Here is a 114612-nt window from a genome sequence, read left to right as displayed (position 1 = left end):
GACCAGTTCCATCGCGCGCGCACGAACTCGAAGGCCATGATCGAAGTGACGACCATCGCGCCCGTAACCGAGATGCCGTAGGCAATGGCCAGCGCGTCCGACGTCTTGAAGCTGATGACGAGGAAGATGACGCCGACGAACAGCAACGCATTAACGGAGGGCAAGAAGATCTGCCCGGTATTCGTCTCCGAGGTGAAGAGGATTTCCATGCGTGGCAGGAAGCCGAGGTTGATGCCCTGGCGGACGAGCGAGAAGGCACCGGTGATGACCGCCTGGCTGGCAATGATGGTGGCCGCGGTCGCGAGAATGACGGCCGGCAGCAGCGCCCATTGCGGAAAGGCCAGGAAGAACGGATCGGACACGGCCGCGGGATTGCCGAGCACTAGAGCGCCCTGCCCCAGATAGTTCAGTGTCAATGCCGGGAAAACCAGTACAAACCATGCCCACTGGATCGGCCGGCGACCAAAGTGCCCGAGATCGGCATAAAGCGCTTCGGCACCGGTCACGCTTAGGAAGACCGCGCCAAGCACGACCACGCCGTAGAACCCCTCATGCAGCAGGAAGCTAACGGCATAGTAAGGGTTGAAAGCGGCAAGGATGCCAAAATCATCCGAGATGTGAGAAATGCCGGCGGCCGCCATCACGATGAACCAGAGCGCCATGATCGGCCCGAAAAAGCGGGCGACGGCCCCGGTCCCTCGAGACTGGACGACAAATAGCAGAGCCAGGATGAAGACCGAGATCGGTACGATGTAACTCGTCAGAGTTGGAGCCACGAGCTTCAGACCTTCGACAGCCGATAGCACTGAGAGAGCCGGCGTGATCATCGCGTCGCCGAGGAACAGCGCCGCGCCGACCAGGCCAAGCAACATCAGTAGCGCGGTATGTCCATTTGCCGTCTTCATCAGCAACGCCAGCAGGGAAAGCGTGCCGCCTTCGCCTTCGTTGTCCGCGCGCAGCAGGAAGAGCACGTACTTGATGGTGACGATAATGGTCAGGGTCCAGATCATCAGCGAGATGAGGCTGATCACCTCGAAGCGGGTGAGGCCGTCGACCATGACGGGCTTAAGGGCTTCGCGGAACGCGTACAGCGGGCTGGTACCGATATCGCCGTAGACGACGCCAATGGAGCCGAGCGCAAGGTAGGCCAGCTTGCGCGGCTTCATGTGTCGTTCGTGTGTATGGCTACCTTCGTGCATGAAATGAAAACAGGCTCTTCAGAGCCAGCCTTTCCATCGGAAAAAGAAGAAGGGAATAACGGCGGACAGCACCATTAGCCCAATCGAAAACGGATATCCGTGGGCATAGTGCAGTTCCGGCATAAACTCGAAATTCATACCGTAGATGGAGGCGACTAGCGTCGGCGGCAAGAACACCACGGACGCGATCGAAAATATCTTGATGATCGAGTTCTGCTCGATGTTGATCAGGCCGAGCGAGGCGTCGAGCAGGAACGTGATGTTGCCGGCGATGAAGGAGGCATGCTCGTTGAGCGACTGGATGTCGCGCGAGACCGTTTTGCACAGTTCCTTGGTGTCGCGATCCTGCTGAACTGCCGGGATGGTGAAGAAAAAGGTCATGAGGCGGGACAACGAGGCGAGGCTGTCCCTGACCTTGCTCACGATGCGATGATGGCCCGCAATGTCCCGGAGCTTCTCTTCCAGATAGTTCGACGGCTTGCGCACCTTCCTGGCGCGATCGCCGAAGACATGCGTCGACAGGATGTCGATGCGGGCAACGGACTGCTCCAGTATCTCGGCAGTGCGATCGATGATCGTTTCGAAAAGCTTTGCCAGCAATGCGGCACCGCTGCGCCATTGCTGCGGCACGCGGTGGAGCGCGGCAATGAAGAGAGCAAAGGATTTGGGCTGCGCGTAGCGGATCGTGACCAACCGCTTGCCGGCGAGGATGAATGCCACGTCGGTCAGCGTCGGTGCATCTGTCTCGGCTTTCCAGACGAGGGAAGCGGTCATGAAGACGGCATCGTTTTCGACGTAGAGACGGGCTGACGGCTCGATGTCCTTGAGATCGTCTCGCGTCGGAACCTCGATGCCGAGAGCTTTCTCAACGAAAAGCTCCTCTTCGCGCGAAGGCTCGATCAGGTCGATCCACATCACATCGTCGCGTAACGTACCTCGCGACAGGTCGCCAACGTCAACCGACTCGCAATTGGAACAGTAGGCCGTGATCACCGGTTGGGCCTCCGGCAATCCGGGCTTGTTGCGCGCATCGCTGTTTTCATCGAAAGCCCTTCCACGGCGCGCCGCCTGCGAGAGCGCGCGGGATGCAAGTTCCCGATCTTAATGAAAGCGATTGAAGAAAGTTCATACGACTCCTGGCACATCCGGCAACCGCCAGGATATGCAACGTGCTCAACCGCATCGCAGTCACCAATCCTTCGACCAAGATAACTCCGACCATGCAGCTAACCGCCCCGGCGGGGTGGCCATCATCGAGCATTCGCAAAAAAACCGCCTCATGGCGACGGCGCGCCATATGACGGAAAGCTGCGAAAGAATCAAGACATCTTACGCTTACTGCGCCGTTTCACCACATTTCCTCCGCAATTGGGAGTCTAGCGGCAGCGAAGCACTTCACTCGAAAACAATCTCCGGTGCGGCCCGCTGCGGCTGCCCGCCGAGCTGCTGCCAGACCTTGGTCGCGATGTCGCGATAGATGCCGGCAACAATGCCGTTCGGCTCCGTCGCGACAAGCGGCGTGCCGGCGTCGGACGTCTCACGAATGTTCATCGTCAGCGGTACTTCACCGAGGAAAGGAACGCCGATGCGCTCGGCTTCCTTGCGAGCCCCGCCATGACCAAAGATATCGTAGCGGGTACCGGTATCGGGCGCGATGAAATAGCTCATGTTCTCGACGATGCCGAGCACGGGGACCTCGACCTTCTTGAACATGTTCAAGCCCTTGCGGGCATCGACGAGGGCGAGATCCTGCGGCGTCGAAACGATGACGGCGCCCGCCAGCGGCACCTGCTGCGCCATCGTCAACTGCGCATCGCCGGTGCCGGGCGGCATATCAACGACAAGCACGTCCAGTTCGCCCCAGGCCACCTCACGCAGCATTTGCATCAATGCCGATTGCACCATGGGGCCACGCCAGATCATGGCGGTCTCCTCATCGACGAGGAAGCCCATCGACATGACCTTGAGCCCGTAATTCTCCATCGGGTTGATGATGCGCCCATCGATTTGGGTGGGGCGGCCGGAAATCTTCAGCAGCCGCGGCATCGAGGGGCCGTAGATATCGGCGTCGAGAATGCCGACACGCAAGCCATTTGCCTGGAGGCCGAGCGCAAGATTGACGGCCGTCGTGGACTTTCCAACGCCCCCCTTGCCGGAGGCGACGGCGATGATCGCGCCGATACCGGGAACGCCGAGCTTGCCGGCGCGCGGCTGCTGTTGCGGGGCGTGCGCAGGGCCATGATGGTCATGCCCGGCCTGCGGCTGCGGGCGCGAGACCGGCGCCGAGCCGGAACCGGCCTTCTTGTCTGCCGTCAGCGCAACCAGCGCTCCCTTGACGCCCGGCATTTCCTTGATGACCCGTTCGGCAGCCAGACGAAGCGGCTCGAGCTCCTTAGCCTGATCGGCCGGAACGGTGATGGAAAAATAGACTTTGCCGTCGGAAATGAAGACATCAGACACCATACCGAGCTCGACGATATCATGCTCGAGATCGGGGCCGCGTACGGTCTTCAGCGTTTCGAGAACCTGTTCCTTGGTGACGCCCGTCATTCCATCCTCACTGCCTGTGTTTGGCATTCTAGATAGAGGAGCGCCGCCTCTTCGCCAAACAAAATCGGCGATCGGGACCGCATTTGAGGAGGCGAGGCTCACCGGAAGGCCACTATGTCCACCAAGTCCGCCGGGCTTTCGCCCTGATGGTCACAACAGCCTTCCAGGATAGCGAGCTAAGCCTTGCGAACTAGAGCAAGCGTCATAAAAGGCCAGCGCAAAATGCCCATGGGAAGAGCAAGCGTGAGGGATGCCGTCGGCGGCGTGTTCAAAAGGCAACAACCGCCGCCGACGCCCTACGCCCGAGGTCGGGCCTGTGGCATCGGCTGGCGGTATGCAGGCCGCGCCGTTGATCCGGCGTCGTGCCAGGTCCCCTCTGGACCGCTGAATGTAAGCAAGCAGAAAACATGCCAATTGGCAAACCGCCAGCAATGCCGGCGCGGCATGGCGCCGGGGTCGTCGGAATTGGCGAGAAATTGGGCGCGAATGATTGGCAAGCCCACAATTTGCGCAACGCTTACTTTATGAGACCGATCCGCAGCGCCTTGGCGACTGCCTGCGTCCGGTTTGCCGTATCCAGCTTTTTTGTCGCGCGGTTCAGGTAGTGGTTCACCGTATGCTCGGACAGGGTGAGGATTTCGGCAATCTCCACACTGGTCTTGCCAGCCGCGGTCCAGTTCAGACAATCGATCTCCCGATCGGTCAAGGTATCGGTGACGCAGTTGTCATGGTTGCGGATCTCCGCCAACCGGTCGAAGACGTGGATGGAGATATAGTGGAGTTCGCGCATTTCTTCTGCGGTGAATGCCTCGCGATCGCCTGAGAATGAAATGGCGCCACGACCGCCTGAGGGCTCGTGGGTTGGAAAATAGGCGCAACGCATCATGCGAAAGCGTTCGAAAAGTGCCTTGACGATGCCCGCCTTCCCGTCGGGGCGATCCAGTTTCGCTTGCGACACGTCATTGAAGAAGGGCGTTGTCGAAGTCCGAAGCCTCTTCATGACCGGGCTATTGGCCACAAGCCCCTCGTGGTCGTAGGCAGCCAGAAGTTCCACCGGCCAGCTCGAGATGACCGTGCTGCTCTGCAGGTCCCGTGCTGTCACGGAAGGAAGATTGAAAACCATAAAGGCCCGCGCCCGATAGGCTTCCGTTACCTTCTTCATGAAGCGGAAAATATCGAACTGCGTTTTCAGTCCGGCGATCTCGCTAACGTGTACGTCCACGGAAGATCCTGGCTGCGATGAAGTCATTTACTTGTTCAACTCAAAAAAAGATGGAAGCCTGATGGGCGGCGACGCCTCCGCGCCGTCCCTAGTTTGTATCGCCGGTGACGATCTACCAGCACATACACCCCAAGACGGGGGATTGACGAGCATCAATTGTGACGATTCGTCAGAAAATCTCAATATTGTGCTTTAGGCCAAGCCGGCCGTCAGCAGTTCAGCGACGCGGACCAAGCCCGATGCGCATCGCCTCCATGATCCGTTCAGCCGACTGCTGGATCGGAGCCGCCCATTCCGAAAGCCTTTCCATAGTGAGCCTGTAAGCCGGACCAGTCACGGAAACGCCGCCAACAAGCGACTGAGTTTCTGACCAGATCGGCGCAGCAATACAGCGAATCCCGACCTCGTGCTCCTCACGGTCGAAGGCATGGCCCTGCTCCCGTATCTGCTCGATCTCAGCAAGAAGCGACTCGGCCGTATGGGTGTTTGCCGTGAACCGATGGAAGGAGAGGTCCGCCACCAAGGCCCTGACCCGCTCTCTGGGCAGGATGGAAAGGGCCGCCTTGCCGACGCCGGTGCAATAGACCGGTGAGGCGTTACCAATCTGCGAATACATTCTGACGGGCTGCTGCCCTTCGAACTTGTCGAGGTAGATGATCGAGGTGCCGCGCAGCACGCCGAGATGGACCGTTTCACCAGTCAAATTCTGGAGAGCCTTAAGATGTGGCTCCGCAACCAGACGAAACTCGTTGCGCGCCCAACTGCGAGACGCGAAGTCCAAAAGCCGTAAGCCCGGCGAGTATCTGCCCTCCGCATCGATCTCGAGCAGGCCCTCCTCCACGAGATGGCTGAGTTGGCGGTGGACCGTACCACGCGGCTGATCGGCAACTGCCAGTATATCCGTGAAGCGCATGGGACCGTCGGCGTGGGTCACCAGGTCGAGAAGGACCATCAGCTTGCCGAGGGTGCCCGTGTCGCGCCTCTCGGGCGCACTCCCTTTTGCCGCACTCATTGTTGCCCCAAACGCCTTGACAGAAATGCCAGGGTAGTCGGATAATTCCACATAGTCAAATTAAGTTCCAAATAATAGAACAACCGAAAGCCGGGAGGAAATAGTGACGGGTATTGTTGCGCAGTTTCCGGAATTCAGGGACCGCACGGTCCTGATCACGGGAGGCGGATCAGGCATCGGGGCAGCGATTGTCGAAGGCTTCGCCCGACAAGGCGCCAAGGTTTCCTTCATCGACATCGCGGAAACGGAAAGCCATGACCTCGTCGCGAGGCTGTCGCGCGACACCTTGCATCCCGTTCGCTTTCATAAGGCCGACCTTCGCGATGTCGCCGCCATCCGCAGAACAGTCGACGAGGTTGTGGCTCACTCCGGTCCGATCAGCGTGCTCGTCAACAATGCCGCCCGCGACGACCGGCACGATTTCGAAACGGTGACCGAGGAATATTGGGACAACAACCAGGCGACCAACCTGCGGCACGTCTTCTTCACCACGCAAGCCGTCGCGCCCTCGATGCGTGCCGCTGGCGGCGGCGCGGTGATCAACATGTCGTCGATCGCCTTTCTCCTCAACATGCCCGAATTCCCGGCCTACACGACCGCGAAGGCCGGCGTGATCGGGCTGACGAAAAGCCTGGCCGGCAAGCTCGGACCGGATAACATCCGCGTCAATTGCATTCTGCCCGGCATGATCGTCACGGATCGCCAGATGAAGCTTTGGCTGACCGAGGACGGCATTGCGCAAACGGTGCAGCGCCAATGCATCAAGAAGGTTCTGCACGCCGATGCGATCGTCGGTCCGTGCCTGTTTCTGGCGTCTAGCTGCGCGGCAGCGATGAGCGCACAATCTCTTATTGTCGATGGAGGCATTTTCTGATGGCGGATCCCGCTTATGTCGCGGTGGATTGGGGAACGAGCAGTTTTCGGCTCTGGCTGATCGGCAAGGATGACAGCGTCCTGGCCGAAAGCCGTGGCAATGAAGGTATGACGACGGCAGCGAAGACCGGATTTGCCGAGGTTCTCGCCTCGCACTTGGGCAAGGTAAATGCGCCGGAAAATCTTCCGGTCATCATCTGCGGCATGGCAGGTGCGAAACAGGGATGGGTCGAAGCGGGCTATGTCGATGTCCCGGCATCGCTATCCTCGATCCTGACCGGCGCCGTATCCGTCCCCGACCAGAGCCGGGACGTCCGCATCCTGCCCGGACTTGCACAGAGGGATCCGGCGCGGCCAGATGTCATGCGCGGCGAGGAAACACAGCTCCTCGGTGCGCTTGGCCCGCAAAGCACTGGGTCGCAGGCGGTCTGCATGCCCGGAACGCATTCGAAATGGGTGCATGTCAAGAATGGTCGTGTCACCGGTTTCTCCAGCTTCATGACCGGCGAACTTTTCGACGCGATCTCCAAGCACACGATCCTGTCGCATGCAATCGCCGGTGCCGATCAGAGCCCGGCGGACGAGGCAGCCTTCGAGAGCGCCGTAAAAACGGCCTATGACCGACCCGCGATGGCGACCAACCTCTTCTTTACCGCGCGCTCGGGCCAGTTGCTGCATGGTCTGACCGCTGCGGCCGCGCAGGCGAAGATATCCGGGACCCTGATCGGCCTGGAAATCGCGGGCGCGATGTCAGATGCGGGGACGGGCGTCGACGTCACTCTCGTCGCCGCCGGCCGGCTGCAGGGCCTTTATGAAGCGGCCTTCAAGGCATTATCTTTATCCTACAACACCATTGATGCTGACACGGCCGTCCGTGGCGGCCTTGCTGCCGCCGCCAAAACTATTTGGCCGAACTGAGAAAGTACCAAAGCGATGAACCGCATCCCCTTTCCTACGATGAAGCGTCCACTGATTGCCATTCTACGTGGCATCAAGCCTGAGGAAACCGAAGGCGTGGTCGGCGCACTGATCGAAAACGGTCTGACCGCCATCGAAATCCCGCTGAACTCGCCCGAGCCGTTCAAGTCGATCGAGATTGCCGCAAAGATGGCGCCGGCCGATTGCCTCATCGGGGCCGGGACCGTGCTGACGACCGAGGCCGTCGACAGCCTCCATTCGGCAGGCGGCAAACTGCTGGTCACGCCGAACGTCGAGCCCGAGGTCATTATTCTCGCCCGCAACTACGGTATGGTGACGATGCCGGGCGTCTTCACGCCGACGGAGGCATTGGCGGCTGCCCGCGCCGGCGCAACGGGGTTGAAGTTTTTCCCCGCCAGCGTTCTCGGACCGTCGGGCATCACCGCTATCCGCGCAATTCTGCCGCCGGAGCTCGTGATTGCGGCCGTTGGTGGTGTTTCGGACAAGAATTTCTCCGATTACACCAAGGCTGGCATAAATGCCTTCGGCCTCGGCACCAGCCTCTACAAGCCGGGAATGACCGCCGCAGAGGTTGCCGAGCGTGCCAAGGCGACCATTTACGCCTATGACGCAGCCGTAGGAGCTTAAGGCATATGACGGAAATTCATGAGTTCGCGGGCAGGACACTCTGCAGCACCAACTCTTTGCTTGGTGAGGGGCCGACCTACGATCCGGACACCAACACGGTCTGGTGGTTCAATATTCTCGGCAAGGAGTTGCACGAGCTGAACCTTTCGACGGAAGAGAAGAAGGTGCATGCGCTGCCGATGATGGCGAGCGTGCTCGCCCGGGTCGATCCTGAGCGGCAGCTGCTTGCGACCGAACGAGGCCTTTTCATTCGCGATATCAAGAGCGGCAATCTGACCTTCTATGCAGCTCTTGAAAGCGACAAACCGGAAAACCGCTCGAACGACGGCCGCACCCACCCCTCCGGCTCGCTCTGGATCGGCACGATGAGCAAGCGGGCGGAAAGCCGCGCAGGCGCCATCTACCACGTCGCCGGCGGTCGCGTAACCAAGATATTCGATGGCATCAGCATCCCGAATTCGATCTGCTTCTCGCCGGATGGAACGATGGGCTACTTCACCGATACACGCATCAGCCGGCTGATGCGTGTGATGGTCGATCCGCAGACCGGTCTCCCGACAGGCGAGCCGATCGTGCTTGTGGACACGATGGATGAGCCGGGTGGCATCGACGGCTCGGTGGTGGATGCCGACGGATACATCTGGAATGCCCGTTGGGGTGCCGGTACCGTCGATCGCTACAGCCCTGATGGACTGCGCATTGCACGCTACAAGGTGCCGGCGGCACAGCCGTCATGCCCTGCCTTCATCGGGACAAACGGTGACCGCCTTGCCGTCACCACGGCGTGGGAGGGGCTCGATGAGCATGCCCGCTCGATGCAACCGCAGGCGGGTTCCCTGCTCGAACTGGATGTTACGGTGAAGGGCGTTTTCGACCCGGTTTACGTGATGTGAAGAACCATAATCAGGCTTCACGGGGCGCCATTTGGCGCCCTTTTTTGTCGACCGAACCCCGCGTGGCCATACATCGTATGAGCTAAAAGTTCCGTGGAATTAGCAATTTTTGCGCGATTTTTTTCGGGAACCAATTGAAATCCCGTTCATTTCAATAGGGAACCGGCCGCAAACGCCGAGCATGGCGGGAGCGGGCTAAAGATCCCTCAGGAACGCAAAGGTAGGTTCAAAATGACAAGCAAACTCCTGAAGACCGTTGCCGCTAGCGCGCTGTTTGCCACGGCTTTTGCACCGGCGGCATTCTCACAGACTCAGCCGGCAACACCAGGCGCTCCGGCAACACAGGCCGCACCGGCCGACCCGGCAGCTCCGCCGAAGGTCCCGGACGCCACAGCACCGATGGACAACGCCGCTCAGGCTCCGGCGCCGGCCGCAACGGCTGACACCGCGCAGGCGAGTGGTGGATATCTAACGGAGCAGGCCGCCGATCAGATCAGTGCCAACACCTATATTGGCCAGTCGGTCTACACCGGCCAGAACGAGAGCATCGGTGAGGTCAACGACCTGATCATGAAGGAGGACGGCGGCCTGGTCGCAGCGATCATCGGCGTCGGCGGCTTCCTTGGAATCGGCGAAAAGGATGTTGCCGTTCCGATGGATAAGATCACCGTCGCTCAGAACACGCAGGACGGCACAGTGAGGCTGACCACGTCCGAGACCGCAGAAACGCTGAAGGCGGCTCCGCAGTTCAAGACGCTTCAGATGATTGCAGCCGAGAAGGCCCCTGCGCCTGGCGGTACAACGGATACCACGGCCACGGGTTCAACGACGAACAAGTAAGATGCTGCGCAGTGAGTACCGCGTAACCGGTGGCGTCCGAAAGGGCGCCATCGGAGTTTCAGGCGCTGACGCGATCAGACGTGTCGTAGTAGTTCTCGTGCAAGAACCGGAGCGTGGCAATGCTGTCAGCGGGCTTGCCGAAATGGTAGCCCTGCCCCATACCGCAGCCGAGCGAACGCAGCTTGACGGCTTCCAGATAGTCCTCGATCCCTTCGGCGACCACTTCCAGGTCGAGCCCCTCGCACATGGTTAGGATCGCCTTGATGATGTGCTCCGAGGCGCGATCGGAATTGATGCGCGACACGAAGGCGCGATCGATCTTGATCTTGTCGAACATAAAGTCGCGGAGGCGGCCGAGGCTCGATTGACCCGTCCCGAAGTCATCCAGCGAAATGCGCACGCCGGCCTGACGGAGATCCGCAATGATCCGGTTTGCCGTGTCGGCCGAGCCCATCACCGCAGTCTCGGTGATTTCGAGTTCGAGCCGGTGCGGATCGAAGCCGACACGACCGAGGATCGACAGGATGCTGCTGCTCGTCCCCGGATCCATCAACTGCGCCGAGGAGAGATTGAAGGAGAGGAAAAGTTCGCGCGGCCAGGAAAGGGCAGCCTCGGCCGCCTTGCGCAGGAGCGCCTCGGACAGCGCATCAATGAAGCCGCGCTCCTCCGCCAGCGGGACGAAAACGCCCGGTGACACAAAGCCAAGATCAGGATCGTTCCATCGCGCCAGAGCTTCAAAGCCCACGACCTGGTTATTGGAAAGTGCGACGATCGGCTGGAAATGCACGTCGATCACATCGGAGATGATGGCATTGCGCAGCGCCTGTTCCAATTGCGTCGCGCGCTTCATTTCCTGGGCGATCTCGCGGGAATAGACGGTGATCTGGCCACGGCCGCGGCGTTTTGAACGGTAGAGCGCGGTTTCGGCGCTTTTCAGCAGTTCGTCGAATTCCTCGCCCGCGAAGGGATAGATCGAAAAGCCGAAGGATGCCGACAGCCGCACATTGCGGTCGCCGAGATCGTACGGCGCCGACAGGACTTCGCGTATCATCTGGCCGAACTTCTCGGCGCTGGCCCGCTCGAACACCAGCGGCAGGACAAAGGCAAATTCATCGCCGTCATGACGCGTCACGAGGGCACCGTCGGGAATGCAGGCCTTCAATCGATGGGCGACCTGGCAGAGAATTTCGTCTCCCGCCGATGAGCCGAAAAGATCGTTGATCGGCTTGAAGGAATCGAGATTGGCGATGCCGATCGTAAATGGTGCTGGATCGCTCGCGCGTTCGGCTGAGATCTGGGCAATCCGGTCGCGCATGCGGTAGCGGTTGCCGAGCCCGGTCAGTGGGTCGGTATAGGCCATTGTCTGAAGTTCATTCTGACTTACGGGCACCAGAGGCATTTCAGCCGACATCATCATTCAGACCCAGACTGCACCAACGGCAGGAAGGATGGCGGGCAAGTCTTAAGAATTCGATAGTGGATCGGTCACGTTGGAACCGTGTTTTGTCCCAAGATTTAGGGAGTTGACGAGCTTTGTTCGTCACATGCTGGCCTGTCTGATGTCCTGGGCAAGGTACTGTTGAAAGATCCCTTGAAGAATATCTGGGCTTACCGGCTTCATAATTACGTCGTCCATTCCAGCCTTTGCGCACTCAGCTCGATCGCGCTCGAAGGCTTGCGTCAGAACACCGATGATCGGCGTTCTTGCACTGCCGCCTTCCTCTGTCTGGCGAATCAGCCGCGCCGCTTCGAAACCGTTGAAGCCCGGCAGAGAGATATCCATCAGGATGATTTTCGGCTGGTGCTCTGTCCAGAGGCGAACGGCTTCATCGCCGCTTGGGGCGATCATGTAACGGTAGCCGAGGCCTTCGAGAATCTGCGAGAAAACGATCTGGTTGATGTCGTTATCTTCGGCAACGAGCACGTCGAGCGTGTTCGCCTCCTCCACGGCAGTGATTTCCCAGTCGGTGTCAATGCCTTCGGCCATCTGGCCGCGGTTGCTGCGGTTGAAATGACGGGCGATCTGGAAGGTGAGCTCATTGGCGAGCTGGAAGCCGTCCATCGCCAGTGCCGGGATGCCGTATTGCTCGGCGAGCTCGAGGCAGCGCATGCCGAGCTGGTTGTCGATCACGAGCAGGTCGAGCACGATGCCGGACGAGCTCGCGATTTCCAGGAACTGTTCCTCCTCGTCCTCGCCGCGAACCGAGCAGGCCTCGAAACCGTATTTGGCGAGGGTCCGCAGGGCCGCGCCTTCTGCCACGACATCCGATGTCACGACGAGGATCTTGCGACCGGAGAAGTTCTCCGGGACGATCGCCTCCATTGCCGCCGGCTCGCGCCGTTCGCCGTTTCCGCTCATCGGAACATAGGCGCGCCGATAGGAATTCTTGCTTGACGTCGTGACCGTCGATGCGAATCGGAACTCTTCTAGATCGTCGCCGTCGCGCGGCAGATCCTGCATGGTCGAGACAAGAAAATAGCGCCCCGGCTTGCCGATCCGGTGCTTGCGCGTGACGATGTCGCGTTCGACGCCGTCGCGGGAGACCTGCCGCTGACGGGAAATCGACATTTCGCCCGTCTCCAGAACATGACGGTCGCTTTCCTCGAAACGCTGGGCGACATCCTCGGAGAACAGGTCGCTGCTCTTGCGGCCAAGCACTTCATCGACCGTCGTCTGATACTTGTCGCAGAAGGCGATGTTGACGGCGACGTAATTCAGATTGCGGTCCTTGACGAAGAGCGGGAACGGCAGGTTGTCGAGGATATCCTCCGTGAGCTGCACACGCTCGAGATCGGAGCGCCACTGTTCCTCGCGCTTCTTGTTCTCGGAAATGTCCTGGATGACGCAGACGCCGTAGCCGCTCGCAAGGCGCCGCTTGCCAAACCTGATCCACCGATCCGCACCATGCCGCTCGACGGCCTCGAAGCGCTCGCGCCAGTGCGAGGCGATCTTCTGGGACAGCCAATCCTCACGGCTCATCGCACCTTGGTTGCTGGCCGACTGCGTGCGGATGCCGGTGTCGTAGATGGCGCCCAGGAAGTCCCGCAACCGCCTCCCCGGCTTCAGCATCGCCGCCGATATCGGAAAGAAATCGAGAACCTGGCGGCTCGCAAAGACCATGTGGTCGGTCTTGTCATAGACGATGAATGCGGCGCCCAAGCTCTCGCATACCGCGTCAAACAGCACCGTCTGCAGGCTTGATTCAGCCGGCATTTCGCTGCTTACAGATGATGTGTCCGCTTGTTCGAAGCCGGCACTCATTCCTACGCGTCCCACATCTGTCCGATTTAAACCCAGTCCTCGGAATAAGTTGCAAAATGGCACCTTTGTCTTAAGGCGCGCTTAATATTAAGCAGCCGGAATTAGGGCGTGCAGAACGGAAAGGCGGTGGCGCTTTCGCCCTTCCCTCGGACCCGCGAATCCAAGAGAATAGGCGCATGGCCATCAGACAGCTTTCAGAGACCCTCATCAATCAAATCGCCGCCGGTGAAGTCATCGAGCGGCCCGCGAGCGCCGCTAAGGAGTTGATCGAAAACGCCCTCGACGCAGGCGCGACGCGCATTGAGGTTGCGACGTCGGGCGGCGGCAAGAGCCTGCTGCGGGTTTCGGACAACGGGTCTGGCATGGATGTTGCGGATCTGGAGCTTGCCGTACGACGCCACTGCACCTCGAAGATCTCAGATACGCTGGACGATATCCGCACGCTGGGTTTTCGCGGCGAAGCGCTGCCATCGATTGGCTCGGTAGCCAGGCTCAGCATTTCGAGCCGCCGCCGGGACAGCGCAGGCGGCAACGAAATCGCCGTCGAGGGCGGGAGAATTACACATCTTCGCCCCTCACCCGGCAATCCGGGCACGATCGTCGAAGTTCGCGATCTCTTCTTCGCGACGCCGGCCCGCCTGAAATTCCTCAAGACGGAAAAGGCCGAGGCTGCGGCGATCACCGAGGTCGTCAAGCGCATGGCGATTGCCTTCCCCGGGGTGCGCTTCGTGCTCTCGGGGACTGATCGAACGACGCTGGAGTTGCCGGCGACGGGTGACGATCATCTGGCGCGGATGGCGCAGATCCTTGGCAAGGATTTTCGCGACAATGCGATCGAGATCGATGCGGAGCGGGAGGGCATATCGCTGACAGGCTTTACCGGCGTGCCGACCTTCAATCGCGGAAACTCGGCCCACCAATATGCCTTCGTCAACGGACGCCCGGTGCAGGACAAGCTGATCCTGTCGGCGATCCGCGGCGCCTATGCCGAGACCATCCCAGCCGGGCGTTATCCGGTCGCAGTACTGTCGATCAGGCTCGATCCGGCCCTTGTCGACGTCAACGTGCACCCGGCCAAATCGGATGTGCGCTTTCGCGACCCGCAACTGGTGCGCGGCCTGATCGTCGGCGCCGTGCGCGAGGCGCTGGCGCGTGACGGCAGCCGGGCAGCCACAACGGGTGCAGACGGCATGCTGCGCTCCTTCCGGCCCGGTTTCCAGCCTGGCGCCCAACGGCCCCAACAGCCTTGGTCGGCGGCGACCTCGCCATCGCGTCCATTCCACCAGGCTGCAAACGGCAGCTTCGGCGAACGGCCGCAGGCCTCCTTCGACGGCCTTGCGACGCCGACGGCCCGCAGCGACATCGCCCCTACCCCAAGAATGCCGGTTGCGCCGGAAGAGCCGCCACAGCGCTATCCGCTGGGTGCCGCCCGGGCGCAGATTCACGAAAATTATATCGTGGCGCAGACGGATGATGGCCTCGTAATCGTCGATCAGCACGCCGCGCATGAGCGCCTAGTATTCGAGGCGATGCGCAAGGCGCTGCATTCGAAACGGCTCGCCTCGCAGGTGCTCCTCATCCCCGAAATCGTCGATCTGCCGGAAGAGGATTGCGATCGGCTTATGCAGTTTGCCACCGAGCTTGGCGAGCTGGGGCTGGCCATCGAGCGCTTCGGCTCCGGCGCGATCGCCGTGCGTGAGACACCTGCCATGCTGGGAGAGGTGGACGCCACGGGACTTATCCGTCAGCTGGCGGACGAGATCGCCGAATGGGATACCGCCTCCGGTCTGTCGGCCAAGCTGGAATATGTTGCAGCGACCATGGCCTGCCACGGATCCGTGCGTTCGGGCCGACGGCTGCGACCCGAAGAAATGAACGCCCTTCTCCGTCAAATGGAAGTTACTCCCGGCTCAGGGCAGTGCAACCACGGACGACCGACCTATATCGAGCTCAAGCTCTCGGATATTGAACGGTTGTTCGGCCGTAGCTGAAAAAGCTGGAAAAGGCCGCTGCGGCGCGTTATGGCAGGGGTATGACAGCCTGCAAGGAATGGAGCGCATGAACTTGTTCGAAGGAAATGGAAACCGCGAAGCGCAGATACGCTATCTCGATGCGGATTTTCAGATCCTGTCGCCGGGCTCCTACGTCGTATGTGCAATTACCGGCAAGCAGATCCCGCTCGACGAGCTGCGCTATTGGAGCGTCGCGCGCCAGGAGCCCTACGCCGATGCCGTAGCCTCGCTGGAGGCTGACAAGCGCGCTGGCGTTTTGCCGAACCAGAAGCGCTGACGCTGAACACCGGCACCCCGAGATTTTCCGATTAGGCCTTCCGCCCTTCCTTCAAGCGCCGGTCGCGGCAGGCATTGATGGCCCGATCGATGATGAGACTTGGCGCCAGAGCATCCTCGAAGGCCATCTCCACCTCAATCACCCGGCATTTCGCCGCGAGTTCCTCGGCTTTGCCATGATGGCCGGCGAGCCGGACGAAATCCTTCGACGTCGTGACAATCTGAAGGCCGTCGCTCTCTGCCGTTGTCAGAATGTCGTCGATCTCGTCATCGGTCAGATGCTCGTGATCACCGAACGAGCGGCGAGCGGCGATATGCCCGCCGACGGATTCGACGGTGCGGAAGAATTTCGACGGATCGGCAATACCGGCAAAGGCCAGCACGTTGCGACCGGAAAGATCGGCGCTGTCGCACACCTTCAGGGAAGCCGTGAAATAGGGTTTGGCGGCGCGCGCCGCGATCCGAACGATATTGTCGGCCGCTTCGCCCCCGCCAACCTTCAAAAGGGCTGTCGCGTAGCGCAACTGCTGACGGATGGGCGCGCGTACAGGACCACCGGGAACGATGTGGCCATTGCCGAGGCCACGCGTGGCGTCGATGACCAGCAACGCATAGTCGATCGCCAGGCGAGCGGTCTGAAAACCGTCATCCATGATGATCAGGTCCACGCCTTCCTTGACGAGGCGCTGGGCCCCTTCGACACGGCGGCGGGAAATCACGGTGAGCGCCTCTCGAGCGAGAAGCAGAGGTTCGTCCCCGACAGCCAGGGCGCGGTGATGAACCGGATCGACAACAGTCGTGACATCGAGGGAACCGCCATAGCCACGGCTCAGAAAACCAGGCTTCAGCCCCTTTGCCTTTGCCGCGCGGGCGATCGTCAGCGCCGTCGGCGTCTTACCGGCGCCGCCGACGGTGAAATTGCCGACGCAGATAACGGGCACGGGAACCGAGGCACGCTTGGCGTTGGCCATCCGATAGCCGGCCGCACGCCCATACAGGAAGGAAATCGGATAGAGCGCCCAGGCACGCCAATCGGCTTTCGACCACCAGAAGGGTGGCGCTTCGGATACCATTTTCCCCGCCCTGCCTTTCGGACCCCGAGCGTCATGCTGACGGGCTGTGTCCTCGACCGGGCGGAAAGAGAAGGTAAATTTCAAGAAAAAGCAAGCCCTTGGTCAATCAAGCAAGCTGACGGTCGGGCAGCAGGCCTTCAAGCTCGGTGATGTCGTTCAGGCAGTAATCGGATGCGGCAGCGAGCGTTTCACGCGATCCGGTGCCAGTCAGTACGGCCACGGTCACGCCGACCTTGGCGTTGCGGCCCATGTGCAGATCGTGGTTGTTATCGCCGACAACGGCGACCTCGGAGGGATCAAGGCCTGTCGCCGTGCAGAAACCAAGCACCATGCCCGGTTCCGGCTTGGTGCCGAAGCCACTATCGTATCCGGCCACATAGTCGATGAAGGGCGCAAAGCCAAAGCGCTGGGCGGTTTGCCTGATCGAGCGCTCGTTGTCGCTCGAGGCGACACCGAGGCGAAAGCCGCGTGCATGCAGCCGACCGAAAAAGGCGGCCAGATCAGTGACCGCTACGGAAAACTCGGCGGCATGAGAAAAGAGCTCGTCCAGCTTGATCGTCAGCTCGATCACGTCGAGCATCGAGCCGGCCGCGACGAGCCCCTCCGAAATCTGGCGCGTGTTGCCGGCCGCCAGCAGACTGTCGGGAACGATGTGGCCGCTGACGGGATCCATGCCGCAAGCCAGAAGCAGCCGGTCCGCGAGTTCGGGATCGCCTTCCGAAGCGATGCGCGCTAGCTCGCGGTTCACCGGCAGCCAGCTCTCGTCGTAGTCGAGAAGCGTGCCGTCCTTGTCGAAAAGTATTCCCTTGATTGCCTTCATAGCCGCCCTGCCCTCAGCGCTGCAAAGCCGCCTTCGGCAGCAGCCTCGCCTTCACGGTGAGCGGATTGATATAGGGCTCCAAGCCCTTCACCGTCGCCGTCAACGCGCCCCGCATTTCTTGCACGGCGCCGATCCCGGCTTCGATCATGGTGCGACGCGCTCCGTCGTTGGTGAGCAAATAGTGGACGCCCTTGGCAAGCATCTCCGTATCGCGGACCATGCGCGCGCTGCCGCGCCGCGCCAGCTTCTGATAGGCTTCGCGGAAGTTCTGCACGTTGCTGCCCGACAGCACCGCGCAACCGAGCATCGCCGGCTCCAGCGGATTTTGCCCACCTTCGGCAAACAGCGAGCGCCCGACAAAAGCAACCTCCGTCAGGCGCAGGTAGAGGCCCATTTCGCCGATCGTATCGCCTAGGAAGATATCGACATCAGGGGCCAACGCATCACCGCGCGTGCGGCGGGCGACCTTGAGACCCAGCTTGACGAGCTCGGCTTCGATGTCGTCGGCGCGTTCCGGATGCCGCGGCACGATGATCGTCAACTGCTCGTCCCGCTCCTTCAGCGCCCGATGGACGATGCCTGCGGCCTTTTCCTCACCGTCGAAGGTGGAGATCGCTGCCCAGGTCTTGCGGCCGCCGAGCTGCTTCTTGTAGTCGGCGAATACCGCAGCATCGTAAGGCGGGGCGTCGGTATCGACCTTGAGATTGCCCGACATCATGACGTGGCGCGCGCCGAGATCGCGGAAGCGCTCGGCATCGACATCCGATTGCGCAATAACAAGCGCCAGGTTCTCGAACAGGGCTTCCGCAAGTGCCGGACGCCGACTCCATCGCGCGAAGGAGCGGTCCGACATGCGCGCGTTGACGAGGATCTGCGGGATGCGGCGGCGGCCAAGTTCCATCAGGGTCGCCGGCCAGATTTCGGACTCAGCGATCAGTACGCAGTCCGGCTGCCAATATTCAAGGAAACGGCTGACGGCGGGCTTGAGGTCGAGCGGCACGTACTGATGGATCGCTTCGTTGCCGATGCGCTCAGCGGCCAGCTTGGCGGACGTGATGGTTCCGGTGGTCAGAATGACGTGGATGTCGCGGCGGCGAATTTCGCGGATCAGCGGAATGACGGCGTTGGTTTCACCGACGCTTGCGGCATGGAACCAGACCAGCGGTCCGGCCGGACGGTCGGCGCTGGCATAGCCCGAGCGCTCCAAACGGCGCGCACGGTCTTCCTTGCCCTTCGCGGCCCGATAGGCGAGGTACCCTCCGACGAACGGCGTCAGCAACGTTCCCGTTGCCTGATAGGCGCCCAGCGCAAACCGCGCCATGCGACCGCTCATCTGCCAAATCTCCGATCACAAATGATCGACATCAACCCATTCCCAATTATTGTTGCGGCCGCAATGGCCGATCAGTTTGTTCAGAATGCGTCAGGCAGTCAGTCGGCTCACGGCTGTTAGCGAGCCGCGCCCGGGGGAGGGTTACTGCGCAGACTTGCTTTCCGGGTCCAGCAAACGGTGCATGTGGACGATGAAGTAGCGCATATGCGCATTATCCACAGTCGATTGCGCCTTTGACTTCCAGGCCGTCAATGCCGTGGCATAGTCCGGATAAATGCCGACGATATCGAGATCCTTGAGGTCCCTGAACTGAACATCGTCCAAGCTTTCCAGTTCGCCGCCGAATACGAGATGCAAGAGCTGCTTTTTGCCGCCGGATTCCGTCATTTTCTTCTCTTTCTGCTCTATTCTCCTCCGCCGCTTCATCTGAGGGATTTTGACGGAAACGTCAACTGCCTCGTCGTTCACCGATCCCGGTTATAAGATCGGCGAGTCGCGGCCCAGCGGCGGCGCAGAGTTCGCCATGGCTGACCTGCATGCGGTTATAGAGCGGCACGTCCCCGCGGAGATCAACCAGCCGGCCTCCGGCGCGCTCGAGTATGAGATCCGCGGCCGCGAGATCCCAATCATGTGAATTGTGCTTGATGAAAGTGCCGTCAATTTGACCGTCGGCAACCATGGCAATGCGATAGGCAAGGGACGGCACGTGCTTCACGCGCTCGATGCGATGCTTGAACGGTTCCGGGAATGCCTTGAGCACATCCTCCGCGATGGCAAAGCGCCCTGGTGCATCGAGCGGTTTTGTCGATACAGTAATCGGCCGCCCGTTCTTCAGGGCCACGCCACCTTCGACCGCCTCGAAGAGTTCTTCCAGAGCAGGAGCGTAGAGAACGCCGGCGACAGGTCGCCCGTGGCGCACGACCGCGACGCTCACGCACCACAGATCCATTCCCGCCAGGAATGCCCGCGTGCCGTCGATCGGGTCGATGATGAACAGCGTGTCCCGTGAGAGCCGATCGACGCTGTCTTCAGTTTCTTCCGAAAGCCAGCCATAATCCGGCCGGGCTGCGCGGAGAATGGATTCAAGCGTCCGGTTGGCCGCGAAATCGGCGGCGCTGACGGGCGATCGCCCCTCGTTCTTCCACCAGACCTCAGGCGCTTGATTGAAATAGCCGAGTGCGACTTTGCCGGCCTGCCTGGCAGCATCTGCGATCAATTCCAGATCGCTCCGCCAGAGGGCTGTGTCCACGTCAGTCATTTCGGCAATCCAATCCATCAGCGCCCGGCGAGCGTCATTCCCTCGATCGCAAGCGTCGGAGCGGCGACACCAAACTTGCGGTCGATGTCGTTTGCCGGCGTAACCCGCATGAACATGTCCTTGAGGTTCGAAGCGATCGTCACTTCAGACACGGCAAAGGTCAGTTCGCCATTCTCGATCCAAAAGCCGGTCGCGCCGCGGCTGTATTCGCCGGTGATCATGTTGACGCCATGGCCGATCAGCTCGGTCACATAGAAGCCGTTACCGACACCGCGGATCAGGTCCTCGGGTGAAATGTCGCCCGGCTCGAGAGCGAGGTTCGTCGCGGATGGCGTCACCGAATTGCCGCCGCGCACCCCGCGGCCGTTGGTTTCCATTCCGATCTCGCGGGCCGTCGAGGTGGAGAGGAACCAGTGCTTGAGAACACCGTCCTCGATCATCAGAAGTCGTTCGCCGGATACGCCCTCGCCATCGAAGGGGCGCGACGACGGGCCACGTACGATCAGCGGATCGTCGGAGATCGAGAGCCCCGCCTTCAAGACCTGTTGCCCCATCTTGTCGCGCAGGAAACTGGTCTTGCGTGCAACGGAGGCGCCATTGATGGCCCCGGCAATATGTCCGACGAAGCCACGAGCAACACGGGGATCAAAAACGACGGTGATATCCTTGCCAGTATCCACCTGGCGCGGGTTGATGCGCTTGACCGTGCGCTCGCCGGCCCGGCGGCCGATCTCGGCGGCATTATCCAGCTCGCCGAAATAGATGCGGCTGTCGAAATCATAGTCGCGTTCCATCGCCGTGCCTTCGCCGGCGATGACGCTGACGGATCGGCCGAAACGCGAGGCCATGTAGCTGCCCTGGAAACCGTGGGAGGTGACAAGAACAAGGCCACCCATGCCGGCCGAGGCTCCGGCGCCGGACGAATTGGTCACGCCATTGACGGCAAGGGCCGCGGCTTCCGCCTCGAGGGCGGCTTCGCGGAGTTGGTCGGACGACACCTCGGTCGTATCGAGGAGCTCGAGATCCGGATAGGAATTCGCAAGCCTGTCCTCGTCTGCCAGGCAGGCGAACGGGTCTTCCGGCGACACCTTGGCCATCGCCACGGCCCGCTCGGCCAAAGCAGAAAGATCGAAGCCCGGATTTGCCGAGACACTGGCAACGCGCTTACCGATGAAGACGCGCAGCGAGAAATCATCGCTTTCTGACGATTCCGTGCTCTCGACCTTGCCGAGGCGCACGCTGACCGATTGCGATCGCGAGCGCACGACCACCGCATCCGCGGCATCGGCGCCAGCCTTCTTTGCCAGGTCGATCAATTGGCTTGCGCGGGAAAGAAGCGTCGAGGAGTCGATTTCTGAAGACATGATTTGGCCTTTCCTTCGCGTTCCATTTATTGTGCACTACGAAAAGCATCAAGGTCGCGTGAGCCGATTCTTTTGCCCGCCGCTTGTATGCCTCCCCGCATTGAAAGAAACTCGCCTGATGTCAGAGCCCAACACTCTCTTCGCCGAGACGATCCTGCTCCTCGGCGGCGCCGTGGTTTCGGCGCCCATCTTCAAGCGCCTTGGTCTCGGAACGGTGCTCGGTTACCTGGCTGCCGGCGTCGTCATCGGCCCGATCTTCCATGGATTGACGGATGGCGAAGAGATCCTGGATGTTGCCGAACTCGGCGTCGTCTTCCTCCTGTTCATCATCGGGCTTGAGCTGAAGCCTTCGCGCCTCTGGCAAATGCGGCGTGACATCTTCGGGCTCGGAACCGCGCAGGTGGTGGCGACCGGTCTACTGCTGACGCTGTTGAGCGGCCTTTCCGGCGTTCTCGACTGGCGTGGCAGCATCGTTGCGGGTTTCGGGCTTGCTCTCTCCTCCACCGCCTTCGCGATGCAAATCCTCGAGGATGAAGGCGACGTGAATACGCGCTACGGGCAGCGCTCGTTCTCGATGCTGCTGTTTCAGGACCTTGCGATCGTGCCGCTGTTGGCCCTGATCAGTATTCTCAACGGCGGCAAGGGCAGCGGAACGCCCCTGCTGGACTTCGCGATCGCCATTGGTGCTGTCGGCGCGATGATCGTCATGGGACGCTACTTGCTGACACCGCTCTTTCAGATCATCGCCCGCACCGGGGCCCGCGAGGCGATGATCGCCGCCGCTCTCTTCGTGGTGATGGGATCGGCGAGCCTGATGCAGCTTGCCGGACTGTCGATGGCCATGGGCGCCTTCCTTTCTGGCGTGATGCTGGCCGAATCCTCCTATCGCCACGAGCTGGAAGCGGACATCGAGCCCTTCCGCGGCGTGTTGCTCGCTATCTTCTTCATCGCCGTCGGGCTTTCGATCCAGCTCGAGGTACTCAGAGACAACGCACTCTTCATCATCGTCGCCGTGCCTGTTGTCATGGCAGCGAAGGCCTTGGTGATCTACGTACTCTGCCGCGCAACCGGCTCGCCGCATGACGACGCTATCAGGATCGCTTTTCTGCTGCCGCAGGGCGGCGAATTCGGCTTCGTCCTGTTTTCGGCCGCTGCCGTTTCCGGCCTGATGCCGACGAGTACCGCCTCGCTGCTGATTGCGATCGTCACCCTGTCGATGGCCCTCACGCCGATCGGAACGATGCTCGCCAAGCGGCTGCTGTCGGGCAATCAGGAAGAACAACTGGACGAGGATTTCGAAGGTGCCGGCGCGGATGTGCTGATGGTCGGCTTTTCGCGTTTCGGACAGATCGCCGCCCAGATTCTGCTCGCCGGCGGGCGCGCCGTGACCGTCATCGACTTTTCAGCCGATCGCATCCGGCAGGCTTCCTCTTTCGGTTTCCGGATTTACTTCGGCGACGGCACCCGAAAGGACGTGCTCAGGGCCGCCGGCATCGACCGGGCGAAGATCGTTGTTGTTTGCACGCAGAAGCGCGAGATCACCGACAAGATCGTCGAACTGGTGCAGGCGGATTATCCACACGCAAAGCTCTTCGTGCGCTCCTACGACCGCATCCACTCGATAGCGCTGCGCAACCTCAACGTCGACTACGAACTGCGCGAAACGCTGGAGTCAGGCCTGCTCTTCGGCCGGCGAACGCTCGAAGCCTTGGGCGTCGGCGAAGCGGAGGCCTATGAAATCGGCGAGGATATCCGCAAACGCGACGAGGCGCGCCTCGTGCTCCAGGTCACCGAAGGACTGCAGGCCGGCCGCGACATGCTTTTCTCGCAGCCGGTCAAACCGGAGCCGCTCATGAAGCCAAAGCGCGCCGCTAGCTTCGACGAGGACCCGCTGGCGGGCACGGCAGAGGTGACGGCCGACGCTTAGAACCCTTTCACGTTAGATTGAAACGTTCTGCTTGCTCAAAGGATGCCCGCGTGAGCGACGATGTGATACACCCTCATCGATCCCTTGGCCTTCGCGTCTGATAGGAACTCGACCGGTAGTGGGCAATCTCCATCTTTCCCAGATCTCAAAAGTCACATGAACCGCCGCCTTTGGGCGTGAAGCCATCTGCGCAGGCGGGGTTCGCGGGTTCATTTAGCGAGCGGGCTCCCGGCCCACCGGTGGTACATGACGAACTGATTGCAGTGAGCAAGAGAAAAGCGAGTGCTGCGATTGGCTTGTGCAAGCGGGTCATGGAACTCTCCAATTGAGCATCCTACAAAGCCTGACCGCCAAAGTTTTCCAATGCCAAGTTCCGGGCTCGGGGGTCTACTGCAACAGCTAAGCGGCGGCAAGCATCCCATGGCATGATGAACCTGTACTCGCCCGTTGGAAAGAGGACAGGCGACGGGCTCTCTGGCGCGATCATATTTATGGCCCTTGGGGCCAGAAGCGTACAACTAGATGCCTTATCTGCAGACCGATGAGGATTGCTGTAGCCGGGAACGCAACCTGCAACGCGTAGTAGACAAGTCGAAGGAAATCCGGGTCGGGAGCACTCCACAAGTTGCCCCACTCGAGATACCGAGGTCTATGTATTGCTCGATCCATCGGAAAACGGCATCAGCCACCTCTTCGGGCCCGGCACCGACTTTGTCGAAGGCTCGTGTGAGGAACGGCACGATCCAGGCATTGAACAACAGGCTGCCGGCGGCGCCGCAGACGCCCCCCTGCCAGAAACTACTAGTGTTTGTCCCGTTCACCATCAAAGCAAGCATGCTCTTGCAATCGGGCCGTGTTAAGTTATCCGTTCTAGTTAGATATCGCGGGGGCGTTTTGCCACCTTGTAAAGCCGCGTTGAGAGGCGTGGCAGGTTCGTTAGAGTTTGATGAGCGTACTCCCCCGGCTGGGTCGTCGAGTCATCACTTGTATTGAGCCACAACTTAGGCGATTTTCTCATGCCCTGCCTTACTCAGGCGGGCTAACCCGGAGGATGTTATGAGTCTCAAGGCTATACTCGGATCTTCGCTTCTCTCATGTGCACTTGCTCTGGTCGTATTCGTCTCACCGGTCGCGCTTCCCCAAGAAGCGAGCGCTCAGATCATCATCGGCTCCGGCAGCAGCCTGAACCACGGGCGACCGATAACCTGCCTTCAGGGTGCGAGGCTGCTTCGTACCCGGGGATTTCGCGACGTCATTCGGGATAATTGCCGCGGGAGGTACTTTACCTATCGCGCAATCCGCAATGGGAACCGCTACGAGATAGGGGTCCGTCAAAGGGATGGGCGCATCGTCGACGTGCGCCGCACTAGCCGACGGTGGTAACCTTCCTGCCGGGCACCCACGAATGCTGGCTACGACAAAGCGCGCCACGGCGAACCGGGCGGGCTGTGTTGATGTCCGAGCCATAGCCCGGACGAGTGAGGATGCATCCGGAGATCAATTCCGGGCAGCGCATCGAACCTACGCTCTTAGCTACCCGTTGCCATCGCCATTGATTTGCGGGAGTATCCGCTCCGGCCCCTGAGGCCCGCGCAGTCTTCGATGATAGGACAATGCCATGCCTCTACGCTGTCTTCTGGCCGTCGCGGCCATCGCGATCCTTGCCCTTTCCGGGTGTGCAACCACCGGCTCGGGCGCAGGGAATACCACCTACGCAACTCCCGCGGGGATTGGCCCGGTTCGTGGGGCCGGCATTAACGGCTACTAAGCCTGGGCGAAGCTTCTAGGAGGCGATCCGCGCCTCGATCTCCCGATCGAGTGCGTATTTCAGTTCGTCCTTGACGCCGACCGACATGGACAGGACTTGGCGCGCCTTGAGGAAATCCATCACGCCGATGCGCCCGACTGCGGGGCGAAGGAAGATGTGCGGCGCCTGCAGCCGCAGCTTCAGGGAAATCGCGGTCTGCATCATCAGCTGGCCGGAGCCGAAGATACTTTCCATCCGGTTTGGAATGTGGGCGCCATCTCCTTCCGGCGCGCCTACGACGTCGATGCCGATGACGATGTCGGCGCGATCCATCAGGCATTCGTAAGGCACGGGATTGCTGATGCCGCCATCGATCATCACCCGACCGTGCAGCCGCACCGGCATGAAGACGGCGGGGATCGCGGAGGAAGCCGCCAGCGCCGGGAGCAGCGCTCCCCCGCTCGTCAGCACCTCGCACTGGCCGTAGTAATCGGTCGCCGTCACTGTCATCGGGATTGAGAGGTCCTCGAAGCGATCCGGCAGATCGGCGGGCAGGAAGGCTTTCAGGATACGCTCGAGATTGAACTGGCCGATGCGCACGCCGTTGGCAACGGCATCGCGCACCGTCTGCGGTCGCAGGCCCCACAGGCGGCTGACAACGGCAGCCTTGTTGCCGACCGTCATCATCACATGTTCGCGGATGGCTTCGCCGGTCATTCCGGCCGCCATCCCCGCGCCCATGATCGAGCCGATCGAGGATCCGGCAATCGCCACGGGGCGAATGCCGAGCTCATCCAGCGTTTCGATGATGTGGATGTGGGAGAGGCCGCGCGCGCCGCCTCCGCCGAAGGCAACAGCAACAGTGGGCATAGCTCGTGATATGCCGCGTGGGGCAGGCAACTCGGTTTCCATCGTCCCTGCCTGCTGCACCGCTGCCCCCGATTTCCTCAGCCCTTATTCGGGCTGATAGCGGAAGAAATGAACCTTGGTATCGCCGAACGTTCGGTTTTCCAAAAACAGATAGGAAGGATCGACCGAAACGGCAACGTCTGCGCGTTCCTCAAGAACCGCAATCGCGCCCGGTTGCAGCCAACCGCCCTTGGCGGCGGCGGCCATCGCCTTTTCGCCGAGACCCTTGCCATAGGGCGGGTCGGCAAACAGCATCTGGAACGGCTCGAGATTACCGACGCTGCCGAGATCGGTCGCGTCGCGCCTCAGGATGCGCGTCCTGCCATGCAGGCCGAGCGCATCGATGTTTTCCCAAAGCAGGCCCCTGCCCTCGACACTGTTTTCGACGAATAGCGCATGGCGGCAGCCGCGGGAGACGGCTTCGAGGCCGACGGCGCCGGTGCCGGCAAAGAGATCCAGTATCCGGGTGCCGTCGACGCATTCCGGATAGGCATGGCTCAGAATATTGAACAGGCTCTCACGCGTCCGGTCGGCTGTCGGCCGGATGTCGTTTGACTTCGGTACGGCAAGCGGCCGTCCGCGAAATTCACCGCCGACGATCCGCACCGCGCGTCATTCCCTTTCCTTTCGGTCCACCCCGCGACGGCCCGCCCGAAGGCTTGCCACCGCCGCCCGGCCTGTCGCCCTTCGGCTTGCCGGAGAAATTCTTGCCGCCGCCGGGTTTGCCGCCGAAGCTCTTGCCGCGCGGCTTGTCACCAAAGGACTTGCCGGCCGGACGCTCCGAACGGGCCTCGCCCGAGAAGCTCTTGGCGCGAGGACGCTCGTCGCCCTCGGCGCGGGGGCGCCGATCGCCGCGTGGCTTGTCGCCAAACGGGCGGTCGCCACGGGGACGATCCCCAAATGAACGCGGACGCTCGTCACCCTCTTCGCGCGGCTTGCGATCCCCGCGAGGGCGGTCACCGAAGGGACGGTCGCCACGCGAAGGGCGATCGCCGTGCGGTCTGTCGCTGCGGGCGGGACGGTCGCCAAACGAACGTTCGCCGCGCGCCGGGCGGTCACCAAAGGACCGCTCACCGCGAGCCGGACGATCCCCGAAAGAGCGCTTCCGGCCGAAGCCCTCGTCGCCTTCATCCTTCGGCTTGCGAACGATCTCGCTGGAACGGATCCACTCGCCCTCGTCATCGCGGGCGCGGTTGATCTGAACGCGCGGCCGGTCGTCGCCGTGACTCGAGCGCTCGGGCTTTGCGGAACCCGGAGCCTCGCCGCGTTTGCGGGCGGTCTTCGCATTCTTCTCGGCCTTGGCGGCCGCCTTTTCGCCGAGCGGTCGGGCGCCCGGCGCCATCCAGACATTGGCGTTGCGGCGGCTGCCGAGCGCGGGGCGCTTCGGGCGATCATCGTCCATGCGGCCACCATCGCGACGGTCATCACGGCGGTCGTCCCGCTTGGTGTCGAGGCGGCTCAGCGCACGCTCGCGCTTGTCCTCAGGCTTGCGGGGGCGTTCGCGGCGCTCCGGCTTCGCTTCCGGCTCTTCCTCGGCAACAACAGCAGGCGTGTTGTAGATCGGCGCGTCGAAATTGGCCTTCGCGTCCTCGATCAGGCGCGGGCCAAGCTGGTCGCGCAAGGTGCGGCCACGCACTTCGACGACGTCGCGCTCCGGCAGGTCACCGAGCTGGAAGGGGCCGTAAGAAATGCGGATCAGACGGTTGACGTCGAGACCGAGCGCGCCGAGCACGTTCTTGATTTCGCGGTTTTTGCCTTCGCGCAGGCCCATGGTGAGCCAGACGTTCGAGCCCTGCGTGCGATCGAGGGTCGCTTCGATTGCGCCGTAGAGGACACCATCGACGGCAATGCCGTCCTTGAGCTTGTCCAGCGCGTCCTGGTCGATCTCGCCGTGGGCGCGCACGCGGTAGCGGCGTAGCCAGCCCGTCGTCGGCAGTTCCAGCGCGCGGGCGAGGCCACCATCGTTGGTCAGAAGCAGCAGACCCTCGGTGTTGATGTCGAGGCGGCCAATCGACATGACGCGCGGCAGGTCTTCCGGCAGGTTATCGAAAACCGTCGGCCGTCCCTCCGGGTCCATGTTGGTGGTCACGAGGCCAGCGGGCTTGTGATAAAGCCAGAGTCGTGTGCGCTCGATCCCGCGGATCGGAACGCCGTCCACCTCGATCTTGTCGGCCAAGGTGACGTTGACGACGGGCGTGTCGAGGAGCTTGCCGTTCAGCTTGACGCGGCCGTCCATGATCATGCGCTCGATATCGCGGCGCGATGCGACGCCGGCGCGCGCCATCACTTTCGAGATGCGCTCGGCCTTGGCATCGCCCTCGGCGACGTCGTCCGCCTCGGTCTCGACGAGCGCCTTTGCCGGCTTGGCACCGGATTTTGGGCCGGCATTGCGCGGGGATGGCTTGCCGCCTGGCCGTTTTGGCTTGTCTTTGAATGTCATTTGTTGTTTGCCTGCCTTTTCGGGCCTTCCTATCAGGTCGCGCCCCTGCGGTTAAGTGGAAATTGTCGGATCGTGAAGACAAATCAATTTATGGAGCTGGCGCTGGACCAGGCCCGCGCCGCCCGAGAGCGTGGCGAGGTGCCGATCGGAGCGGTTCTGGTGATTGACGGGGCCGTGGTCGCCGCGTCAGGCAACCGTACGCGCGAGCTTAACGACGTGACCGCCCATGCCGAAGTCGCCGTCATTCGAATGGCTTGCGAAGAGCTTGGTCAGGAACGGCTGACCGGCGCCGACCTCTACGTCACGCTGGAACCCTGTACGATGTGCGCGGCGGCCATATCCTTCGCGCGCATTCGCAGGCTCTATTATGGCGCGGAAGACCCTAAGGGTGGCGCCGTCGACAACGGCGTGCGCTTCTACCAGCAACCTACCTGCCATCACGCCCCGGACGTTTATTCCGGCTTGCAAGAAACGACATCCACCGAAATCCTTCGGACATTCTTCGCGCAGAAGCGGGATATGCCGTAACAGGAGCACGAAGATCGGGCCGCCCGCAGGATCTTCCTAGCCTGCCAGTTTCTGGACGCCTTGCTGATTGACAGGTGGGCAAAAGCAAAGCGGGGCTGACTGCCCCGCTTGAAACCTTACTGGAGGAAATTCCACCACTGCTTGCCGGTACCGGCGATCGCAGCTTCCTTTTTCTTCTTCTTCGCCTTCTTCAGCTCCGGTTCGCCGAGATCGTCCAGCTTTGCCGGATCGTCGACCGCGCGATATTCGGTTGGCGGATCCGAGATGTAGCGGCGATCTGTATAGGTACCCTTCTGGGCGGCGCGAGCCTCGCGATAAGCCTTGGTCTGGGCCTCAGTCGTTTGCCGACCACCTTCAACCTTGTCGCTTGCGAGCGGCGAGCGATAGTTCGGGTTGTCGCTGTTTTCGTCAGCTTCCTTGACCAGACGGGCGCGCGTTTCTTCCGGGGATTCGATCCACTGCGGATTATCCTTGCTGGCGATGGTCTGCTGCGGCTCGGCGAGGGTTTGCTTGGCTGCTGCGGACGGCAGAACGAGGCCCGGACGAGCGCTGTACTTGACGCCCTTGTTCTTCGGACCGTCGCCGGTGAGAGAAACGGACTGACCAATGTCGTCGGTCAGCTGTTCCATGGCGGTCTTGTCTGTTCCGTAGCGCGGGCTCCCCACGCAGCCGGAAATCAGCGAGCCGCCTGCCACGGCGACGGTCAGGCAGACGCCCAAACGGAACCAACGCGTTGATAACATGAAAACCCTTCCAGCCATGCCGGTGCAATCTTCGCCCTACCGGACAATCGTCCCCCTGACGCAAAAATCCGGCCATTTTCAGGCAGCTTTTACCGGATGAACCACCGTTAGGCAATTCACCCGGCAATATTCTTCAGTTTTGCACCGATAGTTCGCGCAATGCAGCCGCATCACGGGCCGAGACGTCCGGATAGGCGGGATCGGAGCCGACATCCGTGGTGATCCGCCAGGAGCGAGCGCACTTGGTGCCTTCGGCCAGTTTCGGCTCGACGCTGACACCTGAAACCTCGAGTAGACGGAAGGCATCTGCCGGTCCTTCGGCGCTGTCTACGACGATGCCCGAAGTGATGCAGATTTCCTCGAAGTCCTGACCCTCAAGTGCCTTCAGGAGCTCCGCATCGGCGACGTGGACAACCGGGGCAGCCTCCAGCGAAGAGCCGATGCGCTTGTCCTTGCGCTCGATTTCCAACGCGCCGGTAACGACCGTACGAACGGCGCGGATCTTCTTCCACTTCTCGGCGAGTGCCTCGTTCTTCCATTCGGCCGGAATGGTCGGGAACAGCTCGAGGTGAACCGATACAGCCGAAGAATTGCGCGACAGCCAGGCCTCTTCCGTCGTAAACGGCAGCATCGGCGCCAGCCAGGTCACCATGCATTCGAAGATGGTGCGAATGACATGCAGGGCCGAACGACGGCGCAGGCTCGACGGCGCATCACAGTAGAGCGCATCCTTGCGGACGTCGAAGTAGAAGGCCGACAGCTCGACGTTGGCGAAGTCGATGAGCCCGCGGGCAATCTTCTTGAACTCGAAGGCGTCGTAGCTTTCGCGGACGAGCTGATCGAGTTCCGCCAGACGATGCAGCATCAGCTGCTCGAGTTCCGGCAGATCGGCAAGCGCAATAACCTCGCCCTTGTCGTGTGCCAGCGTGCCGAGCATCCAGCGGATCGTGTTGCGCAGCTTGCGATAGGCGTCGATATTCGTCTGAATGATCGCCTTGCCGAGGCGCTGGTCTTCCCAATAGTCCGTCGTCATGACCCAAAGACGGAGGATGTCTGCGCCGGCATCCTTCATCACCTCCTGCGGGGTGACGGTGTTGCCCTTGGACTTCGACATCTTTTCGCCCTTCTCATCCATGGTGAAGCCATGGGTGACGACGGCATTGTAAGGCGCACGGCCGCGCGTCGCGCAGCTTTCCAGCAGTGACGAGTGGAACCAGCCACGGTGCTGGTCCGATCCCTCGAGATAGACATCGGCCGGCCATTTCAGGTCGGGACGATCTTCCAGCGTGAAGGTGTGGGTCGAGCCCGAGTCAAACCAGACGTCGAGGATGTCCATCACCTGCGTCCAGGGCTGATTCGCCTTCTCGCCCAGGAAGCGCTCGCGAGCACCATTGGCGAACCAGGCATCGGCGCCCTCGTTCTCGAAGGCTTTCAGGATGCGGGCGTTGACGGCATCATCCTGCAGGATGCCGCCGTCATCATCGACGAACAGGCAGATCGGCACGCCCCAGGCGCGCTGACGCGACAGGACCCAATCGGGGCGCTGTTCGATCATGGCGCGCAGGCGGTTCTGGCCGGCTCCCGGCACAAAGCGGGTTGCGTCGATCGCGTTCAATGCGCGCGAACGCAGCGTCGAGCCGTCGCCGAGTTCCTTGTCCATGTAGACAAACCACTGCGGCGTGTTGCGGAAGATGACCGGCTTCTTCGAACGCCAGGAATGCGGATAGGAGTGCTTGAGGCGGCCGCGCGCAAACAGCGCATGGCGACCGATCAGCCCCTTGATGACACGCTCGTTGGCATCGCCCTTCTTGCCCTTGTCGTCGATGACGCGAGCAGCACCGCCCTCGGCGTCCGGACCGAAGCCGGGCGCGTCGGCCGTGAAGAAGCCGGCATCGTCGACCGGGAACGGGATCGCGGACGAAATGCCGCGCGCTTCGAGTGCCCGGGCGTTGTCCATCCAGGCGTCAAAGTCTTCGCGACCATGGCTCGGCGCGGTGTGGACGAAGCCGGTGCCCGTCTCGTCGGTGACATGGTCGCCGTCGAGGAGCGGCACTTCAAAGTGATAGCCACCGCCAAGGCCATGCAGAGGGTGTGCGCAGGTGATCGCGGCAAATTCCGCCGCCGCGACATCGCGGACGAACTTGAGGGTCACCTTCGCCTTCGCGGCCGACTCTTCTGCGAGACGCTTGGCGAAGATCAGCCGTTCACCGGGCTGCGGTCCGAAGTCGTTCTCGGCCGTTTCGACCTCGTAGAGGCCGTAGCTATACCGCGAGGAATAGGCGATCGCGCGGTTGCCCGGGATCGTCCACGGCGTCGTCGTCCAGATCACCACGAAGGCGTCCTTGAGTTCGTTGGGGCCGTCAGCCACCGGGAACTTCACCCAGATCATGTCGCTTTCGACATCGGCGTATTCGACTTCGGCTTCCGCGAGCGCCGTGCGCTCGACGACCGACCACATGATCGGCTTGGAGCCGCGATAGAGCTGGCCGGACTTCGCGATCTTCAGGAGTTCGCCGGCGATGCGCGATTCAGCGTGGAAGTTCATAGTGGTGTAGGGGTTGTCGAAGTCTCCCTCGATGCCGAGGCGCTTGAATTCCTCCGACTGCACCTTGATCCAACTGGCGGCAAAGTCACGGCATTCCTGGCGGAATTCGTTGACCGGAACCTCGTCCTTGTTCTTGCCCTTCTCGCGGTACTTTTCCTCGATCTTCCATTCGATCGGGAGGCCATGGCAGTCCCAGCCGGGAACGTAGTTGGCGTCGAAACCGCGCATCTGGAACGAGCGGTTGATGACGTCCTTGAGGATCTTGTTCAGCGCGTGGCCGATGTGGATGTTGCCGTTGGCATAGGGAGGGCCATCGTGGAGCACGAACTTTTCGCGGCCGGCGGCGGAAGCGCGCAACTTCTTGTAGAGGCCCATCTGCTGCCAGCGGGCAACGGTTTCCGGCTCCTTCTGCGGCAGACCGGCGCGCATCGGGAAGTCTGTTTCCGGCAGATAGAGGGTCTTCGAATAGTCAACTTTTTCGGCTGTATCGGTCATGTCTAGCAATCGTCTCTAGGCGCCACGGGAGCGGGCGCAACGGGCTTGAAAATTGGTGACGGAGGCGCTCGTCGTCCAAGCGCCGAAAACCCGGACCTTCCGGCCGCTTAGCGCGCGCGGAAGGCCGGGCCGATAATTCGTATCGTGATCGCCAGCCGGAACTTGTTCATCGCGCCGGTTCATAGGCGCTTTTGCAGGGAAAAGGAAGAGGGATTCCATGAGGTCATCGCATTGAAAAGCCGCGAACTTGCCCGCCCGCGGCTTCTGTTTTCGGGGGACGATCAGGCGCGCGCCGTCACTTTTGCCGGGATCAGCACATTGACGATGACGGCGACGATGACGTTCAACGCCAATGCCAGCAGGCCGATATAGACGGTAAACGAGGTCTCTCCGATGGTGACAGGCTGCAGCGGTTTCAGGCCGTTGATCCAGACGAAGAGCGTGCCACCGAAGAAGCCGACGAACCAGCCTGCGATCAGACCGGGCGCGCGGAACCAATTGGTGTAGAGGCCGAAGACCAGCGCCGGAAACGTCTGGAGGATCCAGACGCCGCCGAGAAGCTGAAGGTCGAGCGCGAATTGGGTCGGCAGGAAAAGGATGACAAGAAGCGCGCCGACCTTGACGACGAGCGACGTCACCTTCGCGACCTTTGCCTCGCCGGCATCCGTCACCTGAGGATTGACATAGGCCTTCCAGAAATTGCGGGTGAAGAGGTTGGACGCGCCGATGCTCATCACCGCCGCCGGTACCAGCGCACCGATCGCAATCGCCGCGAAGGCGAAGCCCGCGAACCAACTCGGGAACAGCGTCTGGAAGAGCGCCGGCACGACATCGTTGGCGTTGTCCAGCTTCAAGCCTGCGGCATGTCCCATGTAGCCGAGCAGTGCCAGAAGGCCGAGCAGCAGTGTATAGGCCGGCAGCAACGCAGCATTCTTGCGGATGGTGTTGCCGCTGTTGGAGGCGAAGATGCCAGTCAGCGTATGCGGATACATGAAGGCCGCAAGCGCCGAGCCGAGGGCCAGCGTCGCGTAGGCGACATACTGGTTGGGCTGAAGAAGCAGGCTGCCGGAGCCCTTTGCCTGGAACGCGGCATCAGCGGCAGCAAAGACATTGGCATAGCCGCCAAGCTTCGAGGGAATGAGCGCCACGGCGGCGATCACCACGATGTAGATCATGATGTCCTTGACGAAGGCGATCAGTGCCGGCGCCCGCAGGCCAGCCGAATAGGTGTAGAGCGCCAGCACAATGAAGGCGATCGCCAGCGGTACCTCGCCATGCAGCCCCAGCGCCTTCAGCGCGGCGGTCATGCCGACGAGCTGCAGCGCGATGTATGGCATCGTGGCGATGACACCGGTTGCGGCGACGGCAAGCTCCAGACCCCGTGATCCGTATTGGCCATGGACCACGTCACCGGCGGTCACGTAGCCGAAGTCTTTCGCCCGCTGCCAAAGGAGCGGCATGACCATGAAGACGAAGGGATAGACAATAATGGTGTAGGGCAGCGCGAAGAAGCCGTAGGCGCCAACCGTATAGACCAGTGCCGGAACAGCGATGACCGTGTAGGCGGTGTAGAAGTCGCCGCCGACCAGAAACCAGGTGATCCAGATGCCGAAGCTGCGGCCGCCAAGGCCCCACTCGTCGATATGGGCAAGCGTCTTCGGCCTTCGCCAGTGGGTGGCGACAAACCCCATCACCGTGACGAGCACGAAGAAGAAAACGAAGACGGCAAGCGCGGTGGTGTTGAGTTCAGTCGTCATTGCGCATGCTCCGGTAGGCGATCCAGGTCAGGAAAGCGGTAACCGGCACCCAGGCGAGCTGATACCAGTAGAAGAATGGGAAACCGAAGAGAACCGGGTCGTGAAAGTTGTAGAAGGGAACCCAAAGGAGCCCGATATAGGGAATGATGAGCAGCCAGCAGGCTGCTGTTCCAAACCTTTTATCCATTTGATGATTGCCTTTCGGTGCTTGGGGGCGCAGCGAATCCGCGTCTAATCAAACAGATGACATAGACCCCTGCCCCCACACGGCAACGGCCGTCGTCCCGAAAGGGCCGCAATTTTCGAAAGCGTCTGAACCTTCAGGCGAAGCAGATCTTGCGGTCGAGCTCGCCGAGCGGCTGTACGCCTGTCAGCAGCGCACTCGCCTCCTCTTTGTCGCGGTTCATCTGCTCCACGAGGGGGTCGAGGCCATCGAACTTCAGTTCCGGGCGCAGATAGCCGAGGAAGGACACGGAGCAGAGCTGCCCGTAGAGGTCGCCGCTGAAATCGAAGAGATACGTCTCGAGCAGTGGCGCGCCATTGTCGGTGACCGTCGGTCGGCGACCGTAGCTGGCGACACCATCATAGAGCGTCCCATCGGCAAGGCGGAAGCGCACGGCATAGATGCCCGCCTGAATGTCTGCTTCGGCGGGCAACCGCATATTCGCGGTCGGAAAGCCGAGCTGACGGCCAAGCTTCTCGCCGCCGATGACTTCAGCTTCCACCGTATAGTGATAGCCGAGCATCGCTGCCGCCTCGCTGACATTGCCATCCCTCAACAATTCGCGAACGTGGCTCGAGGAGACGACGTCGGTATTCTCGTCACGAAACGCGTCGATCAGCGTCACGCCAAAGCCGTATTTCTGGCCGGCATCCATCAGGAAGGCCGGGCCGCCTTCCCGGCCGCGGCCGAAATGAAAGTTGAAGCCGGTCACGACCTCGGATGCGCTGAGCCAATCCTTGAGGATCGAATGGATGAAATCGTCCGCCGAGCGCTGTGAGAACTCCCGGTCGAAGGGATATTCGATGACGGCATTGAAGCCGATCGCTTCGAGGATGCGCGCCTTGAGCGGCGCCGGCGTCAAGCGAAAGACCGGCTGCTCCGGGCGGAAGACAGTGCGGGGATGTGGCTCAAACGTCAGGACCAGTGCCGGAATGCCCCGCTGCCTCGATATCTCCAAGGCCCGGTTGAGCACGGACTGATGGCCCCGATGCACACCGTCGAAGTTGCCGATGGCAATCACGCCGCCATGCAGATGGGCCGGCAGGGGTTCGCGGGTTTCGTTGCGGTGAAAAACGGTCATCGGCTGGCTTTTCTCTTGCGAGGCTCGTTATGCGAGGCGGGGCATCCACCACTTCGGCGTCGCTCTTTCGCGCTCCAGATAGGCGGTGAGGATCGCCTCGTCGGTCACTCCATTCAGCGTATATTCCGTCGCGTGGATGCCGCCGCTGATATAGAGGAGATCAAGCCCGTAATCGAGAGCGCCGCGAACATCGGTCGGCATACCGTCTCCGATCGCAAGCACACGGTTCAGCGGAAAGTCCCCGTGGGCTTCGCGGGCGGCAGATAGCACGGCCTCGTAGATCGGCTTGTGCGGCTTGCCGGCAATGCGCGTTTGGCCACCGAGCTGATTGTAATATGCCGCCATCGCGCCGGCGCAGGGGATGATCTTGTGGCCGCGCTCGACAACCAGATCGGGATTGGCACAGATCATCGGCACGCCACGCGCCTGAAATGCCTTCAGCATCTTGGTGTAGTCTTCCGGGGTCTCGGTTTCGTCGTCGAAGAAGCCCGTGCAGACGACCGAGTCCGCATCCTTGGCCTCGACGCGCTCGACACCAAGGCCCTCGATGATCGCCTCGTCGCGATCCGGTCCAAGCAGAAATACCTTCTTCGGACCCTCGGCGATCAGGCCCCGCGTGACGTCGCCCGATGTGACGATGCGGTCATAGGCGCCATCCTGGATGCCGATCTGGCGAAGCTGCGTCACGACCTGCGGAGCGATGCGCGGCGAATTGGTGATGAGAACGACGGTTAGCCCCTCGCCGCGCGCTGCTTCCAGCGCCGCAGCCGCCTTGGGAAAGGGATCGACTCCATTGTGCAAGACGCCCCAGACATCGCAGAACACCGCGTCGTAGTGGCTGGTGATTTCTGCAAAGTTCTCGATCCGCTTGGCCATTCCGATTTCCCGCTGTCGTTAAGTCAAGGTGACATCGCAAAGGCATGCCGGGATGGCAAGGCATTTTGCAGTGAGCAACGGCAAAAAACTGTGCTCGTCGATTAGAGAAGGGCCTCGCCCGTTTTGATTAGCAGGCCTGCGGCAGTCGACACAGCAAGTATCGTCAGGAGGCCCTTCTCGAATCGGAAGAGCATCACGCACGCCATTACAAAGATCCCAAGCGCCGCGATATCGAGGGTCCGCCACTCCGGCCATGCGACGCTGACGATTGGCAGACCGGTTTTCCCGGACAGGAGTGCGGCACGGCCAACTTCGGCGAAGAGCACGTGCAGACCGAACCAAAGGGCAAGGTTGAGGATGACGCCGACTACCGCCGCGGTGATCGCCGAAAGGGCCGACGAGAGGTTTTCGTTGCTGCGCAGCTTCTCGATGTAGGGAGCCCCGGCGAAGATCCAGATGAAGCTCGGCACGAAGGTCGCCCAGCCGGCGAGGAAAGCACCAAGGAAGCCCCCGGCAAGCGGCGCCATGGCGAGCGGGTTGCGATAGCCGGCGAGAAATCCGACAAAACAGAGAACAAGAACAAGTGGCCCGGGCGTCGTCTCGGCAAGTGCCAGTCCATCGAGTATCTCGGCCGGCTGAAGCCAGGCGTAATGGCCGACGGCGACCTGGCCGACATAGGAGAGGACGGCGTACGCGCCTCCGAAGGTGATGACGGCCATCTTGGAGAAGAAGATGAAGACCGCGCCGAAAACATTGGTTTCGCCGCTCAGGGTTTCGGCGATCAGGTCCGTCGGTACATCGAGGCCGCGAATGAAAAAGAGTGGCGACTGCCAGACAAGGATCCAGAACACGAGCACCACAAGAGGCCTTGCGATCACATGCGTCGTAACCGCGGGAAAATGCGTGCGCGAAGAGGCTTGCGGCAAGACCGGCGCTGCCAATCGACGCTTGGAATACTTCATCCATAACAAGCCTGCTGCTCCGGCCAGGATGATAACCAGAGGAAACGGCAAGTTCAGGAAGAAGAGAGCCAGGAACGACGCTCCGGCCACATAATAATGAAAGCGCTCCCTCAGCGCTCGGCGCCGCACCCGGAGCAAGGCCTCGATGACGATTGCCAAAACGGCAGCCTTTGCTCCGAAGAAAAGCGCGGGAAGCCACGCGGCCTCCTGAAAGACGGCGTAGAGGCTCGACAGCATCAGGATGACAAGGAAGCCCGGCAATACAAACAACAAGCCGGCAATGAGGCCGCCGCGCACGCCGTGCATCAGCCAGCCGATATAGGTGGCCAGTTGCTGAGCCTCCGGGCCAGGCAGCAGCATGCAGAAATTCAATCCGTGCAGGAAGCGCTCCTCGGAAATCCAGCGCTTCTCATCGACAATCGTCGTGTGCATCAGGGCGATCTGACCGGCCGGCCCGCCGAAGCCCAAGCAGCCGATGCGCGCCCATACACGCGCCGCCTCCCCAAGTGTCGGTACCGCTATGATTTCGTCCGCCGCGATCGTTTTGTTCACGGTTGCCGCCCCCTGCCCCAAGCTGCTCGATACCATCGGCGTGTATGCGCGGCAATCCTGACGCCACTCGCCCCGCGGGTGCCGCAAACGTTCCGGGGATACAAAAGCTCTCCAGCTTCAGGACGTTCGGAAATCTCGGAGAGAACGCAACCTGTCGCACTTCCGACAAGGATTTGCTGTTAAGGCTGTTTGTGAGGACGGCGAAGAAAAATTGCGGCCGTTCTTGACTCCCCGTTGGGCCACTCCTAAATGCTGCCTCGCTAGCACTCACCAAGCACGAGTGCTAACACCCATCCGTGCGGGCCGCTCTCGGCCTGCGAGTGTCATTTGATCGAGGGATTAGACAATGGCAAGCACCAATTTCCGCCCCCTTCACGATCGCGTCGTTGTCCGTCGCGTTGAGTCCGAAGAAAAGACCAAGGGCGGCATCATCATTCCCGACACCGCCAAGGAAAAGCCGCAGGAAGGCGAAATCGTCGCCGTCGGTTCCGGCGCTCGTGACGAGTCCGGCAAGGTCGTCGCTCTCGACGTCAAGGCTGGCGATCGCGTTCTGTTCGGCAAGTGGTCCGGCACTGAAGTCAAGATCAACGGCGAAGACCTTCTGATCATGAAGGAAGCCGACATCATGGGCATCATCGGCTAATCAGCCGTTTTTCCCCTTTCCGATTTTAGCTACGGGCCCATAGCCCGGACAACTCGAATTCAGGAGTTTCAATCATGGCAGCTAAAGAAATCAAATTCGGCCGCACCGCGCGCGAAAAGATGCTGCGTGGCGTCGACATTCTCGCTGACGCAGTGAAGGTAACGCTCGGCCCGAAGGGTCGTAACGTCATCATCGACAAGTCCTTCGGCGCTCCGCGCATCACCAAGGACGGCGTTTCGGTCGCCAAGGAAATCGAACTGGAAGACAAGTTCGAAAACATGGGCGCCCAGATGGTCCGCGAAGTTGCTTCGAAGACCAACGACATCGCCGGCGACGGCACGACGACCGCAACGGTTCTCGCTCAGGCGATCGTTCGCGAAGGCGCCAAGGCTGTTGCAGCCGGCATGAACCCGATGGACCTGAAGCGCGGCATTGACCTCGCTGTTGCTGAAGTCGTGAAGGATCTCCAGGCCAAGGCCAAGAAGATCAACACCTCGGAAGAAGTTGCCCAGGTCGGCACGATCTCCGCAAACGGCGAAAAGCAGATCGGTCTCGACATTGCTGAAGCAATGCAGAAGGTCGGCAACGAAGGCGTTATCACCGTCGAAGAAGCCAAGACCGCTGAAACCGAACTCGAAGTCGTCGAAGGCATGCAGTTCGACCGCGGCTACCTCAGCCCGTACTTCGTCACCAACCCGGAAAAGATGATCGCTGATCTCGAAGACGCCTTCATCCTCCTGCACGAGAAGAAGCTCTCGAACCTCCAGGCCATGCTCCCGGTTCTCGAAGCTGTCGTTCAGACCGGCAAGCCGCTCCTCATCATCGCTGAAGACGTCGAAGGCGAAGCTCTTGCTACGCTCGTCGTCAACAAGCTGCGTGGCGGCCTGAAGATTGCTGCTGTCAAGGCTCCTGGCTTCGGAGATCGCCGCAAGGCCATGCTCGAAGACATCGCGATCCTCACGGGCGGCACTGTCATCTCCGAAGACCTCGGCATCAAGCTCGAGTCGGTTACCCTCGACATGCTCGGCCGCGCCAAGAAGGTTTCGATCTCCAAGGAAAACACGACGATCGTCGACGGTTCGGGCGCCAAGTCCGACATCGAAGGCCGCGTTGCCCAGATCAAGGCCCAGATCGAAGAAACCACCTCCGACTACGACCGCGAAAAGCTGCAGGAGCGTCTTGCTAAGCTCGCTGGTGGCGTTGCAGTCATCCGCGTCGGCGGTTCGACGGAAGTCGAAGTGAAGGAAAAGAAGGACCGCATCGACGACGCGCTCAACGCGACGCGCGCTGCTGTTCAGGAAGGTATCGTACCGGGCGGCGGCGTTGCCCTGCTGCGTTCCTCCGCCAAGATCTCCGTCAAGGGCGAGAACGACGACCAGGAAGCTGGCATCAACATCGTTCGCCGCGCTCTGCAGGCTCCGGCCCGTCAGATCGCCGAGAACGCTGGTGACGAAGCATCGATCGTTGTTGGCAAGATCCTCGAGAAGGGTCAGGACAACTTCGGTTACAACGCCCAGACCGGCGAATACGGCGACATGATCGCCATGGGTATCGTCGACCCGGTCAAGGTTGTTCGCACGGCTCTGCAAGACGCAGCTTCGGTTGCTTCGCTGCTGATCACCACCGAAGCCATGATCGCCGAGCTGCCGAAGAAGGACGCTCCGGCTGGCATGCCGGGCGGCATGGGCGGCATGGGCGGCATGGACATGATGTGATAGGCGAAAGCCTATCGCTGAAGCGTCCATAAAGCTTCACCGATCTATCTCCTGGTTTTCCCGGAAATAGGAAGGGCGGTCTTCGGACCGCCCTTTTTCGTTCCGGCGCATGATTCGCCAGGTGAGCTTTTTCAATCGTCAGGTGAAACGTTTAACCGCATATCTGAATGCGCCTCGCATTCGGCGAAGCTTTCGCAGAGCTTGTGAGCCTGCATTATTTCTTCCAAAAGCTGTGTTATCCGTTCGCTGCAATTTTATGCACATTTCAGAGCTCAGGAGAGCATTGAAACCGGTTACACTTCGGCAGCTGCGCATTTTTTTGCTCTTTTTCGCGTCCCCCATACTTTCACGGTTGTTTTTCCACTCACAGTAGCGATCGGCATTATGCAAAAAGCGGATTGCCGTTTGCATGAAAGTGCCTATAAATCCCCTCGCATTCGGCGCGTGTCATCAGCCGATGGGTCACGATGCGCATCGATCCTGGCCACGAGAATGCGACGTAGGATTCGGGACAACCCCCTCCCGAAAAATATATTAGAAGTTGAGTAACGCCCCCGTGAAATTGGAAGCGGTTCCGTGAGAAGAACCGGCAATCCAGACCCCATTTCCCGGTCGCCCGAGCATGATGCGCGGTGCAACATGAACCTGCTCATTTTTGCCGGACGTGCGGCGGGGGAAGCCGCACCTACGCTGGGGAAAAATTTGTTCAAAATCGCGAGAACCAACGCCGCTGCACCGCTTATGCCGGGCTCACTGGATATCAGCAATCATGATCCTGAAATGCTGGCGCAGTTTTCCATTTCGGAAACCTGGGTCGGAGACCTGTCCAGCGGCGTGATCCGCCTCAAGGAATGGAGCGCCCTGCTGCACGGACTCCCGGCGCGGGTATGCGGGCTTCTGAGCCTCATGCGCTGCTACGATCCGAAGGATCACGATCACATCCTGGAACTCTTCGAGCAGGCTGCGACGCTCTCCTCATCCTTCTGTTTCTCGACCACCATCATGATGTCGAATGGCTTCCGTCAGCCGTTGTTCTGCATGGGCGAGTCGAACGGCCACGACGATGCTAATCACGGCAGCATGCTCGGTGTTTTCATCTTCCCTCGTTTCAAGACGAATACCGGCGGCGAGTTTGCCAGGCGCCAATAGACGCTCCCGCACATGAAAAAAGCCGGCCTTTTGGACCGGCTTTTTGCATATTTGCCTCAGATTTACGCAGGCCGTGCCGGGATATTCAACCCCTTTTCCGAGGCCGGCCGGGCGATGCAGCGCTCTAGCCAGTCCATCACGGCCGGGAAGCTCTTATAATCCAACACCTCACGCCCGCCGTAGAAGATGTCTGCACCGCGGAGCCACGGGAAAGTGGCGATATCGGCGATCGTGTAGAGATCGCCCATGATCCACTGGCGACCCTGGAGGCGTGCTTCCAGTACGCTCAGAAGCCGCTTTGATTCGTCGCGGTAGCGCTCCATCGGATACGAGTTGTTGGCAACCTTATCGGCCGCGAATTTGTAGAAGTGCCCGAACTGTCCGAACATCGGTCCGATACCGGCCATCTGGAAGAAGACCCACTGGATCGTCTCGTAGCGCCCGGCTGTATCTGATGGAATGAGTTTGCCTGTCTTCTCTGCCAAATAGAGCAGGATGGCACCGGATTCGAAAATGCCGATCGGCTTTCCATCGGGGCCATTGGGATCGATGATTGCCGGGATGCGGCCATTGGGATTGAGCGATACGAATTCCGGCGACTTCTGGTCGTTCGTGCTGAACGAGATCAGATGCGGTTCATAGGACAAGCCAAGCTCTTCAAGCGCAATCGATATCTTCACGCCGTTCGGGGTTGGCAACGAGTAAAGCTGGATGATATCCGGGTTCGCTGCTGGCCAGCGCGTCGTGATCGGAAATGCGGAAAGATCTGCCATCGGGGTCTCCATCTTGGGCGGCCGACCATAAAAGAGGCGCACCATCGATGGCAAGCCGACTTCGCCAAGATCGGTCGTTCAATAATAGAGAACGAAGTGTCCCTTTCCGTCTATCTTTCCACAACAGCAAAAAAAGGCGACAAAGTGGCATCCGAGGTTGCAACCGTGCCGGGGCACAACAACCTCAAACGCCATTCAACGGAGACAACGTTCATGTCGAATACCAACAATATTGTCATTCTTGTCGCTCGCGTCCTCTTGTCGTTCATGTTCATCCTTGCCGGCTTCGGCAAGCTGACCGATCCGGCTGGAACCGCTGGCATGATCGCCGGTGCTGGTCTTCCGGCGTCGACTGCCCTGACCTATCTCGCAGGCGCCTTTGAATTTGTAACTGGCCTCGCGGTTCTCGTCGGCTACCAGACGAAGACCGTCGGCTGGCTGCTCGCCGCCTTTTGTATCTTCACCGCTGTCGTCTTCCACCTGCCGACGGTCAACGTTCCGGATTTCCCGGCTGCCGCTCTCGGCTGGATCAACGCCCTGAACCAGATCATGGTCATGAAGAACTTCACGCTGGCCGGCGCTTACATCTTCCTCGCCATTGTCGGCCCGGGCCTCTACTCGCTCGACGCACGCCGCGGCGCCTACGCAGTCGCCTAAGCGATCAAGCATCCTCCCAAGCATGAAAAACCCGCCGTCACCAGACGGCGGGTCTTTTCGTGTGTTGATTTGGCGATGGTCAGAGTGCCGAGCGAACGGCGTCGATCAGCCGCTGAACGGTCGGGTCGTTCGCGTGGCTTTCCTTGCGTGCCCTGACGAAGCAGGCCTGGGAGCGAAGGATGACGCCGTCGGACAAGATCTTCAGGTTGTTCGCGCGAAGAGTCGAACCAGTCGAGGTGATGTCGACGATGATATCGGCCGATCCCGAGGCAGGCGCCCCTTCCGTTGCCCCAAGGCTTTCGACGATCCGGTAGAGCTGGATGCCGTGCTGGCTGGAGAAGAATTGCTGCGTCAGCCGCCAGTATTTCGTGGCAATCGCCAGGCGCCGGCCGTGACGGGCGCGAAAGTCGGAAGCAACATCGCCGAGATCGGCCATAGTGTCGACGTCGAGCCAGATTTCAGGAACGGCAACCACGACATCGGCATGGCCGAATCCGAGACGCGCGCAGATCTCGACACGCTTGTCCGCCTCCGCCAGGCCCTCGCGGACAAGGTCTTCGCCGGTGACACCGAAATCGACGGTGCCGCTGCCAAGTTCACGGGAAATCTCGGAGGCGGAAAGGAAGGCAACTTCGACGTCGTCCCAACCTTCGACGCGTCCGCGATAGGAGCGATCGTTGCCGACAGCGGTGATCCTGATCCCGGCGCGTTCGAAGATCGCCGAGGCATCGTCCTTCATCCGGCCCTTGGAGGGCAATGCGATGGTAATCGTCATCATACGGCCCTCTCGGCTTCGATGCGATCCAGCCAGAGCGAGAAGCCGACGGCGGGAATGCGTTCCTTGGCGCCCAGGAAGGTCATCAGGCGATCGAAACGGCCCCCACCGGCGAGAACCGCCGACGTGCCCTGGACGCCGATCTCGAAAACCAGGCCGGTGTAGTAATCCAGCGGACGCCCGAAGGCTGCGCGGTAATCGATCAGCGCCAAATCGACGCCGGCATTGGCCAGAGCGGCCACGCGGCCGTCGAAACGCGCCAGCGCGTTGCCGAGCTTGAGGCCCGCGGCATCGGCAAAACCGGCCAAGGCCGCCGAAGCATTGATCAGCGGTACGTTCAGCGACAGGAATTCTTCCAGCACGCGGAAGGCCGCATCATCGAGGCGCGTTTTGGAGAGGATCAGCTTTTCCTTCAGACGGCGCGCGATTTCGAGCGGCGAACGGCTGGCATTCGTCGAATAGCCCGTCGCCTGCATCGTCGCATCTATGTGTGCAACAAGTGCTGCTTCATCGTCGGCGGCAATCAGATGTGCCATCTCGTCACTCAATCCAGTTATGAACTGAGGGCTGACGAGGCTTGCCAGCAGAGCTTCGAGCTGGCTCATGTTGCCGAAGGCATGGATCAGGCGCTTCTGCCAGCCGAGCGGCAGGCCAAGCGCCTGCACCACTGCTTCGAAGACAGCCTGATCGCCGAGTGTCACCGCAAGACGCTTGCCGGGAACGACGCGCTCCAGCACGCCGATCGCATCGCCGATCGCACGCGCGTCGGCAGCGGCAATATTGATGTCGCCAAGATCCTCGATCCCGGCTTGATAGAACTCGTTGCCGCCTTCACGCCGCTGGCGGAAAACTTCGCCGAGATAGGAATAGCGCTTCGGCGTGCCGGTCGCGCTCTCGATGTGGCGCAGGCAGACGGGGATCGTGAACTCCGGCCGCAGGCAAAGGCTGGCGCCCGTCTCGCTTTCGGTCATGAAAATGCGCCGGCGAAGATCCTCGCCGGCGATGTCAAGAAATGGTTCGGCCGGCTGGATGACGGGCGTATCTACCCGCTCCGTCTTTCGCGCCGCAAACTCTGAGAGGAGCTCGCCGGAGAAGTCCGGCAGGTTGATCAGGGCCATCTCAGCCCGCCCTGTTGCGGTCTTCGGCCTGCGCCGCCAGAATTTCCTTCACCTTGGCGACGAGGTCGCCTTCGGCAACTGTCTCCTGTGCGACGCGCGCTTCGCGCCAGCTGGCGTTGTCCTCGATCTCGCCGGACAGGCGCTTGCCTTCGATCAGGTCCTTGATCTGCACGACGCCCTGCGCCCGCTCGTCACCGCCCTGGATAATGGCGACGGGGCAGCCGCGGCGGTCGGCGTATTTCAGCTGATTGCCGAACTTCTTCCAGTTGCCCTGGAACATCTCGGCGCGGATGCCAGCCTTGCGCAATTCCTGCGTCATGTGCTGGTAGCGGCCCATCGACTCGACATCGCCGTCCATGACAGTGACCAGAACCGGCTCGATGACCTCGGCCTGGCCGAGCTTTCCGAGGTTCTTCAGCGCCGTCATCAGACGAGAGACGCCAATCGAGAAGCCAGTGGCCGGCACGGGCTGGCCCATGAAGCGGGACACGAGACCGTCGTAGCGACCGCCGCCACCGACGGAACCGAAGACGACCTTCTCGCCCTTCTCGTTAGTCACGTCGAAGAGGAGCTCGGCTTCGTAAACCGGGCCGGTGTAATATTCGAGGCCGCGAACAACCGAGGGGTCGATCTTGACGCGATCCGACTGATAGCCGGCGCTTCGCACCAATGCGCCGATGAAGTTCAGCTCCTCGACGCCTTCCGCACCCTTGGACGTTCCGGCAACCAGCTCGGCAAGCTGCCCAGCGCTTTCGGTATAGTCCTTGATCCCGACGAAGAAGAGAACCTTGTCGATCTGTCCCTGGTCGAGACCAGCACCCTTGGTGAAGTCGCCAGACTCGTCTTTGCGGCCGGGACCAAGCAGGAGAGCAACGCCCTCGAGACCGAACTTGTCGAGCTTGTCGATGGCGCGTAGCACGTTGAGGCGCTGGCCGGCCTTGTCATCGCCGCCGAGACCGATTGCTTCGAGAACACCGTCGAGAACTTTGCGGTTGTTGACGCGGATCACGTAGTCGCCGCGCTTGATGCCGAGGGCTTCCAGCGTATCGGCCATCATCATGCACATTTCCGCATCGGCCTGCACGCCCGGCGCACCGACCGTATCGGCGTCGAACTGCATGAACTGGCGGAAGCGACCGGGGCCCGGCTTCTCATTGCGGAAGACATAGCCGGCGCGATAGGTGCGGTACGGCAGCTGGATCTCGTTGAAATTCTCGGCAACATGACGGGCGAGCGGCGCCGTCAGGTCGTAGCGCAAGGACATCCACTGCTCGTCGTCGTCCTGCAGCGAGAAGACGCCCTCGTTCGGCCGGTCGGCATCCGGCAGGAACTTGCCGAGCGCGTCGGTGTATTCGAAGAGCGGCGTTTCGACAGGATCGAAACCATAATGCTCGTAGACTTCCCGGATCTTCGCGGTCATTTCGTTGACGGCGCGAATGTCTGCTGCCGAACGATCGACGAAGCCGCGGGGAAGTCTGGCCTTGAGCTTTTGTGGTTTCTTCTGCTTGTCGTTCATTTCCAAGGTATTCCGCTCGCTGTGACAGTGGCGGTTACCTAGCGGAAAGGGCCGGGTGCGGCAAGGGCGAAGGCCCTTGATCAGGAACACAGAATCGATTGAACGAGAGAGAATGGATCGAATGGCGGGAGCTACACGATGATTGCCGAGGCGCTTCTCTATGCTGCCACCGTTCCGATGACATTGAAGGCGCATCGCCGGTTCATCCGATACTCCGTCAATCTCTGGTCCCGCGCCGGCCGTTGCAGCCGGCAATGGGCGGAGCACGAGGAGCGAAGCCGGAACGCTGTGAGAAGTGCCATTGCGGAGTTGCGGCAGAGGAGGGCGGCGGTCGTTTTGGGCTCGGGCCTGCTCCGCGACGTGCCGATTGAGGAATTAGCCAGGACCTTTGACACTGTCGTCCTCGTCGATCTCGTGCATCTTGCCTCGGTGCGCCTCTGGCTGCGGCTCAAGCGCTACAGCAATGTTCGGCTGATCGAGCGCGATCTCTCCGGCTACGACGAGCTTGCCACGGGCAAACAACCAGAGCCGCTGGCGTTCCTGAGAAGCGTTCCGTATCTCGACTTCGTCGTCTCGGCCAATCTCCTCTCCCAGATCGGTCGCGGCGCACAACGCCGTTACGAGGCGGAACAGGCCGGCGCCATGCCCGCCGATACCGTCGCACAACTGATCGAGGCGCACCGGTCGGCGCTTGAGGCAGCGCCCTGCAAGACATGCCTGGTTACCGATGTTACCTATGCCGTGATAGACCGACAGGGGAAGGTTCATGACGAGACTGATCTGCTGCACGGCGTGGCGCTGTCATCGGTTCGGGCCAACTGGCAGTGGCCCGTGGCGCCACTCGGCGAAGAGAGCAATGGCTATCAGATCGTCCATCAGGTCGTTGCCGCGTACTAGCGCCAGCCTCCGCACGTCGGCCGACGCTTCTCTCGCCAAAGTGTATAAAGCGGGCTTGGCTTCTTCGCGCGCTGCACCTATTTTGACGATATGCGGTTTCTTGCAATCATAGCGATGGTTTTCGGCTGGTTTGCCTTCGGCACCATGTCCGCATGGGCTGGCTGTCCGACATGCCTGTCCATGCAGCCGGTCGCTGCGACGCCCAGCGCCGAGCATCAGCATATGGCCGGCATGGATATGGGCGAGAAGGCCAAGTCGTCGCCGGCGCAGCAGGATCCTTGTTCGGCCGCCGGTATGGTGCACATGCCCTTCTGTTCGGCCTGCCTGGTCATTCCGCCATTGAGCGTCATCGCCGCGACCGGCAAGCAGATGTTTTCCTATCCTGCGCCCGGACCGGCTCACGCCATGCAGGATGCCCGCCCAGCACCGCTGGCGCCGCCTCCCCGGCTTGTCTGACGGTCTTCATGAACGCTGCGGCTTCGGCCGCGCATTGAATTCCAGTATCAGCCAGAGGAAGGAAATCCCATGTCTCTGAAAGTTCTCGCCATAGCGGCCACGCTCGCACTCTCGTCCGCACCCGTCTTCGCAGAGGAGATGAAAATGGACATGAGCAAGCCAATGGGCGACCACGGCGCATCGAGCCACGCCTTTGCGCAGGCGAACGCTAAAATGCACAAGGACATGACGATGAAGTATAGCGGCGACGCCGATGTCGACTTCGTCCGCGGCATGATCCCGCACCATCAAGGTGCGATCGACATGGCGAAAATCGAGCTGGAGTACGGCAAGGATCCGGAAATTCGCAAGCTCGCGGAAGCCGTCATCAAGGCCCAGGAGACTGAGATCGCCGATATGCAGGCCTGGCTGAAGGCTCACGGCAAGTAATCGCAAAGGACGCCGGAGCACGAAGCCCCGGCGTCCGCCTTCACAAGGCCTTGATCAGCCCTTCGGTTCGAAAGGTTCCGGCCGTCGGGCTGCCCCCTGCCGGGCCAGCATCCAGCCCGGATATTCGGGCGCGAGTTCGCTGACCTCGTCCAGCTTCTTCAGGTCGTCCACATCGAGCTTCAGGTTGACGGCCGCCAGGTTCTGGTCGAGCTGCTCGACGCGTTTTGCGCCGATGATGACAGTCGTCACGAAAGGTTTCGCCAGGATGTAGGCAAGCGCGACGGTCGCGACACTTGTGCCGTGTTTCGCGGCGATCTCGCGCATCACGGCAACGCAGGCCCAGGCGCGATCCTTGTCGACCGGCGGGAAGTCGAACGAGGCGCGGCGTCCTTCCCCGTTGCCCGGCGCTCCCGGCCCGTACTTGCCGGAGAGAAGACCGCCCGCCAGCGGCGACCAGACCATTAGACCAAGCTTTTCCTCCTGCATCATCGGCACGATGTCACGCTCGAGATCGCGGCCGGCGATCGAATAGTACGCCTGTACCGTCTCGAACCGGGCAAGACCGCGACGTTCCGAGATGCCGAGCGCTTTGGCGATGCGCCACGCCTGCCAGTTGGAGACACCCACATAGCGCACGAGACCGCGGGATACGAGATCGTCCAGGGCTCGCAGCGTCTCGTCGATCGGCGTGACCGGATCGGTGGCATGGATCTGGTAAAGATCGATATGATCGGTCTGCAACCGCTTCAGACTGGCCTCGACCGAATCCATGATGTGGCCACGCGAGGCGCCGCGGTCGTTCGGCTTGTCGCCCATGGTGCTATAGACTTTCGTGGCGATGACCACGTCCTTACGGGGAACGCTGAGGTTCTTCAGGGCCTGGCCGAGCAGCTTTTCGGATTCGCCGAAGGAATAGACGTCGGCCGTGTCGATGAAGTTGACGCCCGATGCCAGCGACTTCGCAACGATTTCATCGGCGGCTTTCTGGTCGACGTCGGCGATCGAGCCCCAAAGGTTGTTTTCGCCGGCGGCGCCGAATGTCATCGTACCGAGGCAGATTTCCGAGACGAATAGTCCCGTATTTCCAAGTTGATTGTAACGCATGGTCGAAAATTTCCTTGTGACGACCGCAGGGTTGCCTACGGACAGATGAGTTCATTTTTTGGTTGTTGGCCTGCACATGACAGGAGCAGCCGGAATGCAGCCGCGTGGAAGGCACTATCGATGTAAGGCGAGGCGGCGGCACTTCAACATGCCGTGTACTCGCCTCACGGCTTTGCGATGCTCTTGTATCGTGGCCATCTTTCAATAGATTCAAACCAGATTACTCGGAGATGGGCGATGACGACCCGCATGCTGACGACCATCGGTTTCGATGCCGACGACACGCTCTGGCAGAACGAGCAATACTATCGGCTTACCGAGGCGCATTTCACGGAATTGCTGGCCGATTTTGCAAATGGTCCAAGAATTTCCGAGCGCTTGCTGGAGGCAGAGAAGCGCAATCTCCGGCAGTACGGTTTCGGCATCAAGGGATTTACGCTGTCCATGATCGAGACGGCGATCGAGGTCACCGAGGGCAAGGTGCCCGCCAGTGTCATTGCCAATATCCTCGACACCGGCCGCGACCTGCTTTCTCACCCCGTCGAGACCATGCCGCATGTGCAGGAGACCTTGGCGGCGCTCTCGGAAAACTACCTGCTGGTGATGATCACCAAGGGTGATCTTTTCGATCAGGAGCGTAAGCTCGCGCAATCCGGGCTTGGCGACTTCTTCCACGCCGTCGAGATCGTCTCCGACAAGACCGCCGTGACCTACCGGCGGATCTTCTCCAAGGTCGGCGGTGGCCCGGAACGGGCGATGATGGTCGGCAACTCGCTGAAATCAGACATTGTCCCCGCGATTGCCGCCGGCAGCTACGGCGTCTTCGTGCCGCACGAACTCACCTGGGTCGTCGAGCATGTCGAGGAACCGAAGGACGCACCGCGCTTTCGCAAGATCGAACATCTCGGAGAACTGCGCAGGTTGATCGAAGGCCTGGGCTAGCCCCTCATTACTGCCTTGAAGGGAAAAGTGGCGACGGCGATTGCTGTTCAGCCGGAGCCGTGGGCTGCGGCGCTGTTGCCTGCGGCTCGACGAGAATGCTGTAGGGCGCGCCCAGGCCGCGGCGCGGCGACGCCTTGGAATAATAGGGCCGCAGCAGCCAGGTGGTGTTGTCCTTCACCGTGACGGTGTAGCTGGTGCCATCCTCATCGGTACCAAAGATCGCCTCCTCGTCGGGCGTTGCCAGATCGAAGATCGAAAGGAAGGCAAACTTGCTCTTGGTCGCAAAGCTGATCTTCACATGCTGGCCAGCCTTGACGGGAAGTGTGTAAACCCGCCCGTTGCCGAGCTTCGTCCAGCCCTTGAGCTCCATGGTTGCAGCCGGAAACTGCAGCTTCTCCAGTCGCTCGCCGGGCTGCAGCTCCGGTGACTGGCCGAACGCTACGGATGCCACCAGGCAGAATGCGACGGTTGCCGCGAGCGCCTTCATGGGCGCACCAGCGCGTTGCGCATCGCCTCTACCTCGACGCGGCAGAAGCAACCTTCGATGTGATCGTTGACGAGACCCATTGCCTGCATGAAGGCATAAACTGTGGTTGGGCCGACAAACGTCCAGCCGCGCTTCTTCAGATTCTTGGAAATGAGAACCGATGTCGGCGTTGTCGGGTTGGCCATGACAGTGGCACGATCGACCACCTTTGGCCTATCGTTATGACCGGGCTCGAAGCTCCAGAAATACCGGGCGAGCGACCCGAACTCCTGCCTCAGTTCGATCGCACGGCGGGCGTTGTTGATCGTCGAGACGATCTTGCCTCGATGGCGCACGATGCCGGGATCGGCGAGGCAGCGTTGGATATCGCTGTCGTCGAAGAGCGCAACCTTCTCGAAGTCGAAGCCGGCAAAGGCAGCGCGGAAATTCTCGCGCTTGCGCAGGATGGTGAGCCAGGAGAGACCGGACTGGAACCCCTCCAGGCAGATCTTCTCGAAGAGGCGGATGTCATCCGTTACCGGCCGCCCCCATTCCTCGTCGTGATACTTGAGGTAATCCGGGAGGTTGGCGTGCCAGTGACAACGGCTCTTGCCGTCTTCGCCGATGATGATGCCCGTATCGCTCATGATCCCGCTTCGCTTTCGTGCTGCGAATCCGGCTTTACCATTTGCAAACTCTCTTTCCAAACCGAACGATAACCCTGACGAAAAGTTTATCTCTCGCTTCGGACTTGAATGAATTCAAATTTACGATTCGCTGGCGGGAACGGTGGCAGCGTGGCGGCAGGCGGCCGCTGCCGTCCGTGCATTTTCGGCCATTTGTAGAGAGTCCGTCCGATGATGAAATCCCTTCTGCTCGCCGCAGCGATGCTCGGCGTCTTTTCCACCGCTGCGCTCGGCGACGACCGTTATACAACGCGCCCGCCGGTCGTGCTAAGCCCGGACCTTGCAGCCCCATGGGTCATGCAGCTCGGCGGCAAGGTTCGTCCCGTCGTCTACCGACAACCGGCCTTTCCGAAACGCGGTCTGTTCACATCCGGCGTCTTCGGCCGCGCTCCGGCCGCCGTGGCGCAACCGGTGTCCGCCATCAATCCCGGCGTCCCAGTCGTCCGCCGCCAGCTTGAGCCGCAATTTCTGCCGCAGATCGTCACCTACGACACCAAGGAACGGCCCGGCACGATCGTCATCGATACCAACAGCCGCTTCCTTTACCTGGTAATGGAGGGCGGCAAGGCGCGGCGTTACGGAGTGGGCGTCGGCAAGCCAGGCTTCGAATGGGCCGGCGTGCACAAGATTACCCGCAAGTCCGAATGGCCGGACTGGACGCCGCCAGCCGAAATGGTTGGCCGCGAAGCCGCCAAGGGCCACTATCTCCCGGCGCGCATGGACGGCGGTCCCGAGAATCCGCTTGGCGCGCGCGCCATGTATCTCGGTTCGACGCTCTACCGCATCCACGGTACCAACGCCCCCTGGACGATCGGCAACGCCGTTTCCTCCGGCTGCATCCGGCTACGCAACGAGGATGTCGTTGACCTTTACGAGCGGGTAAAGGTTGGAACCCGCGTCATCGTCATGTAAAGGCTCCCGAATATCGGGCGCGCGGCCAAGAATAGTTGCAATTAGACATCGCAGCTGTTTCATTCCGCGCCGACATCTTGAACTGGATCGAAGTTAGGGTAGCTTCGGTCCGGTTTTGCTTTGAGGGAATCAACCATGCTGAAATTCGCGACGGCTCTTGCGGCCACCGGCCTTCTGGTCACTTCCATGTCCGCATCGGTCTCGGCGCAGCCGATTACACCCGCTCACGATGGCGCGCCTGTCGTTCGGGTCGCCGCACCGCCGAAGTCGGTCAAGCCGCAGTTCAAGCGCCAGCGCGTGCACCTCATCACCAACGAGGCACCCGGCACGATCATCATCGATACCAACCACAAGTTCCTGTATCTCGTCGAAACCAAGGACCGCGCGACGCGCTATGGCATCGGCGTCGGGCGCGAGGGCTTCGGCTGGTCGGGCGTGGTGAAGATCGGCCGCAAGGCAGAATGGCCGGGCTGGACGCCGCCGGCTGAGATGCGTGTTCGCGAGGCGGCGAAGGGCCACATCCTCCCGACCTTCCAGGAAGGCGGCGAGGACAATCCCCTTGGCGCCCGCGCCATGTATCTCTACAAGGGCGGCAACGATACGAGCTTCCGCATCCACGGCACCAACCAGCCGTGGTCGATTGGGCTCAACATGTCGTCCGGCTGCATCCGCATGATGAACAAGGATGTGATCGATCTTTACGATCGTGCGCCCGTCGGCACGAAGGTCATCGTCGTCGGCCCTGGCAACAAGCAGGGCGAAATCAGCTTCGAAGATCGCGGCATCGACGTGCTGCGGACGATTTTCGGCGGCTAAGCCAAGCAATTAGGCGGCCGGGCAACCGGTCGCCGATCTCAAACCGCGGATGCGGGGTCGCAAGCGCAAGGGCTATGCGATGCATGGGCTTTCGAGACCACCGGACGATCCGGCACCTCTAAGCCAGCGGCAGATCCTTTAGTTTCTCCGGCATATCTCCGCCATAGGCCCAATCCAACAATTGCACCGTGTGAACGATCGGAATCGCCGTCCCTGTCGCGATCTGCATCATGCAGCCGATATTTCCGGTTGCGATCACACGCGGCTTCGTTGCTTCGAGGTTCTTGACTTTGCGGGTCTTGAGCGCATCGGAAATGTCGGATTGCATGATGTTGTAGGTACCCGCCGACCCACAGCAGAGGTGACCTTCGGCAGGATCGCGGACATTGAATCCGGCCGCCTTCAACAGCTGCTTCGGCGCCATCGTGATTTTCTGACCGTGTTGCATCGAGCAGGCAGAGTGATAGGCGACGATGATGCCCTTCGGCATCTGCGCGGGGAGCTCGAGCGATGCGAGATATTCCGTGATGTCCTTCGCCAAGGACGAAACGCGTGCCGCCTTTTCGGCATAGGCCGCATCCAGCCGCAGCATATGGCCATAGTCCTTGATCGTCGTGCCGCAGCCGGAAGCGGTAATGATGATTGCGTCGAGCCCGCCTTCTTCGAGTTCACGCGTCCACACATCGACGTTGGCACGTGCGCTCGCCAATGCCTGCTCTTCCCGTCCCATGTGGTGGACGAGCGAGCCGCAACAAACCTCTCCCTTGGGAACGACGACTTCAACACCAAGCCGTGTCAGGAGCCTGATTGTTGCCTCGTTGATCCCGGGATCGAGAACCGGCTGCGCGCAACCAGTCAAGATCGCGACGCGACCGCGTTTCTCGCCGACCGGCGGGTGGCTTGCCGCCGCGGCATAGGCGGAGGTGGGGGGAATGCGACGCGGCGCCAGCGCCAGCATCGCGGCAAATGGCTTCAATGCGGGCGCGCGCGCTAAAAGACCTGCGAACGGCCGCCCCGCTGACGACAGCTTGATCGCGAGGCGAAACCGATCGGGATAAGGCAGAACAGCAGCAAGGATGGCGCGCACGAGCCGGTTCATGAAAGGACGCTTGTAGGTCTTTTCGATGTGCGCCCGCGCATGGTCGACGAGGTGCATATAATCGACACCGGAGGGACAGGTCGTTACGCAGGCGAGACAGGAGAGGCAGCGGTCGATATGGGTAACGACCTCGGCGTCGGCCGGGCGCCCGTTTTCCAGCATGTCCTTGATCAGATAGATGCGCCCACGGGGGCTATCGAGCTCATTGCCGAGCGTGACATAGGTCGGACAGGTCGCGGTGCAGAAGCCGCAATGCACGCATTTGCGCAGGATCTTCTCGGATTCGGCAACGTGCGGGTCGGCAAGTTGGGCCGGGGTGAAATTGGTCTGCATGCCTCAAGTTCCTGCCATCTTCCCGGGATTGAAGATGCCGGCGGGATCGAATTTCAGTTTCAGTCGCTGCGATAGCAAGGCCACAGCCTCCTGCTGGGGCTGAAAGGCCGCAATCCCAGATCGCATCTTTTCAGGTGCGCGGATCAATGTCGCATGGCCATCGCCCAGCGCCTTGATGAACCGGCGCAAAAGGTCCGCATCCGCGTCGGCCTCCATCCGCATCCAGATCAGGCCGCCCTGCCAGTCATAGTATGCGTCAACACCGGCTTCGAGGCGAAGTGCCGCGACCAGCTGATGGCCGGTCCCTGGGGCGACGGAGACGCGCCACACCGGTCGAGCCGTACCGTCGGCATAGGGCGCGACATCGCGGATATCTCTCCAGAGACGGACACTGTCTGCCTGCTCGAAGCGCGTGACGGATCCGAATGCCGCCATGGCTGCGGCGAGCTTGGTTGCCCTGGCATCGACTGAGCCGGGCAGGCCTTCGATCCTGAGACAGGTTCCCTCGCCTTCGGAGAGCGTACTGTCGAGAAATTTCCAGGCGACGGTCATCGGCAGATGTGCGGCGCCGGAGACTTCGACCGGCAGCGCCATCGCCGCCGCCATGGCGTTGGCGGCCTCCGCATCGTTCAGCCCCGAGATGACGATCGTTGCTTCGGTTCTCGGCCGCGGTGGCACGCGGAAAGTTACTTCCGTCAGGAAGCCCAGCGTGCCGTGCGAGCCAGCCATCAGCTTGACGAGATCCAATCCGGTGACGTTCTTCATCACGCGGCCGCCTGCCTTGATGATCTCGCCCTTGCCGTTGATGAAGCTCACGCCAAGCAGGCTGTCGCGCGCAGCGCCGGCGACGAAACGGCGCGGCCCCGAGACATTGGCGGCAAAGACGCCGCCGATTGTCGGCTCACCTGTCGTTCCCATGATCGGCCGATGGTCCATGGGCTCAAAGGCCATCATTTGACCGTTCTCGGCGAGTGCGGCTTCGATCTCGGACAACGGCGTTCCCGAGCGAGCGGTCAAAACCATCTCGCCGGGATTATAGGCCGTGATGCCCCGCAGATTGGACGACCGCAGGCGGCTTTCCGCCGCCACGGCGTTCCCGAAACCCGAGCGAGTGTTGCCGCCGCAGATCGCCAGCGGCTCGCCGGCCTCGGTGTGGCTGCGGACGATTGCCGCGGCCTCTTCGTCCGTTGTGGGCGATAGATCGATCATGCGGCCGGACGTCCCTCGAGCGGGAAAACCTTGGAGGGGTTCAGGAGCCAGGCCGGATCGAAGGCGGCGCGCGCCGCCATCTGCTGCTCCAGGTCCGCCTCGGAATACTGATGACGCATCAGGTCGCGTTTTTCGATGCCGACGCCATGCTCGCCCGTGAGGCAGCCGCCCGCATCGACACAGAGCTTCAGGATCTCCATCCCCGCAGCTTCCGCACGGGCGGCATCTTCCGGATCATTCGCATTGAACAGGATCAGCGGATGCATATTGCCATCGCCGGCATGGAAGACGTTGGCGACGCGAAGCCCATAGCTGTCGATGATTTCAGAGGTTTTCGTCAGCACATAAGAAAGCTGGCTGAGCGGCACGGTTCCGTCCATGCAGATATAGTCTGCTATCCGGCCAGTCGCGCCGAAGGCGGATTTCCTGCCCTTCCAGATCAGCGCCGCCTCGGTTGCCGACTGGCATTCGCGGACGGTTTTCACGCCATGCTTGCGCGCGATTTCGACGATGCTCTTCAGCATGTCGTCCATTTCCGCCTCCGATCCTTCGACCTCGACGATCAATAGCGCCCCCACATCCAGCGGATAGCCGGCCTTGGCGAAGGCCTCGCAGATTTCGATCGCTGGCTTGTCCATGAATTCGATCGCGACGGGAATGATCCCTGATGCGATGATGTCGGCGACACAGGATCCCGCCTCCTCGGACGTATCAAAGCCGAAGAGGACCGGCCGCGCGCCCTCCGGTTTGGCGATCAGGCGGACAGTCGCTTCGGTGACTATCCCAAGCTGGCCCTCATGTCCGCAGACAAGGCCAAGCAAGTCGTAGCCTCCGGCGTCCAATGCCTTGCCGCCGAAATCGATGACGGTGCCATCGGTCAGCACCATCTTGACGCCGAGCAGGTTGTTGGTCGTCACCCCATATTTCAGGCAATGCGCGCCACCGGAATTCATGCCGATATTGCCGCCGATCGTGCAGGCCAGCTGTGAGCTCGGATCGGGCGCATAGAAGAAGCCGTCCGCCGAGACGGATTCTGAAATATTCAGGTTGGTTACGCCGGCTTCGACGACCGCCACGCGGTTGGCCAGATCGATTTCGAGAATGCGGTTCATCTTGGAAACGCAAATGACGACCGCATCCTCCTGTGGGATTGCTCCGCCCGAGAGTGACGTTCCGGCGCCGCGCGGCACCACCGGCACGCCATAGCGATGACAGTATTTCATGACCGCAGCCACTTCCGCGGTCGTCCGCGGCAGGGCAACAGCAAGCGGCATCCGGCGATAGGAAACGAAGGCATCGGTCTCGAACGGCATCAACTCGCGCGCCTCGTGCACCAGGCATTCCGGCGGCAGCAGGTCGATGAGATCTGCGACGATCTGCCTGCGGCGGGCAAGCACGTCGGCACGCGGGGCGAGAAACGAAATAGTATCGGACATGACTCTCTCCCTTCGCTCCGACAGCGAAAACCGGAGACATCCTCTGCGCTGCCGGCTCAGTCGGGCTTAGCACTTTCCCGATTACGGCGCAAATTCTAAGCACTTATTCCAAAAGGATAAACAATCTGACGAATGACCAATCTCGGTGATCTCGAAATTTTCGCAAAGGTCGTTTCGACGGGGAGCATGTCGCTTGCCGGCCGGGCTCTCGGCTTTTCGCCGGCGGTCGTGTCGAAGCGGATAAAACGGCTTGAAGATCGGCTCGGCACGCGGCTCCTGCAGCGCACGACGCGGCAGATCTCCCTGACGGAGGCAGGCCAGGGCTTCTACGATCGCGTGCTTGGCATTCTCGCCGGCATCGAGGAGGCCGAATACTACATTTCCGGACGCTCGGCGCAGATGCAGGGCACGCTGAAGGTGACGGCGCCCACCTCGTTCGGACGCATGCATGTCGCCCCGCACCTGAAATCCTTCATGGATATGCATGCCGGTTTGGCGATCAATCTCGTGCTCAGCGACGAATTCACCGATATCATCGGCGAAGGCTTCGACCTTGCCATCCGTATTGCGGAACTGACGGACTCAAGCCTCGTCGCGCGGCGCCTTGCCCCCGTGCGTCGCCTGCTCTGCGCATCGCCGGACTATCTTGCCGCTAACGGCACGCCCCAGACCATCGAAGATCTCAAGCACCACCGCTGCCTGCCCGCCCACAACAACGATGCCTGGCGGCTGGAGGGGCCGGAGGGTCCGCTTTCCCTGCGGCCGGAAGGAATGCTCGTCACCAATTCAAGCGAGGTCATCAGGGAGGCCGTCATATCGGGGCTCGGCATCGCGCTGCGCTCCACCTGGGACATCGGCAGGGAGCTCCAAGACGGACGGTTGGTGCACATCCTTATTGCCTACGAAGGATCGCGCAACGTGACGCTTTCCGCGGTCTATCCCAGCCGCCAGTTCCTGCCGGCCAAGGTACGGCTGTTCATCGACTATCTCGCCGAGATCTACGGACCGGTTCCCTACTGGGAACGCTAGCTGTGGGTTTTCAGGAGGTTGTCCATTCGGAGCGGATTAAGGAGACTGGAGTTACACACTCAGCCTTGCAGGATCGCTCCGACTGAACATCCATGAGAACGCCGGTTTTGATGCCGCTTTGTCGAGAGGAGATGGCGCGCAACGTCGTCGACGACCGTTGTTCCGAAGCCCAGGCGGCAGGGTTTACCGCGTCACGCCGTGCCGCCGATCTGGTAGTGCATCAGCCAGATCCAGACGAGCAAAAGCAGAAAGGTGAAGTGAACGCGAATGGTCGTGCCAGCGATCGTGCCGAGATTCAGAGACCAACCCATCTTCATAACTCCAGGAAATGCGGGGGTGCACTATAAGCGCTTGCCGGGATCAGAGCACCTCAGGATGAAACAGCGACCTGTGGCTTACAATCTTCACTACCCCTAATAGAGATCTAGTGCGATTAATGCGCAATACCTTGTCGCCTTTTCCAGTCACCGCGACAGGCAAAATTTCAGGGTTGATCGAACCGGGAGATCGGATCCTAAGGACCGGCGCGGCGGACCTGGCACCCAAAACCCACTGGCCCGCTTAGTCTTGAGGCCCTGCTCACGAGGCGGGGGCTTTCCGCAGTCTTTCCCAGCCGCCAGTTCTTGCCGGCCAAGGTAGGGCTGTTCATCGACTATCTCGCCGAGATCTGCGGCCCGGTTCCCTACTGGGAACGCTAGAGGTTTCCAGCGCTCAATTCGCCAGTCTCTCGAGGACGAGATTAAGCAGCGCCCGCAAGCGCGCCTGCCGTTTCATATCCCGGTGATAGCCAATCCAGGTGTCGCGCCCCGGCGGCGCTTCACCGAGGTCGACCGGCTCGATATCAGCGATTGAATCGCCAAGGGGGCGCGGCAGGACGGCGAGCCCGGCCCCATTCCTGCACAGCGTCGCCTGGACATCGCGGTTGTTGCTGCGCATGGCAATCTCGGCCTTTGGCAGAAGACGCGTCAGCCATGTCACATCAGGCATGCCGCCAAACGCCTCGTCCATCGTTACCAGGCGCGCGCCCGCGCCATCTCCTGCCTTCGGGTGCTCCGCCCCTCGGCGGATGTAAAGCCGGTAGTCGATATGCAGCAGCTTCCTCGATATCACGTCCGGCTCGGGAAAGGGCGCGATCCGAACGACGACATCCGCCTCCCGGCGGGAGAGACTGAGCAGGCGGCTATCGGTCAGCAATTCCACGACGATCTTCGGATAGCGCAGCGAGAATTCCGCAAGGACCGGCGCCAGCACATGTGCACCGAACCACTCCGAAGAGGACAAGCGCAGGAAGCCGCTCAATTGCCGGCTCTGTCCGGCAAGTTCGCGTTCGAGCCCGAGTGCTTCCTCTTCCATCCGCTCGGCGTGGGCAAAGACGGCTGCGCCCTCGTCGGTCATCACAAACCCGTCGGCTGTCCGCTGAAACAGGGTCTGGCCGAGCGAGATTTCAAGGGCGCGAAGGCGACGCCCCATCGTCGGCTGCGTCAGGCCGAGGCTGCGGGCGCCGGCGCCGAGAGTTCCCTGGCGCGCAATCGCCAGAAACAGTTTGAGATCGCTCCATTCCACAAGCCGACTCCCATACAAAAATGTATGAACTTCGTGCAATGTCTTTCATTTCCATTCTCATATCAACGGCGCATTCTCCGGGCAACAACAGACGAAGGAGAGTTGCATGTCACAGATCACAACGATGAAGGCGCTCCTGATCGACGCGCCGAACGCGGATTTCCGCCTTGCCGAGATCGCCCGGCCGGCGCCGCGCGAAGGCGAGGTTTTAGTCCGTATCAAGGGAAGCGGCGTCAATCCGCTGGACACCAAGATCCGCGCCGGCAATGCCACCCATGCGCGCCATCCGTTCCCGGCCGTTCTAGGTATGGACATTGCCGGCGTCGTCGAGCAGGTCGGTCCCGGCGTCACCGAGTTCCATCGCGGCGACGAAGTCTATGGCATGACCGGTGGCGTCGGCGGCATCCAGGGCTCGTTGGCTGAATTCGCAGCGGTCGACGCCAGGCTGATCGCGCCGAAGCCCAACAATCTCTCGATGCGGGAGGCAGCAGCCCTGTCGCTGATCGCGATTACCGCCTGGGAAGGATTGGTCGATCGAGCCAATGTCAGCGAAGGCCGGCAGGTTCTTGTCCTCGGCGCCGGCGGTGGCGTGGGGCACATTGCCGTACAGATCGCAAAAGCCGCGGGTGCTGATGTGTTTGCCGTCGACGGTGGCTCCAAGGCTGGCTATCTCAGAAGCCTTGGAGCAACGCCGATCGACTACAGGGTAGAGACCGTGGCGGACTATGTCGGCAATCACACGGCCGGCAAGGGCTTCGACATCGTCTGCGATACCGTCGGCGGCCCGGGCCTCGATACAGCCTTCCAGGCGGTCGGCCGGTTTGGCCACGTCGTCAGCGCGCTCGGATGGGGGACGCATGCGCTTGCCCCGCTGTCGTTCAAGGCGGCGACCTATTCGGGCGTCTTTACGCTGCTGCCGCTTCTGACCGGCGAAGGGCGAAGCCACCACGGCGAGATCCTGCGCGAGGTGGGCAAGCTCGTCGAGGCCGGCAAGCTGATGCCGAGGCTGGACGCGCGCCGCTTCGGACTTTCCGACGCCGCCGAAGCGCACGCGTTGATCGAAAACCGTCAGGCAAACGGCAAGCTGGTGGTGGAGATCGCCTGAAATCTGGACGCGCGCGGCGGAATCTCGCCGCGCCCGTCACCTATCGCGCCAGATCGAGATAGGCGCTCGCCACCATGGCATCGATATCCGCGGGTACCGGGACGAGACAGCTCTCGGCGCCGACTTCGCGTCTGGCGACACGCTCGAGGCAGCGCGCCTGCAGCGTGAAACCAAGATCCATCGATTCAACGGAATTGCCGAGCGGCCTGGGACCGGCGAGGTTCGCCATGTGGCCACCGCCGAGAACATGGAAAGAGCGACCGTCCTTCAGGTGCAGGGTCTCGATGTGATCCGCCTCGTAGCGATCGATCCGCACGACATCGGGGTGCTGCCGGAATGCGGCAACGTCGATCTCATGCGGGAAATGTCCGCCATTCATCAGGATTGCACCATCCTTGATCAGCGGAAGGTCGGCTGCGGTGATGATCGCGGGAAAGCCCGTAACGGTGACGAGCACGTCGGCCGAGGCAATCGCCTCGTTGCGCAGCGGCGTGGAAAATCCGTCAAGATGCGCCCCCAGCGCCGTCACCGGATCGATATCAACGACGCTGACGGCTGAAAACGCGTTGCGGAAACAGGCGGCGGTTCCCTTGCCGCAGGCCCCGTAGCCGAAAACCGTCACACGCTTGCCGTTGGTCGAGCGGTTGGTGAAGCGCATGTAGCTTTCGAAAAGGCTCTGGCCGACGGCATGTCTGTTTTCGGCGAACTGCTTGATCGGGCTGTCGTTGATGACCAGGATCGGCATGTTCAATTTTGCCCGTATCGGCAGCAGGCGTGTGCGGCCTGACGTAGTCTCCTCGGTGCCTCCGAGAAGGCTGGCGTAAGGAGCCCCGGCCGCAATCGCCAAGAGGTCGCCGCCGTTGTCGAGCAGAAGATCCGGCTTTTCCGCGACGACCGCCTGCAGGCTCTCATGATGCGCGACTGGGTCCGTTGTCTGGGTCGCGAACACAGTGATCCCCTGCGAACGGAGAAACTCGACAGTCGAAGGCTGCGTGCTGTTCAGATTTCCGGTGCAGACAAGCCGTGCGCCGCCGGCTTTCAGGGTCATCAGCAGCGCCACGGTCTTCGGCTCCAGATGAATCCCCGTGCCGATGGTCAAGCCGTTGAACGGTTGGGTCTTCTCGAATTCTGCCGCCGTTGCCTTGAGCAACCTGCAGCTGTTGCCGATCCATTCGATGCGGCTTGCTACTCTTTGCATATCCATGTCCTTTTGCTCGCAACGCAGTGTTAGGCTCGGCAGCGCCTTTCGACCATGGAGATAATTCTGCGCAATAGGGCAGAAAATCTGCCCTATTGCGTCGCCGCGCCAGAGCGGAGCAACCAGTCGCGAAGGGCGACGAACGCGGGTTTCGGCGAGTCGACGTTGCGACAGCACAGGCTATAGCCGGCCAGTCGGCGAATGAAGCCATAGGGTGCAGCAAGCAGATTGCGCTGCAAGTCATCTTCGATGGCAGCGCGCGGCGCGAGCACAACACCAATCCCCGATCGCACCGCCCCGAGCACCAGCAGCAGATCCTCGAATTCCTGCTTGCGCCGGAACATCACGGCCTGAGTGCCGCTCTCGGCAAACCACTCCTGCCAAAGGGTTGGCGCGCTGCGGCTGACAAGAGCGGTGATCTCCACCATCCGCGCGGGATCGCCGGCGATCCTTTCTGCCAGATCCGGTGTCGCGACGGGTCCGAATTCGTCCTCCATGAACTTGACCGCTGTCACCCCTGCCGTTGGCCGGTATTCGGCGCCCATGATGACGGCGTCGAGTTCCGGGTGCAGCGCCAGCGGCTCGACGACCGACATCGGCACGATATCGACGTCGACGACGCCAAGCTCAGCCTGCATGTTTGCAAGCCGCGGCATCAGCCACCATATAGCAAAGGCCGAAGGTACGCCGAGGCGAATGCGGCGATCCTCGCCACCGACAAAATCTGCAGCGGCGCGTTCCAGCGTCGCGAAGGCAGCGGTGGAGGCCTCCGCGAACAGTGCAGCTTTCGCGGTCGCAGCCAATTTTCTGCCATCGCGTTCGAACAGTTTCTCACCGAAATAGTTCTCCAGGATCGAGATCTGCTGGCGCACCGCGCCGCGTACAACACCAAGCTCGGCGGCGGCGCCAAGAATGCTGCCGTGACGGTATACGGCTTCAAAGGCGCGAATGGCTTTTAAGGGAGGAAGACGCATGATTACCATAGTATTGACATAACAGTGTATGAGATGACGCCGCCGTTGATTGAAATGCAAGGCGCGCTCATATTGAACGCCTGTGCATTGGCGGAATCAGGATAGTATCTGACGGATTTTTTGTTACCCGGCGAAACAAAAAGTTCCTATTGATAGTTATCAAATCCGAGCCAAAAGCATGAAATGCGTATGGATCGCGCAAGCTTTCCAGCGGATACTAATATAGACGACTCACTCGAACAGAACGCCAAGGTGACCCGACCGTTGACTCTTCTCGCCCGCCTCGCTGCAGACGTCCAGCTCATGTTTCGGCGCCCTCCGCGTCAACAATATGCTGCGCTCTGCTATCGGGTCAAAAAGAAAACCAACGACGTTGAAGTACTTTTACTGACCAGCCGCGACACCGGCCGCTGGGTGATCCCCAAGGGATGGCCGATGGACGGAAGGTGCTCGTATGAGGTCGCCGCACGCGAGGCATTCGAGGAAGCCGGTGCGCGCGGAACCGTCGAGAACGAGCTCCTTGGTTCCTACTCCTACCCTAAGGTGTTGAAGAACGGCCTAAAGGTCACCTGTAAAGTGCAGGTCTATGCTCTCGAGGTTCTGGAGATCGCCAAGAACTTCAAGGAAAAAGGCGAGCGCAAGGTGGAGTGGGTCTCCTGCGACGAGGCTGTGAAGCGCGTTCATGAGCCTGAACTTCGCAATCTCATCCTGCTGTTCAAGCGCCGCATGACGGAACAGCTTGCGGCAAGCATGCCAAAGCAAATTCCGGCGGAATGAATACTGCCATCTTGCGCTGCTAAACTTGGCGGCGCTAAAGCAGGATTCAACGAAGGAATAGCATGCCCAACCGATCAGCCGTCCTCACGAAACGAACGCTCGACAAAGACCTCGACAAGCTTACGCATGTCGAGGATGCGACGAAGTTCGTCTCGCGCAAACTGGTGGCGCCGGGCCTCGGGCTGATCTTCCTTGGGCTAGCCATGCTTTTCGCGGGCGTCTATGTCTTTGACCGGCCAAGCGCCGTGCTGGTGATTGCGGCAGCGGCGCTCGCCGCCTACATGGCCATGAACATCGGTGCAAACGACGTTACCAATAACGTCGGCGCCGCCGTGGGCGCCCGAGCGATGACGATGGGGCAAGCTCTTGTCATCGCAGCCATCTTCGAAATTCTCGGGGCGACAGTTGCCGGCGGCGAGGTCGTCAAGACGATCTCCTCCAGCATCGTGGATGCCGTGCAAGTCCCACCAGGCACACTCAGCTGGATCATGATAGCGGCACTGATGGCCGCCGCATTGTGGATCAACCTCGCGACCTGGATGAACGCACCGGTCTCGACCACGCACGCGATCGTCGGCGCGGTGATTGGAGCGGGTATCGGCGCGGTCGGTCCGGACCCGGTGAACTGGCGGGTGATGGTCGAGATCACATCGGCCTGGGTGACTTCGCCGCTGCTTGGCGGCGTGATTGCGGCCGGCCTGCTTTTCCTCGTGAAGAGCCTGATCATCTACCGCGACGACAAGATTGCCGCGGCGCGGCGTTGGGTCCCCGTTCTGATCGCGATGATGCTCGGTGGCTTTGCTTCCTACATGGTGCTGCAGCTTACGCCCGCTGGCGCGTTTTCCTCGTTCACAATCCTCCTTTTCGGCGTCGCGGCCGGCGGCCTCGGATGGTTTGCCGCGCGTTCATTCGTTCACAGGCAGGCCGTAGGGCTGGAAAACCGCAACAGCTCGCTGCGCGTCCTCTTCCAGATTCCCCTGATTGGCTCGGCAGCTCTGCTCTCCTTCGCACATGGTGCCAACGACGTATCCAACGCAGTCGGCCCACTTTCGGCAATCGTGCGCGCGGTCGCGGGATCCGCAGCCGGCCCGAATGGCCAGCCCCCGATCTGGGTGCTGCTCATCGGCGCCTTCGGTATCTCGGTCGGCCTACTGTTGTTCGGGCCGCGCCTGATCCGGCTGGTCGGTGAACAGATCACCAAGCTCAACCCCATGCGCGCCTATTGCGTTGCGCTGTCGACGGCCTTCACGGTTATCGTGGCCTCGTGGCTCGGCATGCCCGTCAGTACGACGCATATCGCGGTCGGTTCCGTGTTTGGCGTCGGCTTCTTCCGCGAGTGGTACACACGGAACTCGAAGCGACGCATCCGGTACGTGCGGCGCAAGGCGGAAAGCTGGGCGATTGATGAACCGGAAGATCCGAACACGCATGAGGTTCGTCGCCGCTATCTCGTTCGCCGTTCGCACTTCATGACGATCATCGCCGCCTGGATCATCACGGTGCCGGCCTCGGCAGCGCTTGCAGCGATGATCTATTGGGTTATGTTCGCGCTCTTTGTATGAGCAGGACTTTTCGATGCGCGCCAATTTTCGGATGCAACGGCTGTTTGTGGACGCTCCCCTGGCCGCCGGAGCAACGGTCGAGACGACGGGCGACCACTTCAACTATCTCGCCAACGTACTGCGCATGACTGATGGCGCCGAACTGCTCGTCTTCAATGGCCGCGATGGCGAGTGGAAGGCGCGCCTCACCTTTCCAACGCGGAAACGGATTGTAGTGGTCGCCGAGGAGCAGACCCGCCCGCAGCCGGCAGCGTCCGATCTGCACTATCTCTTTGCACCACTTAAGGTCGGGCGACTCGACTACCTGGTGCAGAAGGCCGTCGAGATGGGCGCAGGCCTTCTGCGTCCAGTGATGACCCAGCATGTGCAGGGCAAGATCACCAATCTCGACAAGCTGAAGGCAAACGTCATCGAGGCAGCGGAGCAATGCGGCATACTCGATATCCCCGACGTTGCCGAGCCCGTGAAGCTGTTCGACCTGCTGGACACTTGGCCGAGCGACCGCCGCATCATCTATTGCGACGAGGGCGATGCGGGGCAGAACCCGCTACCACTGCTGTCCAAGATCAGCGAGCGACAGCTGGCGCTCCTTGTCGGCCCAGAGGGCGGTTTCTCCGAGGAAGAGCGCGCGCGGCTGCGCGGCCTTGATTTCGTGACCGCAATCCCGCTTGGGCCGCGGATCCTCAGAGCCGATACGGCTGCGGTTGCTGCCATGGCAGTCATTCAAGCGTCGATCGGCGACTGGAATTAACCTTAGGATCGGTCGCAGCCGAAATATCCTGCTATTTTTTTGATGGACCGTTGAAACAATTTCACTTGCAACATACGTGGGAGCGGTCCTAATCACCCTTCCAATTGCCCGGGTTTTTCCAGGCGCTCTCCCATTGCAGGTAGACTTGAATGGCTCGCGATACCACCGACCAGACGCCACTCTCTTCGGTTCAGGAGCTGACCGATTATCTTGCCGCGGGGAACAAGCCGGCGGAAAAATTCCGCATCGGTACCGAGCATGAGAAGTTTGCCTTCTTCCGGGCGGACAACGGCCCTGTGCCGTATTTCGGCGAGGCCAGCATTTCGGCGCTGTTGAAAGGCCTTCAGCAGAAATCCGGCTGGGACCCGATCATGGACGGCGACAACATCATCGGCCTGGGCGAGCCGAACGGAATGGGCGCGATATCGATCGAGCCTGGCGGCCAGTTCGAACTGTCCGGCGCGCCGCTGGAAACGATCCACGAGACCTGCAAGGAATCGAATACCCATCTGGCGACGTTGCGCGAGATCGCCGAGCCGATGGGCATCCGCTTCCTCGGCATTGGCGGCAGCCCTAAATGGACACTGGCCGAAACGCCTGTCATGCCGAAATCCCGCTACGAGATCATGACCCGCTACATGCCGAAGGTCGGCGCCAAGGGTCTCGACATGATGTATCGCACCTGCACCATCCAGGTGAACCTCGACTTTTCCTCCGAAGCCGACATGCGCAAGAAGATGCGGGTTTCGATGAAGCTTCAGTCTCTGGCAACCGCGCTGTTTGCCTCGTCGCCCTTTACCGAAGGCAAGCCCAACGGCCTGCTCTCCTGGCGCGGCGACATTTGGCGCGACACCGACAACAATCGCTCCGGTCTGCTGGACTTCACCTTCCGCGACGATTTCGGTTTTCATGATTATGCCGAATGGGCCCTCGACGTGCCGATGTATTTCATCGTGCGCGACGGGCACTATCACGACTGTACCCACATCACGTTCCGCCAGTTCATGAACGGCGCGCTGAAGGGCGCGGTTGCCGCCTGGGAGCCGACGATGGGCGACTGGACGAACCACCTTTCGACCCTCTTCCCCGACGTTCGCCTGAAGCGCTTCCTAGAGATGCGCGGTGCCGATGGCGGCCCGTGGCGGCGCATTTGCGGGTTGCCGGCCTTCTGGGTCGGGCTTCTCTACAACGATGCTGCACTCGAAGACGCGGATATGCTGACCAAGGACTGGACATTCGACGAGGTCAACGCGTTGCGCGATGCCGTCCCGTCTCAGGGTTTAAGGGCAAAGTTCCGCGGCCATGAGCTTTATGAGACGGCGCGCGAAGTGATCGCCGTTTCGAAGTCCGGTCTCCGAGCGCGCAACAAGCTCAACAAGGAAGGCCAGGACGAAACCATCTTCCTTGCGCCGCTCGACGAAGTCATGGCCAAGAAGGCGACTTTGGCCGAGGATCTGCTGGCGCTGTATCACGGCCGCTGGAACGGTTCCGTGGAGCCTGTCTTCGAAGAGTATCAATACTAGGGTCTACCCTAAGCCCTTCTGCAAAAAGCGGTTTGCGCATTCCTTTTTCCGGCTATAGTGACGCAATTACGCGTTGCGAAACCGGGAAAGGGATTACCATGCTGCCACTCTTCGACATGATGATGCAGGCCCAGAACGGCGCGGCGATGGATGCGGTCTCCAAGCAGTTCAATCTTGCCCAGGAGCAGGCCACAAAGGCGATGGCCGCGCTGATGCCGGCATTTTCCGCCAGCCTGAAACGGAGCAGCAGCAACCCCTACGACTTCATGGGGCTGATGCAGGCGGTCGCCTCCGGCAACTACGCCAAATATTTCGAGGACATGGGCAAGGCCTTCACCCCGCAAGGAATCGATGATGGCAACACCATCCTCGGGCAGCTGTTCGGCTCCAAGGAGGTCTCGCGGGCGGTTGCGGCGCAGGCTGCCCAGATGACCGGGATCGGCCAGGAGATCTACAAGCAGATGCTGCCCGTGATGGCCGATACTTTGATGGGCGGCCTGTTCAAGCAGTCGATGGGGCAGATGAACGCGCCCGTCAATCCATTCATCAACACCGCCATGGGCGAAACCATCCAGAAATGGCTGGAAAGCACCGGCTTTGCGCCGAAGCAGAAGGCCGCTCCGGAGCCCACCATCTTCGACAATCCTTTCACTCAGGCCATGCAGCAGATGTTCGGCATGCAGAAGCCGGAGGCAGAGAAGACGGTCACCAATCCGTTTTTCGACAATCCATTCGCAAAGGCCTTTCAGGAAATGATGGGCTCGCTCGGAAAGCCGGTTGAGCCGAAACGAGCCGAAGCCCCGAAAGAGCAGGCAAAGGCAGAGGCGGAACGCTACGTCGACATGCTGAACAACATGTTCGACAGCGGGCTCGAGGTTCAGAAGAGCTACCAGAAGAGCATGGAAGCGATCTTCGAGACCTATATGCCGAAGGCGCCCTCCACTCCCCCGAAGGCATAAAAAAACCCGGAGACGGCTGGGAGGCCGGTCACCGGGTAAGAGGCAGGGCTATTGGCTATCACCCTGCGGGGAAAAACTGGGCCGGTCTCAATCCTTTTGGGACCGGAAGAGCGACTTCGGTCCGCGGTTGCGCGCGGATTTAGTCAGGTGTTCCGACGGATCTTCAAAGAAGGTGGACGCCAGGAACGCGGAAGTGAGATCGGTCCTGCTAAGGCCGATATCCTTCAATTGATTGTCATCGAGCTCGTTCAGCTTGTTGATCTCCATACGGTTGCGGATCACGCGCAGTACGGATGACAGCGTTGCAAAGCCATTTACGAGACGCTGGAAGAACGTCAGCGAGGTCTGGCTGCAGTCGAGTTCGAGTATCCGGTCTGTCGTGCGCATGGGACGATCCTTTCATTGGCGCGCAACAACCCACCCCTCCCGCGAGGTCGAGCGGCAAGGCATCGGGTTGAAATCGGAGCGGACAGGCAGGGTGTCTGTCCTTCACTTTGCTTGATTTGCACCCCGAAGATGCCAAACACCTATTGATCAGTCCAACGAATGTTTCTAATGATTAACATCAGAGATCTTTATAGGTTAACTCATGTCAGCGCCTCTCGATATTGATCAGTTGCAGACCTTCATTGCGATTGTGGATTCCGGCAGCTTCACCAAGGCTGCCGACAGAGTCTACAAGACGCAGTCCGCTGTCTCCATGCAGATGCGGCGACTGGAAGAGCGCATCGGCAAGCAGCTTTTCATCAAGGACGGGCGCGGCAACCGCCTCACCGTCGAAGGCGAGAAGCTCTTGAACTATGCGCGACGAATCATTCGCCTCAACAACGAAGCGATCGCAGCCTTTGATGACAACCGTCTCGAGGGCACGCTGCGCATCGGCACGCCCGATGACTACGCCGACCGCTACATGCCCGAGATCATCGGCCGCTTTGCCAAGACGCATCCGAACGTCGAGCTTTACATTGTCTGCGAACCCTCGGTGGGCCTCGCCGAGCGCATGAATCGCGGCGAGCTCGACATCGCGCTGGTGACCCACAATCCGCGCGAACGCATGTCGGATGTCGTGCGAACGGAACCGCTCTGCTGGGTCGGCTCTGCCAACCATCCGATCCGTGACGATGCCCCTGTGCCGCTCGCCGTCGGCCGTCGCGACTGCCAGTGGCGGCAGCTCGCCTGCTCGGCGCTGGATGCGGTCGGTCGCGAACACCAGATCCTGTTCACCAGCTGGTCGTGCACCGTCGTCGCGGCCGCGGTCCTCGCCGGCATGGCCGTTTCCGTCATGCCCGAATCGGCTCTGCGCACGGGGATGAAGGTGCTAAGCCAGGCGGACGGCTTCCCTGCCCTGCCCCCGGTCCAGATCGGCATCATGAAGCGGCCGGGTGTTTCCATCTCGCTGATGAACGCGATCACGGCGCATATCACCGCCTGCCTCGACAACATCACCCCCGCTGTCGTCGATGACAATCTCGACGCTGACGTCAAGAACGCCTATGGGCGGGCTCAGCCCCGCCTCAAGGTCGCTGGCATCGTCCCGAGTTGGTAGGCTCAGGCGGCAACCGGTGAGAGGAAGGCTGTTCGGATCACGCGCTTCCACTCATCCAGGATGCGTCTTGCAAGGGAATCCTCGCTGACGACCGCAAGGCGGATCGATGCCCCAAGCAGATGGCTGAACAGATAGCTGCGGGCCTGCATGTCGGCTGCGGAGAGCTCAGGTGCGACGCGGCGGACGGTATCCTGAAAGATGTCGGCAATCCGCTTGCTATGCTCGATGTTGAGCAGCAGCAGGTCGTGGTCGGTTTCGGTACCCATCCAGATGCCGAGATAGGCGGCATCGTTGCGATAGTCGGCGTAGTGCCAGTCGATCGTCGCGACGAGTACCTCGAGCGCATGGTCGACGGAGTGCACGGACGCAAAGGCCTCGGCGATGCGCGTCTGGAGCGCCAGCGCATGGCGGTCGAAGAGCGCTTTGACGATCGCCGCCTTCTCGGGAAAATACTGATAAACGGAACCAATCGGAACCTTGGCGGCGACGGCCAGTTCCGTCATCCGCATGGCGCTTACGCCCTTTTCAGCGATGAGTGCGGCTGCGGCCGACAAGATGTGGTCGAGCCGCTGAATACTGCGTTCCTGCTTTGGCTTCCGGCGGAGGCCAATACGATCCAAACTTCCGACCTTCATGTCGTTCCCATTTGTTCTATGTGGAGCGACGGAGGTGGTTCATACCGGCGCCATCTCGCCGATATGACATGCAGGTCTTCACGACTCGTAAACGAGATGCATCGGATTGTATGGATGGGGAAAAGTATAAGAAAATCGGGGTGATACACCCGTATTTGGTCAACTCCGCGTGTTGTTTTGCTCACTTGCGACGGGTTGGACGTTAATCGTTGTGGCCGTGGCTTCTCGGTCGCTGCGCGCACCGATTCGCGCACGCTACATGTGCCTCAAGTGCCCTCAAATCGGCGGCCACTCAGATGCCACCTGAAGAGCGGCCTTGCTCGTAATTCCATTGACCTTCGATAATCTCAAGTCGTACTTAATGAGATTATCGATTGGAAGAGATTATCATGCTGACCTTACGACAGATGCGTTATTTCGATGCGCTGGCAACGACGCGCCATTTCGGCAGGGCCGCCGAAATGGTCCACATCAGCCAGCCGGCGCTGTCGACCCAGATCATGGAAATGGAAGAATATCTCGGCGCCAAGCTAGTCGAGCGAACGCGGCAGAGCACGATCCTGACGCCGAAAGGCGAAGAGGTTCTGCACTATGTCCGCGCCATCCTGCATCAGGTCGACCTGCTCGAGCAGACGGCCCGAAAGGGCGAAGGCACGCTCGAAGGTCTGATCCGCATCGGAATTATTCCGACAGTCGCGCCCTACCTCGTCCCTCAGTTCGTTCCGCATCTGCGCAAGACTTACCCCAGCGTTGAGGTGGAACTTCGGGAGGCGGTCACCGATCGGTTGATGGCGGACCTCCTGACGGGAAAGCTCGATGCCGTGATCGCGGCCTTGCCGCTCGATATCGAAGGCATCCAGACGCGACCGCTCTTCACCGACCGCTTCTTCATGGCCGTAGCGGACAACGGCGAGGCGGTGCTGATGTCGCCGCTCACCGAGCATGAAGTAAATGTCGATCGCCTGCTACTGCTCGAGGAAGGACATTGCCTGCGCGATCAGGCCCTTGCCGTCTGCAGCGCCGGCAAGCGCAGCCTCGTCAACTTTGGTGCGACCTCAATGGCGACGCTGCTGCAGATGGTGTCGCATGATATGGGCATGACGCTCATTCCCGAGATCGCCATTCCGACGGAGACCAGCCGCAATTCGATCCGCATCGTGCCCTTTACCGATCCACAGCCGTCACGCGAGATCTGCCTTGCCTGGCGTCGCAGCAACCATCGTGGCAAGGAGATGGAGGCGCTGGCAGAGGCGATCATCGCTGTCGCCCCTGCGCCGCGCGAGCTGGCGGCCTGATCAGGCCAGGTTCTTCTTCAGGAATTCGACAGTCCTGCTCCAAGCGAGGTCGGCCGCCTTCTTGTCGTAGCGAGCCGCCGACGTGTCATTGTTGAAGGCGTGGTTGACGCCGTCATAGACGAAGATCTGGAAGTCCTTGCCATTGTCCTGCAGCGCCTTCTTGTAGGCGTCGATGCCGGCATTGATACGGTCGTCGAGGCCGGCGTAATGCAGCATCAGCGCAGCCTTGATACCAGGCACATCGGCCGCCTTCGGCTGGGCGCCGTAATAGGCAACACCCGCCCTCAGGTCCGGCGAGGCAACAGCGAAATCGTTAACCAGCCCGCCACCCCAGCAGAAACCGATCACGCCGACCTTGCCATTGGAATTGTCGAGTTTGCTCAGATATGTAAGCGTCGCCTCCGCGTTCGCCACCGTGGCGGGTCGGTCGAGCGTGCTGAACATCTCGCGGGCTTTGTCCTCATTCTCCGGCGTGCCGCCCTGGGGCGAGAGGAAGTCTGGCGCCAGCGCGATGAAGCCCTCCAGCGCCATGCGGCGCGCGACATCGCGGATGTGCGGGTTCAGACCGCGGTTCTCGTGGATAACAATCACGGCGCCGAGTTTTCCCGATGCATCCTTGGGTTCGACGAGGTAACCTTTCATCTCACCAGCTCCACCGGGATAGGTGACGTCCTTGGCCACCACCCGCGTGTCGTCGGCGGCGATCATTTCGGCGCTTGCCTTGTTGGCCGCAAGCATCGGTGCGATGACAGCGGCTGCGCCGGCGGAACCGGCCAGTTTCGTCAGCTTGTCCATGAAGTTGCGGCGATCGAGTGTCAGATGCGTGTATTCGTCGTAGGCGTTGATCATCGCCTGCGTGATTTCCGGCTTGTTCATTTGAGGCCTCCCGTTCCCTACCTGTCGGCTTTCGCCTGTTGGGGAAGATAGGTCAGCGGCCAGTAACGCAGGAACAAAACTGCGTTACTTCAAGTCGCTCAACCGTTCGCGAATGCCATCCAGGCGGCAACCCACATCCACATGGCGCCGAGCACCACATAGCCGCAGGCAAAGAGCGGGCTGCGATAACGCAGATTGTTGCTGGTCACGTGGATGAAGGCGTGCAGATAGCGCGATGCGACAAAGATCCAGGCAAGAACAACGGCGACGAGGTTATCGGCTTCCGTCATGTAAAGAAGGACGCAACAGGCGTAGAAAAGCACCGGCAACTCGAACTGGTTGGCGAGGCAATGCTTGACGACAAGGCCTTCCGCTGGCTCGTCGCGATTTTCCCGGTAGTTCGATCGCCGGATCTTGCCCCCCCGAACCAGCTTTTGCCGGCGGTACGAGAGAAGCATGTAGAGGAAATAGACTAGGGCTACGTGGGCAATAATGGGCCAGAACATCTCGTAGCCGGTCATGCTGTCTCTTCCTTGCGGTTTTTCCGTTTGATTTCCACGCTGTAGAGGAAAACAACCGACGCCGCAAATGCCCGTCGCGATTGTGCGACGGGCATGGCTGCTGCATCAGACCTGGGCGATGCCGCCATCGGCGAAGAGTTCTGCGCCAGAGACGAAGCTCGATTCATCCGAAGCCAGGAACAGAGCTGCGGAGGCGATTTCTTCGGCGCGACCGACGCGGCCCATCGGAACCTGCGAACTGAGATAGTCGAGAAGGCCCTGCTGGTCAGCCTTGTCCTTGCCTGCGAGTTCGACCAGGCCGGTCGTTTCCGTCGGGCCGGGGCTAAGCGTGTTGACGCGGATGCCGCGGTCCTTGAGATCGAGGATCCAGTTGCGCGCGAAGTTGCGGATCGCCGCCTTCGAGGCAGCGTAGACGCTGAAAGCGGGCGTGCCCGTCGCACCGGCCGTCGAGCCCGTCAGAATAACCGACGAGCCGTCACCGAGCAGCGGCAGTGCCGTTTGCACGGTAAAGAGCACGCCCTTGACGTTGCGGTTGAACGTGTCGTCAAACTGTTCTTCGGTGATCTGACCGAGCGGCGCGAGCGAGCCCCCGCCTGCGTTGGCGAAGAGCACGTCGATGCGGCCGGCCTCTTCCTTCACGCGATTGAACAAACGATCGAGATCGGCCTGCTTGGCGGAGTCGGCCTGGATGCCGATGACGTTGCCGCCGATCTCGTCGACAGCCGCGGCGAGCACATCTGCGCGGCGGCCGGTGATGAAGAGGCGAGCGCCTTCGGCGACGAAACGCTTCGCCGTGGCGAGACCGATGCCCGACGTGGCGCCGGTTATCACTGCAATCTTGCCATTCAATTTCTGAGTCATTGTCGTCGTCTCCTTTTGTTCGACTGAGCAGAAGATATGGACGAGCCGATCGTTTCGAAATAGAAAGGAATGAAAACCATTGTTGCAAATACGAAATGATGAAGCTGCCAGACTTCGAAGGCCTCGCGATGTTTGCCAAAGTGGCGGAGGAGCGATCGTTCGCCCGCGCGGCAAAGACGCTGGGTATTTCCGTAGCAACCGTTTCGCGCGGCGTCGCACGCCTGGAACAGAGACTGGGCGCCCGGCTGTTCAATCGGACATCGCGCCAACTGTCGCTGACGGAATTCGGCCTCCGTCTCGCCGAGCGCGCGTCGCGGATCTACTCCGATGCGGAGGAGATCGAGAATGCGGCGCTCGAGCTGTCGAGTCGTCCCCGCGGTCTGATCCGGCTGGCAGCGCCAATGACGTTCGGCGTGCATTGGATTGCACCGATCCTGCCCGAGTTCTTTGAACTCTACCCCGACATCAGCATCGATCTTCACATGAGCGACGCAAGCGTCGATCTCGTGGGGGAAGGTTTCGATGCTGCGCTTCGTATCGCGGTTTTGCCGGACTCGTCCCTAATTGCCCGTCGGCTCGCGCCGGTTAAGCCGTTCATTCTGGCGTCGCCTGCCTATCTCGAGAAATACGGATGTCCTGAGCATCCTCGAGAGCTGGCCGCGCATCACTGCCTCGGCTATGCCTATCGGCCACGCCAGGACATATGGCGGCTGACGAATAAGGCAGGCGAGGAGGAATTCGTCACCCCAACCGGCCCACTTCGGGCGACCAATTCGGAAGCATTGATCCCAATGGCGTTGCGCGGCCTCGGCATCTGCGAGCTGCCGGAGTTCATGGCCAGCGAATATCTAGCTGACGGGCGCTTGAAGGCGATCTTGACCGATTGGAGCCTGCCCAGCGGGGCACTTTATTTTGTCACGCCGTCCGCACGCGCACGACCGGCAAAGGTCGAAGTATTATCGGAGTTCATGGCGGCTCGCCTTTCCAATCCGCCATGGCGGTGGCCGCGGTAAGCTACTGCTCGCCCTCTTCGCCGCGCATCGCACGAACGACAGCGAAGCGGATGATGACGACGAGGCAGATGGCGAGGCTTGCGAATTTCAGCCGTGTCATCCACGGCAACAACTGCGCGGCCTGATCCGCCCAGGCACTGTCCCCGAAGGCGATCAAGCTGGAGACATTCTCGCCGTAGTCGGCGAGGCCATAGATGAAGGGGAGCGCATAGATCAGCTTGGCGAAGAACGGCCGAATCGGGCGGTTGAAGTATGAGCCGCCGGGTCTCAGCTTGATCAAGACCAGCAAGAGGAGTGCCGTCAGAAGTGCCGGAAAGATCAGCTCGGGACCAGCGTACATGGCCCGCAACAGATTGTTGGCAATCTCGTTCTCGCCGAGGAGCCGCTGCATCCGGCCGACGGTCAATTCGTCATAACCGGCGAAATAGATATCGAGAACGGCTTGCCCGGTTTCGTGCTTGAAGGGGACAACAAAGCCGAACGTCGTCCACGCAAGCACGCCAAGGCAGACAGCCGCGAGCAGCGCAATAATCCAGAGCGGAATACGGCTGCCCGCGTTCATTTTCAGCCGCCGGAGCCCGGATAGTTGGGGCTCTCGCGGGTGATCGTCACATCGTGAGGGTGGCTTTCGCGAAGGCCGGCGCCGGAGATGCGCACGAAGGTCGCGCGCTCCTGGAAGTCCTTGATGTCCTTGCCGCCGACATAGCCCATGGCTGCCTTGAGGCCGCCTGCAAGCTGATGCAGGACGCCCGAAACCGGGCCCTTGTAGGGAACTTGGCCTTCGATGCCCTCAGGCACGAGCTTCAGCGTATCGCGCACTTCCGCCTGGAAGTAGCGGTCTGCCGAGCCGCGCGCCATGGCGCCGACGGAACCCATGCCGCGATAGGCTTTGAAGGAACGGCCCTGGTAGAGATAGACTTCACCCGGGCTCTCATCGGTGCCGGCGAGCAGCGAACCGATCATGACAGCGGAAGCGCCGGATGCGATCGCCTTGGCGACGTCACCCGAGAACTTGATGCCACCGTCGGCGATGACAGGGATATCCTGCGCCCGTGCTGCCTCAACCGCCGACATGATGGCTGCGAGCTGCGGAACGCCGACACCGGCGACGATGCGCGTCGTGCAGATCGAGCCCGGGCCAATACCGACCTTGACGGCATCGGCACCTGCATCGATCAGCGCCTTGGTGCCGTCAGATGTCGCGACGTTGCCGGCCATGACGCGGACGGAGTTGGACAGCTTCTTTACTCGTCCGACGGCATTGAGAACGCCCTGCGAATGACCATGCGCGGTATCGACGACGAGAAGATCGACGCCTGCCTCGATCAGGCGTTCGGCGCGCTCGAAACCATCGTCACCGACGCCGACAGCGGCAGCGGCGCGAAGGCGGCCCTGCGCATCCTTGGATGCGTTCGGGTTGAGCTGCGACTTTTCAATGTCCTTGACGGTAATGAGACCGACGCAGCGGCCTTCTCCGTCGACCACCAGCAGCTTCTCGATGCGATGCGCATGAAGCAGACGCTTGGCTTCCTGCTGGTCGACGCTTTCCTTGACCGTGACGAGATTCTCGCGCGTCATCAACTCGTAGATCTTCTGCTTCGGATCGGAGGCGAAGCGAACATCGCGGTTGGTCAGAATACCGACGAGACGGCCGGACTTTTCAACGACCGGGATGCCCGAGATGCTGTAAGTCTTCATCAGCCCGAGCGCATCGGCGAGCGTCGCGTCGGGACCGATCGTAACCGGGTTGACGACCATGCCGCTTTCGAACTTCTTGACCTGGCGGACCTGTTCGGCCTGCTCGGCCGGCGTCAGGTTCTTGTGGATCACGCCAAGGCCACCGGCCTGAGCCATGGCGATGGCAAGGCGGCTTTCCGTGACGGTGTCCATGGCCGAAGAGATGATCGGGATATTCAGCTCGAAGTCAGTGGCGATGCGCGTTGCAACGCTCGTCTGACCGGGCAGGACCTCGGAATGACCGGGCTGCAGGAGCACGTCATCGAAGGTGAGTGCATCCAAACCGGTTGGCGTTTCTATGATGCGAGCCATGGCCAATTTCCTTCAATTAAGAAAAATGCAACGCCTCCCGGAACGAATCGTCCGCACCGGCAGTGTGCAAGGGTTGCTTTGGAAGTTGGCGAGGGCTGGTAACACGTCTATGACAGGAAGTGAATAGCAAAAAGCCCGACGTGTTCGCCGGGCTTGGTATGGCTGCCATGCAGCGGTCTCACAGGTCGAACTGATAGGTCTTCGGAACGAAGCGATATCCGTCGTCGTGTGCCTCGACAAAGCCGACGGCGGGGAACGGCATGTGGTAGCCTAGGAGGGCAATCTTGTCGGCCGCGATCATGCCGAAGACCTTGCGGCGCGTTGCTGCTGCCTGCGCCTTGTCCATATCGAAACGAACCTCCCAATCCGGCTTCTGCAGCGACAGAATATAGTGATTGGCGGTGTCGCCCGTTGCCACGAGGCGCTTACCCTCGGATTCGATGTGGAAAACCATGTGGCCCTGCGTGTGGCCCGGCGCCAGCATTGCGGTGATGCCGCTTGCAACGGTGCCGCCATCGCCGATGAACGTCGCTTTCTCGGCAAGCGGCACGACGTTGGCGAGAACTGTCTTGTGACCGCCTTCGGCGGCTGTGCCTTCACGCGCTTTGTCCGTCCAGAAATCGTATTCGATCTGGCCGATGACGTAACGCGCGTTCTTGAAGGCCGGTGCGCCCCCTTCCATCAGGCCGCCGATATGATCGCCATGCAGATGGGTCAGCGCGACCAGCGTGATGTCGTCGGGCGAATAGCCGGCAGCCTTGAGCCCATCGCGAAGCAGCCCGCTGCCGCGGGCGCGACCGCCTTCGCCAAAACCCGTATCGACAAGGATGACATCCGATCCTGTGTCGATCAGCGTCGGTGCGTAAGTATTGACGAACTTGTCGGTCGGCAGGAAATTCCTCGCAAGCAGCTCCTGAACCGTTTCCGGCTTCTGGTTGGTTGCGAAGGTTTCATAGGGCTTTTCGGCAATCGTGGCGCCGTCCTTGAAGACGGTAAATTTGTAGGAGCCGAGTTTAAACTGATTGAACTGGGGCTGCGGCGTCGCATCCATCTTGGTCTTGTCTCCACTTACGGCCATAGCGGCCGTCTCTTTCAAAATCATCGGCGTCGCCAGCAGGCTGATGCCCGCAGCAAGCAAAGTGCGCCGTTTCATCCCCGGTAGTGCCATATCCCGCCTCCCAATAGCGTGCAGCATCACTGCCGCATACCCCCAAATGACCAACAGCCGCCGCGTTTGTTGCACCCGACCAAAACAAGCATATGTCAATCTTGGCCGTTGAATTTGCTGAGCAAGCGGTCTCACGCAGACGTGATGCAAACGTGCTTCGGAAGCGGAATGAAGGGTTGGCAGAGCCTGTCGCGAGGACTACAGAGCACGAGCCTCCACCGCCTTCGCAAGACCTTCAAGGCATTTCGCGTATGAACCGCATCGTTCCGCTGATCCTCGCCGTTGCTCTCTTCATGGAGCAGATGGACTCCACCGTCATATCGACCGCCCTGCCCGCCATCGCCAACGATCTCCACGTCGGGCCGATCACGCTGAAGCTGGCACTGACCTCCTACATGGTGTCGCTTGCGGTCTTCATTCCGATCAGCGGCTGGATGGCGGACCGGTTTGGCGCCAAGCGCATTTTCCGCCTGGCCATCTGCGTCTTCGTCGTCGGGTCGATCTTCTGCGCAATCTCGTCCGGCCTGATCGAGTTCGTCATTGCGCGCTTCCTGCAGGGCATGGGCGGGGCGATGATGACGCCGGTTGGCCGCCTTGTGCTTCTGCGAACGACGAAGCGAAGCGAGCTTGTCTCGGCGATGGCCTTGCTGACCATCCCGGCGCTCGTCGGACCGTTGGCCGGACCGCCGTTAGGCGGCTTCATCACCACCTATTTCACCTGGCACTGGATCTTCCTGATCAACGTGCCGGTCGGCATTGTCGGCGTCTGGCTGGCAACGATTTTCCTGCCGGAGGTTGAGGCGACGGCGCCGCCGAAGCTGGATTTCACCGGCTTTTTGCTGACATCGTTTTCGGCCGCCGGCGTCGTCTTCGGCCTTTCCGTCGTCAGCCTCCCGGCCTTGCCGCCCGTTATCGGCATCATGGCGACGGCAATCGGCCTCGTCTGCGGTTTTCTCTATGTGCGCCATGCCAAACGGCATCCAGCGCCGATCCTCAATCTGAACCTCTTCCGCAATCCGACGTTCCGCGCATCGACAACCGGCGGCACGCTGTTTCGCATCTGTATCGGCGCCATGCCCTTCCTGACGCCGCTGATGCTGCAGCTCGGCTTCGGCCTGACGCCGTTCCAATCGGGTCTCATCACTTTTGCCGGCGCGATCGGGGCGATCACGACCAAGTTCATGGCGCGTCGCGTTTTCGCGGCTGCCGGCTTCCGCACCACACTGCTTTCGGCAGCAGGGGTGACGACCGTGGTTACGGTCGCGACCGGCTTCTTCACGCCACAGACGCCACATCTCGTCATCATCGCCATTCTTTTGGTCGGCGGCTTCTCGCGCTCGTTCTTCTTTACCGGCGTCAATGCGCTGGCCTTTGCCGACATCGACGATGCACAGGCGAGCCAGGCAACGTCGATGAGCTCGGTGATGCAGCAGATCAGCCTGGCGCTTGGCGTCGCGGTTGCCGCAGCAATCCTTGAAACATCGATCCATTTCCGCGGCGAGGCGCTGCAGGTGGCCGACTTCCACGTCGCCTTCTACGTGATCGCGATCCTGACTGTCGTGGCGACCATCCCGTTCATCCGGATGGACAGGAGCGCCGGCGCGCTTGTTTCCGGCCACCGTGCGAAGCGCATCACCCCGGCGACGATCGAGGCGGAACAACAGACCGTGAAGTAAGGCCTATTCCGGAGTCTCGCAGACGGCGCTCAGCTTGTTGCCATCCGGATCGCGCACATAGGCGGCATAGAAATTGGCATGGAACGGCCGCAATCCGGGGGCGCCTTCGTCTACGCCGCCCGCGGCAAGGGCTGCGGCATGAAACGCATCGACGTCCGCACGGCGCTCGGCATGAAGCGCGACCATCGAGCCGTTGCCAGTTGATGCCCGCCTGCGGTTGAACGGAGTTACGATCCAGAGCCGGCATCGGGTGTCGCCATCTGCGGCGTAGCCGATTTCCTCTTCGGAGTAGCGCTGGCGGCGATAGCCGAGCAGCGGCAGAACGATATCGTAAAACCGCCGCGCTTCATCAATGTCGTTGGTTCCGAGGGTGACGTATAGGAGCATGGTACCCGGGCATTCCAAGTCTTGGGAGACCGGATCATCACCCGAGACCAGCCCAAAGATCAAGCTTCGGTGACATCGGGCTCCATCTGGCGGCCCTTGAAGCCTTTCGCCAGCAGGAACATCTCCACGGATTCGGCCCGCGACGACGGCGGCTTGACGTGGACAACCTGCTTGAAATGCCGCTTCAGCATGTTGAGAAGATCGCGTTCGGTGCCTCCCTGGAAGGTCTTTGCCAGGAAGTGGCCACCCTCCCCCAGCACTTCGATGGCAAAGTGTGCCGCCACTTCGCAGAGATGCATGGTGCGCAAATGGTCGGTACGGTGGTGGCCGGTCGTGGGGGCTGCCATGTCCGAGATCACCAGATCAGGCGTGCCGCCGACGGCCTCGATCAACTGTGCCGGCGCTGACGGATCGAGGAAGTCCAGCTGCAGGATCTTCACGCCCGGCAGCTGATCCATCTCCAGGAAGTCGATCGCCGCCACACGGATATCCTCATCCGTCGAGCCCGTGACCTTGGCAGCGATCTGCGACCAGCTTCCCGGTGCGGCACCCAGATCGATGATGCGGCGGGCGCCCTTCAGGATGCCGTGCTTCTCGTCGATCTCGAGCAGCTTGAAGGCGGCACGAGCGCGATAGCCCTCGAGCTGGGCGCGCTGCACATAGGGATCGTTGATGTGGCGCTGCAGCCATTGCCGCGACGACGCCTTCATCTTCTTGTTCTTGACGCGCTGGCCGAGTTTGCGGCCGGTGCGGCTACCCGCAATCGTTGGCTTCGCCATGCTTGTCCCCTATTTGCCGCGCTGGCCGCGGCGGTTGCGGTGGCGCCGCCAGACGCCGTCGTCCGCCATCATGTCCGTGAGCAGGCCTTCCCTCAAGCCGCGATCGGCAACCCGCATGCGCGGGCTCGGCCAGCGGCGGCGGATCGCCTCCAGAATCGCGCAGCCGGCGAGCACCAGATCGGCGCGATCCGGTCCGATACAGGGATTGGCGGCCCGGCTTGCGAAATCCCACGACAGCAGCTTTGCCTGCATCGCCGAGACCTCGTCGTCCGAAAGCCAGATGCCGTCGACCTTGCGGCGGTCGTAGCGCGGCAGGTCGAGGTGGACGCCTGCGAGCGTCGTCACCGTTCCCGAGGTGCCGATGAGATGGAAATCATCCGCGTGACCGATGTCGATCGCAGGGCAATCGAAGTTGTCGAGCATGCCCGCCACTTCCACCACCATGCCCTCGAAAACATCCGGGGTGACATCGCGCCCGCCATGACGCTCCGATAGCGTGACGACGCCGACGGGAAGCGAGGTCCAGTGGGTGATGTGGTTTGCGAGGCGATTGAAGCGGTTGTCGCCGATACGAATGACCGCGATTTCGGAGGAGCCGCCGCCGATATCGAAGAGGACAACGGAGCGGGTCTCGCGTCCGACGAGCGACGAGCAGCCCGAGACGGCAAGCCGCGCTTCGGTCTCCCGATCGATAATCTCGAGTTCGAGGCCGGTCTCGGCAATGACGCGTTCGAGGAACACGGCCCCGTTGCTCGCCTGCCGGCAGGCCTCGGTCGCGATCAGCCGCATACGGCGGATTTCGCGGCTCTTCAGCTTGGAGGCGCAGACGCGGAGCGCATCGACGGCGCGATCCATCGCATCGTCGGAGAGGCGGCCGCTTGCCGCCAGTCCCTCGCCCAAGCGTACGATCCGGGAGAAGGCGTCGACAACGCGAAACTGACCCGGCCGCGTCGGTTGCGCGATCAGAAGACGGCAATTGTTGGTGCCGAGATCGAGAGCGGCGTAAAGCTCATCCGGCCACGGATATTCGTGGCTGCGCTGCCCTCCTTCGGACGGGCGTGCCCCACGATTATCGTTCTGGCCGGTTCGCAATTCGGCTGCCCCGGCCCGCCCGGCGGGCGCTGGCTGCTGCGGCTGGGCCGGACGTCCGGTCGGTTTTTCATGGACCAGTGGGCGTCCCTGGAGGCCGCGCTTGCCGCGATGCTTGCGGCGATTGCGGCGACTCGGCACCGATTCGCCGTCACCGCGAACAGCGTGCGTCGCGCTTAGGGCGTTTTCGTTGCTTGCCTGATGCTGTTGAACCGCTTCGCCTGGAGCGCCTGCGCCACGACGGCGACGCTTGCGCTTGCGCGCGACATTGTCGGCTTCAATTGGGCGCGCCGCCTCTCCGGCATCGCCGGACAGGACATGCTGAGCGGACTGGTTCGCATTGCGGGATTGCCCACCACGCTTGCCCTTGCGGCGCCTGGATTTCTTGCCATCCCTGCGCCCTGCCGCCGACGCCCCGTTACCTTGCGGCCTTTGGCCGCGTTCGGGGTCTTCCACGTTCTTTTTCCATCGCGCCGCGCAAGTCCAAAAGGTATGCAGCAGGCGCTCATTCGATTTTGCGTTGGCGCGAAGATACCAGCGCATGGCGAAATCACCAAATTCTTTTTGGCGTTAGCGAAATAGGTCCTCTCTTCGAGCTCAAAAGCCAGCGTAAAACCCCTGTTCATTTTTTTCGAAACAGGTATTTGCAATCCGCCAGCTTTTGTTTATAAGCGCCGCACACCAGCGGAGCCGCTTCGAGCGCCGCACCTGCTGGGGAATAGTTCAATGGTAGAACAGCGGACTCTGACTCCGTCGATCTTGGTTCGAATCCAGGTTCCCCAGCCAATTCTCCCTAAATGCCCTTAATTCCTTGATTTTCCGGTCCTGCCGGATATCGTTTTGGCATCATACGCGACCTGATGCCCAGAGCTGTAGCACACAGGTGATGCCCGCCTAATGAGCGCGGGGGCGTCGCAGTGGCAGGCAAGGGCAACTATCCCATGGCGGTCCGCCACGACGTCCAGAACCTTATTCGCCGCGGCAACATCTTTTACCGGCGGGCGCGTGTTCCCAGTTCTTTCACGCGATGCCAGCCGGGCAGCCGGCTTTCATTGAGCCTTCATTGTTCGGACCATAAAAAGGCTCAAGCAGTCGGTCGGAAGCTCAACACGCTCATGGCCGAGCTGAAGATGAACTCGAAGGAACCGATGTCCAAGGCGCAGCTCCAAAAGCTTTGCGAACATGAACGCGACGTGATGCGCTTGCATCTTGAAGACGTCTCGATCGCCGCAAGACGCAACGGCCGTCCCGCCGACATCGAAGTGCTGGAGCTCCATCTGGAGAATGGCTGAGCTGACAAGCTGCTCGCGGCTCGACAACGGGGTATCTGCATCTCATATCTTTGCGATCAGATCGAACTATCTAGAGCTGCTCCATGAGGCGAACACTCGCGGCTTCCAGGATGGCATCCGAATGCTGATGCACCGGTCTGCAGCCGGTCGGCGCCCGTTCGTTACGAACCATCTCTGCCTTTCCTTCCATCCGCCATCAGCGATCATTACGTATGAAAGCCCGACCACGCTTGGCCGGCGCCGAATTCTCGATATCGCTGTTGCCCCGGCGATCGGTGCCGCCGCAGTTGCACCGTTCCTTGACGACGCGCTCAGCAAGCTTTCCTACTCCGCCAAGGTCGGTCATGACCTGTCGTAGGACCTGCGCGCAGGGTTCGTCTTTCGCAGTGAGCCTCAAGACGTCGACCAGCGAAGCAGCCAACAAAAAAGGCCGGGGCGAAACCGCACCGACCTTCCTCACATCGCTACTCATACCAGTGCCAGTACATCCGTGGTCAAAAGTAGAAAGCGATTGCGGCAAATTGCGAGCGGCAGACATATTCCAGCGCTCATCAGCAATGCCGATGAAAGGCATATAGGCACTCGCTGCATGAAACGCAAGCGCAATTTTTGGTTTTATTCTCGAAGTCTGATAAAAACAAAAATTGCACGAATTGCGTTGCATCCGGAGCCACGCTCAGGCATGCTCGCTTCTTCAGCAGCCAATGTCACGGGCGCTGCTGCATCAAGGGCTCACAGCCCTCGCCCCAAATTGAAGGAGGACCGAAGTGTCTTCCGAATTCGGTTATGTCTTACATTCCAGGGACCTTACTATGCTGCAACGCATCTTGGATGCGGCTGGATACAGTGCTGCCAATAGTGTTGCTCATCCTGAGCGATACAACATCGCAGCCAAGCTACTTTTCGAACGTTTCCAACATGGGATGACCTCCCCCGACGACCTATCCAGGGAACTGGAAAGGCATTTTGGCCGGGTGATTTCGGCAATATCTCCACCAAGCTTCGAGCGGACACGCGCCTCCATTCAGGGACGGCCTCCCCGGTAGAAATTTCCTGGAGCTGTAGGACTCTCCGCCTTCCCGATGTAGCGGGCCGATAGCATGGAACAACGCGTCAAGGCGGGGATTGAGGGAGTGGATCGCACGGGTGAGGAATGTTTCTCCCTCATGTCTTACGCTGGCTAACTGTGTGATCCACTATTCTCGAATGTGGAATCGGAGACCCTGTGTCGGTACCGAGCTGGCTAGTCTTAGTCGTTGTGAACGCAACCGCGTGCTGCTTCCTGTTGCATCTCCAGAAGAAGACCTTGATATGCTTTTTTGCGAATTGGCCTGGTGACGAACGGCCGCGCCTTCTTCTCGGCAATGCAGGCCTACGCTGGTACGATGACGGAAACAGTCACTCAGGGAGACGCGCAGTCCGCATTTCTCGCAGCGGCTCTTGACGCAGAGGCAGTGTTCCGGATGGCCTACCTCCTTACTGTGAGGATGGTCGTGTCTTCGCCATGAAGATCCCGAGATCACTGATCTCCATCACGTTGTCGTTTAGACCAAGAAGCGTGCCGCCCGCGCTTTGGTTTCGCCGTCGGTGCGGGCGCGCAAGCCTCACGTTCCAGACGGAGGAGCTTCAGCCGCTCCGTCTTCTTGGAAGCCCAAGAAGGAAAAGGCGGCCGCCGACAAAGCCGGCCCGCCCATTTAAAGTTCTCAGCCGAAGGCCAGCCAAAGCGCCCCAAAGAAGAATTGAGGTTCGGAAGGGCGATCGGCATCTGTATCGGTCGCCTTATCGTCGCCCAAGAAACACCGATCCGTTCCTGTTTGAGGCACTTGGCGACCTGCCATCCATTTCTTCCCTTTGATTGCCTGCTGCGAATACCCATCTATCTGAAGGCGGAACGAGTACTCGATGGCGCCGATAACGGACCCTCACATGATTGGAGTGTGGCCATGCTGGTACACCGATGGGAAACACCTCTCGTGCTGGGAGACAACCGCATTCGTATTGTCGTCGGCTCCTCGGAGGAGGCATTGACCTGGCTCGTCCATGAACCGAACCAGAGTGCGGCCAAGTGGCAACGAGCCTGGAAGGCCTGCCGAGCGGTCGTTGAAGGTCGGATGAAAACGGAAGACGCCAAGTCCGCCGTTCAGCTCGCGGCCACGCGCTAAGTCGTTCGAGTGCACCAATTTCGGTGATCCGGTCCTCAGGCGGCTGCCGGGTCGAGGTCTTGGCTGCTGCCTCTGCTTGATACAAGCTGGACGGCTGCGCGTTTGGTCCTTACTGGTGCGCGTGTGCCAGGTCTACTCGCCTTCACCTGATGATCAGCAGCCCGACACCGGTGGCGAACAGAACCCCCGTCCACAGCAAGTCGACGTTGATCCAGGCACTGCGCAATATTTCGAGCCCGACCCAGCGATAAACCGTCAGCGCAATGAGGCTTGTGACCGCCAACATTGCGAGCGTGTGGACGCCGACTGCGGCAATCGCCATGGCGGCGGAACCGGCGCCGCCAACATTCGGCAATGGCGGCTGGGTCAGACAGAGGGGCATCAGGGCGGGCAGGATCATGAGGCCGGCGCCATGGGCCGTGGCCATCAGGAACGACCAGAACACAAGGCCGGCGAGTCCCGTCCGCAAGCCGACGCGAACGCGGCGACTGTGCCCGAAGACTTGATGGCAGATCGCCCAGGCAACGAGCGTCACGCCGGTGGCCATGCGCACAGCATCCTGGTTCACGAAAAGGCCGGCGGCGACTACAGCTCCGGCCACCAACGCGATGGAGACAGCATGCCCGAGGGCAATGGCGGGTACGGCCTGAACCACCGCCGTGAAACTCTGCCGGTGAACGCCGAGCGCGACGGCAAACAGCCACCCCATCGCGGGATTGAGACCGTGAAAGGCGCCCAGTCCCGCCAGCAGCATCCAGGGCCAGAGCTCGTTCATCGGCGCCTCGTTTGCCGGATGTCGTTTCCCTAGGGATAACAATAGGAATCCGACGAGCAATCTCCACCTTGCAGGCGGACCTGATGCGGACGGTGTGACTTGGGCCATTCGACGAAGAATTTCTCGTCGAAGGCAATGCCACCTTCCGGCTTCGCATCGAGCTTCACCATCCAGCCCGTTATGCCATCGGGATAGAACTGCTCATCGATCGCCCCGTAAAGCGAGTTGGTGAAGTAGATGCGACGACCATCGCGGCTGATCTCGACCATCTGCGGGCCCCCGTTCAGCGCGCCATTCTCGGCCCCTGGGTGCGACGCACGCGAAACGATACCGCCAATGCGGACCTTGCCGGTCAGCCTCGGTTTGAACGGATCTGATACATCGTACTGAAGGAGATCGCCGGTTCCCCAGCAGGACACGTAGAGAAATCTGTCATCCATCGAGAGATCGATGTCGGTGACAAGCGGCGGCACGGCCTTGAAACCCTTGAGCATTGGCGGCAGTTGGTCGGCATCGGCGGGCTCCGCCGGAATGTCGATCACCTTTGTCACCCCCCATTTTTCACCGTCACGGTGCCAGACCCAAATCGAGGAGGAGAGATCCTCTAGGCTGAGCACGCAGTTGACAAAGCCATAGGCTTTCGTCGGGTCGTGCGCGGGCCTGAGCTCGAATACGAGCTGGTACTTTTCGCCGAAATCGATCGTCTGCAGGTGCTTGCGCGTGTGCAGATCCCAGAAATGCAGACGGCGTCCGTATTTCGCGCCGAGCAGGATGTCGGGGACGAGCCCGTTTTCGAAGGTATCGGGCGTGCCCCACTCGCTGGTAACGAGCGTGTCGTGGCCAAGGTGCCACCATACGTCATAGGAGAGCTGTTGCTCTCCCCGATCTATCTCCCACTGTCCGCGGACCTCGAAAGTCCTGTGATCAATCAGAAAAATCCCGCCTGGGGCCTTGCCTTCGGCATTGCCCAACGCGGCCACATAGATGCCCTCGGGGCCGCAATGGATGGTGTGCGGTCGGGAATAGCCGGCTCGTTCGGCCACGTCCGCGGGCTCAATCACCTTGACGATCTGAGGATTTTTGCCGTCCGGCTTGGTGTCGATGATATGGATTCGGGAAGATTTCAGTCCCGGCACGACCAGATAGCGGCGTTCCGCGTGCGGGTGCGGCGCGTTCGGGCACAGACAGGACGAACAGGCATTCCAGCCGAAATGATGCAGTTCGTCACCGACATTAGGCATCGCGAGCTTGTTTATGATCTGCCCGTAACTGGCCGATGTCGGATCGACATCGACGACGGCAAGTTCATCGGGAACCGCTCGCGTTGGATCAAAGGCGACGACATAGGCAAACGTCTCGGGCGCCGCCTTCATGGCCATGCGTGGCGACGGATAAAAGGTCGGATCAGGTTTCCACGTTTCCATGTGAATTGCTCCTGGCTAGCGTGTGCTGAACAGTGAAAAATGCTCGCTAAATGCTTGCCGACAGCCGACTCACGCTGCGGATGGGGCGGGTCCAAGGACGTTCAAGGGATACCAATTCGAACCGGCCACGCGAGCCGTAGAGGTCATCCTCCCCACGCAACTATCTCAAAAAATCGCGGGATTGGGCAGTCCTTTTTTTTCATAGCCGCTCTCGCCGCCACTCCGCCTCAGACCTCATGCAGTCCTTTTGCGGACATCCTCCGCCAGTTCCTGCATCCGGTCGATCGGAATGCGTCCAATCAGCATGAAGGCGTGCGTTTCGTTCGACCAGTAGACGACATTCATGCCGCGTCGGCCTTCGACGTCGGGATCCTGCTTTCCGACGTCCGAGCGAACGATGCAGAGTGCCAGCGGCCCCGTCTCCGGGTCCAGATAGGCAATCTGTGCGAGCGGCTTTTCGTCGTATTGCAGCAATTGGGCGCGCTTGAACTCGATGCCGGGCAGCGACACCGCTTCGGGTGACAGGGAGATGCCAAGTTTGTCGACGAGCCTGGCGAGCTGGGCTGCCTGCGCTTCGCCTGACGGCGACGGGCCGGCCAGGGTATCGACAGTATAGAGGGCGAGGTATTCGGCAACAACGGCGCGCCATTCGCTGCTTTCATCCGGAGCATCAACGCGATTGCGGATGCTGATGAAGGCCCGGTCAGCCACAATTCCGGCGAAGAGGCAGGCTGCAAGCGAACCGAGGAAACCGCGGCGACCGAAGCGTTCGGGAGCCGGCTTCGCGTCGGCCGGCGTACCGAGCAAGGTGTCGAGCCTTGCCTTCGGAGCTTCGGCAAGCAGCGGCTCGAAGGCTTGCTTGAAGGGGAGACTGCTCCGCGACAGCAACTCCAGCCTCGCGGCCGCACGCGCGTTCGAGTCGAGAAGCGCCTCGATGCGCGAGACCTCCGTATCCGACAGCTCACCGTCGATATAGGCCGTCAACTCCTCATCGGAGAGGATTTGGTTCTTGTCGTTCATGTAACCCCCTCTCCCGAGACACTGGCGGCTATCTTGGCGCGCGCGGCGGCAAGGCGGCTCATCACGGTGCCGATCGGGATATCCAGTACGCTTGCGACCTCCTTGTAGGAAAGACCTTCCACATAGGCGAGAAAGACCGCTGCACGCTGCGCATCCGGCAGCGCATTGACCAGCCGCAGAACCTGGTTTGCCATGAGATGGGTTTCCGCGTCGCGGGCGCCATCGACAACAAGGGCCTCGTCTGCATCGACGAAGCCCTGACCGAGGCGCACGCGTTGCGACCGGATCTCGTTCAACCAAATGGAATGAAGGATGGAGAACAGCCAGCGGTCCAGCCGCGTTCCCGTCTCGAACTGCTCGACGCGCTCCAGAGCGCGAACACAGGTCTGTTGCACGAGATCGTCGGCAACGTCGCGGCGATGCGAGAGCACAAGGCCATAGCGCCACAGCCGCAGCAGATTGTCCGCCAAGCCACTTTTGATATCGGCTTCGCTTGCGATGAGAGCCTCCGCCACGATTTTTCCTTCCAAAGCCGCCGGTTGCACCGACGGCTCTGGTACTGCGCGACTATAGGCAGGAAATGTGGTGTACGCGACCGGCATTGGAAGGTTCCTATTCAACCGTGGTTGCGCATTCCCGCTGTTCTTCAATGGTCAAGGCTTGAGGATCGCTTCGTTCAGATCGCGATACGCCTCGCAATCGGTGCCGCAGATCGTTTTGATTGTTTCCAGCTGCTCCTTGGCAAGATCGAGCCGACCCTTGATGACGTAGGCTTCGCCGAGATATTCACGAACCTGCGCGTATTTGGGATCAAGCTCAACGGACTTCAGGTAGTAGGAAATGCCTTCATCCGTGCGGCCGAGCTTGCGGGTGGCGTAGCCGCGATAGTTCAGAGCCTCGGCGGTATTCGGATCCTTCAGCGTATCGAGTATGGCGAGCGCTTCTTCATAGCGTCCGGCCTTTGCCAGCGAATAGGCGTAGTCCGTGCGGTTTTCTTCCGTCACGTTGGCGCTGCTCTGTTTGACGCACCTCTTCGTCCTCTTGTCGTACATCTGGCCCTTCTTGCAGGTCGGCATGGTGCTTTCGCTGCTCCTGCCTCCGGAGCCGCTGGACCCGCTGGATCCGCTACTGCTGCCGCCGCTGCTGCTGCCGCCGCCAATCGAAAATGCGGGCGTGGAGAGTGCAAACGCGGCAATGCAGCCGCCGACCAGGATGGAAGCAATACGAACAGTCGCGATCGTCATGGGATATCTCCTACGAAAATGACGTTGGCGGCGAATGAACACCGTTGACTGGCACTTTATTCGATTGCGTGTTCTTCTTTTTTGCACCTTGCGATCTCGGTGCGGGCGAATAAATGCGGGCCTGACGTGTTAGCCGCTCACGCGCCGGGCAAAAGGAGCATCCCGTGAGTGATACCGTAAAACTGTTGAGTCTTGCCGTCGCGACGCCGGAGCACGTCATCACGCAAAAGGAGGCGGCGGAAACCTCTGCGCGCCTGTTTTCGTCCCGCTTCAAGGATTTTTCGCATTTGGCAAGCGTCTTCGAGAATGCCGGCATCAAGAGACGTTATGCCGCCCGTCCGCTGGAATGGTTCATCGAGCCGCACGGTTGGCAAGACAGAATGGAGGCTTATGGCGAAGTCGCGCGCAGCCTGTTTTTCGAGACGGCCACCCATGCACTCAAGCAGGCCGGTCTAAAGGGATGCGACGTCGACTGCATCGTCACCATCTCGTCCACGGGCATTGCTACACCGAGCCTCGATGCACAGCTCGCAGAGAAAATGGGCTTCCGCTCGGACATCGAACGCGTTCCCGTTTTCGGACTCGGCTGCGCAGCAGGTGTTTCCGGGTTCGCCATCGCCTCGCGATTTGCCCGCGATCGGCCGGGCGCAACGGTGCTTTTCGTGGCAATAGAACTTTGCACTCTGGCTTTCCGGCTGGACGAGCTGACGCGCGCAAACATCATCGCCACGGCACTTTTCGGCGATGGCGCGGCCGCCTGCATTCTCCGGGCGGGGCGAGAGGGTAAGGCCGAAGTCGAGTCGACGGGGGAGCATCTTTTCCCCGATACGCTCGGTATCATGGGCTGGAAGATCGACGACACCGGCTTCGGCGTGGTTCTCGCTCAATCGCTACCGCCCTTTGCCGAGACGGAACTCGGCCCGGCCGTCGACGGGATATTGGCGAGAAACGGTCTCTCTCGTCGCGATATAGGTCGCTTCATCTGCCATCCCGGCGGCGCGAGAGTGCTTATGGCCCTGGAGAGCGCGCTGTCGCTAGAATCGGGAACCCTGGATCACGAGCGCGCGGTGCTTGCGGAATACGGAAACATGTCCTCGCCGACGATCCTCTTCGTGCTGGAGCGCGCCTTGAAGGAGGGATTGCCGGAACGCAGCGCGATGGTCGCCCTAGGACCGGGTTTCTCCGCCAGCTGCGTGACCTTGAAGAGAGCGGCATGATGTGGCCCTCCCTTGCACTGCTCGCCTTCGTGACCGCACAGCGCCTCGCGGAACTCGCCCTTGCCCGCCACAATACGCGGGTGCTTCTAAACAGCGGCGCGAACGAGGTCGCGCCGCAGCACTATCCTTTCATGGTAGCGCTGCACGGCTGTTGGATCGCCGGATTGTGGCTGCTGGCGATCGGTCGTCCGGTCGACGCAATCTGGTTTGCCGTCTTCATGGTTTTGCAGGCTGGCCGGCTCTGGGTCATCGGCACGCTCAAGGCGCGGTGGACAACACGCATCATCGTTCTCCCGGGCGCTCCGCTCGTCAGCAGCGGACCCTACCGATTCATGGCTCATCCGAACTATGTCATCGTGGCTGGCGAAATCGCCGTCCTTCCGCTTGCCTTCGGGATGCCCCTCTACGCGGCGACATTTTCAGTGCTGAACGCGGCCGTACTTTACGTCCGCATCAAAGCCGAAAACGAGGCACTCAGAACGACAATGTTTTTGAAATAAAACGACATTTTTCGTTTGCGTGCAGCCTGCCGTAGTTGCATTTTCATTGCTTGGAATAGTTGGAATGCACGGCAATGACAAAGAATGCAATTGTACTGGGCGCCGGTATCGTCGGCGTGTCGACGGCCATTCATCTGCAGCGCAGGGGTCGGCAGGTGACGCTGATCGACCGCAAGGCCCCCAGGCAAGGAGACCTCGTTCGGGAATGCCGGGCTCATTCAACGCGAAGGCGTCGTGCCGTACGGTTTTCCGCAGCAACTCGGGCTTCTGATCCGCTACGCTTTCAACAACCGGATCGACGCTCACTACCACCTCAAGGCGCTGCCCGGACAGCTCGCCTTCCTTGCGCGCTACTGGTGGAATTCCGGCGCGAAACGCCATGAGATGATCTCCCGCGCCTATGCCCCGCTGATCGAGCACTCGATCTCGGAGCACAATGATCTGATCGAAGCGTCCAATGCACAGCACTTGATTCGCAAGAACGGCTGGATGGAGATTTTCCGCACGGCTGGCCGGCGCGACGCGGAATTTGCCGAGGCAGAGCGCCTTAGAGCCGAGTTCGGCGTCATGCACGAGCAGTTGGACGCCGCAGCCGTCGCGCGGCTGGAGCCTCATATCAAGGGAGATTTCGTCGGCGGCCTGCGGTGGCGCGATCCTTGGTCCGTACTCGATCCGCACGGTTTGACGATGGCCTACCGCACCTACCTCGAGAGTCTGGGCGGAAGGTGTGTCACTGGCGACGCCAATTCGCTCGGTCGCTCCGGCTCGAGCTGGCGGGTGGTCACCAGCGAGGGGGCTCTGGACGCGGAAGATGCGGTTTTGGCGCTCGGCCCCTGGGCTGCTGTTGCAACACGTCGGCTCGGCTATGCCTTCCCGCTCGGCGTCAAGCGAGGCTATCACATGCATTATGCCGCGGCAGGCGATGCGACCCTCAACAACTGGACGCTCGATGCCGAGCGCGGTTATTTCCTCGCGCCTATGAGCCGGGGCATCCGGCTGACAACAGGTGCGGAATTCGCGGCACTCGATGCGCCGAAGACACCGGTGCAGCTCGATCGCGCCGAGAAGGTGGCACGCACAGTCTTTCCGCTCGGCGAGCGGCTCGATCCGGAGCCGTGGATGGGCGCCCGACCGTGCACGCCCGACATGATGCCTATCATCGGTAAGGCGCCCCGGCACGACGGGCTGTGGTTCGCATTCGGCCACGCTCATCACGGGTTGACGCTCGGGCCTGTCACCGGCCGCGCCCTGGCGGAAGCGATCACCGGCGAGGCACCGTTCATCGATATTTCGGCCTATTCGCCGCAGCGCTTCTCGCACGCATACCAAACAGGCTCATAGAAGGACAACAATCCGCCAGACCGGCGGAAAGGAGGACCTGATTCCTCCAACGTTTACGCCGAGTTGCCTATAAGACGAGGGAAACTCTCAGAAAATCCAACATGTCTATTGCCTCCTCCCCCGCCCTCGAGACACGGCAGCCCCCGCTCGGCACGCCGGGTCTCGGCGCGCTCGTCGTTCTTGTCCTTGGCACACTACTGCTCGGCTACTATTACGGCCCGGCTCAGGGCGCACTGTTCCTTGTCGGCGGCGCCCTCGGCATTGCCCTCTATCACGCCGCCTTCGGCTTCACCTCCGCATGGCGCGTCTTCATCATGGATGGTCGCGGACGCGGCCTGCGCGTGCAGATGATCCTGCTGGCGATCGCCGTCGTGCTGTTCTTTCCGTTCCTGGCGAGCGGCACGCTGTTCGGCCATGAGGTCAAGGGTTCGGTGTCGCCCGCAGGCATCGGCGTGCTCGTCGGCGCCTTCATGTTCGGGATCGGCATGCAGCTCGGCGGCGGCTGCGCTTCCGGTACGCTGTTTACCGCCGGCGGCGGAAATGCGCGGATGCTCATCACCCTGTTCTTCTTTATCGTCGGCTCGGTGCTCGGCACCGTGAATTTCGACTGGTGGGTGAGCCTGCCGTCACTTCCACCGACCTCGCTGGTACAGAGCTTTGGCGCCATCGGCGGCATCGCGGTCTCGCTGATCATCTTTGCAGCGATCGCCGCACTGACTGTTGTCGTCGAGAAGCGCTGGCACGGCTCGCTCGAAAAGGAAGCGCCCTCCCCGCGCCGCGGCTTTTCGCGTTTCCTGCGCGGACCGTGGCCGCTTGTCCTCGGCGCCGTTGCCCTTGCCTTGCTGAACTTCGTGACTCTGTCGATCGCCGGTCGCCCCTGGGGCATCACCTCGGCTTTTGCACTTTGGGGCGCCAAGGGCGCACAGATCATTTGCATTGACCCGACCGCCTGGGCTTATTGGCAGACGCCCGCCAATGCCAAGGCGCTGGCCGACAGCGTCTTTGCGGATATCACCTCCGTCATGGATTTCGGCATCATTGCAGGTGCAATGCTCGCCTCGTCGCTCGCCGGTCGATTTGCACCGAGCTGGGATATTCCGCTGCGTTCGGTTCTAGCTGCTGTGATCGGCGGCCTGCTGCTCGGATACGGCGCACGCATCGCCTACGGTTGTAACATCGGCGCCTATTTCTCCGGCATCTCGTCGGGCAGCCTGCATGGCTATCTCTGGGCCGTGGCCGCATTTGCCGGCAATGTCATCGGCGTTCGCCTGCGGCCCTATTTCTTCTTCGAGAAGAAGGTCCTGCTGCGGACCGACGGCTAAGCAACGCCCAAAGACTTGAGATCGCGGAGCGCCGTTTCCGCCATCCCTTCGATTGTATTGTCGATATCGACGGTCACGACGCCGAGCTCGCCGGTCGGCACTTCGAGTGTCGCGAGTTGGCTTTCCAGCAAGGATGCAGGCATGAAGTGACCCTTGCGCTCACCCATCCTCTTCGTGAGCAGCTCCTTCGAGCCTGACAGATAGACAAAACAGAGTTTTCCATTCACTGCCTTGCGCAGCCGGTCGCGATAGATGCGCTTCAACGCCGAGCAGGAAACGATGACGCCCTGCCCACGATCAAGCGACGCTTTCATTGTCTGACCGATGAGGTCGAGCCAAGGCATCCGGTCGTCATCCGTCAAGGGAATGCCCTTCGACATCTTCTCGACATTCGATGCAGGATGCAGCTGGTCGCCCTCGACAAATTGCATGCCGAGGGCGTCCGAAATCTTCAGGCCGATCGAGGACTTGCCGCAACCACTGACCCCCATGACGATGATGGCGTAAGGGGTTCCGTTGGTCTCTGGCATTGCTTGTCTCTCTCAGCGTTCCGGCACTCCCGGGGACGGGAGAACGACGACCTTATGAAGCAGCGAGTGTCGCACTCTTGCGCGCAAGGCGAGCCTTGATGGTGTCAACATCCGCGCGCGGCGTGGCCGCAAACAAGGTCTTCGTATAGCTGTGCTGCGGATCGTTGAAAACCTGATCCCGCGCGCCATACTCCACAGCTTCACCGAAATACATCACCATGACGTCGTCGGCCATATAGCGGACGACCGAGAGATCGTGGCTGATGAAGACATATGTGAGGTTCAGCTCGTCCTGCAAATCCGCGAGCAGATTGAGAACCTGAGCCTGGACCGAAAGGTCGAGTGCAGACACCGGCTCATCGAGAACCAGAAGCCGCGGCTTCAGCATCAAAGCGCGGGCGATCGCGATACGCTGGCGCTGGCCGCCGGAGAACATGTGCGGATAGCGATTGAAATGGATCTCCTGCAGGCCGACCTTCTTGAGCATCGCCATCGCCAATTCGCGCCGCTCAGCGGCGGCCGTATCGGTGTTGATGATCAGGGGCTCCATCAGGATGTCGCCGATCTTCTTGCGCGGGTTCAGCGAGCCGTAGGGGTTCTGGAAGACAATCTGCACCTTGCGGCGAATTTCCGGTGTCAGATCGCCTGCAGCGATATCGATCTTCTTGCCGTCGATGAAGAGATCGCCACCGCTCGCCGGATCGATCATCGTGACGATGCGGGCGAGCGTCGACTTGCCGCAACCGCTTTCGCCGACGATCGCCAGCGTCTTGCCCTGCTCTACCTTGAAGCTCACACCCTTGACGGCGTGTACGGTTCTCTCCTTCTTGAAGAGACCGCCCGGCAGATAATAGTTGCGGACAATGTTCTTTGCTTCGAGGACTGGCGTCATTGGGCCGCTCCCTTGAAAATTTCGCCGATGGTCGGCAGTCGATCACCGGTGGCATTTTCCGGCAGGGCGGCAAGCAGCGCTCTCGTGTAATCGCTCTTGGGCGACTCGAAGAGCGACAGGACGTCGGCCTCTTCCATCTTGCGGCCCTTATACTGCACGATCACGCGATCGGCTGTCTCGGCGACAACGCCCATGTTGTGCGTGATCATGATCAGGCCCATGCGGTGCTCCGTCTGCAGCCGCATCAGGAGATCGAGGATCTGCTTCTGAATGGTGACGTCGAGCGCAGTGGTCGGCTCATCGGCAATCAAGAGCTTCGGATTGCAGGCGATTGCGATGGCGATCATGACGCGCTGGCACTGACCACCCGACATCTGGTGCGGGAAATGGCCGAGGCGCTCGGCAGGATTGGGAATACCAACGGCCTCGAACAGCTCGATGGCGCGCTTGCGCCGTGCAGCCTTGTCCAGCCCCAGATGGATTCGCAGAACTTCTTCGATCTGGAAGCCGACGGTAAAACAGGGATTGAGGCTGGCGATCGGCTCCTGGAAGATCATCGACATATCCTTGCCAATGATCTTGCGCCGCTCGCTCGCCGACATGCCAAGCAGGTTGCGGCCGTCGAAGACCATCTTGTCGGCCGTTACCTTTGCCGTCCAGGGCAGAAGGCCCATCGCCGCGAGCATGGAGACCGACTTGCCGGATCCGGATTCTCCGACGATTGCCAGGACTTCACCCGCATCCACCTTGAGCGACACGCCATCAACTGCGCGAAACGGGCCCGTGGACGTCTGAAACTCAACGGCGAGATTTTCGATTTCAAGAAGTGCCATATCAGGACCTCTTCAGCTTGGGGTCGAGCGCATCGCGCAGGCCGTCGCCCATCAGATTGATGGCAAGAACGGTGATCAGGATGCAAAGACCGGGGAAAGTGACGAGCCACGGGGAGCTCTGGAAGAATTCGCGCGCATCGGCAAGCATCGTGCCCCACTCCGATGTCGGAGGCTGGGCGCCCATGCCGAGGAAGCCGAGGGCTGCGGCATCAAGGATCGCGGCGGAGAATGCGAGCGTTGCCTGAACGATCAGCGGAGCCAGGCAGTTCGGCAGGATCGTCTTGAACATCAGACGGAAGGTGCCGGCGCCCGCGACGCGCGACGCTACGACATATTCCTTTTCGCGTTCGCTGATGACGGCGGCGCGCGTCAGCCGCACGAAATGCGGCTGGTTGACGATCGAGATGGCGATCATGGCATTGAGCAGGCCCGGTCCCAGAACGGCGACCAGCACGAGGGCCAGCAGCAGCGAAGGGAATGCCAGGATGATATCCATGACGCGCATGATGAAGGTGTCGACGCGGCCGCGGAAATAGCCTGCAACGAGGCCGAGCAGCACGCCGGCGACAGCCGACAGCGAGGCGACGACGAGGCCGATGAACAGCGAGAAGCGCGTGCCATAGATGAGGCGCGACAGCATATCGCGACCGACGGCATCCGTTCCGAGCAGGAACATCGGATTGCCCTTGTCCGACCAAACCGGCGGGACGCGCTGCATGCCGTCGAAAGGAACGTTCGGATCATGCGGGGCAATCAACGGCGCGAAGATCGCTGTCAAAAGCACGAGCAGGAAGATGCCGAAGCCGATGACGGCACCCTTGTTGCGAGAGAAATAGTACCAGAACTCAGAGAGCGCTGACGGCTGGGTCGACTTGGTGGTTATCGCACTCATAAGCCGCTCCTAGTGACGAATACGTGGGTTGATCAGACCGTACATGAGGTCGACGATCAGATTGACGATCATGATGATGCCGGCGATGAGCAGCAGGCCACCTTGAACGACGGTGTAGTCGCGCTTGAAGACCGCATCGACCATCCACTTGCCGATACCAGGCCAGGAGAAGATCGTTTCTGTCAGGATCGCGCCGCCGAGCAACACGCCGACCTGCAGACCAATCGACGTCACGACCGGGATCATCGCGTTGCGAAGCGCGTGCAGGCCAACGACGCGGATGGGGGCGAGACCCTTGGAGCGCGCGGTGCGAACATAATCTTCGCCGAGCACTTCCAGCATGGCCGAGCGCGTCTGTCGCGCGATGACCGCAAGCGGAATGGTGCCGAGAACGATCGTCGGCAGAATGAGCGAGACGAACGCCGACTTGAATGCACCGGCCTGGCCGGAGAGCAGGCTGTCGATCAGCATGAAGCCGGTGACCGGCTTGAAGAAATACATCAGCGAAATGCGGCCGGACACGGGTGTCCAATGCAGCGTGTTCGAGAAGAGAACGATGAGCAGCAGGCCCCACCAGAAGATCGGCATCGAGTAGCCGACGAGGGCAACGCCCATCACGCTCTGGTCGAACCAGGTTCCTCGCTTGACCGCGGCGAAGACGCCGGCGGGAATGCCAAGCACGATGGCAAAAATGATCGCACAAAGCGAAAGCTCAAGCGTCGCCGGAAAGAGCGAGCCGAACTCCTGCAGAACCGGGCGCTTGGTAACGATCGACGAGCCCAGATCACCCTGCACCACGTTACCGAGGTAATCCAGGTATTGAACATAGACGGGTCGATCGAGGCCGAGATCATGCATGACCTGGGCATGGCGTTCCGGCGCCATCACGCGCTCGCCCGACATCAGCATGACCGGGTCACCGGGCAGCAGGCGGATGAACGAGAAGGCGATGAGTGAAACGCCGATGAAGGTTGGGATCAGGATCGCGAGGCGTCCGATGAGAAATCGCAACATTGGCAAGTGTCCATAGTGTTCCGGCGGTCAGGTATCAAACCTGACCGCCGGCCAAGCCCGGGATTGCCGGGCATCTTTGCATAATTTTGATTACTCGGCGATATCAACGCCGTCGAAACGGTGAACACCAACCGGATCCTGCACGTAGCCGGAAACCTTGGCGCTCATCGGTACGAATTCCGTGGAGTGATCGATCGTCGCCCACGGAGCTTCCTTCTTGAAGACGACCTGCGCCTGTTCGTAGAGCTTGGTGCGCTCTGCGACGTCAGCGGTCTTCTTGGCCTTCTTCACGAGATCGTCGAATTCCTTGTTGCACCACTGTGCACGGTTGTTGCCGCCGACGGCTTCGCAGCCGAGCAGGGTGTCAAGGAAGTTGTCCGGGTCGCCGTTATCGCCGGTCCAGCCGAGGATCGCAGCGCCGTCACGGGCCTTGTCCTTGGAGAGCTTGAGGTATTCAGCCCATTCGTGGGTGACGATGTCGACCTTGACGCCGACCTTGGCAAGGTCAGCCTGCATCAGTTCAGCGGCGCGACGTGCGTTCAGCATGTACGGACGCGAAACCGGCATAGCCCAGATCTTCATGCTGAGATCCTTGACGCCAGCCTTTTCGAGCATCTTCTTTGCTTCGTCCGGGTTGTATACGTCATCCTTGATGTCGTCGTTATACGACCACATGGTCGGCGGGATCGGGTTCTTGGCAACCTGGCCAGCACCCTGGAAGACGGCCTGCACAATCGCCTGCTTGTTGATCGCCATGTTCAGCGCCTTGCGCACTTCGGCCTTGTCGAACGGAGCCTGGAGCGTGTTGTACGCGAGATAGGAAACGTTCAGGCCTGGCTGTTCCAGAACCTTCAGGTTCGAGTCCGTCTGCAGGTCCTTGATGTCAGCCGCGTTCGGATACGGCATGATGTGGCATTCGCCGGCCTTCAGCTTCTGAGCGCGGACGGAAGCGTCCGGGGTGATCGCGAACACGAGATCGTCGATCTTTTCCTTGCCCTTGAAGTAGGTTTCGTTGGCCTTGTAACGGATGACAGCATCCGGCTGGTAGGCAACGAAGGTGTACGGACCGGTGCCGAGCGGCATCTGGTTCATCTGTTCCATCTTGCCGTCAGCCTGCAGCTTGTCAGCATATTCCTTCGACAGGACGGACGCGAAGTCCATTGCCAGGTCGGCGAGGAACGGTGCTTCCGGATGGTTCAGGGTGAACTTGACGGTCAGGTCGTCGACCTTCTCGACGGACTTGATGAGTTCCGGGAAGCCCATGCCCGCGGCATATTCGTATGAAACGCCGGCAACGTACTTGGCCCAGGGGCCGTCAGCCTTCAGCTGGCGCTCGAACGAGAAGACGACGTCGTCAGCGTTCAGATCGCGGCTCGGCGTGAAGAATTCGGTCGTCTGGAACTTGACGCCCGGACGCAGCTTGAAGGTGTAGACCGTACCGTCGTCGGAAACCGTCCAGCTTTCGGCCAGGCCCGGCTCAATTTCGGTCTTGCCATGTTGGAACTCGACGAGACGGCTGTAAACCGTACGCGAGGAGGCATCGAAGGTGGTGCCTGCGGTATAAATGCCCGGATCGAAGCCTTCCGGCGACCCTTCAGAGCAGTAAACGAGCGTTTTAGACCAGGCTGCGGATGCCATGGCCGAAGCCAGGACCGTCGCGGCCAGCAAGACAGACATCTTTTTCATGATATCGTTTCCCAGGTTTGTTCTTTTATTTGAGATCCCGGGGAACCCGGAATGACGGCAGATGGAACGACATTTGTTTGCTGAAATCAACGACCGAAGTGGAAAATTCTTCCAGATGGGCAACTTTAGTAATTTTCCGCCAAAAATGGGCCGCACTTAGAAATAAACGGACTGAATAAACGTGATTCTTGTCGCATTTGGTATAATTTCGCGCCAGCTGCGACCTTTTCACACACGCGTCACGCGAAACTCCCGACAAAAAACTCCCCTAGAACGGAACGGCCGCGGCATTTGACGCTGCCGCGGCCGGATCAAAATTTCGTCATCGCCGATCAGGCAGCGGGTGCCACGACGGGGGATTTGCGGCGTTCGTGCTCGCCGGTCAGGCCCAGCAGGAAGTTGATCTGCGGCCGCGCCTTGACGAGGTCGTCAATCGAATATTGCGCCAGCACGTCGAAGAAAGCGTTGAGGGCCTTGCGCAAGGCGGAGTTCAAACCGCAGCTGTCGACAAGCGGGCACTCGACCATGCCGTCATCCTCGAAACACTCTGCCATTGCAAAACTGTCTTCCGTGACGCGAACCACGTCGAAGAGGCTGATGTCTTTCGCAGGCTTGCCGAGCCGAACGCCACCGTTGCGACCGCGAACCGTCTCGACCAACCCTGCCTTGTTCAGAGGCTGCAGGATCTTGAACAGAAAGAGTTCGGAAACACCGTATGCCTTGGCAATCTCCGGAATCCGGCTCAGCTGCCCCTCATTGGCAGCACAATACATCAACATGCGAACCGCATAGTTGGTCTGCTTGGTCAAACGCATGCCGATCTCCAGAATCGTCAGTTACACGTGGTCTATATAGTGGCTTTGCTAGTTTTGAACAATTCCAAAATATGAAAATCATAATCATCTTATGTGAGACGGATTGCCGCGACGTTATTTGGTCCGGAACCCGGGATCATGTCACGCGAGACTTTCGGTGACGGCCAGAACCACGTTCAACGCAAATTGGGGGCCGAAGCCCCCAACTCAATAACATCGTTCGTTCGTCTTACTTCATCGTCGGCATGACGAATTCGGCGCCGTCCTTGATGCCCGAGGGCCAGCGGGCGGTAATCGTCTTCGTCTTGGTCCAGAACTTGATCGAGTCCGAACCATGCTGGTTGAGGTCACCGAAGCTCGAGGCCTTCCAGCCGCCGAAGGAATGATAGGCCAGAGGAACCGGGATCGGGACGTTGATGCCGATCATGCCGATGTTGATGCGCGAGGCGAAGTCACGGGCGGCATCGCCGTCGCGGGTGTAGATCGCGACACCGTTGCCGTATTCGTGCTTCATCGGCAGGTCGAGCGCTTCCTCGTAGTTCTTGGCACGGACGACGGAGAGAACGGGCCCGAAGATCTCCGTCTTGTAGATATCCATGTCCGGCGTGACATGATCGAACAGCGTACCGCCGACGAAATATCCGTCTTCATAACCCTGCAGCTTGAAGCCGCGGCCATCGACGACGAGCTTTGCACCCTGCTCGACGCCACGATCGATCAGTCCGTTGACGCGGGCGTAGGCTTCCTTGGTAACGAGCGGACCCATATCGGCCTTCTCGTCCGTGTAGGGGCCGATACGCAGCGATTCGATCTTCGGCGTCAGCTTCTCGACGAGGCGATTAGCGGTTTCCTCGCCGACCGGGACGGCGACCGAGATCGCCATACAGCGTTCGCCGGCAGAGCCGTAACCTGCGCCCATCAGTGCGTTGACGGCCTGGTCCATGTCTGCATCAGGCATGATGATCATGTGGTTCTTCGCGCCGCCGAAGCACTGGGCGCGCTTGCCGTTCATGGCGGCCGTTCCGTAGACGTAGCGGGCAATCGGCGTGGAGCCGACGAAGGAGACCGCGCCAATATCCGGATCCGTCAGGATAGCGTCGACGGCAGCCTTGTCGCCATTGACGACGTTGAGGATGCCTGCCGGGAGGCCTGCTTCGATCATGAGTTCGGCGAGACGCAGCGGCACGGACGGGTCGCGCTCGGACGGCTTCAGGATGAAGGCGTTGCCGCAGGCTATTGCCGGCGCAAACATCCACATCGGGATCATGGCCGGGAAGTTGAACGGGGTGATGCCCGCACCGATGCCGACCGCCTGGCGCATGGAGTACATGTCGATTGCCGGGCCGGCGCCTTCCGTGAATTCGCCCTTCTGCAGATGCGGAATACCACAGACGAATTCGCAGACCTCAAGACCACGAACGATGTCGCCCTTGGAGTCTTCGACTGTCTTGCCGTGCTCGGTCGAGAGGAGGACAGCGAGTTCATCCATGTGCTTGTTCAGCAATTCGACGAACTTGAAGAAGACGCGGGCGCGGCGCTGCGGGTTCGTCGCCGCCCACTTTGGCTGAGCGGCCTTGGCGTTCTCGACTGCGGCGCGCAGTTCCTCGACATTTGCCAGCGCCACAGTGGCCTGGACTTCGCCGGTTGCCGGGTTGAAGACGTTGCTGGTGCGGCCGCTGGTGCCGGCGACGTGCTTACCGCCGATGAAATGACCGATCTCACGCATGGATGTGCCTCCTCCTGTTTTTGGATGCCGAAACAATCACACTTCAATTTGCACAAATCAATGCGCTGAGATAAGCAACCGTTGTGCGTAAATTGAAGCCCAGCTGATCGAGCTGATGCTTCTCTCAAGGTCCACGCAGGACTCCGCTAGACTACCACGGTCGATGCAAACTGAAGAGGAGATAGTGCTTCGATGAGCACGAAACTGGTTGTCAGAATGGCCGAGCTCGAAATCGATCCCGACCAGCTTGAAATCTATCGCCTTCTGTTGACCGAGGAGATCGAGGCCTCTGTCGCACTGGAGCCCGGCGTTCTGTCGCTGAACGCCGTTTCCCTCAGGGACAGTCCGCAAAAGATCCGTATCCTCGAGGTCTATGCGAACCAGGCAGCCTACGAAGCGCACCTGCAGACACCGCATTTCCTCAAATACAAGAACAGAACCGCGGGAATGGTGAAGTCCCTGACGCTCATCGACGTCGACCCGATCATGATGCGTGGCAAGCCATGAACTGGGACGATGTCCGCATGTTCCTGGCCGTGGCCCGCACCGGGCAGATCCTTGCGGCCTCGAAACGTCTGGGGCTCAACCATGCCACCCTCTCTCGACGGCTCACCTCGTTGGAAGAGGCGCTGAAGAGCCGCCTCTTCGTCCGCCGCACAAATGGCTGCGAGCTGACGGCCGAGGGCGAGGTTTTCCTCGCCTCTGCGGAGCGGATGGAAACCGAAATGCTGTCCGTGCAGGCAAATCTTGGCCGTACCGATACGGCAATCGCCGGGACGGTGCGGGTGGGAGCGCCCGACGGTTTCGGCGTTTCCTTTCTCGCGCCCCGCATGGGTCGACTGATCGAGCGTCATCCGGAACTGAAGATCCAGCTTGTGCCGGTGCCGCGATCATTCTCGCTTTCACAGCGTGAGGCGGATATCGCCATCACGCTGGAGCGGCCCGAACAAGGCCGGCTCGTGTCGGCCAAGCTCACCGACTACACGCTCGGCCTTTATGCATCACGAAGCTATGCCGAACTTAATGGCCAGCCCGCCAACGTCGAGGCGCTGAAACAGCACCGGCGGATCGGCTATGTTGAGGACCTGATCTTTTCCCAATCGCTGAACTTCACCGGCGAGGTGATGCGGAACTGGAACGCCGCCTTCGAGATTTCTTCGGCGACGGGGCAGACAGAAGCCGTGCTTTCCGGCGCCGGGATCGGCATCCTGCACGACTATATTGCCCGGCAGAATCTCGAACTCGTGCGCATCCTGCCCGATATCTCGATCCGGCGAGCGTACTGGACGACGTTTCATGAAAGCGCACGCGAACTCGTGCGGGTGCGTACCGTTTCCGATTTCCTGCAGGAACTCGTGGCCGCCGAGCGCCACATATTCCTGTAACATCGGGTCAACGCGGCAGGGTCAGTCGCGCTTCTCAGATTCTTCGCTCGTCTGCTGCTTCTCTGCCGCAACTTCGGCAGCGCGCACCGGCATGCTGTCGATGATCGCAAACAGTTCGGCGCTGGTGACCGGCTCGCTCACCTTGAGCTTTACCGTTCCATCCTTGCCGACGAGAAAGGCTGCGAACTCTCCGGCAGTCGGATCACCCAAATCGCGGGCAATCGCCGCAGCGTCCAGCTTTTCGCCAGCGCCGAAAAGCTCCCTGACACTGCCGCCGACGATCTTGAGAATGACCATATCGCGGTCCTGCAAGGCATCGCGATCGGCAAGCAACTGGTTTTCCTGGCGAGCAGCCCGCGCGTTTCCCTTGTCTGCAAAGATGACAAGGACACGGTTCCGCCACTGGAATTGCTCAAGGCTCGCAATGGCGGAATAGGCTTCGTTGCCTTCATCCACCTTGGTCGCGCCATATAGAAGCGTCTTCGACATGCGCATTTCTCCTATCGACTAGAACGTCCAAGGAGCGAGCGCGGTTCCATCCCCAATCGATCGCTTAGCTGCGCCAGGATTTTCGCGACTGCCACAAGGCGCCGAACAGGATGAGCAACAGCGGAACGCTGCCATAGGACAAGGAGACTTGCGCCAACTGATCCAGTCTCTGGGGAGGTGCATCAACCGCGATCGGATTGCGTATAAGGCTCGCGCTGAGACTATAGGCAGCGCGCGAGACGGCCGCGACCGCGATGATCAATCCGGCCATGTCGATGAAGCGCGAATGTGCCCGCATGCTATCGATGACAACGGTAGAAAGGCCGCACAGAAAGGCCACCAGCAGCAGATAGGCCGCCCCACCCAGCAACCGGAAATCCCCGAGAACGATATCGTCCGACTCGCTGACCAAGCTGACTTTCAGGACTGGGAGCAAGACCGCAAGAATGGCAAGGACGGCAAGCGCGCTACGCTTGATGAGCTCGTTCAAATCAATCCGCGTGGCGCCAATGCGTCGAGCCCGGCTCATTGCCCTCTCCTCTATACACAAAACCGCCGAAGTGCACAGGCACCCGGCTCGTTCGAGGGCGGACATTTGCGATGAAGTTGCTAACGCACCGGACAATCAGCGGCGGTAAAATTACCCTTCGCGAGCAAGAGCGTTCAGCGGTTCGGAGGAGATGGTTAAGAAAAGATGAAGGGCGGTGTTACAGGCGTTTTTGGGAGAGGCAAGGCCAGGCGGGCGACTGCCTGCCCGGCCCTGAGGTCATTATCACATCGGAGCAAACGATGAGAGCGGCACCTGCAATGCAGAGGCGATCCGCTTGAGCTTGGCGGGATCAGCATCCTCACCACTCTCGATTTCCTCAATCTCATTAACAACCAGGCCACAAGTCACTGCGAGGTCGTCGAGGCTATAGCCTACGGCCTCTCGAGCGGCACGTACAGCAGCGGCTACATTCACGGCCGAAACGGCGGTAGCCTTGGATGCATCCAGATTGCTGAGCGAAATGGACATTTACGTCTCCTTCTGAAATCACTCTGAATTAACCCCCGACCGGAAAATGACACCCCCGATCACGATTTGCAATGCAGTACGGTTAATCCGTGATCAACGAGAGCGCGGCAACGGAGCCTCGGGCAAGTGGGCAAAATCTGATTGCCCCTTGTTAGCAAAGCACATTTTCCTGACCGCCTCGCCGGCCACATGGACGTTGCCACCTGTTGAAAAAACGTCTCGCACGCGGCGATTTGTCACCTATTCTTAGGCATGGGCGCATGTTTCGGGCGAATCATTTGCGGCCGAAACTGGGCAAATGAGACGACAAAGGCCGGGAGACGAGTTCTCGATGAAAGCGCATCCGCGGTTCATGTGACACCGCCCCTAGGTTACTGCCCGGCCCTCATTCACTCGGCAGGCGCACGCAAAAAGCGACCACTCTTCGAACGCAGCAAAGCCCACGCCGAGTGTCACAGGAGGTTCATTCTAAGGGAATAAATCCGACTAAGGATCTGCTGGAAGATGACGACTGTTCAGAGACATCGTCGCCATGCCGCCACGTTTCAAACCGCGCCACGAACGCATCGAGGGTGAACGCCTATGAACAACATATCCGACATCAACCAGTCCGATTGGCTCGAAGCCGAACTGGCCGACACCATCGATGAGGACTACGAGCTGGAACTCTCGGAGCCGGCGCTGTCAGACGCGATCCGCAAAATCTATCGCAACGCCCATCCGGCATCGATCCCGCGGCTCGACTATTTTCGCGCGCTGCTTTCGCTGCAGGCGGAGTTGATCAAGCTTCAGGATTGGGTGGTCTATAATAAGGAGAAGGTCGTCGTGATCTTCGAGGGTCGCGACTCCGCCGGAAAGGGCGGCGTGATCAAGCGCATCACGCAACGCCTCAATCCGCGCGTTGTCCGCGCCGTCGCCCTGCCCGCGCCTTCCGACCGCGAGAAGACTCAGTGGTACTTCCAGCGCTATGTCCCGCATCTGCCTGCCGGGGGCGAAATCGTTCTTTTCGACCGCTCCTGGTACAATCGCTCGGGCGTGGAGCGGGTGATGGGCTTTGCGAGCGAGGACCAGGTCGAGGAGTTCTTCAACGACGTGCCGGAATTCGAACGCATGCTCGTTCGCTCAGGCATCCGGCTTGTCAAATACTGGTTCTCGATCACCGATGAAGAGCAGCAGATGCGCTTCCTCGTGCGCATCCACGACCCGCTGAAGCAGTGGAAGCTTTCGCCGATGGACCTGCAATCGCGCGTCCGCTGGGAAGGCTATACCAAGGCGAAGGAAGAGACCTTCGCGCGCACCAACATTCCGGAAGCCCCGTGGCATATCGTCGAAGGCAACGACAAGAAGCGCGCACGGCTGAACTGCATCGATCACCTGTTGCGTCAGATCCCTTACACTGAGGTGCCGCACGAGGAGATCACCCTGCCCAACCGCGTCTTCAATCCGGACTACGAGCGCAAGGTGCTGCCGCCAGAACTCTACGTTCCATCGAAGTATTGATTGGTATGCGCTTGGGGGAACGGGGCATTCGCCTTGTCCCCACTCGCGCGGCAGGCGAAGCGGTGCTCTGGCTAAGCTTTCCGGGTTCGCCGGTGATAAGCCTTTGAGACCGACCATTCTTGGAGAGCGATCAGGATGGCCCAGAATCTTGGAAGTCACTTGAAAGGAAAAGACGAAACTAGCTGGTCTAGCAACTGGTTGCTTGGCGTGGAGACAGTTAGGTCTTCGCCCTTGATTCCATTGCTCAATATTTCATGGAACTCGACCGGAGGCGAAAACGCAACTCCTCGCTGTGCCTCATAGTCTCTGAACTTGAAGCCATCGCCTTTAATAGAGTTTTCCGGCGCTACCCACCTTGACGGTACAACGTACGCATCGGCGACAATGAGCCCGTGCAAGCTGCTGGAGACGATCACGTCACACGCCGAAATCAACTCGCAAATCTCCTTCGGCTTCTGCAGGAGATCGATAATCTGCCATCCTTTAGGAAGGCTGCTCGCGTACCTGTCCCTGAAAAGTGGAAGGGTTGCAAAATGAGGGATAATTCCAACAGCGAATTGCTTAATGCCCCGCATAGGCCAGAGCCTGGGGAGAAGGAGAGCCGGGTCGCCCAACGGCAAACGTTGCTTCACTCTCGCGGCCGTGAGCGGCCCGCGGACGGCATGAAATTTCAATCGTTGCGGCCACACGGCCGCAGAATTCTCGTTCATGAAACCCGAGCCCCAGACATGCAGCGTTCTCCAGGGACGTCTTGAAAGAAGCGGAACACTCGCGCCCTTCTTTCTTCTGTAATAGGAGTCCAGAATGCTGCCAACGCCGAGGAGTTCCGCGGAGCCATGCTTGACGTAGTTGGCTTTGAGGCCAAACATTCCTTCCAGCAAATCAGCCATTAGGTTGTCGCCGAAGTTCTCCGCCTCCTGACCGAACCGGCTACCTACGGAAGCCGCATATACATTAATAGTCCGGGACATCACATACGCTCGCAGAGCCAAAGACTTCGATCTGAAGCAGATCGAGGTAATCGGCGGTTGACGCTTCGAACGGAAAAACACCAAGGGCGCGATCTCATTGGCGCTGAATTTTCTCCTTTCAGATGCCACGAAAAGCCCAGTCGCGTTCTTGAGTTTGCCCTTTCTCTTACGATTTTTTTCACTACGGACTCCAAATCCATGTCGGGTTCGCATACAGGGTTGCTTGGGCGAAAGCCAGCCAATTGGTGGCAATCTGTAGGTGACGCAAAAGTGAAAATCGACGTAACGATCATTGCCGGTCGTCGACCGGAACTCCTGCGCGCGACACTGGACAGCTTCTCCCATCGAGCATTTGCCCACCACGATGTGCAAAACGTCTTCGTAAATATTGATCCCATATTCGGAGACGAGGCTGACTTAGGGGTCTGCGTCGAAGTCGTAAGGCGCTACTTCCCATCACCTGTTATTTTCACGCCCTTTGACGCGGGCTTTGGTTCCGCGGTGAAAAGGCTCTGGTCGTCGACGACGAGCGGCTTCGTCATGCACCTGGAAGACGACTGGCTGGCGTTGGATGACATCGACTCTCGCATCGAGGCTTGTTTCGAGTCTGAGAACGTCAAGCAGGCATCATTCCACACTGCCAATCAAAACTGGGACATAGCGAGGCGGGGATATCTTCATAGGCGCAGGCGCTACACGACCATCTTAGGCATCAAGCTTCCGCTTCCTAGAACTTATCCGAAATTCACGACATCTCCCTCGGTTATTGAGGGCAATTTCGCCAGGATGAGCGCCGTTCTTATGGACCCGCTCTTCGATCCGGAGAAGCAATTCTATTCAGGTGTGAATTCGGCCTTGGAGCGCGCCGTCGCAGGCTACGATAACTATATATTCTCTCCGGACCGCAAGCCGATAGTTGAGGACACCGGACGCACGTGGCGGGAAGAACGGGGGATCTCGAAAAACATTCGCAATGCCACCTCTTTTTGGGAGGGCGCGGACGGCGGAAGCTGACCCGACGAGCTTTCGGCGGTATTGCCACGCCAATTGCAGAACGCCTAGACCTTCAACGCGCCAGATGTTCGAGACAAGTTCCAAGTAGCATTCCCGGAACATGGTTCCCGGGCGGGCAGGGTCGGTTGTACTCTGATTTCATTGTGGAAGAATGGTACGGTTGGGGGGTCTCGAACCTCCGACCTCAGGTGCCACAAACCTGCGCTCTAACCAACTGAGCTACAACCGCACAAGTCGCGTCCCACGCGACGGGGGTCACATACGAGGACTTGGAAATTAATTCAAGCCCTATCTCGCCCCAATATACAAAAAGGCCGGACAAATGGTCCAGCCTCTTCGTGTGTCCTGTTAAAGAATCAGGCCGCCTTGAAGGAGGCCATGACCTTTTCAGCTGCTTCCTTGGAAGGCTTCGCAAGCTTTTCGGCAACCTGCTTGGAGGTTTCCTGCATGGTCTTCGCCTGCTCGATCGTCAGCTCGACCTGCTTGCGCAGGAAAGTCGTCTGGAGTTCGACGAGCTCGGCGACCGACTTGACTGCAAGCAGCGCTTCCATGTGGGTCAGCGAGTTTTCCGCGTTCGTGCGCAGAGCGTCGATCGCCTTGTGGCCGATTTCAACAGCGCCGGCCTGGGCAGTCTGAACCGTGACTTCGAGCGTCTTGCTCGCTTCTTCGCCGGCGCTCTTCATCTTGGCATAGGCCTCACGCGACTGCTGTGCGCCCTTTTCCGCGAAGTCGCGGAAAGATTCAGTGAACTTCGAAGGATCAAACGACGACATTGAAAAAACGTCGTCCATCTTTATGTTAGCCATTGGTTTGCGCTCCTTTTGCCTCGGCATGCGTGATGGCCTCGTAGGTTAGATGTCCATTATATAGCGCAGATTTTTGTGCATTGCAACATACTTGTGCGGCGCACAATCCGTTAACCTTTCCAGCCGAAAGCCGGACGCCGTTCTGGACCCCGTTCCGGGCTATCGTTATTAATAGACTATTAATTTTCACGATGACCGAAGCCGAAGGTTCGATCATGCCCGCAGTGCAGTACCCGTTCATCGACATCGCCGTGCATGCCCGGGTACGGGAACGCTTTTCGCGTGGCGAAGCGATGGTGCTGCTGTCGGCGGATCTCGGCCGCGCGCTCTGGGCGAACGGCGCCGGCGCCGAGCTCTTCGGGCAATCGGCGGTCTACGATCTGCTCGACCAAGGCATAAATGCGGCTGACATCACCTTTCGCCAGCTGGAAGCCACAGCCCGGCAGCTCGTGAATGTCGGCGACAGCCGCAACTTTATGATCCGCATTGCCCGGGGCTTCCAACGTGTTGCCGTTCAGGCAACTGTCGAACTGATCCGCCTTTCCTCCGGGGAGCGCGCGGTTCTTCTGTCCCTGCCGGTTGCGACCAACGCCCTGTCGATCAAGGCATCCGCCGAACGGATGCTCAAGGGACTCGACGATCCGGATACGCATATGGCTGTGATCGGCGCCGACGGCGAAATCATCGCCGCGTCGCCCGGTTTTGCCGCGCTGGGCGTCACGGAGCAAACCGCCAAGGCCATGACGACGCTTGCGGGCGGCCACGCGGACCGATTGGTGAAACGGCCCGTTGCCACCGGCAAGGGCCTCCTTCCGGCCGCCGTCGGACGACTCAGTGACGAGCCGGCCCTCAATCTCCTATTCGCCGTTGAAACCGTCATCGGGCATCTCGACCCGATCGACTCTCAGGCGCCCGCAGAGGACTTTTCCACAGCCGCCGTTAACCATAAGGAGGCACCGCAGGTCGCGAGCTTTGTCGACGCGATCGATGCCATTGCTGGCATCGAGGACATGGAAGAGCTTCCCGAGGAGAACAATCACGAGGGCGAACCCGAAGCCATGACCACGGAAGCTGCCGCAATCGCCGAGGAGGCGATCGGCGCTGAAGCGATGGGCCAGGAAGCCGAACCGCTGCCGGCTCCGACGGACGAGGCTGCCGAGGAACCGAACGCAACCGAGACAACGCCGGAACGCCTGACGGATGAACCCGCTGTGGCCGCTGCCGTCGCATACAGTCCTGCGGAAGCACCAGCAACCGAACATGTCGGAGCCGCCGCCGATCAGGATGCCGCCGTCGCCCCTGAGATAGAGCAGTCGGAGCCAGCCCGGGCCGCCAAGGCGGGTACCTTTGAGTTCAATCCAAATAGCCGCGCGACCCGATTTGTTTGGAAAATCGACGCGGCGGGACGGTTCAGCGAGGTGTCGAGCGAATTTGCCGAGGCGGTCGGACCACATGCGGCTGACGTCGTCGGCACGCCCTTCAGCGATGTTTCGGCACTCTTCAATCTCGATCCCGATGGCAAGATCAGCGAAGCTCTGGCGCGGCGCGACACATGGTCGGGCAAGACAATCAACTGGCCGATCGAAGGGACGAGTCTGGCAGTCCCGGTCGACCTCGCGGCCCTGCCCACCTACACCCGAAGCCGGGAATTCGACGGTTTTCGCGGCTTCGGTGTCGTGCGCCTGTCCGATGCCGCCGAAGATCCTTTGGCGCTAGGCCTGACACTTGGCCCGAACGGCATCGACGCTGCAGCGCTCGAGCAGCAGGCGGAAACCTCTGAAGACGCAGCGTTGTCGGCGCTCGCCGATGAAGTGGCGACCAGCGAGCCGACGGTGGTGGAGACGGCCGCCCCGGCTTTCGAGCCGGCTGCAGAAGAGGCCGCAACCACCGAAGCTGACATTGAGGCGACACCCGAGCCGACGAAACCACAACCATCAGCAGAGCCGCCGGCCCTGCGGATCGTCGAAAGGCCGAGCCGCCGCCTGACCGACAAGATCGTACAGCTCCACGGGGCCGGGCCGCAGCTCACCTCCGCCGAGCAGGCAAATTTCCGCGAGATCGCCAAGCGTCTCGAAGCCTTCGGCGTTCGCGAGCCGCGCAGCGACGACGAGCCTCGGGTAAGCGAAACCGGGAAGCGCGACATCGCGGCAGCGGAAACGCCGAAGGCCAGTATGCATGCTGATCAATCCTCCGCATTCGAGGACGATTCGGTAGACGCCTCGCTTGAACAGAAAGAGGGTGACGAGGCACAGCCTTCTGTCAACGAACCCGAGACGGTCACTTCGGCCTCCGCACCCGACGACGGTGTGACCGAGGGGTTGGAAGAAACCGTCAGCCAGATGGATATGCTGGCGAGCTTCATTCCGCCGCGCGCAAAGATGGGCGCCGGCCTGTCCGCGGCTGCCATCGACCAGCTGCCTGTCGCCGTCCTCGTGCATGCGGGCGACCAGTTGATCCACGCCAACCCGGAATTCATGCGACTGACCGGCTACAAGTCGCTGGAAGCCCTGGGCGAGGTCGGTGGCATCGATGCGCTGCTGCGGCGCTCGGAGCTCGAAGGAAGTGCCGGCCGCTCCGGTTCGATGATGCTGGTAACGGTCGATGATAGTCTCGTTCCGGTCACGGCGCGGCTGCAGTCCATTCGCTGGGAGGAAAGCAGCGCCTTGATGCTGGCGTTGATGCCGGCGGCAAGCGACGCGGCAGTTCGCGCGCGCCCTGCGCCGCCCGCAGAGCCTCGTTCGTTCGAAAGGATGCTGGAGAAGGTCGCCAAGCTGCAGGTGGAAGTCGAAGAACTGCGCTCGATCCTGGAAACGGCGACCGACGGCGTCGTGGTGATCGGCGCTGAAGGCGACATCCGCTCGATGAACCGCTCGGCAAGCGCGCTGTTCAACTACGATGAGGACGAGACCCGCGGAAAGCCCTTCGTCATGCTGTTTGCGCATGAGAGCCAAAGAGCTGTGCTCGACTACCTCGGCGGCCTCTCGGGCCACGGCGTCGCAAGCGTGCTTAACGATGGCCGCGAAGTCATCGGACGCGAAGCCGGCGGCGGCTTCGTGCCGCTGTTCATGACGATGGGACGCCTCACCTCCTCGAGCGGCTATTGCGCGGTCATCCGCGATATCACCCAGTGGAAGCGTACCGAGGATGAACTGCGCAGCGCCAAGAGCGCAGCGGAGACGGCGAGCGAACACAAGACCGACTTCCTCGCGCGCGTCAGCCATGAGATCCGTACGCCCCTCAATGCGATCATCGGCTTTTCCGACATGATGGCGAGCGAGCGCTTCGGCCCCATCGGGCATCCGCGCTATGTCGAGTATGCCAACGACATCGGTCGTTCCGGACGCCATGTCCTCGATATCGTCAACGACCTGCTGGATATCTCGAAGATCGAGGCCGGCGAAATGGACCTCGATTTCGGCGCCATCGACCTGAACGAGGCGGTTTCGGAGGCGGTCTCGCTCCTCCAGCCGCAGGCCAACAGCCAGCGTGTCATCATCCGCACAGCCCTATCCCAGGCCGTGCCTGACGTCGTCGCCGACCTCCGTTCGGTCAAGCAGATTGCACTCAACATCCTGTCGAACTCGATACGGTTCACGCCGGCGGGCGGACAGATTGTCGTCTCCACCTCCTATGAGGCAAACGGCAGCGTCGTCTTGCGGGTGCGCGATACCGGCGTCGGCATGACACGGAGCGAACTGGACCAAGCCATGAAGCCGTTCCGTCAGGTGTCCGCACAGTCTCGGCCGCGTGGCGAAGGTACGGGACTCGGCCTGCCGCTGACCAAGGCGATGGTCGATGCCAACCGGGCCATTTTCGCGATCAGTTCCGCACCCAACGAAGGCACGCTGGTAGAGATCGCCTTCCCGTCACAGCGGGTCCTTGCAGGCTGAGCCAAAAAAGGCAGCCGGAGGGGCTGCCTGAGAGTTGGGGTGTGCTGTT

General features: G+C 60.7%; 107 protein-coding genes, 2 tRNA genes and 3 pseudogenes (1 of these 112 cut by a window edge). 46 read left to right on the top strand and 66 right to left on the bottom strand.

Annotation, left to right across the window (positions count from 1 at the left end; genetic code table 11):
• The 5 genes from C934_RS0111920 to C934_RS0111900 form a co-directional block, all read right to left on the bottom strand.
• Positions 1-1199, bottom strand: partial view of a potassium transporter Kup gene (locus tag C934_RS0111920; protein ID WP_025659423.1) — the 5' portion only. It extends 700 nt beyond the left edge of the window; the window shows 1199 of its 1899 coding nt (coding positions 1-1199); the start codon lies at positions 1197-1199; its stop codon lies beyond the left edge, outside the window.
• Positions 1200-1217: 18 nt separating this feature from the next.
• Positions 1218-2192, bottom strand: a complete 975-nt coding sequence (locus C934_RS0111915; protein ID WP_018856946.1) for a magnesium transporter CorA family protein — start codon at positions 2190-2192, stop codon at positions 1218-1220.
• 402 nt (positions 2193-2594) lie between these two features.
• Entirely contained in the window at positions 2595-3749 is a 1155-nt protein-coding gene (apbC, locus tag C934_RS0111910) for an iron-sulfur cluster carrier protein ApbC (RefSeq protein WP_018856945.1), read from the bottom strand.
• Between the two features lie 517 nt (positions 3750-4266).
• A complete protein-coding gene (locus tag C934_RS0111905) occupies positions 4267-4998 on the bottom strand; it encodes a LuxR family transcriptional regulator (protein ID WP_018856944.1) in 732 nt (243 codons plus the stop codon).
• 190 nt (positions 4999-5188) lie between these two features.
• Positions 5189-5983: an IclR family transcriptional regulator gene (locus C934_RS0111900; RefSeq protein WP_018856943.1), complete on the bottom strand. Its 795-nt coding sequence runs from the start codon at positions 5981-5983 to the stop codon at positions 5189-5191.
• Positions 5984-6086: 103 nt separating this feature from the next.
• Between C934_RS0111900 and C934_RS0111895 the strand changes: the two genes are divergently transcribed.
• The 5 genes from C934_RS0111895 to C934_RS0111875 all read left to right on the top strand — a co-directional run bounded on the left by C934_RS0111895 (position 6087) and on the right by C934_RS0111875 (position 10155).
• A complete protein-coding gene (locus C934_RS0111895) occupies positions 6087-6857 on the top strand; it encodes an SDR family NAD(P)-dependent oxidoreductase (protein ID WP_018856942.1) in 771 nt (256 codons plus the stop codon).
• Entirely contained in the window at positions 6857-7774 is a 918-nt protein-coding gene (locus tag C934_RS0111890; protein WP_018856941.1) for a 2-dehydro-3-deoxygalactonokinase, read from the top strand. The genes C934_RS0111895 and C934_RS0111890 overlap by 1 nt, the downstream gene beginning before the upstream one ends.
• A 15-nt stretch (positions 7775-7789) precedes the next feature.
• Complete coding sequence (locus C934_RS0111885; protein ID WP_018856940.1) at positions 7790-8422, top strand: 2-dehydro-3-deoxy-6-phosphogalactonate aldolase; 633 nt, start codon at positions 7790-7792, stop codon at positions 8420-8422.
• A 5-nt stretch (positions 8423-8427) separates the two neighbouring features.
• Complete coding sequence (locus C934_RS0111880) at positions 8428-9315, top strand: SMP-30/gluconolactonase/LRE family protein (protein ID WP_018856939.1); 888 nt, start codon at positions 8428-8430, stop codon at positions 9313-9315.
• Positions 9316-9546: 231 nt separating this feature from the next.
• Positions 9547-10155 (top strand): PRC-barrel domain-containing protein, encoded by a 609-nt coding sequence (locus C934_RS0111875; protein ID WP_018856938.1) that lies wholly within the window; start codon positions 9547-9549, stop codon positions 10153-10155.
• A gap of 58 nt (positions 10156-10213) precedes the next feature.
• On the opposite strand, the gene C934_RS0111870 is transcribed toward C934_RS0111875, so the two are convergent.
• A complete protein-coding gene (locus tag C934_RS0111870; protein WP_025659431.1) occupies positions 10214-11572 on the bottom strand; it encodes a putative bifunctional diguanylate cyclase/phosphodiesterase in 1359 nt (452 codons plus the stop codon).
• A 123-nt stretch (positions 11573-11695) separates the two neighbouring features.
• A complete protein-coding gene (locus C934_RS0111865; RefSeq protein WP_018856936.1) occupies positions 11696-13417 on the bottom strand; it encodes a response regulator in 1722 nt (573 codons plus the stop codon).
• A 176-nt stretch (positions 13418-13593) separates the two neighbouring features.
• On the opposite strand from C934_RS0111865, the gene mutL reads away from it, so the two are divergent.
• The gene (mutL, locus tag C934_RS0111860) at positions 13594-15408 is read left to right on the top strand and encodes a DNA mismatch repair endonuclease MutL (protein WP_018856935.1); all 1815 of its coding nucleotides are present in this window, start codon (positions 13594-13596) and stop codon (positions 15406-15408) included.
• A 67-nt stretch (positions 15409-15475) separates the two neighbouring features.
• Positions 15476-15706, top strand: coding sequence for a DUF2093 domain-containing protein (locus tag C934_RS0111855; RefSeq protein WP_007530431.1), 231 nt, complete (start codon positions 15476-15478; stop codon positions 15704-15706).
• A gap of 31 nt (positions 15707-15737) precedes the next feature.
• On the opposite strand, the gene lpxK is transcribed toward C934_RS0111855, so the two are convergent.
• From lpxK to C934_RS0111825, 6 genes are all read right to left on the bottom strand, one after another.
• The gene (gene lpxK, locus C934_RS0111850; RefSeq protein ID WP_018856934.1) at positions 15738-16778 is read right to left on the bottom strand and encodes a tetraacyldisaccharide 4'-kinase; all 1041 of its coding nucleotides are present in this window, start codon (positions 16776-16778) and stop codon (positions 15738-15740) included.
• A gap of 106 nt (positions 16779-16884) precedes the next feature.
• Positions 16885-17598: an HAD family hydrolase gene (locus tag C934_RS0111845; protein WP_018856933.1), complete on the bottom strand. Its 714-nt coding sequence runs from the start codon at positions 17596-17598 to the stop codon at positions 16885-16887.
• A gap of 13 nt (positions 17599-17611) precedes the next feature.
• A complete protein-coding gene (gene waaA / locus C934_RS0111840; protein ID WP_018856932.1) occupies positions 17612-18931 on the bottom strand; it encodes a lipid IV(A) 3-deoxy-D-manno-octulosonic acid transferase in 1320 nt (439 codons plus the stop codon).
• 141 nt (positions 18932-19072) lie between these two features.
• Positions 19073-19318, bottom strand: a complete 246-nt coding sequence (locus C934_RS0111835) for a DUF4170 domain-containing protein (RefSeq protein ID WP_018856931.1) — start codon at positions 19316-19318, stop codon at positions 19073-19075.
• 61 nt (positions 19319-19379) lie between these two features.
• Positions 19380-20189 (bottom strand): 3'(2'),5'-bisphosphate nucleotidase CysQ, encoded by an 810-nt coding sequence (locus C934_RS0111830; RefSeq protein WP_026371756.1) that lies wholly within the window; start codon positions 20187-20189, stop codon positions 19380-19382.
• Positions 20190-20206: 17 nt separating this feature from the next.
• Positions 20207-21553 (bottom strand): TldD/PmbA family protein, encoded by a 1347-nt coding sequence (locus C934_RS0111825; RefSeq protein ID WP_018856929.1) that lies wholly within the window; start codon positions 21551-21553, stop codon positions 20207-20209.
• A gap of 118 nt (positions 21554-21671) precedes the next feature.
• Between C934_RS0111825 and C934_RS0111820 the strand changes: the two genes are divergently transcribed.
• Both C934_RS0111820 and C934_RS35115 read left to right on the top strand, forming a co-directional pair.
• Complete coding sequence (locus C934_RS0111820; RefSeq protein WP_026371755.1) at positions 21672-23480, top strand: monovalent cation:proton antiporter-2 (CPA2) family protein; 1809 nt, start codon at positions 21672-21674, stop codon at positions 23478-23480.
• Between the two features lie 1618 nt (positions 23481-25098).
• A complete protein-coding gene (locus C934_RS35115) occupies positions 25099-25248 on the top strand; it encodes a hypothetical protein (protein ID WP_167354932.1) in 150 nt (49 codons plus the stop codon).
• Positions 25249-25263: 15 nt separating this feature from the next.
• Here the strand turns inward: C934_RS35115 and C934_RS0111805 are convergent, their stop codons facing one another.
• From C934_RS0111805 to C934_RS0111795, 3 genes are read right to left on the bottom strand one after another with little or no spacing between them, the layout of a single operon-like run.
• Complete coding sequence (locus C934_RS0111805; RefSeq protein ID WP_018856925.1) at positions 25264-26139, bottom strand: patatin-like phospholipase family protein; 876 nt, start codon at positions 26137-26139, stop codon at positions 25264-25266.
• A gap of 42 nt (positions 26140-26181) precedes the next feature.
• Positions 26182-26742, bottom strand: coding sequence for a 16S rRNA (guanine(966)-N(2))-methyltransferase RsmD (rsmD, locus tag C934_RS0111800; RefSeq protein ID WP_018116136.1), 561 nt, complete (start codon positions 26740-26742; stop codon positions 26182-26184).
• The gene (locus C934_RS0111795) at positions 26723-28576 is read right to left on the bottom strand and encodes a pseudouridine synthase (RefSeq protein WP_018856924.1); all 1854 of its coding nucleotides are present in this window, start codon (positions 28574-28576) and stop codon (positions 26723-26725) included. The genes rsmD and C934_RS0111795 overlap by 20 nt, the downstream gene beginning before the upstream one ends.
• 90 nt (positions 28577-28666) lie before the next feature.
• Here C934_RS0111795 and C934_RS0111790 point away from each other — a divergent pair, with 90 nt between their 5' ends.
• The gene (locus tag C934_RS0111790) at positions 28667-29104 is read left to right on the top strand and encodes a nucleoside deaminase (RefSeq protein WP_018856923.1); all 438 of its coding nucleotides are present in this window, start codon (positions 28667-28669) and stop codon (positions 29102-29104) included.
• Between the two features lie 116 nt (positions 29105-29220).
• On the opposite strand, the gene C934_RS0111785 is transcribed toward C934_RS0111790, so the two are convergent.
• From C934_RS0111785 to chrA, 7 genes are all read right to left on the bottom strand, one after another.
• Positions 29221-29847, bottom strand: a complete 627-nt coding sequence (locus C934_RS0111785; RefSeq protein WP_018856922.1) for a hypothetical protein — start codon at positions 29845-29847, stop codon at positions 29221-29223.
• Between the two features lie 133 nt (positions 29848-29980).
• Positions 29981-32887, bottom strand: coding sequence for an isoleucine--tRNA ligase (gene ileS, locus C934_RS0111780; protein ID WP_018856921.1), 2907 nt, complete (start codon positions 32885-32887; stop codon positions 29981-29983).
• 281 nt (positions 32888-33168) lie between these two features.
• Positions 33169-34644 carry a monocarboxylate uptake permease MctP gene (gene mctP / locus C934_RS0111770; RefSeq protein WP_018856920.1) on the bottom strand — a complete coding sequence of 492 codons (1476 nt, stop codon included), beginning with the start codon at positions 34642-34644 and terminating at the stop codon, positions 33169-33171.
• Positions 34634-34831: a DUF3311 domain-containing protein gene (locus tag C934_RS0111765; protein ID WP_018856919.1), complete on the bottom strand. Its 198-nt coding sequence runs from the start codon at positions 34829-34831 to the stop codon at positions 34634-34636. Before C934_RS0111765 ends, mctP begins: the two co-directional genes overlap by 11 nt.
• 133 nt (positions 34832-34964) lie before the next feature.
• Positions 34965-35948 carry a bifunctional riboflavin kinase/FAD synthetase gene (locus tag C934_RS0111760; protein ID WP_018856918.1) on the bottom strand — a complete coding sequence of 328 codons (984 nt, stop codon included), beginning with the start codon at positions 35946-35948 and terminating at the stop codon, positions 34965-34967.
• Between the two features lie 27 nt (positions 35949-35975).
• The gene (locus tag C934_RS0111755; protein ID WP_018116665.1) at positions 35976-36824 is read right to left on the bottom strand and encodes a TIGR01459 family HAD-type hydrolase; all 849 of its coding nucleotides are present in this window, start codon (positions 36822-36824) and stop codon (positions 35976-35978) included.
• A gap of 101 nt (positions 36825-36925) precedes the next feature.
• Entirely contained in the window at positions 36926-38374 is a 1449-nt protein-coding gene (chrA, locus tag C934_RS0111750) for a chromate efflux transporter (RefSeq protein ID WP_018856917.1), read from the bottom strand.
• Positions 38375-38684: 310 nt separating this feature from the next.
• On the opposite strand from chrA, the gene groES reads away from it, so the two are divergent.
• The 3 genes from groES (at position 38685) to C934_RS31900 (ending at position 41845) form a co-directional block, all read left to right on the top strand.
• On the top strand, positions 38685-38981 hold the full coding sequence (gene groES, locus C934_RS0111745; RefSeq protein WP_004675403.1) for a co-chaperone GroES: 297 nt from the start codon (positions 38685-38687) through the stop codon (positions 38979-38981).
• 74 nt (positions 38982-39055) lie between these two features.
• Entirely contained in the window at positions 39056-40696 is a 1641-nt protein-coding gene (groL, locus tag C934_RS0111740; protein ID WP_018116667.1) for a chaperonin GroEL, read from the top strand.
• Positions 40697-41398: 702 nt separating this feature from the next.
• Positions 41399-41845, top strand: coding sequence for a hypothetical protein (locus C934_RS31900; RefSeq protein WP_037089657.1), 447 nt, complete (start codon positions 41399-41401; stop codon positions 41843-41845).
• 62 nt (positions 41846-41907) lie between these two features.
• On the opposite strand, the gene C934_RS0111730 is transcribed toward C934_RS31900, so the two are convergent.
• Complete coding sequence (locus tag C934_RS0111730; RefSeq protein ID WP_018856915.1) at positions 41908-42618, bottom strand: glutathione binding-like protein; 711 nt, start codon at positions 42616-42618, stop codon at positions 41908-41910.
• A gap of 213 nt (positions 42619-42831) precedes the next feature.
• Here C934_RS0111730 and C934_RS0111725 point away from each other — a divergent pair, with 213 nt between their 5' ends.
• Positions 42832-43275 carry a DoxX family protein gene (locus tag C934_RS0111725; protein WP_026371753.1) on the top strand — a complete coding sequence of 148 codons (444 nt, stop codon included), beginning with the start codon at positions 42832-42834 and terminating at the stop codon, positions 43273-43275.
• A 79-nt stretch (positions 43276-43354) separates the two neighbouring features.
• On the opposite strand, the gene hisG is transcribed toward C934_RS0111725, so the two are convergent.
• The 3 genes from hisG to hisS are packed head-to-tail and all read right to left on the bottom strand — an operon-like array spanning position 43355 to position 46684.
• Positions 43355-44050 carry an ATP phosphoribosyltransferase gene (gene hisG / locus C934_RS0111720; protein WP_026371752.1) on the bottom strand — a complete coding sequence of 232 codons (696 nt, stop codon included), beginning with the start codon at positions 44048-44050 and terminating at the stop codon, positions 43355-43357.
• Complete coding sequence (locus C934_RS0111715; RefSeq protein ID WP_018856912.1) at positions 44050-45168, bottom strand: ATP phosphoribosyltransferase regulatory subunit; 1119 nt, start codon at positions 45166-45168, stop codon at positions 44050-44052. Before C934_RS0111715 ends, hisG begins: the two co-directional genes overlap by 1 nt.
• A gap of 1 nt (position 45169) precedes the next feature.
• On the bottom strand, positions 45170-46684 hold the full coding sequence (gene hisS, locus C934_RS0111710; protein WP_018856911.1) for a histidine--tRNA ligase: 1515 nt from the start codon (positions 46682-46684) through the stop codon (positions 45170-45172).
• 138 nt (positions 46685-46822) lie between these two features.
• Between hisS and C934_RS0111705 the strand changes: the two genes are divergently transcribed.
• From C934_RS0111705 to copM, 3 genes are all read left to right on the top strand, one after another.
• Positions 46823-47581, top strand: a complete 759-nt coding sequence (locus C934_RS0111705; protein ID WP_018856910.1) for a hypothetical protein — start codon at positions 46823-46825, stop codon at positions 47579-47581.
• A gap of 90 nt (positions 47582-47671) precedes the next feature.
• Positions 47672-48037, top strand: a complete 366-nt coding sequence (locus C934_RS0111700) for a hypothetical protein (RefSeq protein ID WP_026371751.1) — start codon at positions 47672-47674, stop codon at positions 48035-48037.
• A 69-nt stretch (positions 48038-48106) separates the two neighbouring features.
• Positions 48107-48466 carry a CopM family metallochaperone gene (gene copM, locus C934_RS0111695; RefSeq protein ID WP_018856908.1) on the top strand — a complete coding sequence of 120 codons (360 nt, stop codon included), beginning with the start codon at positions 48107-48109 and terminating at the stop codon, positions 48464-48466.
• Between the two features lie 54 nt (positions 48467-48520).
• On the opposite strand, the gene C934_RS0111690 is transcribed toward copM, so the two are convergent.
• The gene (locus C934_RS0111690) at positions 48521-49570 is read right to left on the bottom strand and encodes an aldo/keto reductase (RefSeq protein WP_018116677.1); all 1050 of its coding nucleotides are present in this window, start codon (positions 49568-49570) and stop codon (positions 48521-48523) included.
• 237 nt (positions 49571-49807) lie between these two features.
• On the opposite strand from C934_RS0111690, the gene C934_RS0111685 reads away from it, so the two are divergent.
• Positions 49808-50512 (top strand): HAD family hydrolase, encoded by a 705-nt coding sequence (locus tag C934_RS0111685; RefSeq protein ID WP_018856907.1) that lies wholly within the window; start codon positions 49808-49810, stop codon positions 50510-50512.
• 7 nt (positions 50513-50519) lie between these two features.
• Here C934_RS0111685 and C934_RS0111680 read toward each other — a convergent pair whose 3' ends face one another.
• Both C934_RS0111680 and C934_RS0111675 read right to left on the bottom strand, forming a co-directional pair.
• Positions 50520-50999 carry a hypothetical protein gene (locus C934_RS0111680; RefSeq protein ID WP_018856906.1) on the bottom strand — a complete coding sequence of 160 codons (480 nt, stop codon included), beginning with the start codon at positions 50997-50999 and terminating at the stop codon, positions 50520-50522.
• On the bottom strand, positions 50996-51625 hold the full coding sequence (locus tag C934_RS0111675; protein WP_018116680.1) for a DNA-3-methyladenine glycosylase I: 630 nt from the start codon (positions 51623-51625) through the stop codon (positions 50996-50998). The genes C934_RS0111680 and C934_RS0111675 overlap by 4 nt, the downstream gene beginning before the upstream one ends.
• Before the next feature lie 210 nt (positions 51626-51835).
• Here C934_RS0111675 and C934_RS0111670 point away from each other — a divergent pair, with 210 nt between their 5' ends.
• Positions 51836-52576: a L,D-transpeptidase gene (locus tag C934_RS0111670; RefSeq protein ID WP_018856905.1), complete on the top strand. Its 741-nt coding sequence runs from the start codon at positions 51836-51838 to the stop codon at positions 52574-52576.
• A gap of 135 nt (positions 52577-52711) precedes the next feature.
• The gene (locus C934_RS0111665) at positions 52712-53392 is read left to right on the top strand and encodes a L,D-transpeptidase (protein ID WP_018856904.1); all 681 of its coding nucleotides are present in this window, start codon (positions 52712-52714) and stop codon (positions 53390-53392) included.
• Positions 53393-53510: 118 nt separating this feature from the next.
• On the opposite strand, the gene glcF is transcribed toward C934_RS0111665, so the two are convergent.
• From glcF to C934_RS0111650, 3 genes are read right to left on the bottom strand one after another with little or no spacing between them, the layout of a single operon-like run.
• Entirely contained in the window at positions 53511-54824 is a 1314-nt protein-coding gene (glcF, locus tag C934_RS0111660; protein ID WP_018856903.1) for a glycolate oxidase subunit GlcF, read from the bottom strand.
• Between the two features lie 3 nt (positions 54825-54827).
• A complete protein-coding gene (gene glcE, locus C934_RS0111655; RefSeq protein ID WP_018856902.1) occupies positions 54828-56033 on the bottom strand; it encodes a glycolate oxidase subunit GlcE in 1206 nt (401 codons plus the stop codon).
• Positions 56030-57469, bottom strand: coding sequence for an FAD-linked oxidase C-terminal domain-containing protein (locus C934_RS0111650; protein ID WP_018856901.1), 1440 nt, complete (start codon positions 57467-57469; stop codon positions 56030-56032). The genes glcE and C934_RS0111650 overlap by 4 nt, the downstream gene beginning before the upstream one ends.
• 132 nt (positions 57470-57601) lie before the next feature.
• Here C934_RS0111650 and C934_RS0111645 point away from each other — a divergent pair, with 132 nt between their 5' ends.
• On the top strand, positions 57602-58498 hold the full coding sequence (locus C934_RS0111645) for a LysR family transcriptional regulator (protein ID WP_018856900.1): 897 nt from the start codon (positions 57602-57604) through the stop codon (positions 58496-58498).
• A gap of 593 nt (positions 58499-59091) precedes the next feature.
• A pseudogene (locus C934_RS34655) lies at positions 59092-59196 on the top strand (LysR family transcriptional regulator); the annotation flags it as partial.
• Positions 59197-59209: 13 nt separating this feature from the next.
• Here the strand turns inward: C934_RS34655 and C934_RS0111635 are convergent.
• A complete protein-coding gene (locus C934_RS0111635; protein ID WP_018856898.1) occupies positions 59210-60061 on the bottom strand; it encodes a LysR family transcriptional regulator in 852 nt (283 codons plus the stop codon).
• 106 nt (positions 60062-60167) lie between these two features.
• On the opposite strand from C934_RS0111635, the gene C934_RS0111630 reads away from it, so the two are divergent.
• Positions 60168-61166: a zinc-dependent alcohol dehydrogenase family protein gene (locus C934_RS0111630; RefSeq protein WP_018856897.1), complete on the top strand. Its 999-nt coding sequence runs from the start codon at positions 60168-60170 to the stop codon at positions 61164-61166.
• 40 nt (positions 61167-61206) lie between these two features.
• Here C934_RS0111630 and C934_RS0111625 read toward each other — a convergent pair whose 3' ends face one another.
• The gene (locus C934_RS0111625; protein ID WP_018856896.1) at positions 61207-62364 is read right to left on the bottom strand and encodes an adenosylhomocysteinase; all 1158 of its coding nucleotides are present in this window, start codon (positions 62362-62364) and stop codon (positions 61207-61209) included.
• Positions 62365-62456: 92 nt separating this feature from the next.
• The gene (locus C934_RS0111620; RefSeq protein WP_018856895.1) at positions 62457-63347 is read right to left on the bottom strand and encodes a LysR substrate-binding domain-containing protein; all 891 of its coding nucleotides are present in this window, start codon (positions 63345-63347) and stop codon (positions 62457-62459) included.
• Between the two features lie 255 nt (positions 63348-63602).
• On the opposite strand from C934_RS0111620, the gene C934_RS0111615 reads away from it, so the two are divergent.
• From C934_RS0111615 to C934_RS0111595, 5 genes are all read left to right on the top strand, one after another.
• Positions 63603-64115: an NUDIX hydrolase gene (locus C934_RS0111615; protein WP_026371750.1), complete on the top strand. Its 513-nt coding sequence runs from the start codon at positions 63603-63605 to the stop codon at positions 64113-64115.
• 62 nt (positions 64116-64177) lie between these two features.
• On the top strand, positions 64178-65677 hold the full coding sequence (locus C934_RS0111610) for an inorganic phosphate transporter (protein ID WP_018856893.1): 1500 nt from the start codon (positions 64178-64180) through the stop codon (positions 65675-65677).
• A gap of 13 nt (positions 65678-65690) precedes the next feature.
• Positions 65691-66428, top strand: coding sequence for a 16S rRNA (uracil(1498)-N(3))-methyltransferase (locus C934_RS0111605; RefSeq protein WP_018856892.1), 738 nt, complete (start codon positions 65691-65693; stop codon positions 66426-66428).
• A gap of 149 nt (positions 66429-66577) precedes the next feature.
• Positions 66578-67951, top strand: a complete 1374-nt coding sequence (locus C934_RS0111600; RefSeq protein ID WP_018856891.1) for a glutamate--cysteine ligase — start codon at positions 66578-66580, stop codon at positions 67949-67951.
• Positions 67952-68049: 98 nt separating this feature from the next.
• Positions 68050-68910, top strand: a complete 861-nt coding sequence (locus C934_RS0111595) for a DUF937 domain-containing protein (protein WP_018856890.1) — start codon at positions 68050-68052, stop codon at positions 68908-68910.
• 87 nt (positions 68911-68997) lie between these two features.
• Here C934_RS0111595 and C934_RS0111590 read toward each other — a convergent pair whose 3' ends face one another.
• On the bottom strand, positions 68998-69297 hold the full coding sequence (locus C934_RS0111590) for a DUF1127 domain-containing protein (protein WP_018856889.1): 300 nt from the start codon (positions 69295-69297) through the stop codon (positions 68998-69000).
• Positions 69298-69499: 202 nt separating this feature from the next.
• Between C934_RS0111590 and C934_RS0111585 the strand changes: the two genes are divergently transcribed.
• Positions 69500-70456, top strand: coding sequence for a LysR substrate-binding domain-containing protein (locus C934_RS0111585; RefSeq protein ID WP_018856888.1), 957 nt, complete (start codon positions 69500-69502; stop codon positions 70454-70456).
• A gap of 2 nt (positions 70457-70458) precedes the next feature.
• Here C934_RS0111585 and C934_RS0111580 read toward each other — a convergent pair whose 3' ends face one another.
• Positions 70459-71091, bottom strand: a complete 633-nt coding sequence (locus C934_RS0111580) for a TetR family transcriptional regulator (protein ID WP_018856887.1) — start codon at positions 71089-71091, stop codon at positions 70459-70461.
• Positions 71092-71480: 389 nt separating this feature from the next.
• On the opposite strand from C934_RS0111580, the gene C934_RS0111575 reads away from it, so the two are divergent.
• Entirely contained in the window at positions 71481-72386 is a 906-nt protein-coding gene (locus tag C934_RS0111575; RefSeq protein ID WP_025659470.1) for a hydrogen peroxide-inducible genes activator, read from the top strand.
• On the opposite strand, the gene C934_RS0111570 is transcribed toward C934_RS0111575, so the two are convergent.
• From C934_RS0111570 to C934_RS0111560, 3 genes are all read right to left on the bottom strand, one after another.
• The gene (locus tag C934_RS0111570; protein WP_018856885.1) at positions 72387-73262 is read right to left on the bottom strand and encodes a dienelactone hydrolase family protein; all 876 of its coding nucleotides are present in this window, start codon (positions 73260-73262) and stop codon (positions 72387-72389) included.
• A 98-nt stretch (positions 73263-73360) separates the two neighbouring features.
• Entirely contained in the window at positions 73361-73783 is a 423-nt protein-coding gene (locus C934_RS0111565) for an MAPEG family protein (protein ID WP_018116127.1), read from the bottom strand.
• A gap of 105 nt (positions 73784-73888) precedes the next feature.
• Positions 73889-74644, bottom strand: a complete 756-nt coding sequence (locus tag C934_RS0111560; RefSeq protein ID WP_018856884.1) for an SDR family oxidoreductase — start codon at positions 74642-74644, stop codon at positions 73889-73891.
• 95 nt (positions 74645-74739) lie between these two features.
• Between C934_RS0111560 and C934_RS0111555 the strand changes: the two genes are divergently transcribed.
• Positions 74740-75657: a LysR family transcriptional regulator gene (locus C934_RS0111555; protein WP_018856883.1), complete on the top strand. Its 918-nt coding sequence runs from the start codon at positions 74740-74742 to the stop codon at positions 75655-75657.
• A gap of 1 nt (position 75658) precedes the next feature.
• On the opposite strand, the gene C934_RS0111550 is transcribed toward C934_RS0111555, so the two are convergent.
• The 3 genes from C934_RS0111550 to C934_RS0111540 all read right to left on the bottom strand — a co-directional run bounded on the left by C934_RS0111550 (position 75659) and on the right by C934_RS0111540 (position 78874).
• Entirely contained in the window at positions 75659-76219 is a 561-nt protein-coding gene (locus tag C934_RS0111550; RefSeq protein ID WP_018856882.1) for a hypothetical protein, read from the bottom strand.
• A gap of 2 nt (positions 76220-76221) precedes the next feature.
• Entirely contained in the window at positions 76222-77706 is a 1485-nt protein-coding gene (guaB, locus tag C934_RS0111545) for an IMP dehydrogenase (protein WP_018856881.1), read from the bottom strand.
• A 178-nt stretch (positions 77707-77884) separates the two neighbouring features.
• Positions 77885-78874 (bottom strand): MBL fold metallo-hydrolase, encoded by a 990-nt coding sequence (locus C934_RS0111540; RefSeq protein WP_026371749.1) that lies wholly within the window; start codon positions 78872-78874, stop codon positions 77885-77887.
• A 251-nt stretch (positions 78875-79125) separates the two neighbouring features.
• On the opposite strand from C934_RS0111540, the gene C934_RS0111535 reads away from it, so the two are divergent.
• Positions 79126-80550, top strand: a complete 1425-nt coding sequence (locus tag C934_RS0111535) for a DHA2 family efflux MFS transporter permease subunit (RefSeq protein WP_018856879.1) — start codon at positions 79126-79128, stop codon at positions 80548-80550.
• Positions 80551-80553: 3 nt separating this feature from the next.
• On the opposite strand, the gene C934_RS0111530 is transcribed toward C934_RS0111535, so the two are convergent.
• From C934_RS0111530 to C934_RS0111520, 3 genes are read right to left on the bottom strand one after another with little or no spacing between them, the layout of a single operon-like run.
• The gene (locus tag C934_RS0111530) at positions 80554-80937 is read right to left on the bottom strand and encodes a VOC family protein (protein WP_018856878.1); all 384 of its coding nucleotides are present in this window, start codon (positions 80935-80937) and stop codon (positions 80554-80556) included.
• Between the two features lie 59 nt (positions 80938-80996).
• Complete coding sequence (locus C934_RS0111525; RefSeq protein WP_018856877.1) at positions 80997-81716, bottom strand: RlmE family RNA methyltransferase; 720 nt, start codon at positions 81714-81716, stop codon at positions 80997-80999.
• Positions 81717-81725: 9 nt separating this feature from the next.
• Positions 81726-83261 carry a Ppx/GppA phosphatase family protein gene (locus C934_RS0111520; protein WP_025659477.1) on the bottom strand — a complete coding sequence of 512 codons (1536 nt, stop codon included), beginning with the start codon at positions 83259-83261 and terminating at the stop codon, positions 81726-81728.
• Between the two features lie 256 nt (positions 83262-83517).
• Between C934_RS0111520 and C934_RS0111515 the strand changes: the two genes are divergently transcribed.
• The 4 genes and pseudogenes from C934_RS0111515 to C934_RS0111490 all read left to right on the top strand — a co-directional run bounded on the left by C934_RS0111515 (position 83518) and on the right by C934_RS0111490 (position 86259).
• A tRNA-Gln gene (locus C934_RS0111515) sits at positions 83518-83591 on the top strand.
• A gap of 131 nt (positions 83592-83722) precedes the next feature.
• Complete coding sequence (locus C934_RS0111510) at positions 83723-84097, top strand: hypothetical protein (RefSeq protein ID WP_245267948.1); 375 nt, start codon at positions 83723-83725, stop codon at positions 84095-84097.
• Positions 84098-84320: 223 nt separating this feature from the next.
• A pseudogene (locus C934_RS36430) lies at positions 84321-84419 on the top strand (LysR family transcriptional regulator); the annotation flags it as partial.
• 1621 nt (positions 84420-86040) lie between these two features.
• Positions 86041-86259: a DUF982 domain-containing protein gene (locus C934_RS0111490; RefSeq protein WP_018856871.1), complete on the top strand. Its 219-nt coding sequence runs from the start codon at positions 86041-86043 to the stop codon at positions 86257-86259.
• A 142-nt stretch (positions 86260-86401) separates the two neighbouring features.
• On the opposite strand, the gene C934_RS0111485 is transcribed toward C934_RS0111490, so the two are convergent.
• The 5 genes from C934_RS0111485 to C934_RS0111465 form a co-directional block, all read right to left on the bottom strand.
• Complete coding sequence (locus C934_RS0111485; protein ID WP_018856870.1) at positions 86402-87034, bottom strand: hypothetical protein; 633 nt, start codon at positions 87032-87034, stop codon at positions 86402-86404.
• A gap of 29 nt (positions 87035-87063) precedes the next feature.
• On the bottom strand, positions 87064-88458 hold the full coding sequence (locus C934_RS0111480) for a selenium-binding family protein (protein ID WP_018856869.1): 1395 nt from the start codon (positions 88456-88458) through the stop codon (positions 87064-87066).
• 234 nt (positions 88459-88692) lie between these two features.
• Positions 88693-89478, bottom strand: coding sequence for an anti-sigma factor family protein (locus C934_RS0111475; protein ID WP_018856868.1), 786 nt, complete (start codon positions 89476-89478; stop codon positions 88693-88695).
• Positions 89475-90080 carry an RNA polymerase sigma factor gene (locus tag C934_RS0111470; RefSeq protein WP_025659483.1) on the bottom strand — a complete coding sequence of 202 codons (606 nt, stop codon included), beginning with the start codon at positions 90078-90080 and terminating at the stop codon, positions 89475-89477. Before C934_RS0111470 ends, C934_RS0111475 begins: the two co-directional genes overlap by 4 nt.
• Positions 90081-90131: 51 nt before the next feature.
• On the bottom strand, positions 90132-90722 hold the full coding sequence (locus tag C934_RS0111465; RefSeq protein WP_018856866.1) for a tetratricopeptide repeat protein: 591 nt from the start codon (positions 90720-90722) through the stop codon (positions 90132-90134).
• Between the two features lie 164 nt (positions 90723-90886).
• On the opposite strand from C934_RS0111465, the gene C934_RS0111460 reads away from it, so the two are divergent.
• The 5 genes and pseudogenes from C934_RS0111460 (at position 90887) to C934_RS0111445 (ending at position 95102) form a co-directional block, all read left to right on the top strand.
• Positions 90887-91939 (top strand): type III polyketide synthase, encoded by a 1053-nt coding sequence (locus C934_RS0111460; RefSeq protein ID WP_018856865.1) that lies wholly within the window; start codon positions 90887-90889, stop codon positions 91937-91939.
• Positions 91936-92439, top strand: a complete 504-nt coding sequence (locus tag C934_RS0111455; protein WP_018856864.1) for an isoprenylcysteine carboxyl methyltransferase family protein — start codon at positions 91936-91938, stop codon at positions 92437-92439. The genes C934_RS0111460 and C934_RS0111455 overlap by 4 nt, the downstream gene beginning before the upstream one ends.
• Before the next feature lie 74 nt (positions 92440-92513).
• Positions 92514-92648 (top strand): annotated as a pseudogene (locus C934_RS36425) (FAD-dependent oxidoreductase); the annotation flags it as partial.
• Between the two features lie 25 nt (positions 92649-92673).
• Positions 92674-93780, top strand: a complete 1107-nt coding sequence (locus C934_RS31890) for an FAD-dependent oxidoreductase (protein WP_018856863.1) — start codon at positions 92674-92676, stop codon at positions 93778-93780.
• A gap of 101 nt (positions 93781-93881) precedes the next feature.
• Positions 93882-95102: a YeeE/YedE family protein gene (locus C934_RS0111445; protein WP_018856862.1), complete on the top strand. Its 1221-nt coding sequence runs from the start codon at positions 93882-93884 to the stop codon at positions 95100-95102.
• Here C934_RS0111445 and C934_RS0111440 read toward each other — a convergent pair.
• From C934_RS0111440 to C934_RS0111405, 8 genes are all read right to left on the bottom strand, one after another.
• Positions 95099-95632, bottom strand: a complete 534-nt coding sequence (locus C934_RS0111440; protein ID WP_018856861.1) for a gluconokinase — start codon at positions 95630-95632, stop codon at positions 95099-95101. The two genes, C934_RS0111445 and C934_RS0111440, sit on opposite strands and share 4 nt — an antisense overlap.
• A 52-nt stretch (positions 95633-95684) precedes the next feature.
• Complete coding sequence (locus C934_RS0111435) at positions 95685-96524, bottom strand: dipeptide ABC transporter ATP-binding protein (protein ID WP_018856860.1); 840 nt, start codon at positions 96522-96524, stop codon at positions 95685-95687.
• Complete coding sequence (locus C934_RS31885; RefSeq protein ID WP_018856859.1) at positions 96521-97357, bottom strand: ABC transporter ATP-binding protein; 837 nt, start codon at positions 97355-97357, stop codon at positions 96521-96523. The genes C934_RS0111435 and C934_RS31885 overlap by 4 nt, the downstream gene beginning before the upstream one ends.
• Before the next feature lies 1 nt (position 97358).
• Positions 97359-98249, bottom strand: a complete 891-nt coding sequence (locus C934_RS0111425; RefSeq protein ID WP_018856858.1) for an ABC transporter permease subunit — start codon at positions 98247-98249, stop codon at positions 97359-97361.
• 9 nt (positions 98250-98258) lie between these two features.
• On the bottom strand, positions 98259-99263 hold the full coding sequence (locus C934_RS0111420; protein ID WP_016552833.1) for an ABC transporter permease subunit: 1005 nt from the start codon (positions 99261-99263) through the stop codon (positions 98259-98261).
• A gap of 90 nt (positions 99264-99353) precedes the next feature.
• A complete protein-coding gene (locus C934_RS0111415) occupies positions 99354-100949 on the bottom strand; it encodes an ABC transporter substrate-binding protein (RefSeq protein ID WP_018856857.1) in 1596 nt (531 codons plus the stop codon).
• A gap of 332 nt (positions 100950-101281) precedes the next feature.
• Positions 101282-101764 (bottom strand): iron-responsive transcriptional regulator RirA, encoded by a 483-nt coding sequence (rirA, locus tag C934_RS0111410; RefSeq protein WP_018856856.1) that lies wholly within the window; start codon positions 101762-101764, stop codon positions 101282-101284.
• Positions 101765-101993: 229 nt separating this feature from the next.
• Positions 101994-103490: a CoA-acylating methylmalonate-semialdehyde dehydrogenase gene (locus C934_RS0111405; RefSeq protein ID WP_018856855.1), complete on the bottom strand. Its 1497-nt coding sequence runs from the start codon at positions 103488-103490 to the stop codon at positions 101994-101996.
• A gap of 192 nt (positions 103491-103682) precedes the next feature.
• Between C934_RS0111405 and C934_RS0111400 the strand changes: the two genes are divergently transcribed.
• Together C934_RS0111400 and C934_RS0111395 are read left to right on the top strand one after the other, a co-directional pair.
• Positions 103683-103997, top strand: coding sequence for a putative quinol monooxygenase (locus C934_RS0111400; RefSeq protein WP_018856854.1), 315 nt, complete (start codon positions 103683-103685; stop codon positions 103995-103997).
• Positions 103994-104875, top strand: a complete 882-nt coding sequence (locus C934_RS0111395; RefSeq protein WP_018856853.1) for a LysR family transcriptional regulator — start codon at positions 103994-103996, stop codon at positions 104873-104875. The genes C934_RS0111400 and C934_RS0111395 overlap by 4 nt, the downstream gene beginning before the upstream one ends.
• Before the next feature lie 21 nt (positions 104876-104896).
• Here C934_RS0111395 and C934_RS0111390 read toward each other — a convergent pair whose 3' ends face one another.
• The 3 genes from C934_RS0111390 to C934_RS0111380 form a co-directional block, all read right to left on the bottom strand.
• Complete coding sequence (locus C934_RS0111390; protein ID WP_018856852.1) at positions 104897-105364, bottom strand: DUF4174 domain-containing protein; 468 nt, start codon at positions 105362-105364, stop codon at positions 104897-104899.
• 64 nt (positions 105365-105428) lie between these two features.
• Entirely contained in the window at positions 105429-105893 is a 465-nt protein-coding gene (locus tag C934_RS0111385) for a hypothetical protein (RefSeq protein WP_018856851.1), read from the bottom strand.
• Positions 105894-106136: 243 nt separating this feature from the next.
• Complete coding sequence (locus tag C934_RS0111380; RefSeq protein WP_018856850.1) at positions 106137-106382, bottom strand: helix-turn-helix domain-containing protein; 246 nt, start codon at positions 106380-106382, stop codon at positions 106137-106139.
• Positions 106383-106964: 582 nt separating this feature from the next.
• On the opposite strand from C934_RS0111380, the gene ppk2 reads away from it, so the two are divergent.
• Positions 106965-107882 carry a polyphosphate kinase 2 gene (ppk2, locus tag C934_RS0111375; RefSeq protein WP_018856849.1) on the top strand — a complete coding sequence of 306 codons (918 nt, stop codon included), beginning with the start codon at positions 106965-106967 and terminating at the stop codon, positions 107880-107882.
• Between the two features lie 155 nt (positions 107883-108037).
• Here ppk2 and C934_RS35110 read toward each other — a convergent pair whose 3' ends face one another.
• Entirely contained in the window at positions 108038-108982 is a 945-nt protein-coding gene (locus C934_RS35110; RefSeq protein ID WP_192305905.1) for a polysaccharide pyruvyl transferase family protein, read from the bottom strand.
• Positions 108983-109123: 141 nt separating this feature from the next.
• On the opposite strand from C934_RS35110, the gene C934_RS0111365 reads away from it, so the two are divergent.
• The gene (locus C934_RS0111365) at positions 109124-109867 is read left to right on the top strand and encodes a hypothetical protein (protein WP_018856847.1); all 744 of its coding nucleotides are present in this window, start codon (positions 109124-109126) and stop codon (positions 109865-109867) included.
• Between the two features lie 152 nt (positions 109868-110019).
• Here the strand turns inward: C934_RS0111365 and C934_RS0111360 are convergent.
• Positions 110020-110096, bottom strand: a tRNA-His gene (locus C934_RS0111360).
• Positions 110097-110223: 127 nt separating this feature from the next.
• Positions 110224-110673 (bottom strand): phasin, encoded by a 450-nt coding sequence (locus tag C934_RS0111355; protein ID WP_018856846.1) that lies wholly within the window; start codon positions 110671-110673, stop codon positions 110224-110226.
• A gap of 215 nt (positions 110674-110888) precedes the next feature.
• Between C934_RS0111355 and C934_RS0111350 the strand changes: the two genes are divergently transcribed.
• Positions 110889-114563 (top strand): PAS domain-containing sensor histidine kinase, encoded by a 3675-nt coding sequence (locus tag C934_RS0111350; protein ID WP_026371748.1) that lies wholly within the window; start codon positions 110889-110891, stop codon positions 114561-114563.
• The last annotated feature ends 49 nt before the right edge of the window (positions 114564-114612 follow it).

The organism is Rhizobium sp. 42MFCr.1 (assembly GCF_000377185.1).
GTDB classification, from domain to species: Bacteria; Pseudomonadota; Alphaproteobacteria; order Rhizobiales; family Rhizobiaceae; genus Rhizobium; species Rhizobium altiplani.
The sequence above is the reverse complement of the archived record's forward strand: the minus strand, read 5'-3'. Positions and strand labels throughout refer to the sequence as shown.

Coding starts and splice junctions, on each gene's coding strand:
- apbC (WP_018856945.1), bottom strand. CDS start 3,749: ATGACGGGCGTCACCAAGGAACAGGTTCTCGAAACGCTGAAGACCGTA.
- C934_RS0111905 (WP_018856944.1), bottom strand. CDS start 4,998: ATGACTTCATCGCAGCCAGGATCTTCCGTGGACGTACACGTTAGCGAG.
- C934_RS0111900 (WP_018856943.1), bottom strand. CDS start 5,983: ATGAGTGCGGCAAAAGGGAGTGCGCCCGAGAGGCGCGACACGGGCACC.
- C934_RS0111890 (WP_018856941.1), top strand. CDS start 6,857: ATGGCGGATCCCGCTTATGTCGCGGTGGATTGGGGAACGAGCAGTTTT.
- C934_RS0111885 (WP_018856940.1), top strand. CDS start 7,790: ATGAACCGCATCCCCTTTCCTACGATGAAGCGTCCACTGATTGCCATT.
- C934_RS0111880 (WP_018856939.1), top strand. CDS start 8,428: ATGACGGAAATTCATGAGTTCGCGGGCAGGACACTCTGCAGCACCAAC.
- C934_RS0111875 (WP_018856938.1), top strand. CDS start 9,547: ATGACAAGCAAACTCCTGAAGACCGTTGCCGCTAGCGCGCTGTTTGCC.
- C934_RS0111870 (WP_025659431.1), bottom strand. CDS start 11,572: ATGATGATGTCGGCTGAAATGCCTCTGGTGCCCGTAAGTCAGAATGAA.
- C934_RS0111865 (WP_018856936.1), bottom strand. CDS start 13,417: ATGAGTGCCGGCTTCGAACAAGCGGACACATCATCTGTAAGCAGCGAA.
- mutL (WP_018856935.1), top strand. CDS start 13,594: ATGGCCATCAGACAGCTTTCAGAGACCCTCATCAATCAAATCGCCGCC.
- C934_RS0111855 (WP_007530431.1), top strand. CDS start 15,476: ATGAACTTGTTCGAAGGAAATGGAAACCGCGAAGCGCAGATACGCTAT.
- lpxK (WP_018856934.1), bottom strand. CDS start 16,778: ATGGTATCCGAAGCGCCACCCTTCTGGTGGTCGAAAGCCGATTGGCGT.
- C934_RS0111845 (WP_018856933.1), bottom strand. CDS start 17,598: ATGAAGGCAATCAAGGGAATACTTTTCGACAAGGACGGCACGCTTCTC.
- waaA (WP_018856932.1), bottom strand. CDS start 18,931: ATGAGCGGTCGCATGGCGCGGTTTGCGCTGGGCGCCTATCAGGCAACG.
- C934_RS0111835 (WP_018856931.1), bottom strand. CDS start 19,318: ATGACGGAATCCGGCGGCAAAAAGCAGCTCTTGCATCTCGTATTCGGC.
- C934_RS0111830 (WP_026371756.1), bottom strand. CDS start 20,189: ATGACTGACGTGGACACAGCCCTCTGGCGGAGCGATCTGGAATTGATC.
- C934_RS0111825 (WP_018856929.1), bottom strand. CDS start 21,553: ATGTCTTCAGAAATCGACTCCTCGACGCTTCTTTCCCGCGCAAGCCAA.
- C934_RS0111820 (WP_026371755.1), top strand. CDS start 21,672: ATGTCAGAGCCCAACACTCTCTTCGCCGAGACGATCCTGCTCCTCGGC.
- C934_RS35115 (WP_167354932.1), top strand. CDS start 25,099: ATGCCTCTACGCTGTCTTCTGGCCGTCGCGGCCATCGCGATCCTTGCC.
- C934_RS0111805 (WP_018856925.1), bottom strand. CDS start 26,139: ATGGAAACCGAGTTGCCTGCCCCACGCGGCATATCACGAGCTATGCCC.
- C934_RS0111795 (WP_018856924.1), bottom strand. CDS start 28,576: ATGACATTCAAAGACAAGCCAAAACGGCCAGGCGGCAAGCCATCCCCG.
- C934_RS0111790 (WP_018856923.1), top strand. CDS start 28,667: ATGGAGCTGGCGCTGGACCAGGCCCGCGCCGCCCGAGAGCGTGGCGAG.
- C934_RS0111785 (WP_018856922.1), bottom strand. CDS start 29,847: ATGTTATCAACGCGTTGGTTCCGTTTGGGCGTCTGCCTGACCGTCGCC.
- ileS (WP_018856921.1), bottom strand. CDS start 32,887: ATGACCGATACAGCCGAAAAAGTTGACTATTCGAAGACCCTCTATCTG.
- mctP (WP_018856920.1), bottom strand. CDS start 34,644: ATGACGACTGAACTCAACACCACCGCGCTTGCCGTCTTCGTTTTCTTC.
- C934_RS0111765 (WP_018856919.1), bottom strand. CDS start 34,831: ATGGATAAAAGGTTTGGAACAGCAGCCTGCTGGCTGCTCATCATTCCC.
- C934_RS0111760 (WP_018856918.1), bottom strand. CDS start 35,948: ATGACCGTTTTTCACCGCAACGAAACCCGCGAACCCCTGCCGGCCCAT.
- C934_RS0111755 (WP_018116665.1), bottom strand. CDS start 36,824: ATGGCCAAGCGGATCGAGAACTTTGCAGAAATCACCAGCCACTACGAC.
- chrA (WP_018856917.1), bottom strand. CDS start 38,374: ATGGTATCGAGCAGCTTGGGGCAGGGGGCGGCAACCGTGAACAAAACG.
- groES (WP_004675403.1), top strand. CDS start 38,685: ATGGCAAGCACCAATTTCCGCCCCCTTCACGATCGCGTCGTTGTCCGT.
- groL (WP_018116667.1), top strand. CDS start 39,056: ATGGCAGCTAAAGAAATCAAATTCGGCCGCACCGCGCGCGAAAAGATG.
- C934_RS0111730 (WP_018856915.1), bottom strand. CDS start 42,618: ATGGCAGATCTTTCCGCATTTCCGATCACGACGCGCTGGCCAGCAGCG.
- C934_RS0111725 (WP_026371753.1), top strand. CDS start 42,832: ATGTCGAATACCAACAATATTGTCATTCTTGTCGCTCGCGTCCTCTTG.
- hisG (WP_026371752.1), bottom strand. CDS start 44,050: ATGACGATTACCATCGCATTGCCCTCCAAGGGCCGGATGAAGGACGAT.
- C934_RS0111715 (WP_018856912.1), bottom strand. CDS start 45,168: ATGGCCCTGATCAACCTGCCGGACTTCTCCGGCGAGCTCCTCTCAGAG.
- hisS (WP_018856911.1), bottom strand. CDS start 46,684: ATGAACGACAAGCAGAAGAAACCACAAAAGCTCAAGGCCAGACTTCCC.
- C934_RS0111705 (WP_018856910.1), top strand. CDS start 46,823: ATGATTGCCGAGGCGCTTCTCTATGCTGCCACCGTTCCGATGACATTG.
- C934_RS0111700 (WP_026371751.1), top strand. CDS start 47,672: ATGCGGTTTCTTGCAATCATAGCGATGGTTTTCGGCTGGTTTGCCTTC.
- copM (WP_018856908.1), top strand. CDS start 48,107: ATGTCTCTGAAAGTTCTCGCCATAGCGGCCACGCTCGCACTCTCGTCC.
- C934_RS0111690 (WP_018116677.1), bottom strand. CDS start 49,570: ATGCGTTACAATCAACTTGGAAATACGGGACTATTCGTCTCGGAAATC.
- C934_RS0111685 (WP_018856907.1), top strand. CDS start 49,808: ATGACGACCCGCATGCTGACGACCATCGGTTTCGATGCCGACGACACG.
- C934_RS0111680 (WP_018856906.1), bottom strand. CDS start 50,999: ATGAAGGCGCTCGCGGCAACCGTCGCATTCTGCCTGGTGGCATCCGTA.
- C934_RS0111675 (WP_018116680.1), bottom strand. CDS start 51,625: ATGAGCGATACGGGCATCATCATCGGCGAAGACGGCAAGAGCCGTTGT.
- C934_RS0111670 (WP_018856905.1), top strand. CDS start 51,836: ATGATGAAATCCCTTCTGCTCGCCGCAGCGATGCTCGGCGTCTTTTCC.
- C934_RS0111665 (WP_018856904.1), top strand. CDS start 52,712: ATGCTGAAATTCGCGACGGCTCTTGCGGCCACCGGCCTTCTGGTCACT.
- glcF (WP_018856903.1), bottom strand. CDS start 54,824: ATGCAGACCAATTTCACCCCGGCCCAACTTGCCGACCCGCACGTTGCC.
- glcE (WP_018856902.1), bottom strand. CDS start 56,033: ATGATCGATCTATCGCCCACAACGGACGAAGAGGCCGCGGCAATCGTC.
- C934_RS0111650 (WP_018856901.1), bottom strand. CDS start 57,469: ATGTCCGATACTATTTCGTTTCTCGCCCCGCGTGCCGACGTGCTTGCC.
- C934_RS0111645 (WP_018856900.1), top strand. CDS start 57,602: ATGACCAATCTCGGTGATCTCGAAATTTTCGCAAAGGTCGTTTCGACG.
- C934_RS0111630 (WP_018856897.1), top strand. CDS start 60,168: ATGTCACAGATCACAACGATGAAGGCGCTCCTGATCGACGCGCCGAAC.
- C934_RS0111625 (WP_018856896.1), bottom strand. CDS start 62,364: ATGCAAAGAGTAGCAAGCCGCATCGAATGGATCGGCAACAGCTGCAGG.
- C934_RS0111620 (WP_018856895.1), bottom strand. CDS start 63,347: ATGGTAATCATGCGTCTTCCTCCCTTAAAAGCCATTCGCGCCTTTGAA.
- C934_RS0111610 (WP_018856893.1), top strand. CDS start 64,178: ATGCCCAACCGATCAGCCGTCCTCACGAAACGAACGCTCGACAAAGAC.
- C934_RS0111605 (WP_018856892.1), top strand. CDS start 65,691: ATGCGCGCCAATTTTCGGATGCAACGGCTGTTTGTGGACGCTCCCCTG.
- C934_RS0111600 (WP_018856891.1), top strand. CDS start 66,578: ATGGCTCGCGATACCACCGACCAGACGCCACTCTCTTCGGTTCAGGAG.
- C934_RS0111595 (WP_018856890.1), top strand. CDS start 68,050: ATGCTGCCACTCTTCGACATGATGATGCAGGCCCAGAACGGCGCGGCG.
- C934_RS0111590 (WP_018856889.1), bottom strand. CDS start 69,297: ATGCGCACGACAGACCGGATACTCGAACTCGACTGCAGCCAGACCTCG.
- C934_RS0111585 (WP_018856888.1), top strand. CDS start 69,500: ATGTCAGCGCCTCTCGATATTGATCAGTTGCAGACCTTCATTGCGATT.
- C934_RS0111580 (WP_018856887.1), bottom strand. CDS start 71,091: ATGAAGGTCGGAAGTTTGGATCGTATTGGCCTCCGCCGGAAGCCAAAG.
- C934_RS0111575 (WP_025659470.1), top strand. CDS start 71,481: ATGCTGACCTTACGACAGATGCGTTATTTCGATGCGCTGGCAACGACG.
- C934_RS0111570 (WP_018856885.1), bottom strand. CDS start 73,262: ATGAACAAGCCGGAAATCACGCAGGCGATGATCAACGCCTACGACGAA.
- C934_RS0111565 (WP_018116127.1), bottom strand. CDS start 73,783: ATGACCGGCTACGAGATGTTCTGGCCCATTATTGCCCACGTAGCCCTA.
- C934_RS0111560 (WP_018856884.1), bottom strand. CDS start 74,644: ATGACTCAGAAATTGAATGGCAAGATTGCAGTGATAACCGGCGCCACG.
- C934_RS0111555 (WP_018856883.1), top strand. CDS start 74,740: ATGATGAAGCTGCCAGACTTCGAAGGCCTCGCGATGTTTGCCAAAGTG.
- C934_RS0111550 (WP_018856882.1), bottom strand. CDS start 76,219: ATGAACGCGGGCAGCCGTATTCCGCTCTGGATTATTGCGCTGCTCGCG.
- guaB (WP_018856881.1), bottom strand. CDS start 77,706: ATGGCTCGCATCATAGAAACGCCAACCGGTTTGGATGCACTCACCTTC.
- C934_RS0111540 (WP_026371749.1), bottom strand. CDS start 78,874: ATGGCACTACCGGGGATGAAACGGCGCACTTTGCTTGCTGCGGGCATC.
- C934_RS0111535 (WP_018856879.1), top strand. CDS start 79,126: ATGAACCGCATCGTTCCGCTGATCCTCGCCGTTGCTCTCTTCATGGAG.
- C934_RS0111530 (WP_018856878.1), bottom strand. CDS start 80,937: ATGCTCCTATACGTCACCCTCGGAACCAACGACATTGATGAAGCGCGG.
- C934_RS0111525 (WP_018856877.1), bottom strand. CDS start 81,716: ATGGCGAAGCCAACGATTGCGGGTAGCCGCACCGGCCGCAAACTCGGC.
- C934_RS0111490 (WP_018856871.1), top strand. CDS start 86,041: ATGCTGGTACACCGATGGGAAACACCTCTCGTGCTGGGAGACAACCGC.
- C934_RS0111485 (WP_018856870.1), bottom strand. CDS start 87,034: ATGAACGAGCTCTGGCCCTGGATGCTGCTGGCGGGACTGGGCGCCTTT.
- C934_RS0111480 (WP_018856869.1), bottom strand. CDS start 88,458: ATGGAAACGTGGAAACCTGATCCGACCTTTTATCCGTCGCCACGCATG.
- C934_RS0111475 (WP_018856868.1), bottom strand. CDS start 89,478: ATGAACGACAAGAACCAAATCCTCTCCGATGAGGAGTTGACGGCCTAT.
- C934_RS0111470 (WP_025659483.1), bottom strand. CDS start 90,080: ATGCCGGTCGCGTACACCACATTTCCTGCCTATAGTCGCGCAGTACCA.
- C934_RS0111465 (WP_018856866.1), bottom strand. CDS start 90,722: ATGACGATCGCGACTGTTCGTATTGCTTCCATCCTGGTCGGCGGCTGC.
- C934_RS0111455 (WP_018856864.1), top strand. CDS start 91,936: ATGATGTGGCCCTCCCTTGCACTGCTCGCCTTCGTGACCGCACAGCGC.
- C934_RS0111445 (WP_018856862.1), top strand. CDS start 93,882: ATGTCTATTGCCTCCTCCCCCGCCCTCGAGACACGGCAGCCCCCGCTC.
- C934_RS0111440 (WP_018856861.1), bottom strand. CDS start 95,632: ATGCCAGAGACCAACGGAACCCCTTACGCCATCATCGTCATGGGGGTC.
- C934_RS0111435 (WP_018856860.1), bottom strand. CDS start 96,524: ATGACGCCAGTCCTCGAAGCAAAGAACATTGTCCGCAACTATTATCTG.
- C934_RS31885 (WP_018856859.1), bottom strand. CDS start 97,357: ATGGCACTTCTTGAAATCGAAAATCTCGCCGTTGAGTTTCAGACGTCC.
- C934_RS0111425 (WP_018856858.1), bottom strand. CDS start 98,249: ATGAGTGCGATAACCACCAAGTCGACCCAGCCGTCAGCGCTCTCTGAG.
- C934_RS0111420 (WP_016552833.1), bottom strand. CDS start 99,263: ATGTTGCGATTTCTCATCGGACGCCTCGCGATCCTGATCCCAACCTTC.
- C934_RS0111415 (WP_018856857.1), bottom strand. CDS start 100,949: ATGAAAAAGATGTCTGTCTTGCTGGCCGCGACGGTCCTGGCTTCGGCC.
- rirA (WP_018856856.1), bottom strand. CDS start 101,764: ATGCGTTTGACCAAGCAGACCAACTATGCGGTTCGCATGTTGATGTAT.
- C934_RS0111405 (WP_018856855.1), bottom strand. CDS start 103,490: ATGCGTGAGATCGGTCATTTCATCGGCGGTAAGCACGTCGCCGGCACC.
- C934_RS0111400 (WP_018856854.1), top strand. CDS start 103,683: ATGAGCACGAAACTGGTTGTCAGAATGGCCGAGCTCGAAATCGATCCC.
- C934_RS0111395 (WP_018856853.1), top strand. CDS start 103,994: ATGAACTGGGACGATGTCCGCATGTTCCTGGCCGTGGCCCGCACCGGG.
- C934_RS0111390 (WP_018856852.1), bottom strand. CDS start 105,364: ATGTCGAAGACGCTTCTATATGGCGCGACCAAGGTGGATGAAGGCAAC.
- C934_RS0111385 (WP_018856851.1), bottom strand. CDS start 105,893: ATGAGCCGGGCTCGACGCATTGGCGCCACGCGGATTGATTTGAACGAG.
- C934_RS0111380 (WP_018856850.1), bottom strand. CDS start 106,382: ATGTCCATTTCGCTCAGCAATCTGGATGCATCCAAGGCTACCGCCGTT.
- ppk2 (WP_018856849.1), top strand. CDS start 106,965: ATGAACAACATATCCGACATCAACCAGTCCGATTGGCTCGAAGCCGAA.
- C934_RS0111355 (WP_018856846.1), bottom strand. CDS start 110,673: ATGGCTAACATAAAGATGGACGACGTTTTTTCAATGTCGTCGTTTGAT.
- C934_RS0111350 (WP_026371748.1), top strand. CDS start 110,889: ATGCCCGCAGTGCAGTACCCGTTCATCGACATCGCCGTGCATGCCCGG.